Raw genomic sequence first — 115,343 nt, forward strand, 5'->3', positions numbered from 1 at the left:
TGCCGGGGCCCCGCGGCGGGGGGGGCGCGGGGGGGGCCGCACCCCCCCGCGCCCCGCCCCCCCGCGCCCCCGCCGTGTACGCCCTCGGCCTCGCCAACGTGCTCGTCGCGGCGGACGGCCGGGCGCCGCGGGTGCGTCTCCATCGCGAGGTGCAGACGGTCATGCCCAGCCTGATCGCGATCCTGGTCCGGCGCGGCGACTTCGCCGCGGGCCCGGCCGCGGCGTACCGCTTCGCGGCGGTCGTGCCGGCCGAACTCGCGGTGGGCTGATCAGCATCTCCCGGAGCAGGTCGGCCGCGGCCCGGCTGGGGCACTTCGGCGCGTAACCGGGCCGGCCCGTTACCGTGGTGCCATGGGGTCACCGCCGCTCGTTTGGTACGCCAGCTACGGGTCGAACATGTACTCCGCGCGGTTGCGGTGCTACCTCGAAGGCGGGACGCCGCTGGGTGCCCAGCGGCACTACGCCGGGTGCCGCGACCGTGGTCCGGCGCGCCGGATCGTGGCGAGCGAGTTTCCCGGCGGCGTCTACTTCGCCACCGAGTCGGCGGTGTGGGGCGGCGGCCGGGCGTTCTTCGACCCGCAGCTGCCGGGCCGGGCGGCGATGCGGTCGTACCTGGTGACCGCCGGGCAGTTCTCCGACATCGCGGCGCAGGAGATGTACCGCGATCCCGACACCGACCTGGACCTGACCACCGTGCTCGGCACCGGCCGCGACCAGCTCGGGCCGGGTCGCTACGAGACCCTCCTGCACCTCGGCGACCTCGACGGCTGTCCCGTCCTGACGTTCACGGCCCCCTGGTCGGCGGCGGAGATCGAGAAGAACCCGCCGTCGGCCGCCTACCTCGCCATGATCGTGGGCGGGCTGCGGGAAGCCCACGGCTGGCCCCTCCCGAAGATCGCCGAGTACCTGGCCGGGCGGCCGGGGGTGCGCGAGCGCTGGTCCGCGCCGGAGATCGCCGAGCTGGCCCCGGGCTGAGCGGGGCCGCCGGCCTGTCCATGCGACCAGCGGGTTTCGGCCTGGAGCGGAAGTCCTCATGGACGAGCCGTTCTCGGCGCTGGACGCCTTGACCCGGGCCGAGCTTTCCGGGGAGCTGCAACGCATCCAGCTGGAGCAACCGAGGATGGTCGTGTTCGTGGCGCACTCCATCGAGCGATTCCTCGTCCCAGCCCGGCCGACGTGGTCGCGTCGTTCCTCGAGCTGCCGGGCTACCTGCTCGGCCAGAGCCGCGGGCCGAGGAGTACCGGGGAAACTTTCAGAAGTGCCGGATACACCGTGAAAACAAGCCTGCTTTCTTGACGGTGTGCCCGGCCGGGTGCTGTCATGGGACCCGGCTTTCCGCCGACAGCGTGCCTTTCCGGTGCTGCTGCGAATCCCGCTCGGCTCCACTCCCGACGAGAGGCTCGTGTCATGCGACGACACCTCCGGCGCGGCTTGCCGGTGCTCCTGGCGTTGCTCATCGCGCTCCCGGCTTCGCCTCCGGCGGCGGGTGCGCGTATCGCGGCGCCGGTTCCGGCCGCCTCGGTGTCGCAAGTGGACGGTGTCGCCGCGGGCAACGGGGCGCTCGGGTCGGTCGACCTGGCCGGGACGTGGAGCTTCACCCCGGCGGGCCGGGCGACGACGTCGATCATCGTGCCCGGAGGCGGCTGGTACAAGCAGGGGTTCACCGACGTCACCGAGGCGGTCTACGCCCGCAGCGTGACGGTGCCGGATTCGGGGCAGCCGCAGTCGGTGTGGATCGAGTTCGGCGCGGTCAACCACCAGGCGACGCTGTCGGTGGACGGGCGGGTGGTCGCCACCCGGACCACTGCGTTCACCCCGTCGGAGTTCGACATCACCGCGTTCGCCGCGCCGGGCAGCACGCACACGATCAGCGTGGCGGTGAAGGGCCGCGGTGCCCTGCGCAACAGCGCGGGCAAGTACCTGGTCCCGGTGGCCGCCGACTGGTCGGAAGCCGTGCCGCAGGGCATCTTCCGGTCGGCGTTCCTGCGGACGTACCCGGCGGTGTCGGTCAGCGACGCGTTCGTCCGCACGTCGGTGGCGAACCAGTCCCTGAGCTACGACGTGTCCGTGACGAACACCTCCGCCACCGCCCGGTCGGTGACCCTCACCGGGACGCTCGCTTCGGAAGGCGGCGGCTCGTTCGCCTACCCGGCCCTGCCGAGCCGGACGATCAGCGTGCCCGCCCACTCGACGGCCCAGGCGACCGTCGGCCCGGTCGCGTGGAACCTCGGCCCGGCCTCGTACTGGTGGCCGAACGTGCCCTACCGCCCGGGGTACCGGGCGCAGCTGCACCGGCTGGCGGTGCACGCGACCACCGACGACGGGCGCACCAGCGACACCTCCTACCGGTTCGGGTTCCGCGAAAGCCGGCAGAACGGCGAGTACTTCGAGCTCAACGGCGTGCGCGTGAACTACCGCGGCGACAACCTCCAGGGCGCCGACTACGACCGGATAAACAACGGCGGCAAGGGCGACGCCTACGACACGCTGCCCGGCTTTCTCCCGCCGTCAGCGCAAAATCCCGGCTGGCCCCAGGCGGTCGACAACTACCAGCGGCTGAACTTCGACGTCGTGCGGGTCCACCAGGAACCGGCAAGCCCGTACATGCTGGACGTGGCCGACGAGCTGGGCCTGATGATCATCGACGAGAGCGGCGTCCGCGGCGGCGCGGAGGACTTCGCCGGCGGGCACGACGCCATGGTCGACCACGTCCGGGCGTTGACGCTGCGGGACCGCAACCACCCGGCGGTGGTCCGCTGGAGCCAGGCGAACGAGCCGAGTTTCAGCAACGACTCCGAGCAGTTCGAGCAGGACCTGTACGCGGCGGTGAACGGCGCGGACGGCACCCGCCCGATCAGCGTGGACGCCGCCCCGGGCGCCGACTCGCCCAGCAGGTACCCGAACATGAACCAGCCCAACTTCGCCGTCTTCGCGCACTACCTCGACGGCACCGGCCAGTACGGCGAGCGGGTGCCGTCGGTGCCCGGCCGTCCCGACGGCGAGGGCGAGTACATCTGGCCGAAGTGCAACACCAAGCAGGGCTTCGCATGGTTCGCCACGGCAACGGCCGCCAAGCGCGGCAAGGGCGCCAACGACCTGCGGCCGTACACGCTGCTGTCCGCGTGGGCGGGCGTCATCCCGGGGGTGCGGTCCACCGACTTCACGCCGGAGGAGGGCGGCCACCCGATCTACGGCGCGGACAACCTGCCGGACCCGTGGGGCAACCCGCAGTTCCAGCGCGTCCAGGCCGCGTTCAACCCGGTGGCCGCGATCGACCTGCCCTATTGGTCGGCATCGGGTGTCTCGGACGCGAGCGGCACGTTCCCCTTGCCGCAGGCGGTGCCGGGCTACGCCGGGAACGCCCCGGTGACCCGCAACGTCACCGTGTTCAACGACGACCTCACCGGCACGGCGGTGGACTTCACCTGGAGCGCCCGCCTCGACAGCCCGACCGGAACGGCGATCGCGTCCGGCGGCGCAACGCTGGCGATCCCGGCGGGCGCCCGGGTGACCCAGCCGGTGTCGTTCACCACCCCGGCCACCGGCTCGCGGGTGTACCTGGTCCTGTCGACGGCCAAGGCGGGCACGACAACGTTCACCGACGCGGCCGAGTACTTCACCCTGGGCGGCTCGACCATGGGCCCGGCTCCGGGCACCTACCGCATCGTCAACCGCCACAGCGGCAAGCCCTTGGCCATCGCCGGCAACGCCACGGCCGACGGCGCCAAGGCGGTCCAGCAGACGGGCAACGCCACGTGGACCATCGCCCCGGCCCAAGGCGGCGCCTATACCTTGCGCTACACGGCCAGCGGCAAGGCCCTCGACGTCAACGGTTCCGCAACCACGGTGGGACTGCAGCTGCAGCAGTGGTCGGCCAACGGCGGAACGAACCAGCAGTGGTACCTGCGCCCCACCGGCGACGGGTACTACGCGATCACCGGCCACGACAGCGGACTGGTGGCCGACGTCTACGGCCAGTCCACCACCGACGGCGCCCAGGTCGTCCAGTGGACGGCGAACAACGGCCCCAACCAGCAATGGCAACTGACCCCGGCGTGACCGGACGCGGCACACGCCACCCGGCCGGGCTGTGACCGACAGTTTCCGTCGTGTAGCACTTCGCCTCTCCACTGCGACTTCCAGGAAGCCGGCAGACCGGACGGAGGCGGAATTGGGGTACCCGGGTCACGCCAGCCGCGAATCTCGCGGGTTGGCCGGCTGGCGTGACGAAGCCAACCGAGCAGCTGCGCGTGGCGACCCACCCACCTCGCTGGTCCCCAGCGTGCTGCTCGATTGGGACAGTGCGATGACCGACGGGTTCGAGCTGTGGACCGCTCGGCTCGCGTTGGAGGTCATGCTCGACGAAGCCCTCACCGAGGAGGACATCAAGGCCGCGCTGAGTGCGGAAGCCCTCCGCGCCGAAGACGCCAAGCAGGCGGTGATGAGCAGCGAGTCCGCGCTCGCCCGCGTTCGCATGGCGCAGGACGAGTACGCGCGGCGGCCCGACTCGGCGGAGCGCCCGTCGCGCCTTCGCGACCTGACGCCCGGGAAGATCGGCTGGCTCCTCGGAGCAGCCTTTATGAGCTTCGGCTACGTGGCGGTGCTTGCCTACTGCGATCCGCAGCTGACCATGCCGTTCCCGGTGATCAGTGTGGCCGGCTTGCTGGGCGTGGCGTTGTTGTCCGGCTCGATCGCCCTGCGGCACGTCCCGGAGCTGTTCCCGGTCACCAGCGTCCGCGAATTCGGGCAGATGGTGCCGCACGAGGATCTGATCGGCCTCGGCTCGCGGCGGCAGGCCGTGAAGCAGGAGGTCGTCCTCCCTGAGATCGGGGAGTTCATCCGCCGGAACCGTGCGGTGGTCCACGGCGGAAGGCTGGTTTTCCAGGAGATCGCCGGCCTGTACGGCGAGACGGAATCGAACGTGGTCCAGACGCCCGGGACGAGGCGGCTGGCCCGCGTCCTGAGCCGGGCCGACTCCGTCGCCGTGGCGTTGGCCGGGCACCGCGGGGTCGGGAAGACCACCGCGATCCGCTCGATCGCCCGCGGCCTGCACACCAGCCCGGGGAGCCCGCCGCCGTTCGTCGTCGTCGCTTCGGCGCCGGCGAACTACGAGGCTCGCGACTTCGTCCTGCATCTTCACGCTCTTCTCTGCCGCGCGGTCCTCGAACGAGTGGGCTCGCCCCGACGGGGGGAAGGCCGTCGCGCTCGGGCCGCCGTGCTTCGGATCGCCTGCGGCCTCGCGCTCGCCTTGGTCTGTTCGGGCACGGCTTTTCTGCTGTGGGGCGAAGATTTTTCCCGCTTCGCCGGTGACATCACCGCTCTGGTCCGGCGTTCGATCGCCGGCTTCCCGAGCGGGGTGAGCCTGTTGTGGACCGGCCGGCCGCCGAGGCACCTCATCGCGCTGGCCGTCCTCGCGCTGATCCCGCTGGGCGTGATCGGCCGGCTGCTCACCTCGGTCACGACGACCCTTGCCGGGATTCCCCGGCGTCGACGGTTGCGCGGGCTGGCGGCGCTCGAACGGCAGACGAGGAAGCAGCTCGACCGGATCCGGTTCCTGCAGACCTACACCACCGGCTGGTCCGGCAAGCTCAGCATGCCGCTCAAAGGGGAAGCCGGCCGCACCTGGTCCACCCAGCGGGCCGAGCAACAGCTGACCCATCCGGAGGTCGTGGCCAAGTTCCGGGAGTTCGCGGCGTTCGCGTCGCAGCGTCTTCAGGACGAAGGCGTGTCCGAGCACCACCTGATCATCGCCATCGACGAGCTCGACAAGATCGGCGAACCGGAGAAGGCGCACCAGTTCGTCAACGACATCAAAGCGATCTTCGACGTCCCCGGCTGCCTGTTCTTCGTGTCGGTCTCCGACGACGCCGTCCTCAACTTCGAGCAGCGCGGTCTGGCCGTCCGGGATGCTTTCGACAGTGCCTTCAGCGAGATGATCCGTCTCGAGCACTTCACCTTGGACGAAAGCCGGCTGTGGATTGCCCTCAGGCTGATCGGCCTCCCCGAACAGTTCGGCTACCTCTGTCACTGCCTGGCCGGCGGGCTGCCCCGCGACCTCAAGCGCTACGCGATCGAAATGGTCGACCTGGCGGCCGCGGTCTACCGCCCCTCGATCGGCCAGGTCACCCGGGCGTTCGTGGCGCGGGAGCTGCAGAGCAAGGCCCACGCCCTGGCCGGCGTCGCCAACGCCCTGCCACCGACGGCCGAGCTCGCCGAGCTGACCGGCGACATCCTGCGGATCCGGGAGATGCGGGAACCCGCCGAACTCGGGCGATTCGCCGCGCGCGTCCGCATCGACCAGGTCGCGGCCGACCTGGCGGACCCGGTGACCCGGCTGCGCTGGCACGCCGCCTGCTTCGCTCTGTTCTGCGCCACCGTGCTGGAGGTCTTCACCGATCAGCTCGAGGAGACGGAGCTGACCGAAGACCTCCACCTGATCGCCGTGACCCGCCAGCGCATGGCGCTCCACCCGCACCTGGCGATGCAGACGATCGTCGACTTCCGCCGGAGGTTCGGCCTCGACGCCGCCGACGTCGAAACCGCGGGGTGACCAGGGTGACGTCCCGTTCAGGGCTCGGACGGCGCATCCCGCGGACCGAGCAATCCGTGCAGCACGAGATCCGAGACGACGTCGGCGACGCCCTCCGGCTCTCCGCCCGCAGGCAGGGCGTGATTGAGCCCGGCCAGCAACACACCCACCGCGGCCGCCACCAGCTCGGGGTCGTCGGGCAGGTCGCGCCGGGTCTCCAGGTGCCTTCGCAGCGGCGCCGTCCAGGTGGTCAGCTCCTCCCGGAACCGCCCGGACGCCGGGGCCGCCGCGATCGCCGACTGCAGCAGGGCGATCGCCGTCGGGCGGTGGGTGCGCAGCGCTGTCCAGCAGGCCGCCACGTACTCGCGGAGCGGCTCGCTGCCCGCGGGGTCGCCGGCCGGCAACGCGCCGAGTTCGGCGCGCAACGTCTCCAGGAGCGCTTCCTTGTCGCTGAAGTGCGTGTAGAACGACCCGACCGCGCGTCCGGCCGCGGCGGCGATGTCGGTGACCCTCGTGTCGAGGTAGCCGCGTTCGGTGAACAGCCGCTTGGCCGCGGCCAGCAGGTCCGTCCGGGTCCGGCCGGCGAGGTCGGCTCGCGTGCCCATCAGCCGGCGAGGTGGGGGAGGAGGCGATCGGCGGACGCCCGCAGGCCGTCCCGGACCGTGCCGAGGTTCACGTCCAGCAGGGCGTGGCCGCGTTTGCGCCAGCGTCCGGCGACCATGACCGCTTCGATGTCCGCGGCGGTCGCGTACAGCGCGGTCGCGATCGGGTTCGGGCCGGTCCCGTCGAGGACGACGAGGTCGGCCTGCAGGCCCGCGTCGAGCCGGCCGACGCGGTCGGCGAGGCCGAGTGCGCGTGCGCCTTCGACCGTCGCCCAGGCCAGCGCCTGCTTGGCGGTGATCGTCGCGGTGAGGGCGAACGAGCCGGTGTCCTGCCGGTGCCGCTCGTGGTCGTGCCCACGCTGGGCGGCCAGGGCGATCCGGGCGGCGGAGAGCACGTCGGTGGGCGTCACGGCGTCGGTGTCCGTGCCCAGCGACGGCGCGGCGCCCAGCCGGAGCAGGTGCCCCGTCACCGGGGAGCCGTGGCCCTGACCGAGTTCGTTCTCGGGCGTGCAGGTGATGCTCGCGCCCGCGTCGACCAGGATTTCGAGCCACTCCTCGGTCAACCCGGCGCCGTGCACGACGTTCGTCCTCGGGCCCAGCAGCCCGGCGGCCCGCACGGCCGCCCACGCCGGGCCGGGCGCGCCGCCGCTCTGGTGCATCGACACGACGAGCCCGCGGTCGGCGGCGGCGCGGAAGTCGGCGACCACGGCGTCCGGAGTGGACAGTTGAGGCCCGCGAACGGCCATTCCGATGGTGAGCAGCGGTCCGCCGGTCAGCCGGTCGACCTCGGTGACCGGGTGGGTCGCATCGGCCGCGGAGTACGGGGTGCCGTGCAGGAACACCCCACGGACGCCGGACGCCCGGAGCCCGTCGAGTGCGGCGTCGGTGTGGTCCGGCGTCGGCGTGTGGTGGCACCAGTCGCCCACGGTCGTGGTGCCGCGGTCGAGCTGGTTCAGCGCGCCGGCGAGGGTGCCGATCCGCAGGTCTTCGGGGCGGTAGTGGTGGGCCACGGCGCCGTGCAGGCGGCCGAGGTAGTCGGCCAGCGTCCAGTCGGCGCCGACGCCGCGCAGCGCGGTCTGCCACGTGTGCAGGTGGGCGTTGACCAAGCCGGGCAGGACGATCCGGCCGGTGACGTCGACGATCTCCGCGCCGGTGGCGTCGAGTCCGTCGCCGACGGCGGTGATGGTGTCGTCTTCGATCAGGACGTCGGCGCGTTCGGCGTCGGGCCGGTTCGGGGCCATGGTGATGACCTGCGCGCCGCGCAGCAGGACGCGGTTCATCCGGCGGCCTCCGGGGTCATCGTGCGCACGGCGGCGCGGGTCGAGGCGAGGAAGTCGCGGGTCGCGATGTGCCCGAGGTAGCCGTCGGGCCGCACGAGCAGCAGCGTGTCGCCCTCGATGCCGTAGCCGCGGCGGACGTCCGGTGCGTCGACGGTGATCCGCCGCACCGGCGCTCCCGCGGCCGGCCAGTCGAGGTCGCCGCTCGCCGCGGCGGCCTCCGGGCCGAACGCGACGAGCGTGAAGTGCGGTCCCCGGTAGGTGTCGAACAGCCGGGCGCCGGGCAGTCCGGCGTCCGGCGCGCGGTCGCCGGCCTGCAACGTCGCGGTGCGGTCGGTGCCGGCCGGGGCGAGGGGGCCGCCGCGGTAGGTCAGCGACAGCTGCTGTTCGTCCTTGCCGCGGCGCAGGCTCGACGGGTCGAGCTTGGCGAGGCCTTCGTACTTCTTCGTGGACAGGCCGAGCACGCCCGCGGCGATCGGCAGGCGTTCGGCTTCGTAGCTGTCCAGCAGTTCCGGGGCGGCTCCGGCGAGGACCTGGCCGAGTTTCCAGCCGAGGTTGTAGGCGTCCTGGATGCCGGTGTTGAGGCCTTGGGCGCCGGCCGGGGTGTGCACGTGCGCGGCGTCGCCGGCCAGGAAGACGCGCCCGCGGCGGTAGGCCTCGGCCAGGCGGATGTTCGGCCGGAAGACCGACCGCCACCGGATGTCGTGCACGGCGATGCCCCGGTTGCGGGTGTGGGCCCGGATCCGCCGGGTGATCGCCTCCTCGCCGTCGGGCGGTTCTTCGTCCGGGGCGAGGCGGATCATCCATTGGAACAGGTCGCTGTGCGGCAGCGGGCACGCGCCGGCGAACCGGCCCCGCACGCCCGGCCAGACGTGCCAGCGGGTGCGGGACAGGCCGGTGGTGACGGCGTCGACGATGAGCATCCGGTCTCCCTCGCGGGTTTCGCCGAGGAAGCCGAGGCCGAGGTGCTTGCGGACGGCGCTGGACCCGCCGTCGGCGCCGACGAGGTAGCGGGCGGTGATCCGTTCGGGGCCGTCGTCGCCGAGCACGGTGGCGGTGACCGACGTGCCGTCCTGCTCGAACCCGGTGAGTTCGCGGCCGTGTTCGACCTTGCCGCCCAGCTGTTCGAGGCGGTCGTGCAGCGCGGCGTCGGTGCGGTACTGGGGTATCAGCCGCGTGTTCGGGTAGGGGACGTCGGCGGTGCGCCCGCGGTTGCGGAACATCCGCCACGGGACGGTGACCGGGCCCAGGTGGAGGCCGAGGCGGGGGTAGTCGCTGCTGCCGGCGAGGACGTCGCCGAGCACGCCGAGGTCGTCGAAGACCTCGAGGGTCCGCGGCTGGACGCCCTTGGCGCGGGAGCCTTCGAAGGAGCGCGGGGCCTTGTCGATGATCCGGACGCCGAGACCACGGCGGGCCAGGTCGATGGCCAGCGTGGTGCCGGCCGGGCCGGCGCCGGCGATCAGGACGTCGAGGGGTTCGGTCATGGTTCGAGCCGATCGGGGTGGGGAACGGCGAACGACGCGAGCAGGCCGCCGACGTCGTCCGGCCGTTCGAAGGGGGCCATGTGGCCGCAGGCGGTGATCACGTGGGTCCGCCGCGGGCGCAGCAGGTCGTGCACGGTGTCGAGGTGGGTGATCGGGGTGACCTGGTCGTCGTCGCCCCACACCAGCAGGACCGGAAGCCCGAGGCTGCCGGTCCGCCGGAAGAGCTCCTGCCGCTCGTACAGCGGGAAGTCCTGCAGGGTCTGGAAGAACGCGTAGAGGGAGCCTTCGTAGCGGTAGGCGTCCCGCACCATCGCGACCAGCCGGGCGGAGAGGGCGGGGTCGCGGACGTTGTGCCCGAGGTGCTCCTCCAGGAGCTTGCGGCCGAAGCGCCGGGCGACGAATCCGGCGAGGAAATCGTTGCGCAGCAACCGTTGCGCACGAGGACGTTCGCCCAGCCCGGCCGGTCCCACGACGGTGAGGGTGGCCACGGTCTCGGGGAACAGGTTCGTGTAGGCCATCGCGACCAGGGCGCCCATCGACGTGCCGACGACGTGCCGCGGCGGCGTGAGGTCCAGGGCGGTGGTCAGCTCGGCCAGCTGCCGGACGAACAACGCTTCGTCGTAGCGGCCCCGGACGCGGTCGGAACAGCCCCGCCCGTAGGCGCTGTAGGTCAGGGTGCGCAGGCCGTGGGCGTGCAGCCGGGCGACGAGCCCGTCCCAATAGGACAGTGGAATGGTGAGGCCGCCCACGAGGACGGCGAGGTCACCGCTCTCGGGGCCGGTCAGCTCGTAGTGCGTCACCCCGTCGGACAGGGTGACGAAGCTGCCGCGCAGGGTCCGTCGCGCGGCCACGTCCAGCCGGCGGTCCTCGTCGGACGTGACGAAGTACTTCATCGCAGGAACTCCGTGATCGCCGCGGCCACCCAGTCCGGATCTTCTTCCGGCAGCAGGTGCCCGCCGTCGGCGTGGACCCGCTCGAGGGCGCCGGGGATGTCCCGGGCGAAGTGCTGTCCGTCGACGCCGGCGCTGCGCAGGACCAGCGTCGGGACGGCGAGCTTCGGGAGTTCGCCGCTGCGGTCTGGCTGGTCGGTGTTGGCGAAGTCGACGAACGCCGACCGGTTCCCCGGACGGCCGGTCAGCGCGTGCACCCGGTCGACCATGGCGTCGTCGACGATCCCGGAGCGCGCGCCGACGGCTTCCCGCAGCCCGCGTTCGGTCGCGCTGCGCGGCAGCCACCGCCGCAGCACTGGGCGCAGCAGGGGATTGCGGGCCAGCCGCAGCCCGGCGGGCAGTGTCTTGCCCGGGTAGCCGGTCGCGTTGACCAGGACCAGCGCGTTTACCCGCTCGGGGGCGTCCAGGGCCAGGTTCCACGCGATGTTGCCGCCGAGCGAATTGCCGGCCACGGCGAAGTGTGGCACCTGCAGCGCGGTCAGGAAGCGGGCGATCGTGCGCGCGGAGGTCCGGACGCGGTAGTCGCGGTCGGGCCGCGGTCCCGTCCGCCCGAAGCCGGGCAGATCGGGCCGGATCACGTCGTGCGTCGCCGTCAGCAGCGCCGCCACCCGCCCGAAACCCTCCAGCGACGACCCGCTGCCGTGCAGCAGGACCACCGCAGGCCCGTGACCTGCGCGGACGTAGTGGATGCGCTGGCCGTCGACGGTCAATGACTGGGTGCTCTCCATAATGGCAACAGTGTTGCCGTTATTGCGGGAGGTGTCAACCAGCCGTCATACTCAAGGGTGTGATCAGTTCGTCCTCGCCGAGCACGTCCGCCGGCCGGTCCCGCGGCCGTCCCGCCGTCCCGCTGGACCGCATCCTGGCCACGGCCCTGGAGCTGGTGGACGAGGAAGGCGCCGAAGCCCTGTCGATGCGAAGCCTCGCGCAACGCCTCGAATCGGGAACGGCCACGCTGTACCGCCACTTCGGCAACCGGGCGACCTTGGTCACCGCCGTCGTCGACCGCGTGTTCGGCGAGGTCGAACTCGACCCCCGCGCACTGGCCGAACTGAACTGGGACGAGGCTTGCCGGACGGTCGCCCAGTCGATGTTCGAAACACTGGGCCGCCACCGGAAGATCGCGCCCCTGCTGATGGAGCAGACGCCGACGGGGCCGAACGCGATGCTGCTGCGGGAGCGCTGCCTGGCGGTCCTGCTGGAAGGCGGCATCCCACCGACTTTGGCGGCGCGCGCCTACGCCACCCTCGCGCGCTACGTCCTCGGCTTCGCGATCCAGCTGGCCGGTTCCGGGGACGACACCGAGCGCGCATCGGCACATTTCCACAACGTGTCGCCGGCGGACTTCCCGGCCACCCTCGCGGTCGCGGACTCGTTGCCGATCCCCCTGGAGGACGAGTTCACCTTCGGTCTGAACCTGATCATCGACGGCCTGCGCGGCTTCAAGGAGAGGTAGCCGATCGGCTACCTCCGCCGCGCGCTCTTTCCAGCGTTCCGGCGACTCTTCCGGCGGCCTGCCGGCCGCTCCTAGGGTGACCCCGGAGCACCGCGGAATCGCTCAGCCCCCAGGTCGCCGATTCATTCGCAGGAAGGGTTCCGGGCACATGACGGAAAGCACCGTGGCCAGTTACGCCCTGACCGAGGCCGAACTCGAGCAATTCAATCGGGACGGTTACTACGGTCCGTTCGACGTGTACGCACCCGAGGAAATGGAATCGTCACTGCAGGCGATCCGGCCGAAGCTCGTCGATGCCCGGCAGGGGGTGTACCACCAGGGTGAGGCCCTGTCCGGCACCACCAACCTGGCCAGCTACGACCGGCACCTCGACGTGGACTTCCTCGCCCGGCACATCGTCCGCCCCCAGTTGGTCGACCGGGTGACCAGTGTGCTCGGCGAGAACGTCCTGTGCTGGCGCAGCGAGTTCTTCCCGAAGTACCCCGGTGACGAAGGCACCGACTGGCACCAGGCCGACAATTTCGCCAACGTCGGCAAGCACCCGCAGATCGTCTGGCCGGAGGACGCGGGTTTCGGGGGCGCGCTGACCGTGTGGACGGCCTTCACCGAGGCGACCGTCGAGAACGGCTGCCTGCAGATCATCCCGGGTTCGCACAAGACGATGAACTACGACGAGAACAAAATCATCGAATACGATTCGGAGATCATCAACAAGCAGGACAAGAACGGCGTCCGCCGCGGGTTCTACGGCTACGACTACAGCCAGCTCCAGAAGGACCCGAACTGGACCCCGGACGAGTCGAAGGCGAAGTCGCTGATCATGCGGCAGGGCCAGGCCGTGATGTTCTGGTCCACCTTGATGCACGCGTCGCACCCGCACGAAGGCAAGACCGACAAGATGCGGCTGGGCTTCACCGCGCGCTACGTGCCCACGTCCGTGCGCGTGTACCCCTACCAGGACACGCTCGCCGAGTACGGCGTCGAGGTGAGCCTGGAGAAGTTCGGCTGCGTCCTGGTGTCGGGCCGGGACGAGTTCGGGCACAACCGGTTCGTCGACCGCACGGTCAACGGCGTGCCGTTCGCGCCGGTCCGATGAGCGTGCCGGACGCCGCTGTGCGGTCGGTGACCTGCTCCGCCGCGGCCCTGGCCGCGCACCGGCTGATCAACGACACCGCACGTCCGTACCCGCGCGACGCCAGCGTGCCCGAGCGGTTCGAATACTGGGCGCGCCGCCGGCCGGACGCGCCGGCGATCGTCCAGGGCGACCGGGTGCTCGGCTATCGAGAACTCGACCGCCACGCCAACGGCCTCGCGCACCGCCTGCGAGACGCCGGAGTCGGGGCGGGCACGACCGTGGCGGTGTGCGTCCCGCGCTCGCCGGAGCTGCTCGTCGCGCTGCTCGGAATCCTCAAGGCAGGGGGAACCTACGTCCCGCTGGACCCCGGCTGGCCGGACGAACGGCTCCGCACGGTTGTCGCCGACAGCGGGTGCCTGCTCGTGCTCGGAGCCGGTGACCCGGAGCCGGCGTCCCGGTTCCCGGGCACCCGGGTGCTGCCCGTGGGACCGGACACCACGACCGGACACGACACCGGCCCGGGGTACGCGCTGGAGGCGGAGGACATCGCCTGCATCAACTTCACGTCCGGGTCCACCGGCCGCCCCAAGGGGGTGCCGATCCGCCACCGGGGCATCGTCCGGCTGGTGCACGCCGCCAGCTACGGCACGCTGGACGAGCGCAGCAGGGTACTGCAGGTAACGCCGGTGACGTTCGACATCGCCACCTGGGAGATCTGGGGTGCGCTGCTCAACGGCGGGACGTCGGTGCTCTACCCGGCCGAGTTCGTGCGGCTGTCGAAGGTCGGCGAGGTGATCAAGCGCGGCGGGGTGAACATCCTGCTGCTGACCACCGCGCTGTTCAACTCGATCGTCGACGAGGCACCGGAAGCGCTGGAGACCGTCGCCACGATCACCACCGGCGGCGAGGCGCACTCTCCCCGGCACATGGCCAAGGCCGTCCGCACCTACGGGCCCGGCCGGGTGGTCAACCTGTACGGCCCGACCGAATGCACCTGCATCGCCACGTCCTTCCCGGTGGACGAGCCACCGGCTGCCGACGTGCCGCTGCCGATCGGCAAGCCGATCCAGAACACCCGGGTCTACGTGCTGGCCGGCGACGCGGACCGGCTCTGCGCGCCCGGCGAGACCGGGGAACTGTGCCTGGCCGGCGACGGCCTCGCGGCCGGTTACCTCGGAATGCCGGAGCTGACCGCGAAGACGTTCGTGCACCGCGAGATCGACGGCGTGCTCGAACGGCTCTACCGGTCCGGTGACCGCGGCCGGCTCCGGCCCGACGGTGATCTCGTGTTCGAAGGCCGCTGGGACGACCAGGTCAAGGTGAACGGCTTCCGGATCGAACTCGGCGAGATCACCCACCACCTCAACATCCACCCGCAGGTCAAGCGCAGCTACGTGACCGTGCGGGACAACCGCGGGGACAAGGCCCTGGTGGCGTTCGTCGTGCCCGCGGCGCCCGGCGCCGGTTCCGAGCGGTTGCGGGAGCACCTGGCCGCGAAGCTGCCGCGCTACATGGTTCCGGCGCAGATCCACCTGTGCGACACGTTCCCCCTCACCCCGAACGGCAAGATCGACGGCCGGGCCCTGCTGGCCGCGTTCGCGCCGACGGCGACTTCAGGAGTGTTCTCATGACGGAAGCCAAGACCGGCACCGAAGCCGAACTCGCGGCGATGTGGCGGGACCTGCTCGGCGTGCCCGCCGTCGGCCCCGACGACGACTTCTTCGAGGCGGGCGGCACCTCGTTGACGGCGATCAAGCTGCTGCAGCGCGTGGAAAAGCGGTTCGGTCCGGATGCGCTGGCGCCGGACACGCTCTACGACGACCCCCGCCTGGGCAGCGTCGCCGCGGCGATCGACGAATCGGCGCGGCACGGGTGACCTCGACGATCCGGCCCGTGCCCGTCTGCTGGGACCTGGCTGGTGGCCCCGAGGACGCGGTCGAAGCCGTCGGGCGGGCACTGGCCAGGACCTGCCCGGCGGTACGGCACGAGCCGGTCCCGTGGCGGCGGGCGCTCCTGCGCGGCACGCCGGCCGAGCGCGAGGCCGGGCTGGCCCGGCTGGCGTGGCGGCTGGCCCGCTCACCGCTCGACGCGCCGGTCCGGATCGTGCTGGCCGGGCCCGGCGACGGCCGGTGGACGCTGCTCGCCGCCGACCGCCCGGACGTGGCGGCGAGCGGCTGGGCCGAGCGGCTGCTCGGCCTGCCCCGGCGCCCGGCCGCGACCACCACCGGCGCGGCGGGACCGCGGCCGGTGTGGCAGCGCGACCACCCGCTGCCGCCGTCGGGCCCGGCGGCACTGGCCGTCCCGGTCGAGCCGGAGCTGCTCGACCGGTTTCCCGGCAGCCGCGCGGAGACCCTCGCGGCACTGGCGGCGGCGCTGGTCGCCCGGCACGGGCGGTACCGCGACGTCGTCGTGGGCGTCGCCCGCGGCGCCGGCTTCGGCGGGATCGCCGCCCGGCCGGTGCCGGCGGCGATCCGGCTCACCGTGGCGGCCAACCAGCCGGTCACCGAGCTGCTGGCCCGCTTCGCCCGCGCCCGGCCCGACTCCGGCGTGCCCACGCTCACCGTGGCCGTGCCGGAGCCGCGGCCCCGGGCGTTCGGGCCGTTCACCCCGCGGCCGGTGCCGCGGCTCGACGGCGGCTACGGCTTGTGGCTGACCGTCACCGACCGCATCACCTGCTGGTTCGACCCCGGCCCGGCCGATCCCGAGAGGGTCGCGACGTTCGTCCGGCACCTGGCTTCGCTCGTCAGGGACGCCGCGGAACGGCGACACCTGACGCCGGCCCGCCTGCGGGTGCTCGGCCGCGACGAACGCACCCGGCTGCTCCCGGGCGCCGTCTCGACCGCACCCGCCACGCCGCTCGCCGAGCGGGTGCGGCGGTGGGCGCGGACCACGCCGGACGCCGAGGCGGTGGTGTCGCACCGGGAAACCTTGTCCTATCGGGAGCTGGCCCGCCGGGCCGCCACGCTGGCCACCCGCCTGCACACCGCCGGAGTCGGCCCGGACGTGCCGGTCGGGCTGTGGCTGCCGCGCTCGGCCGACCTCGCCGTCGCCGCCGTCGGGGTCCTGCTTGCCGGCGGCGCGCACGTGGCTCTGGACGCCGCCGAGCCGCCCGGCCGCGTGCGGGCGTTGCTCGCGCGCGCCGGCGCCGGCGTGATGATCACCCCGGGGCTGCGGGTCGAGGTGGTCGACCCCGAGGCCGTGCCCCGGCGGACCGTCCGCGGCGCACCTGGACTGTGCTGCATAGCGTCCTCCGCGAAGGCGGACGGAGTGCTCGTCCCGCACGAGGCCGTGGCCAACGTGGTCGGCTGGGGTGGAACGACACTCGGCTTCGGCCCCGGCGACCGGGTCGCGCAGCTCGCCCGGGCCGGCACCGGCGAGTGGGAACTGGAGACGTGGTCGGCGCTCGGCACCGGCGCGGCCCTCGTGATCGCTCCCGACGGTGCCGACGCGGCGTGGCTGGCGCGCAGCGGTGTCACCGTCGCCTTCACCCCGCCCGGGCTGTTGCCCGCGACCTGGCCCGCCGAGACCGCGATGCGCCTCGCCGTCGTCCACGGACGGGCGGATTCCCCGGTCCCCCGCGGGCTTCCGTTCCGGGTCTGGCAGGGCTACGGCTCGCCCGAGACCGGGCTGCTGGCCACCTGCGGCGAGCTACTACCGGGTGCGGCGGGCGTTCCGATCGGGGCGCCTCTGCCGAACGTCCGGGCCTACGTGCTCGACGAGGGTGGGGAACCGGTCCCGCCGGGCGCGGTCGGCGAGCTCCACGTGGGCGGTGCCGGCGCGGCTCGGGGCCACCTCGGGCGGGCGGAACGGCGGCGGTCGCCGTTCAGCGACGACCTCCTCGCGGGCGGCCGCCGGTACGCCACCGGCGATCTCGTCCGCCGCCTCGGCGACGGCACGCTGGAGCTGCTCGGCCACGCCGACGACCGGATCACCCTGCGCGGCTTCCGGATCGCGCCGGCCGAGGTCGAGGCGGCACTGCGCCGCAACAGCGTGGTCGGCGACGCGGCGGTGGTGGTGGCCCGCGGCGACCGGCTCGTCGCCTACGTCACCCCCTCCGACGCCGACCCCGAACAGCTGCGCCGCGACCTCGTCGGTGTCCTGCCCGCGTTCATGGTGCCCGACACCGTCGTCCCCCTCGCCACGCTGCCGCGCACCACGCACGGTCTGCTCGACCGCCGGGCGCTGGCCGTGGCCCCCGGACCACCGGCCCGCTGAGGGGGGAGAACCCGTGACTCCGCATCCCTGGTACGCCACCTTCGACCCCCGTCCGGACGCACCGGTGCGGCTGTACTGCCTGCCCTGTGCCGGCGGCTCAGCCGAGATGTTCCGCCCCTGGGCGGAGTTCCTGCCGCCGGGGCTCGAGCTGCGGGCGATCCGGCTGCCCGGCCGCCACGCCCGCCACCCGCGGAACGCGTTCGCCGACTTCGACACCGCGGGCGACGAGCTCGCCGAAGCGCTGGCCGCCGAGCTCCGGCCGCCGTATGTCCTCTTCGGACACAGCATGGGCGGGTTGATCGCCTACCGGATGCTGCGCGCGGTCGAACGGCGCGGCCTGCCCCAACCGGCGCTGTTCGTGGTCGCGTCTTGCCTCGTCCAAGGCATCGCGGTGGACCGGCTGCCGGACCCGGCCGGCTCGGACGAGCGGTTCCTGGGCGTACTCCGCCGCTTCGGCGGGATGCCGCCGGAGGTGCTGGCGGACGAAGAGGTCCTCGCGTTCCAGCTTCCCGTGCTGCGCGCGGACTTCCGGCTCTGCCGCTCGTACGTCTACCGCGGCGGCGAACCGCCGCTGCGGGTGCCGCTGCGGGTCATGGGTGGCACGACCGACGTCATCACACCGCACCGGCACCTGGCCGCGTGGCGGCACCACACCCGGCGTTACCTCGGGCTGCGCACGTTCCCCGGCGGGCACTTCTTCCTCCGCGACCAGGTCCGCCCCGTCGTCGGCGCCCTGACCGACGACGTGGCGGACCTGGTCAGCGGATGATGTGGATGCCGATCCGGCACGGCACCGAGCGCGACTGCGCGCCGGGCAGGGCGGGGGCGGGCGGTGTGCCGTCGCCGAGCACCTCGCGGATCGCGGCGGCGTGCTCGGGGTTGAGCAGGAATTCGATCCGGGCCGGGTGCGGACCCGGCCCGAGCACGATGTGGAACGAAACCTCCTGCCCGCTCCGCGGGCACACGGTCAGGAACCCGTCCACGACCCCGGGGATCGCGGCGGGGCGGACGTCGGGCAGCTCGGTCATCGAATCGGCTCCGGGACTGTCGAAGGGGTCAGTGCGGTGATGAGCAGGGGGACGACCTCGCGCCAGTCCCCGACGATCCCGACGTCCGCGGCGCCGAACAGCGGCGCGGCGGGGTCGGTGTTGACCCCGAGCACGAATCCCGCGCCCCGGGTGCCGCAGAGGTGGTTGAACTTGCCGCTGGTGCCGATGGCGACGTAGAGCCGCGGCGCCACGCTCCGGCCGGTCACCCCGACCTGCCGCGCGCGTGGCAGCCAGCCGCGGTCGGTCACCTTGCGGGTCGCGGCCAGGTCCGCGCCCAGCACTTCCAGCAGCGGGGCGAGCAACGGGTAGTCCCCGGGAGGCACACCGGCACCGACGCCGACCACGGCCGAGGCCACGGCGAGCACGTCGATGTCGTCGTCGCGCTCACGCGCCACCACCCGCACCCGGCTGCCGGGCGGCACGGGCAGGTGCGGCCCCTGGGCGGCAACGGCGACCCGCGGCGGTGGCAGCGGCAGCGCACCGCCACGCAACGTGACCACCCGGGTCGGCGGAGAGCACGTCACCGCGGCCAGCATGCTGCCGCTGAACGCCGGTTTCCAGCACACCAGGTCCCCGTCGGGACCGGCTTCGACGTCGACCGCGTCCCCGGCCAGCCCGAGCCCGAGCCGGGCCGCCGTCCGCGCGGCGACCTCGCGGCCCCACATCGTCGACGGGGCCAGCAACGCCCACGGCCGGTGCTCGGCGCACCAGGTCGCGAGACTGGCGGCGACGTCTTCCTCGACCGTCGAGCCGTTGACCGCGACCACGGTGTCCGCGCCCCACGACCCGGCGATCGCCGGGGACAGCGCGCCGGTGGCCAGTGCGATCACCGGACGGCGGGTGACCGCGGCGATCCGGGCGGCTGCGCCGAGCATCGCGCGGGTGTGCCGGTGGCGGCCCGGCTCGGCGAGCACGGCGACGGCGCCGGTTCCGGTGAGGCCGGCGACGCGGTCGGGCACCGGGGGCGCGGACATCCCGGCCGCACGGTCGAACGCCCCCAGCTCGGTCAACGTCGCCACCGCCCGCTCGACCTGGGTGCCGAGGTCGCCTGGGAAGCGCAGCCGCAACCGGGTGCCCGCCATCGCGCGGGTCCGCCCGACGACGGTCCGGCTGCCGTCCTGGCCCCAGGGCCCCGGGCCGAGCGCGGCGGCACCGACGCGGACGATCTGCTCCGCCGGGACAGCGGCACGGGCGTCAGGGCGTGCCTTGGCCGGTGTGATGAGCCGCTCGGCGCAGCTGATCAGCACGGGCAACGGCAGCTCGAGCTCGACGCAGCCGTCCTCGTGCTCGCAGCGGGCGCGTACCCGGCCGTCCTCGACGGCGAGCCGCCGGACGCCCGCCGCCATCGGCAGCCCGAGCAGCTCCGCGACCTGCGCCGGTGTCTGCGCGGTCTCGGCGTCCACGGAGTTGCGCCCGCAGAGCACCACGTCGACCGGGCCGAGCCGGCGCAGCGCGGCGGCCAGCGCGCGGGCGGTGGCCAGGGTGTCGCTGCCCGCGAACGCCGGATCGGTGACCAGCACGCCGCGACCGGCCCCGCAGGCGATCGCCTCCCGGAGGCAGTCTTCGGCCGCGGGCGGCCCGAGCGTGACGACCGTGCAGGTGCCGCCGGAGTCCCGGGCGAGCTGGACGGCCTTGGCGACCGCACGACGGCAATAAGGGTTGAGCTCCAGTTCGACGCCGGTGCGCGCGAGCCGCCCGTCCTCGCCGAGGACCAGCTCCTCGGCTCGGGGAACCTGTTTGACGAGCGCGACGGTGTGCAGGGGGCGGGTCATCCGGCTCCTCCGGCGAGGCGGTCCGCGCGGTTGACCGCGCTGGCGATGGCTTCCAGCGACGCGCTGAGCGTGTTGCCGTCGATCCCGGCGCCCCAGAGCGTGTGACCGCCGACGCGGCATTCGACGTAGGCGGCGGCTTCGGCGTCGCTGCCGGTCGCGATCGCGTGCTCGACGTAACCCAGGACCTGGACCTCGATCCCGGCGACGCCGAGCGCCGCCGTGAACGCGGCGATCGGGCCGTTGCCGACGCCGGTCAGGTCCCGGCGCTCGCCGTCGATGACGACCTCGGCGGTGATGACGCTCTTGCCCTCCTCGGTGGTCAGCGCGTGCCCGCGCAGCCGCAGCCGGGCGTCCGGCTCCGGGAGGTACTCGGCGGCGAAGATCTCCCACAGCCGCTTCGGCGGGATTTCCCCGCCCGCGTCGGTGTGGCGCTGCACCACGCGGGAGAACTCGATCTGGAGCCGCCGCGGCAGGTCGAGCTGGTGCTCGGTCTTCATGACGAACGCGACACCGCCCTTGCCGGACTGGGAGTTCACCCGGACCACGGCCTCGTACGTGCGGCCGACGTCCTTGGGGTCGATCGGCAGGTAGGGCATCGTCCACGGCACGGGCCCGGCCGCCTCGGCCACCGCGTGCTCCAGGCGAGCGAACCCCTTCTTGATCGCGTCCTGGTGGGACCCGGAAAAGGAGGTGTAGACCAGATCGCCCGCGTACGGGTGGCGCTCCGGTACGTCGAGCCCGGTGCAGTGTTCGGCCACCCGGCGGACCGCGTCGATGTCGGAGAAATCGATCCCCGGGTCGATCCCCTGGCTGAAGAGATTCAGCCCGAGCGTGACCAGGCAGACGTTGCCGGTGCGCTCGCCGTTGCCGAACAGGCAGCCCTCGACCCGGTCCGCGCCCGCCAGCAGCGCCAGCTCGGCGGCCGCGACGGCGGTGCCCCGGTCGTTGTGCGGGTGCACCGACAGGCACAGATGCTCGCGGCGGCTGAGGTTCCGGCTCATCCACTCGATCTGGTCGGCGTAGACGTTCGGGGTGGCGCGTTCCACGGTGGCCGGCAGGTTCAGGATGATCTCGCGGCCGGGGCCCGGCTGCCAGACGTCCAGCACGGCCTCGCACACCTGTGCCGCGAACTCCAGTTCGGTGTCGACGAAGATCTCCGGCGAGTACTCGTAGCCGACGTCGCAGCGGGGGAGAATCCGTTCGGCGCAACGGATCACGTGCTCGGTGCCGCGCGTGGCGAGCGCCTGGCAGCCGGCGCGGTCGAGGCCGAACACGACGTCCCGGAACAACGGCGCGGTCGCGTTGTACAGGTGGACGGTGGCCGCCCGCGCGCCGCGCAGCGCCTGCACGGTGCGTTCGATGAGGTCCTCGCGCGCCTGGGTGAGCACGGAAATCCGGACGTCGCCGGGGATCCGGTCCGATTCGACCAGTGCGCGGACGAAGTCGAAATCGGCTTGGCTGGCCGCGGGGAACCCGACCTCGATCTCCCGGTAGCCCATGCGCACCAGCAGGTCGAACATCCGGAGCTTGCGGTCGGGCCCCATCGGGTCGATCAAGGCCTGGTTGCCGTCGCGCAGATCGGTCGAGAGCCAGCGCGGTGCGCGGGTGAGCACCCGCCCCGGCCAGCTGCGGTCCGGCAGGGAAACCGGCGGGAACGGCGTGTAGCGCCGGAAGTTTTCCATGGCGTCCTCCACTGCGGCCGGGACCCGGGCATCGTGTGTACCGGGTCCCGGCCGGCGAGCCCGGCTCCTCGTGGGGCCGGGCGGTCAGGCGGTGATGAGCTCCTCGGCCGGCCGGCCCGAGGCGAGCAGCGCGGCGTCGAGCACGTCCCACAGCGCGGCCAGCGAGTCGAGGAAGACGTCGACTCCTTCCACGATCAGCGCTTCCGTTTCGGCGTTGAGCACCGACCCGACGGCGGCGATCGCGTTCTTCTCGTGCTGCTGTTCGGCACCGATTTCGCCCCAGTGCTCGAGCAGGTAGTGCATCTCGGCGTCCGCCAGGTCGGCGCCGTAGGTGCCGGCGTCGACCAGCGCGACCTTCTCACCCGGGATGAGCTGGCGGTTGGAGATCATCTCCAGGGCCAGCGCGGTGCCCAGGTTGCGGATCGTCGACTCGCGATCGACCTGCTGGCGGCCGTCGAACGCGGCTCGCGCGCGGCGGGTCTGCGCCAGCAGCCCGGTCCGCGGGTCGTAACCCGGCAGGCCGGCCAGCAGCTCGTCGGAGAACGTCTTCAGCCCGGCCTCCACGCCCTCCTGGTCGTAGAGGTCTTCGAACACCTCGCGCCCCGCGGCGCGGTTGACGATGTAGCCGGCCATCGTGGCCAGCTCCGGCGCGTGGTTTTCTTCGCTTTCCACGATCTCCTGCAGCAAAGCGCTTTCCGTGGACAATTTGTGCATTGCCAGTGCCTCCGGGAACTTTCCGCCGGGGCGGGTCGCGTCGCAGAAATTGCGAATCTGGTGGAACAGCGCGCCGACCGCCGCCGGCTTCGGCGGCTGCGCGGCCCAGTGGTCGAAGATCGGATGCCGGTAGCACCGGTGGGAGCGAATGCGGTTCACGAGGTCGTCAATGGCGATGGACATGGCTGTGCTGCACCTCCGTCGTGGAAAGGAGCGCCGAATGGGCCCAGCGCGGGAAATGTGCTGACGGGTCCCCCAGAGGTGATCCTCGAGTGTTCCCGGTGTTGTCGAGAATACCGGAGAACACCGGGCGGAGAACGCGACAGCCTTGCGACTTCCGCGCGGCACACGGCAGAATATTGCGTCATGGACCGGATCGATCTGGCGATCCTCGCCGAGTTGCAGGGCAATGCGCGTCTGTCCAATGCGGAGCTGGCCGAAAAGGTCGGGCTCACCCAGTCACCCTGCCTGCGGCGGGTGCGTCAGCTCGAACGCAACGGGACCATCCGCGGCTACCACGCCCGGCTGGACCACGACACCCTCGGGTGCGGTTTCGAGGTGTTCGTGGACGTGCTGATGCGCCGGCAGGACCACGCCACGATCGCGGACTTCGAGCGCGAGCTCACCGCACTGCCGGAAGTGCTGGAGGCGCACCGGCTCTTCGGCGAACCCGACTACCTGCTGCGGGTCGCGGTGGCCGATATCGCCGCGTACGAGAGGTTCTTCACCGACGTGCTCTCGGCGCTGCCGGGGATCGCGAACCTGACCTCACGCCTGACGATGAAGAAGGTGAAGATCGACTCCGGGATTTCCCTGACCGGCCCGGCGAACCCGGACGTCCGCTGAGGACGGTGCGCCCCAGGGCTGGGCCGCGCGGTAGGCGCGCAGGGCGGCGAGCGGGATCTCCGCCACCGGTGTCCGCGGCGTCTCGTCCGCGAGGAGCACGGTGTGGTCGCGGGGTTCGCCGCTCTCGTCGAACGCGATGCCGTCGCAGACGATCGAGTGCCCGTGCCCCGGGTAGTTGGCCACGGCCACGGCGAGTTTGTTCTCGAACGCCCGGGTCCGCACCTGCCACAGCCGGTTTTCGCACAACGGCCCCGCATTGGGGATCAGGACCACCTCGGCACCGGCGGCCGCGAGCGATCCGGCCGCCTCGGGGAAGACGCGGTCGTAGCACAGCAGCAGCCCGACGCGGACGGTGCGCCCGCCGGGCAGCGCGAGGTCCGCGACCGGATACCCTTCTCCTGCCGAAAGAACCGATTCCCCCGCGAACGTGGCGAGGTGGACCTTCGCGTACCGCAGGACGACATCGCCTGAGGGACCGACGAGCGCGGCGGCGTTGCGCAGGCCGTCCGCGGTCACCTCCAGGTAGGTCGCCACGATCGCGACCCCGGTTTCCGCGGCCGTGCGCGCGGTGTCCGCCAGATACCGGTCCTGCGCCGCCGCGGCCCCGTCCCGGAACGCCGGGGAAGCGGCCTCCCCGGCGGTCGGGAGCCGATAACCGATGTTCCACATCTCCGGGAAAACGACGACCTCGGCACCGCGCCCGGCGGCCTCCCGGGTGTACCGCCCGGCCAGCTCAATGGTTTCCCCCACCCGCCGTCCGGACGAGTACCGCTGCACGACGGCCACCTTCACGAGGCTGCCCCCGCCATCCGCCGCGGGGCGGCGGCCCGGCGGACCACCACCGCGTTCGCGGCCGACTCCGCGAGCAGCCCGGCGGCCAGCGCGACGCAGGCGTTGGCGACCCCCGGCAGGGGTCCTCCGGCCAGGGCCGCCGCCACGCCGGTGAGGGCCACGGCGTGCGCGGCGACGCCGGAGAGCAGCCCGGCCGCACGCCCCCGGGCGATGATGAACCCGCGCAATCCCGTCCGAAGCACCCACAACGCCGGGACCGCGATCGCCAGCGGCGCCCACCGCAGGCCCAGCGCGGTCGCGTCCGGCGGGGTGTCGAGCAGGCCGCCGAGGTAGCCGCGGCCGAGCGGGCTGAGCACGACAACGGCGTACAGCGCCGCGAAACCGAGGGCCAGTCCCCAAGTCAGCCGGCGGGCGTCGCGCGGGAGCCCGCCGTGACGGAGGTGGCCGGCCACGACCGACTCCAGGTCACTGGTCGGCCCGGTGAACAGCGCGAGCAGGCCGTAGAGGCCCGGCCAGACGATCAAGGACGGCTCGGCCAGTGCCGAGCGCGCCACGGCCATCGTCGTGATCAGCTGCGGTGCCATGTTCAGCGCGCGCGTGCTCGTCAGGGCCGCGTGCCGGCGCACCAGTGCGCCGAGGCCGGCACCCGGCGCGGTCACGGGTTGCCGCAGCCGGGCGACGGCGGCGCCGAGGATCGCCGCTTCAGTGGCGGCACCGGCGGTCAGGGCGATGCCGCCGACGGCCGCGCCGGCGTCCGGCAGCACCAGGACGAGCGCCCAGGCGGCGCAGGCGGACAACGCCAGCCGGCCCGCGGTGGCCACCGAGATGCCCGCCGTGCGCCGGGCCGCGATGAGCCGGCCGTGGAAGTACCGCCGCACGGCCACCGCGACCGACGCGGGGGCGAGCGCGAGCAGGCAGGTGCGGACCTGGGCGGCGATCCCGTCCGGCAGGTTCGTCGCCACCCGCACCAGCGTGAACAGAGCGGGAACGGTGACCAGCAACGCCAGGACCACCGCGGTGAGGACGCCGACGCCGAGCGCGTAGCCGAAGGTGCGGCGGTTCGGCTGGTGGTCGGCGTCGCTCACGACCAGCGGCGTGATGGCCAGCGCGGGGGAGTTGGCCACGACCAGGACCGCCAGCGAGACGCCGAACGCGGCCAGCCCGGCCGCGCCGCCGGCCCCGCGGGCGACCGCGGCCGCGGCGACCGGGATCTCCAGCACGAGCATGGAGGACCCGAACGCCGTCGGCAGCCAGGTCCGGGCCGGCGCTCGCCAGCCGCCGTCCTCAGCGGCCATAGGTGGCGCACGCGCAACCGGGCCGGCTGGTGTAGCCGTCGAACGTGAACGTCAGCCGCCCGGTGTCGATGTAGAGGCTGCGCCCGGCCGTGGCGGCCTCCTTCGCGCCGGAGATCTCGCCGATCACCTCGTTGACCGCGATACCCGCCAGCATGGCCACGGTCGCTCCGGTCAGGCAGGCCGTTTCTTCGGGTCGCAGGATGTCCAGCCCGTGGATGCCGACGCAGTCCCAGCACGGGGTCCGGCCCGGGATCATCGTCGGCCCCACGCGAGCTCCGCGATCGGTGGCACCGATCGAGGTCAGCGGAACACCGGTGGCCATGCTGGCGTCGCTGGACCACCGGGCGGCGTGCTCGCGCGGGCGGTCGAAGGCGTGGATGAAGAAGTCGGCTCCGTCGATCAGCTCCGCGAGGTCGTCGGCCGAGGCGACCGTGCGCTGGTGCGGGGTGAACTCGAGCCGGGAGTTCTGCCGCGCGAGCCGGCGCCGCAGCACCTCGACCTTGCGCACACCGACGTCCTCCTCGTCGAGTGTGGCGTGCGTCGGGAGGTTGTCCAGGGCGAAGGTGTCGAAGTCGACCGATTCGAGCCGGCCGATCCCGGCCGCGGCCAGCAGCCGCACCAGCGTCGTCCCGCCCGCTCCGGCGCCGACCACCACGACCCGGGCGTCGGCCAGCCGCTGCTGGCCGTCGAAGCCGGTCCAGTCTTCGCGGTCGAACAGCCGCAGGTAATTGATCTGCCTGCTCCACCGCTCGGCGAGCTCCCGGGCGAGGCCGGGGTCCGCCGCCGCGTCCTCGAGGGCACCCGCCGCCTCGAGCGCGGCCAGCCACTTGTCCGCATCGGGGTACCGGGTCGCCAGCTGCTCGCTGGTGGCACTGCCGTCGAGGCCCACCACGAATTCGACGATTTCGTCGGTGGGGTCGGTGACGCGGATCTTGCTCGGGCCGAGGCCGAGGAACAGGTGCGGTTCCCCCTCGCGGCGGTAGACCCGGAGGAAAGGTTTGACTCGGGGGTTTCGCACGCTGATTCCTTTCGAATGCCCCGTTCCCGGATGCGCTTTCCGGACCTGCCGGACCGGTGCACGACGAGAACCGTGCACCGGTCCGGGTGTTCCCAGTCAGATCTGGTTGGCGTGCCACTCCTTGACGAGGCCTTCTTCCTCGATGCGCTCGACGGTCATGTCGGTCCACCCCCTCTCCTGCCTGGTTTCATTTCGCTGGAACGAAATCCGCCCCGACGCGTCCTGAGCGGAGTGGCCGAGGGCAGGCCGGTACCCGGCCACGGCCTGGCGAAGATCTTTGCCCCACAGCGGTTTTCCGTGCCGACAGCGCTCCCTGATCGGCTGCGAACTATGGTTTCATGGGATAGCAGGAGAGTCCACGCACACCGCCCAACTCACGTCATTCGTTCGGCGGGGGACCCACCGGTGAGCCGATCGCGAAACATTCGGTGTGCGTGGCCTTTGGGGACAGGGCAACGGGTGGTGCCGATGCCCGAGGCTGCACAGGGGGACCGGAAGGTGTACGACCAACTGGATCTCGCGTTGCTGCGAGAGCTACAGCGCAACGCCCGGCAGACCAATCGCGAGCTGGCGAAGGCGACGCACGTGGTGCCTTCGACGTCCCTGCAACGCGTGCGCGCGCTGCTCGACCGGGGCGTGGTCACCGGCTTCCACGCGGCGGTGGACCTGCGGACCATCGGCCGCGGGGTCCAGGCGCTCGTGTTCGTCAAGATCCGCCCGCCTTCGCGCCGCGTGATCGACCAGTTCCGGGTGTGGATCATGGAACTGCCCGAGGTGCTCGGGGTGTTCGTCACCTCCGGCGACCACGACTTCGTCATCCACATCGCGGTCGGCGACACCGGCGACCTCTACGGCTTCGTGCTCGACCGCCTGACCCAGCGACCGGAGATCGCCGACGTCTACACGAGCGTCGTCTTCGAGCACGCGCGGGCCACCGTGGTCCAGCCGGCGTCCGACCGCGGCCCGGGGAACGGGAAAGCACGACCGGCCTCGCCCGCCGGGAACGGGCACGCTCGCCCGGGCGAGCCGCGCTGGAGCAGCAGGCGCTGAATGCTCACCGGAGGGAACCGCAGACCGGAAGCGCGACCGGGAGGACACGTGGGGGTTGTCATGAACCGTGGGCCGGCGCCGCCATTGCCCGCGGGAACCAGGGTGCTCATCGTCGAAGAACAGGAGGTGCTCCGCCGCGGGCTGCTCGCCATCACCGACGCGATCCCGGGCGTCCGCGCCTCGGCCGTCACCGAGATCGGCACGGGCGAAGTCGATACCGACGTCACGCTGATCTCCACCACGACCCTGATGAACGCCGAACGGGCCGGGATTTCACTGGACCGGCTGCGGCCGGTGATCGTCATCGCGGCGGCCGCACAGCCGGGCTCGCTCGACGTCGCCACCAGCAGACGGGCCAACGGGTACCTGCTCCAGCGCGACCTCACGCCGGGGTCGTTGCGGGACGCGCTGACGCAGGTGCTGCACGGACGGCTGGTGATCCCCGAGCCGATCGCGGCGTACCTGCTCGACCGCGCGCGCAACCACAGCGTGGATCCGCCGCCGCGCCTGGAACACCTCAGTGCGCGTGAGACCGAAGTGCTCAACATGCTCGTGACGGGCGCCAGCAACAAGGAGATCGCCAACCGGCTCGGAATATCGATCCACGGCGTGAAGCGCCACGTTTCGACGCTGCTGAATCAGTTTCACTCGCCGAACCGGGTGCATCTGGTCTCGCATATCCTGCGATCCGGTGTGATATCTTCGCTTGACTCGGGGGCACGATGAGGCTGGCTTCGTGAATTGTCAAGGGGGCTGGGGGAAATGGGTTCTGCCGTCGTCGAACGGCGCAAGATCGGCCTGCGCGAGGCCACTGCGATCGGGGTCGGGGGCGTCGTCGGAGCCGGCATCTTCGTCCTGAGCGGCACGGCGAGCGCTCTCGCCGGTCCCGCCGTGATCGTGGCCTTCCTCTTGGCCTTTCTGTCTTCACTCAGCCTCGCGATGTGCTTCGCCGAGCTCAGTTCCCTGCACGGGGACTCCGGCGGGCAGTACGCCTACGCGAAGGCGCACCTGCCGGGCTGGGTGGCGACCGTGGTCGGCTGGGCGAACGTCGGTGCCTGGGCGTCCGGTGCCGCGTTCGTCGGCCGGGGCTTCGGCGAGCACCTGCACCTGCTCGTCCCGGCGATCCCGGCGACCTCGGGCGCCGTCGTGCTGACCGCCGTGATCGTCGTGGTGAACCTGTTCGGGCTGAAGGTGTCCGGCCGCCTGCAGTTCGTGATCATGCTCGTCGAAGTGCTCTTCCTCGGCGTGTTCATCGTCATCGGCGGCACCAACGTCGACGCGCGCCACTTCACGCCCTTCGTCACGCACGGCTGGTACGGGATCGTCGCCGCGGCCGTCGTCGGGTTCATCGCCCTGCTCGGCTGGGACGCGGTGGTCGTGGCCGCCGAGGAGATCGACCGGCCGCAGCGCACTATCCCGCGGGCCATCTTCGCCAGCCTGGCCATCGTTTTCGTGTTGTACATCGGCTTGCTGGTGGTGATCAACGGCGTCCTGCCGTCCGACCGGCTTCGCGGCACCGCGACGCCGGTGGCCGACGCCGCGGCGGTGCTGCTGGGGCCCGCCGGGATCACCGGGGTCAACGTCATCATCGTCGTGGCGCTGACGGCGACGGTGAACGCGTTCGTCATCGTGATTTCCCGGGCGGCGTTCGTCCTGGCCAGGGACGACCGGATGCCCCGGGTGGTGGCGCGGCGCAACGCGCGAGGGGTGCCCTGGGTGGCGATCCTGCTCGCCGGCGGCAGCCAGATCTGCCTGACCGTGTTCTCCGACCTGGAGTTCGCGGTGGCGGCGACCGGGTTCCTGTACATGATCACCTCGGTCGGCGCGGTGGTGGCGTTGTTCGCCGCCCGCCGCCGGGGCGCCGAAGCGGCGTTCCGCACCCCGCTCTACCCGTTGACCCCGGTGGTCGCGCTGGTGTTGTGCTCGCTGTTCGTGATCGGCACCGGGCCGACCGGCATCGTCGCCGGCACCGCGTGGCTGGTGGTGGGCTTGCTGGGCACGGCCCTGCTCCGGCGCCGGTACGGCCGGGCGGGCTCGCCGGCGGTTCCCGAGGCGCCGCACCTGAACTGACCGGCCGCGGCTCACGCCCCGACGACGATCGGCGCCTCGATCCTGCTGACCTCGTTGAGGTTCACCACGACCGAACGGTCGAGGCGGCCGGCGTTGAAGAACACGCGGTCCTGCTCCAGCAGCCGGGCGTCGACGCTCAGCGGCAGGTCGAAGATCGAGCCGATGGAGGGCAGCTCCCCGAAGTGGCACCCGGTCGCGGCCTCGAGCTCGGCGACGCTGGCCAGCCGGAGCCGCTTGGCCTGCAGGGGCCCGGCAAGCTCGCCGAGATCGCCCCGCGCATCACCCGGCAGCGCGTGGATGATCAGGTCCTTGCCGCCTTCGCGCTTGTACCGGCGAAGCAGGAGCGCCTTGGCCTGCTGGCTCAGTTGCGAGCCGACGACGCGGCTGTATTCCTCGGCCGAGGCGGCCGGTGGGTGCTCGATCACCTCGAACGGGATTCCGGCATCGGTCAGGTAGTCGATCACTCGCTCGTGCGGGGTGCTCATCGAAATTCCTTCGGAAACGGGGGCATCGGCCACCGGAAAACCGTTCGATCAACCGACCGGAATCCCCTGAGCCGACCACTCGGAATTGACGGCAGCCACCTTATCGGCTCGCCCGCGACGGCGGGAACGACGCGCTGGGTTCACCCGGAACTACCGGCGAAATCACGTTCCCGATCCCGCTCGGCGGGCGTGCTCGTGGTCCGGCGCATGGTCAACCGCAGGGTGGCCGGCGCCACCATGGACGTCACCACGGCCAGCAGGACGACGATGGTGTACGTCGCGTCGGTCAGCACGCCGAGCTGCAAACCGACGGTCGCGACCACGATCTCCACGACGCCGCGGGCGTTGAGGCCCGCTCCGATGGCCAGCGACTCGGTGCGATCGAAGCGGCACAGCCGGGCCCCCGCGTAGCCGCCGGCCAGCTTGGCGAGCGTCCCGGCCACGATCGTCGTGACGGCGGCGATCAGCACCGGCGGGTGGCCCAGCGCCGCGAGGTCGACCCGCATCCCCGCCGTGACGAAGTACAACGGCGCGAGCACCGCGACGACGAACGGCCGCAACGAGTCCAGCACCCTGCGCGCGGCCGTCCCGGAGGAGCTGATGAGCAGTCCGCACAGGAACGCCCCGAGGATCGGCTCCATGCCCAGCGCGTGGGTGCCGGCCGCGGCCAGCGCGATCAGCACGACGATGACGGTGACGCCGATACCGCGTCGGGCCGCTTCCCCGGCCCGGGCCGCCCGCCGTCGGAGCAGGTGCATCGCCACCAGCGTCGCGGCGACGACAGCGAGCAGGACGCCGACGGACAGCGCCAGCGCCCCGGCGTCGAGGCTGCCCTGGACCACCGCCGCCGCCGACACCACCGACAGCAGGAGCCACCCGACGACGTCGCTGATCGCCGCGGCGCCGATGATCATCTGCCCGACGTCGCGGTGCAGCAAGCGCATGTCCAGCAGCGTCTTGGCGATCACCGGCAGGGCGCTGACGGCGATCGCGACCCCGACGAAGAGAGCGAACACGGGGCGTCCGACGTCCGGTGCCATCAGCGCGTCCGGCAGGAGGAAGCCCAGCGCCAGGCCGAGCGCCAGGGGCAGCGTGATGCTGCCGAGGCTCACCAGCCCGACGGCCCGGCGGCGGCGCACGATGAGGTCGAAGTCGATGTGCGCGCCCGTGATCGCGACGAGCAGCAGTACTCCTACCTGCGCGACGGCGCCGGTGAGGTGCGCCTGCCCCGGATCGGCGGGCAGCAGCCAGGCCGAGACGCCGGGCAGCACGCTGCCGAACACCGACGGCCCCAGCAAAACCCCGGCGGCGAGCTCACCGACGAGGGCCGGCAGCCCCCACCGGCCGGCGATCCGGCCGAGCAGCACCGCGCAGCCGAGCAGAACACCGATTTGCAAGAGGAAGACGAGCAATTGGTGCGCATTGATCGGAGCAGCCGCCGCTGCCGCGGCAATGGACATGCGGAAACCCCCAGTCAGCCGGTGCCATCTCGACGGCAACGCTCAATATCACGGTGGCACAACGGATCGACGAGCGTCAATTGACGCGCTCGCACGAGTACCTGAAATTGCCCGAGGGGCCGGTTCACGGATTCATTCAGAGAGGTGCCGGATCCGCCCGTCAGCCGTCATGCCCGGAAAAAGGGACAGCAGGCGAACGGTTTCTCACCACCTGTGGAGCCGGTGGCCGGCATCGCCCCAGAGCGAGGTGAGCCGGACTCCGTCTTCGATGCAGAAGAACGTCGCTCCCACGATCGCCGCTTCCACCGCCGTCGCTTCTCGGGGCCGAACACTCGTATCGGTGGCCGGCTCTCGCATGAGCCACAGGTCACCGTCGCTTCGACCAGGCCAGTGGCGGGCCGTGGAACCGGGATGTCGCTCAGCGAGTACCGGACAGTGGTCGTGGCCATGACGACGTACTCGCGGTGCCGCTCGCTGTGGACGCAGGCCGGCCGCACCCGCGGACGCTCGCCGGTTCCGGCCACTGTTCCCCTCGCGACTTCCCGTGCTGCGTGCCGTGCCCGCAGTTGCGGGCGGAATCCCCGGGACCGGTCCCCGGCCGCGCGCCCCAAGCTCGGCGCATGCAGCTCGAAAACGCACCGGCCGTGATCGGTTTCCGGGCCGCACTGGTCCGCGCGGTGCGCCTGGGCTTCCGGCTCCGGGGCCGGGCCTCGCGGCCGGAGTTCTGGTACTTCTTCGTGGCCTACGTGCCGCTGGTCCTGACGCTCGGGGTCGTCGAGAGCGTCGTGGACGAAGACTGGCTCTACACCGCCGCCACGCTGCTCTACCTGCCGTGGCTGGTGCCGTTCGTCTGCGTCGGGGTCCGGCGGCTGCACGACACCGGGCGGTCCGGCTGGTGGTGTGTCGGCGTCATCGGCTGCTTGGGCTGGATCGTCCTGACCGTTCTCTGGAGCAAGCCGGGCCAGCCGGGGCCGAACCGGCACGGTCCGCCGCCGCGGTGACACGGGGTCAGCACGTCGATACGGGATTTCGTACACTGCCCGGGTGACCGAGGGGCGAGTCGTGGCCAACCGCTACCGGTTGGAGGAAGAGCTCGGCCGGGGTGGGATGGGCGTCGTCTGGCGGGCGGTCGATCTCGAGCTCGGCAGGCAGGTGACGCTCAAGCGGGCGCTGGGCGAGGACGCGGGGCAGATCCGGCGGGAAGCGCGGATCGGGGCCGGGCTGCTGCACGCGAACGTCGTCACCGTGTTCGACACGGTCGTCGACGGCGACGCCCGGTGGCTGGTCACGGAGTACCTGGCCGCCCGGAGCCTCGAAGAGCTCGTCGACGACGACGGGCCGCTGCCCGAGGAGCGGGTCCGGCGGATCGGCGGGCAGCTCGCCGCGGCGCTGGCGGACATGCACGCCCGCGGCATCGTCCACCGCGACGTCAAGCCGGGCAACGTCCTGGTGACCGCGGACGACGTCGCCAAGCTCACCGACCTGGGCATCGCCCGCTGGACCGAGGTCACCCGCACCGGCGGCGCCCAGCTCACCGGCACGCTCGGGTACGTCGCGCCGGAGGTGGCCGACGGCGCCGAAGCCGGCCCCGCCTCGGACGTCTTCTCCCTGGGGGCCACCCTCTACGCCGCCATCGAAGGCCGCTCGCCGTGGGGGTCGGGCGAGGACGGCCCGTTCGCGCAGATGCGCCGCGCCGCCGCCGGGCGGCCCGCACCCGCCGAGCGCGCCGGGCCGTTCGCGCCGGTGCTCGCCGCGCTGATGGCCCGGCACCCGGCCGACCGGCCCGCCGCCGCCGAGGTGGTCACGCTGCTCACGGTGGACGCGCCCGTGCCCCGGCGGCCGCGACGCGACCTGCGGCGCCGGCTGCTCGCCGGGGCCGCGGTGACGGCGGTGGCCGCTCTGGTGGCCGGGTTCGTCGTCGCCCGCCCGCTGTGGACCACGACCGGGGGCGCCCCGGCCGGGACGAACACCGCCGGTGCCCCGAACGGGGCGAACACCCTCGGCGCCGACCCGGGCACCACCGACCCGTGCGCGGCGATCTCGCTCAACTCGCTCACCGGGTTCGGGGAGCCGTTCGTGGACCCCGAGGTGCTGAACTTCGGCGCCTGTGTGGTCACGACGAAGCTGGCCGACAAGACCGGGCAGGTGCAGACCCGGCTCGACCTGACCGGCCCGCTGCGGTACCCGCCCCGGCCGCCGGTGCCCGGCAAGATGGGCGAAATCGAGTACCCCGAGATGCACGACGGCTCCTGCGAGCGCGCCATCTCGCTGGCCGACACCAACCGGATCGTCATCACCTCCCGCGCGCTGGACGACCGCGCGAAGGACGCGCCGCTGTGCTCCTTCTCGGAGTCGGTGCTGTCCGGCGTGCTGACCACGCTCGCCAACGGGCCGCTGCCACGGCGCACCCAGCCGCTCCCGGACTGGTCACTGGCGCACGTCGACGCCTGCGGCCTGCTCGACGACGCCACGACGGCGGGCGTGCTGGGCCGGGCCAAGGAACCGGACCGCGGGTTCGGCGGCTGGAGCTGCACCTGGGAGCACGCTCCGCGCACGATCAGCGTGGAGTACAGCCGGGAATGGCCGATCGAGGAGGACGAGGAAGTCCCGGGCGACCGGATCCGCGTGGGCACCCGCGCCGCTGTCATCGCGCCGGTGGAGGGCGGAAACCCGGAGTGCGCCGTCATGGTCGTGCACCGCGGCTACATCCCGGCGCTGCCGGTGCTGAACGGCACCCCTCCGGACCGGGAGGAGGTCGTCAAGGTCTCCGTCGAGAACACCACGGCGGCCGGTGGGGACGCGCTGTGCGCGCCCGCGCGCTCGCTGGCGGAGGCCCTCGTCCGCCGGCTGCCGTGAAGCGGGGACCGGTCCCCGGCGGTCCCGGCTAGAAAGGGCGGAGGCCGGAAACCGGCCGGAGGAGACGGGACGAGAAGTGTCGATACGGGTACTGGCCGGCGTGGCGCTCCTGGTGGTGGCCACGACCGGTCCGACGGCCGAGGGGGCCGCCGGACCGGGACCGCGAACCCGGAGTGTCGGGCCGCAGGGGATGTACCCCAGCGTCCAGGCTGCGGCCGACGCGGCCCGGCCGGGGGACACCGTCGCGATCGAGGCGGGCAGCTACGCAGGCGGGCTGACCGTCCACCACGGTGGCACCCCCGGCCACCCCATCCGGTTCACCGGCGTCGGCGGCACCGCGGTGCTGACCGGCGCCGGCGGCCTGGTGGTGGGCGGACACGGCTGGCTGGAGTTCACCGACGTGACCGTGTCCGGCTCGGCCCGCTTCGGCGGGTATGCCGAGGGTGCGCACGACCTCGTGTTCGACCGGTTCGGGGTCGACGGCTCCCGTGACGGCGGGCTCGTACTGGTCGGTACCCGGCGGGTGCGCGTCGCGCACTGCGACATCCGCGGCACCAACGCCCGCGGCACCGCGGCCGATCACGAAGCGCTGAGCATCGCCTCGGGCTCGTCGGACGTGGAGGTGTCCGGCTGCCGCGTGCACGACAACGGCGAGGAAGGCATCGACGTCAAGTACGACGACGCCGCCCGGGTGAAGATCCACCACAACGTCGTCACCGGCAACCGGGGGCCGGACGTCTACGTCGACTCTTCGTCCTTTGTGGACGTCTACGCCAACGTCGTCGGCGGTACCCGCGAGGCCACCAAGGCCGGGATCGGGCTCGCCGTCGAGGACTACTCGGAAAGCCGGCTGCTGTCGAAGGTCCGGGTCTTCGACAACCTCTCGACCGGCAACGCCCAGGCCGGGCTGAGCCTCTGGGCCGAATCGACCGGGACCATGCGGGACCTGACGATCGTCAACAACACCTTCGCCGGCAACGCCCGCGGCTCGCTGGTGATCGACGCCGACCGGTTCACCGGAGCGAACACCTTGCGGAACAACGTGTTCGGCGACGGACCGGTCGGCACCGGCCCGTTCGCCGCCGACCACAACTTCGCCGGGGATCCGGGGTTCGCCGATCCGGCGCACGGCGACTACCACCTCGCCGAGGGCTCGGCCGCGGTCGACACCGGCAGCCCGGGGCACGCGCCCGCGTTCGACCTCGACGGTGCCGCCCGGCCCGCCGGCGCGGGCTTCGACCTCGGCGCCTACGAACGGAGGTGGCCGTGACCACCGGACGGCTCGACCCGCACCACCAGCGCAGCCTGCGCTACGGCGTCACCGGCGCCATGCCCGGCATGCTGAGCGCGCTCACCGTCACCGGCGGCGTGGCGGTGCCGCCCTCGCCCGGCAGCCGGGTCACTTTCGGGCGCAACCGGCTGGAGGTCGACGTCTGCGTCGGCGAGGAGGACGTGCGCATCAGCCGGGTCCACGGGCAGCTCGTGCGCGAGCGGGACCGCTGGTGGCTCAGCAACACCGGCCGCTCGCCGATCCGGCTGTCCGACAGCCTCCTGCTGCACCGCGAGAGCGAGCCGCTGCCGCTGGCCGACGGCTACACCGCGCTGTTCCTGCGCGGCACCCGCGAGCACGTGCTGGAACTGCTCGTTTCCGACGGCGACGCGGTCGTCGCCACGCGCCGCCCGACGCACCCGACAGCGCCGCCGAAACGCTGGCGGCTGTCGGCGGAGGAGCACCTCGTGCTGGCCGTGCTCGGCCAGCGTTACCTCGGCTACGACCCCCACCCGCTGCCGCTGTCCCGTCAGCAGGTGGCCGCCGAGCTCGCCGAACGACGGCCGCGCGAGAACTGGACGGCCAAGCGCGTCGAGCACCTCGTTTCCCGGGTCCGGCAACGCCTTTCCGACGCCGGCGTGCACGGGCTGCGGCGGGAGGAGGTGGGGGAGCCGGTGGGGCTGACCCTGACCGTGAACCTGCTGCGGGAACTGGTGCTGTCGACGACGCTGGTGCCGATGGACCTCGAATGGCTCGAACTGCCCGATCCGCCGCTCTCGCCCGGATGAGGGTGAACGCGGGCGGGGACCGGTCCCCGCGCAGGTGAACTAGAAATCAGACATGCAGCGGTCCAAGAAGCCGAAGCCACGGCACCGCATTCAGCCGAGAGAGCCGAAGCGGCCCGCGGCCGCACCGGCCGGGGAGTCGGTGGTCCACCCGCTGCCGGGGTTCCGCGACCCGGCCGGGCTCCCCGAGCTGTGCCGGAGCCTGATCAGCGCGGTGCACCTGCTGAGGACCGGGCACGACGCCGCGTTGCTGCGCGCCTTCCTGGAGGGCCGCCGGGTGGCCTTCGGCCTCCTCACGCCGTGGTGGCGCCGGCTGTTCCAGCCGTCGCGGGCCACCTACCTCCGGGCGCTGCCCCCGGCATTGGCCGCACTGGACCGGGAACTGAAGCGCCGGCGAGCGGTCGACGAGCACTGGCGAGCGGTCGATCTCCCCTGGGGCGATGCTCCGGCAGGCCCGGATCCGGTCCCCAGTCCGTGCCTGATCGCGGACCGGTGCGAGAACTGCTCGTCCCGCACCGGACGTCTGCACGTCATCGTCGAGGACTGTGCGATCGGCGTTCCGACGGGGCTGCGGCCGGCGTGCGCGGTCCTGTGCCGGGACTGCCGGGCCCTGCCGTTCGGGCAGATGTTCGGCCCGGCGGAGATCTCCCGGCGCGTCATGCGGCACCGAACCCACTGAGCGCCCGTGGAACCGAGCGGAACACGAGGGGGCCGGGTGCTAGCCGCGCTGATCGTCGCCCCGGGCCGGGCCGAGCAGGTAACCGGTGCCGCGGACCGTGTGGATCACCCGTGGCTCGCCGAGTTTGCCCCGCAGCTGGGCGATCAGGACGTCCAGGACGTTGGTGGCCGGCGGGACGAGCTCGTCCCAGGCCGCGGCCAGCAGATCGGCGCGGCGGACGGGTTCGCCGGGCGTGGCGAACAGGCGGCGCAGGACGGCGAACTCCTTGCCGGTCAAGGTGAGCAGGACGCCGTCGCGGCGGGCCTCGTGCCGCCCGGTGTCCAGCTCGAGGCCGGCGAACCGCAGGACGGGGTCCGGGCCGGCGGTGCTGCGCCGGCACAGGCTCCGCACCCTGGCCAGGAACTCGGCCATCGCGAACGGCTTGACGAGGTAGTCGTCGCCCCAGGCCAGCCCGGCGATGCGGTCGGCCACGGTGTCCCGCGCGGTGAGGAACAGGACCGGCACGTCCCAGCCGCTCCGGCGGCGGCCCGCCACGTACGCCAGCGCGTCGCCGGCGGGGAGCATCCGGTCGAACACCGCGCAGTCGTAGGCGCTGACGCTGACCGCTTCGTCGGCGCCGGGCAGGTCGGCGACGACGTCCACCGCGAATCCGGCGCCCCGCAGGGAGGCCTCGACGGCCACCCGGAGATCCTCGTCGTCTTCGGTGACCAGCACGCGCATGCACGAAAGCGTAGCGTGACCGGCCCCCTTCACGCCGGTTCCCGGCCGCACGGCTCACGCGACCTTTTCGGGTTCACGCCGTCGGCTGGTCCACAATGGATGGACGGCGGGTGTCGCCGCGGCTTCACGCAGCGCGCCCGGAAGGCCGTGACAGCGCCGCACGGTCGCTTCGACGATCGGCTCGTCCACCGCGGAACCGCGTTCCCCGGCCGCCGCGCGGAACAGCGCCGCGGCCTCGGGCGGGACCAGCGGCCCGAGCCGGACGTGGACCGCGCCGTCGATGTGCAGGCTTCCGGCCCGGCCGGTGATCAGCACCGCACTCGAGCCGGTGGCCGGCAGCAGAGGCTCCACCAGCGAGGCATCCGCGACGTCGTCGAAGAGCAGCAGGGCTCGCCGGTGGGCGAGCTCGGAACGCCACAGCGCGGCCCGTTCGCCGGCATCGGCGGGGACGAGCGCGGGCGGGATGCCGATGCTGTGCAGCAGCCGGGCCAGGACCGCCGCGGCCGGCACCGGCGAGCCCGCCCCGCGCAGATCGACGTAGAACTGGCCGTCGGGGAACCGCGCCGCCAGCCGGTGCGCCGCGTGGACCGCGAGGGCCGTCTTGCCGGCCCCGGCCGGGCCGGTCACCACGGCGACGCGCGGGTGGCCGGTGCACGCGCCGGCCAGGAGGCCGAGCTCCTGGCTGCGGCCGGTGAACAGCGGGGTGTCCCGGGGCAGCTCCCGCCGGGGCGGCCGCTCGGCAGGGCGGGCGCCGGTGTGCATCGCCCGGAGCGCGTCCGCCAGCTCGGGCCCGGGCCGGACGCCCAGCTCGGCGGCCAGTACACGGCGTGCCTCGTGGTACGCGGCGAGCGCCGGGGCCGGCCGCCCCAGCAGGTGCAGCGCCCGGACCAGCCGTGCCCACGCGTCTTCACGCAGCGGATCGTCCGAGGTGAGCGAACGCAGTGTCGTGACCGCGTCGGCGGTGCGGCCGAGTGCCAGTTGCGCCTCGGCGAGGCACGCCCACAGCTCACGACGCAGCTCGTCGAGCCTCGGCACGGCGTCGCCGAGGTCGAGGCCCAGCCCCTCGTACGGCCGGCCGCGCCAGCGTCCCAGCGCTTCGGTGGCCAGTTCGACCGCTCGCTCCGCCGCACCTTCGGTCAGCGCGCGCCGAGCGGCGCCGGCCGCTTCTTCGGCGCACTGGGCGTCGAGTTCGCCCGGCGCGACCCGCAGCCGGTAGGCGCCGGGCCTGCTCTCGATCCGCGCGCCGCCGTCGTGGCCGGGCAGCAGCCGCCGCAGCCGCCACACGTAGGTCTTGAGGTTGGCCTCGGCCGACGCCGGCGCCTCCTGCTCCTGCCAGGTGGTCTCGAGCAGCCGGTCCACCGCGACCCACTCGTCGGGCTGCACGAGAAGGGCGGCCAGCACCGCGACGGGCTTCCCGCCGGCGAGCCCGCACGCGAGACCGTCGGGCCCCCGCACTTCGAGCGGCCCCAGGACCTGGAAGAGCACCATGCTCACACCCCCGTTCCGGATGACGCCCACGATCACACCGAGTACATGAGGATCCGATGACAGCGCGCGTACTGGTGGTGGAAGACGACGAGGACCTGAGGGTGGCGGTGACCACCGAGCTGGCCGCGTCCGGACTGGGAGTCGGCCAGGCGGGCGACCTCGCCGGCGCGCACGCCGAGCTGACGGGCGGGCACTACGACTGCGCCGTCTTCGACCGCATGCTGCCCGACGGCGATTCGATCGGCTTCGTCCACCGGCACCGCCTGGCCGGTGGTGCGGTGCCGGTGCTGTTCCTCACCGCCCGCGACAGCCTCGACGACCGGGTGGCCGGCTTCGACCACGGTGGCGACGACTACCTGGTGAAACCCTTCGCGGTGGCCGAACTGACCGCGCGGGTGCACGCGCTGTGCCGCCGTTCCGGCTCGGGCCGGCCGTCCGTGCTGCGGCACGACGACCTGGAAGTGGACTGCGCCCGCCGCGAGGTCCGCCGCGCCGGGACGCTGCTCACCTTGAGCGGCAAGGAGTTCGCCGTCCTCGAGTTCCTGCTGGCGCGGCCCGGGCGAGCGGTCGGGCGGGACGAGCTGATCGAGCACTGCTGGGACAGCCGGACCGATCCGATGTCCAATGTGGTCGACGTCGTGGTCCGCCGGCTGCGCCGGAAGCTGGGCGAGCCCGGGGTGATCCACACCGTGCGCGGGCGCGGGTACCGGCTGGCCGCCCGATGAGGCGATCGGCGGCCGACCGCCTGCGCCGCCTGCGCCGGCTGCTCACCTGGCTGTTCACCGGGCTCAACGCGGCCGGCCTCGTCGTGTTCGCCTGGCTCGCCGTCCAAGCCGACACCCAGCAGCGCGAGGTGCGCCTCGACGGCCGGACCAGCCGGGTCACCGCGGCGGTCACCCGGCTGGTCAAGGAGGGCGACGAGGTCGTGACCGGGCTGGTCGGCCAGGACCCGGTGAGCACCCAGTGCCCCCAGTTCGTGGTCCTGCCCGCCGGCGCGGGCCGGTTCGCGGACTTCGCCGGTTCGCAGACGTGCGTCCCGGTGGACCTCGCCAAGCTGCGGGCCTGGGCCAACCAGGCGGTCCGCAGCGAAGCCGTCCTCAACGGCTACGGCAGCGGTACCGGCGGGGAGCCGGTCCGGATCGGTGCGGAACCGTTCCGCAACACCGCCGGCCAGTACGTCGGCGCGGTGGTCGTCGTCGCCGACGCCCGGGGCGAGGAGGCCGGCCACGACCGGCTGGTGGTGTTCGTCGTCGGTGGTTGCGTGCTGCTCGTCGCGGCGCTGGCCGTCGCCGGGCACGTCCTGTCCGGGCGGGCGATCCGCCCCGCGACGACCGCACTGGAACAGCAGGAGGTCTTGCTGGCCGAGACCGCGCACGACCTGCGCACGCCGGTGGCGGCGCTGCGTGCACTGGCCGAAACGGCCTTGCGGAACCCGGCCGATCGCGCCGACCTGCTGCCGCGCACGGTCCGGCTGGCCGGCCGGATGGGCACCATCATCGACGGCCTGCTCGTGCGCGCCCGGCTCGCCGCGGGTGTCGAATCGCTGGCCATCCAGCCGGTGTGGCTCGACCAGCTGGTCACCGGCGTGGTCGACGAGACGCCGACGGAAGAGGCCCAGGTGACCGTGACGGCGGCGCCGGCGAAGGTGCTCGCCGACCCGGCGCTGGTCCAGCGGGCGGTCGGGAACCTGCTGGACAACGCGATGCGCCACGGACGCCGTCCCGGATCCGAGGCGATCGTGCACATCACCGTCGCGGGCGGGCGCGTGACGGTGGCCGACCACGGGCCCGGCATCGACGCGGCGGTCGCCGAGGAGACGTTCGACCGGTTCACCAGCGGCGCCGGGTCGAGCGGGCTCGGGCTGTCCATCGTCCGGTGGGTCGCCCAGGCGCACAACGGCGTCCTGCGGGTCTACAACGCCGAAGAGGGCGGCGCCATCTTCGAACTCAGTTTGCCGGAGGCATGAATGTCACGTTCGGAGCGCACCCGAGCCGGGGATGTATTCGCCAGGGCCGGTTCGTGTACCAGGGTCTTCTACGCTCGCCGGGTGGGTAAGAGGGGACTCCGCCGGCTTCCGTTGGCCGCGCTCGTCAGCACCTGCGCGGTGTTCGTCGGGATGGCCGTGTCCGGCGGCGCTTCGCCGTTGCCCGGGCTGGAACTTTCGCAAGCCGGGCACTGGATCGCCAGCCCGAGCCTCGACCTCGTGCTGTTCGTCAACGGTTCGGCCAAGAGCGTGGACGCCCAGGTGCCCGTCGCCGGCCTCGAACCGGGCAGCCAGGTGGTGCAGGGGCCGACCAGCGGGTACGTGATCGGCAAGTCCGCCATCGTCGAATTCGGCAAGTCGGACCTGGCGGTCGACCGCACACTGACCCCGCCGTCGGGCGAGCCGCCGGCCCTCGTGGAAGCCTCCGGTGGCCCGTACCTGGTGTACCGGGAAGCGGGCCGGGTGGTCCGCCTCGGCAGCGGGTTCGCCACGCTGCCCGCGGGCGGTCCGCTCGGTGCCCCGGTGGCCACCCCCGACGGCACGCTCTGGCTCAACCGCCTCGACTCCGGCGCGCTGTGCCGGCTGGCGAAGGACTCCGGCACGGTGGCCTGCCGGGACAACCTCGGCGCGGGGCACACCGGCGGGCTCAGCGTCGCGGGGGATCGCGCGGTGTTCGTCGACACGACGACCGACACGATCCGGCAGGTGTCGGGGGACAAGCCGGGTGAACCGGTGGCGATCGGGAAAGACCTTTCGCCCGCCGCGCAGATCGCTCCCGCCGACGCCGACGGCCGGATCGCCGTGCTGGACCGGGAAAAACGGCAGTTGTCGCTGCTCGACACCGGCGTGCTCGACGCCGGAAGCGCGCCGGGGCCGCCGATCGAGGTCACGCTGCCCGACGGCGTCTATTCGAACCCGACGGCGAGTGCGTCTTCGGTCGTGCTCCTCGATCTGACCCGCCACACCGTGCTCACCTACGGACCGGACGGCAAGCCGCGGCAGACGACGGCGATCCCGCCGGAATCGGGCACCCCACAGCTGGTGCGCGGCGACGACAAGCGTGTCTACGTGGACGGCGGGGAGGGCAAGCACGTCCTGGTCGTCGACCCGGACGGCACGGTCAGCCCGGTACCGGTCACGGCGGAGAAGGCGCCGGTTCCGGCCCCCTCACCGCAGCCGCCGCCGACCCCGCAACCACCGACCCCGCAACCGCCGAAAGCCCAGCCCGACGTGCGGGCGGACGGGCCCAAGCAGCCTCCGCCGGTGCGGAAGACCGAGCCTCCGGTGACGCAGCAGCAGAAACCCCTCCCGCCGAGCCCGCCGGGAATCCCGGCCCGGCTCGTCGCGCGGCTGCAGGGCAGTGACGCGCACGTCACCTGGGGCGCGGCCGCCGACAACCGGGCCGCGGTCACGGCGTACCACGTGACGTGGAAGCCGTCGTCCGGCGCCGGAGCGGGGGCGGCCGATCTGGCCGGCACCGCTCGGTCCACGGTGATTCCCGGGTTGCGCGCGGGAATCACCTACACGGTCACCGTGGTCGCGGAGAACAGCGCCGGGCGCGGCACCCCGGCGACGGCGAAGGTGACCGGCCCGGCGGTCCCGAAGCCGACGATCACCGTGACCCGGGGGAAGACCGGGACCTACGAGCCGGATCCCGAGGAGTGCTCGGCACCGGACTGCGCCAAGATGCACGTGGTGGTGAAGGGTTTCGCGCCCCACACCGAATACCACTTCACACCGCACTGCGGGTGCACCTATTCGAACGAGGGCCGCTCGTTCACCACCGACGCGAACGGTGCCGTCACCTTCGAGGCGTTCGACTTCGGCGCGGTCGGCAAGCAGGCTTGGGTGACTTCGGACAACGGCGTCTCGTCGGCCAAGTACACCTGGCCGCCGGGCTGAGCCCGGCGCCTACTGCTTGCAGCGGGCGTCGCGGATTCCCTGCGGTACACTTTGGACGGTGGCTTGACCGTCGGTGCCCTGGACGACGAAGCAGTACTTCAGCGACGGCTCCACCGCCACGCGGTGACTCGTCTCGCGCCGCACGTACTCGGTGTGGTTCGGCCGGCCCTCCGGGGCGATGACGACCGCGTACTCGAGGCCGGGCGTGCTGCTGCGCCAGCTGAGGTCCACATAGGTGTCGTGGTCGGCGGGCGTCGCGAGGTCGACCTGCGCGGCCGCCGGCGGCGGCGCCGTCGTGGGCGCCGGAGCCGGGGGCACACTCAGTTCTTCGGGCCGGTTCGTCAAGGCGACCACGGCGAGGACGGCGAGCGCGGCCGCGCCGGCGACGGCCGCGACGGTCAGCACGGTGCGGCGCTTCCGGGGCGTGGCGGTCGCGGGGCCGTACTCGACCACCAGCTCGCCGGGCGGGTGGGGGAGCGCGGCTCCGCTCGGGGTGGGGTCCCCGGAGCCGGTCAGCTCGCCGAGCCGGGTGACGACCAGAGCGGCGTCGATCGGCCGCGCATCGGGATTTCCGTCGAGCAGCGAGGAAACGAGCCGAGCCAGGCCGGCGGGGAGGTCGGGCCGGGCCGGCGGGACGACGTCGCCGCCGAGGACCCGGAGGGTCACCGCGTCCGCGGGCTCTCCGGGCTGCCGCTCGTGCGGCGGCCGTCCCGACAGCGCGAGGTACAGCACGGCGCCGAGGCCGTGGAGATCGGTGCGTTCGTCGAGGGTTCCGTCGCGCACGGTTTCGGGCGCCAGGTATTCGACATCGCGTTCGAGGTCGCGGGGGAACGCTCGGCGCAGAGCCACGCCGAAGTCGGCCAGCACCGGGGCGCCGGTCTGCCGGAAGAGCACGTTGCCCGGGGTGACACCGCCGTGGACGAGCCCGGCCTGGTGGGCCTCGGCGAGCGCCGAGGCGAGGGCTTCGCCGAGGGCCAGGGTGTCGGCGATCGACAGCGGCCCGAACGCGGCGACCAGTTCCGGCAGCGACTGCGCGCAGAGTTCCATCCGGATGCCCCAGCGACCGTCGGCGAGTTCCCGGACCTCGTCCGGCACGAGCACGGTGCCGAGTTCGCGCAATCCGGCGAGCACACCCAGTTCCTTGTCGAATTCGCCGCGAGTCCGGCGATCCGGCTTTCCCGGGTACACCTTGAGGGCGAACGCCTCCCCGGTCCCGCCGTGCATCCCCGCCAGCACCTGCGCGACGGGGCCGTGGCCCAGTGGCACCAGTTCGCCGTGTTCCGCGTCCACCATGGTCCCATTCTAGGAATACTTCCCGCTGCCGCGCGAATGTATCGCGGGTGTATTCGTCCTGGACCCCCGTGGGCGATTGTTGCGGAGGTGGCGGCGACCGGTCGCCGGGTGACCAGCGAGGTGAGGGAATGAAGCGGAATCTCAAGCGGGCGGCCGTTTACGGGGTGGCGGGCCTGGCCACCGCGGCGATCGGGGCGTCGGCGGCGAACGCGATCGCCGCCGACGGCCCGGAAAACCCCGATGCGAAGCCTGCCCAGGCCGCACCTCAGGCGGCGCCGGTCCCGCAGCACACCCCGCCTCCCGCCGCCGCAGCTCCGCAGGCCGGGGCGGTCCGGCCGCAGCACACGGTCGACGGGCCGGCGAAGCCGCAGCACGTGGTGCCGCAGGCGGCGGCGCACCGTCCGGCGGTTGCGGCGGCGCGGCCGGTCCTGCCGAAGAAGGTGCCCGCCAAACACGCCAAGGCGGCTCCGCGGACGCATTCGTCGGCGGTCCAGAAGAAGGTCGACGCCTCGACCACGCGGTACGTCGTGCGGGCCGCGGTCCAGACCGCCGCGAAGCCGGAGAGCCGTCAGGTCGTGGCCGGCACGACCCATCAGGCGCTCGACGAAGCCGTCAAGGCCGTCGGCGTCGCGCACCAGGCCGTCCGGGACGCGGAAAAGACGTACGCGGAGGCGGGCCACGCACTGACCAAGGCCAAGGAGACGCTCGGCAAGACCAAAGCGGACCTCCGGAAAGTCCGCGACGGCCTCGAGACCAAGAAGGGGCCGTGCGACGACGAGCCCGTGAAGCGGACGCACAACAAGCACGGCAAGGTGGTCTCGAAGACCGCGTCCGTCTCCTCGGGCGGCGTGTCGTCGACGTCGACCGCGACGTCGACCAACGGCACCGTCTCGGCGGACGCGTGGTGACACCGTGACCGCGCCTGGCTACGTCGTGATCCCGGACCACGTGTGGTTCGGGCAGAAAGCGCCTGTCCCGGAGCGGGAAAGCAGCGAGGAACCGACCGAGACGTATTACCTGCCACCGCTCGAGCCGAGGCCGCCGCTCAGCCTCGGCGCGGTGACGGGAATAGGGGGTGTGTCGGGCTCACTGGCGTTCGGCGTCGCCGCCGGCGTGCTCGCCACGTCGCCCCTCGGTCTGGTCATCGGTATCGCCGCGGGCGTTTTCGGTGGCCTGATGGGCAGTTCGCTGGCGGAGGAGCTGCACGATCGGTCCCGTGCGGAGCGGGAATAGCAGCGGACGAGGGGAGAGGGTGTCGATGTCGGAGAGCAGGGCAATGAGGGGTGTGGTGGCGGCCGGTCTCGGGGTGGGGGCGGCCGCGCTGTTCGGAGTGCTGGGAGCACAGTCCGCGCAAGCCGCGGCGGCTCCGGAGCCGCCGCGGCCGAGTACGCCCGCGGAGATCGCGAAGCAGGACGCCGCGGACAAGCGGACTGCCCGGAAGCCGAAGGTGAACTCGCCCGCGGAGGACCGGAAGCAGGACGCGGACGACAAACGGAGGGCTGCTGACTCCCCGAGCACGCAGAAACAACGTGCGGAGGGCCGGAAGAGGGCGGAGCAGCAGGACTCCGAGTCGAGGAAGGCGGCCGAGCAGAAGGCCAACTCGCCCGCGGAGGACCGTAAGCAGGACGCGGAGGACAAGCGCACCGCCGCCGACGCCGGGTCTCCGGAGCGGAAGCGAGAACGCGCGAAGGGCAAGCAGGCCGAAGCCGATCGGCGCGAGCAGGACAGGAAGGACGCCGATGCGAGGAAGGCCGCGCCCGCAGCCGACCCGATCCGGGCCTGCGGAGGCTGGCCATCGGACGTGACCCCGGGAAGCGAAACCTCGGTGCAGTGCGGAAACGCCGTGTACGAAAACCCCAAGCCGGTCAGCGACATCGCCCATGGCGCTCTCGAGGCGTGGAGTTACGCGCCGGTCGTGGGACCGGTGGCCGGCGGCGCCAACGCGGTCCTGTATGGAGCCGAAGGGGACTGGGAGGACGCCGCAGGGCACATCCCGGTCGCCGGCAAAGGGGGGAGAGCCGGGAAACCGGTCGTCCGAGCGGCCGGCAACGCGGCGTCATCGGCCCGGCGAACCCGCTCGGCCACCCCGTCCAGGACGAGGTCCGACCCCCCTCTGACGGCCCGCCCGACGGAAGCGGCCGAGGTGCCGACGGGGAGACCGAAGGTCAATCTCCGGCGCACCGTGATCGACGGCACCCAGCACCCGGAGTCCGCCCAGCACATCATCGACAACCTCAAGCCCAACGCGAAGGGGAAGTACTCGTACGACGCAACGGTGAACCGGCCGGGAACGAAAGATCGCCGCAGGAAGTCGCTGCGTGGCGTCCCCCGCGCGCCGGGCAAGCACCGCGACGAGTGGCCCCAGGCGGTGTTCGAGGAAGGCGGTGAGGGGGCGAGCGTCCGGCACCTCACTCCCGCGGACAACCAGGGTTCGGGTGCCGCGCTGGGCAACCACCTGCGTGGCAACAAAGCGGGTGACTACCGGATCGAAGACGGCACCAGGATCCGCGTCTTCGTCAGGCCGCCCACGGTACCCCCGAACTGACCGGGCCACCCGGGCAACGCCTGGGGTGTTCCGGCCGCGAGCCGCCGGGACCGGTCCCCGCGGCTCGCGGTTACGGTCGGCCGGATCAGAAGGAGGCTGACGGGTGCGGTTCGGCGAGGTGGGCAACCATGGGTGAGTCGGCGGCCGGGGAGGCCTACGCCCTGATCGCGCGGAACATCCAGGGGGTGATCCGCGGCAAGCCGGACGTGGTCCGGCTCGCCGTCGCCGCGTTGTTCGCCGAGGGGCACCTGCTGATCGAGGACGTGCCCGGCCTCGGCAAGACGACGCTCGCGCGATGCCTGGCGCGCAGCATCGGGGGCAGCTGGAGCCGGATCCAGTTCACCCCGGACCTGCTGCCCGGCGACATCACCGGCGTGACCGTCTACCACCAGAAGGACGAGCGCTTCGCCTTCCACCCCGGCGGGGTGTTTTCGAACATCGTCGTGGCCGACGAGATCAACCGCGGTACGCCCAAGACGCAGTCCGCGCTGCTGGAGGTGATGTCCGAGCGCAGGGTCACCGTCGACGCCGTTTCCCACGACGTCCCGCGGCCCTTCCTCGTCATCGCCACCCAGAACCCGATCGAAATGGAGGGCACCTACCGGCTGCCGGAGGCCCAGCTCGACCGGTTCCTGATGCGCCTGTCCGTCGGGTACCCGGACGTCGACGCCGAGGTCATGGTGATCATGAGCGACTGCGCCGGCGTGTCCCCCGACGACCTCCCGGCCGTGGTCGACGTCCCGATGCTGCTCGACGCCATCGCCGAGGTGCGCGCTTCGCACCTCGACCGGGCGGTCGTCGAGTACGCCGCACGCCTCGCCGGGGCGACCCGCGAACACGCGGCGGTGCGGTTCGGCGTGAGCCCGCGCGGGAGCATCGCGCTGGTGCGCGCCGCCCAGGCCATGGCCGCCACCGAAGGCCGCGGGTTCGTCACGCCGGACGACCTCAAGGATGTGGCCGTGCCGGTCTTCGCCCACCGGCTGGTGCTCACCGCCGAGGCCGAGCTCGGCCGGCTCGCCGCCGCCGACGTCGTGGCCGAGGTCCTGGCCACGACGCCGGCTCCGGCGATGAACCACGCGGGCCGCTGACCCGTGCGGCCGACCCCGCGCGGTGTCGCCGTCCTCGTGGTGTCCGTGGTGCTGGTCGCCGCGGGCGAGTGGGCGGGGTACCCGCTGCTGCGCGTGCTCGGCGCGATCGGCTTCGGCGCCGTGCCGGCGGCCCTCGCCGTCACCGCCCGCGGCCCGCGGGTGGCGGTGTCCCGGGTCGTCTACCCCGACCGGGTCGAGCGAGGCCGTCCGGCCTTGGCGAAGCTGCGGGTCCGCAATGTCGCCGGCCGGCCTCAGCCCGGCTTGTCCGCATGGGACCACGCCGGCGGGCGGACCCGGACGGTCCACGTGCAGGCACTGGCCGAGGGGGCGGAAGCGACGTACCGGTACGAGCTTCCGACCGGGACCCGCGGGCTGATGACCGTCGGGCCGCTGACGCTGCAGCGCGCCGATCCCTTCGGGCTCGCCCGCAACCGGCATCCGGCGGGCGAGACCGTCGCGCTGTGGGTGCACCCGCGCACGTACCCGGCGCGCGCCCTGATCGGCGGCTTCCCCCGGCACCACCACGACGGCGCCACCACCGACGACTCGTTGCGGGGCTCACTCGACCTGCGTGACGTCCGCGAGTACCAGCCCGGTGACGAAATCCGGCACCTGCACTGGAAAGCGACCGCCCGGACCGGCCGGATGATGGTCCGCGACTACGCCGACCCGCAGCAGCCGCGCTTCACCCTCCTGCTCGACACCCGCGGCGACGTGCTGCCGCCGGCCGGTTTCGAGGAAGCCGTCGATCTCGCGGCTTCCCTGCTCGCTGCGTCCGCCAAGGCCGGGCACCACAGCAGGCTGGTCACCTCGGGCGGCGTCGACCTCGCGACCTCGGGCGGCCCGCTCGCGGTCAGGCACCTGCTCGACGAGCTGTGCCAGGTACGCCAGGACTCCGGCGCCGAGCAGGCGCTCGTACCGGGCGGGTTGTCCGCCGTCCGGCATCAGGGTGGCTGCTTGACCGTGGTGACGGCGGATGCGGGCGGGCTCGGTGGCCTGGCCGGTCTGCGGGCGCGGTATTCGTCGTTCTTCGTCCTGGCTCTGGGGTCCGCCGGTGTCCCGCCGGTGGTCCCGGGCGCGCGCGTGCTCGGCGCCGACAGCGCCGCGAACGCCGTGCGCCGGTGGAACGAGGTGGTGTGATGCCCGGCCGGTCCAGCGTGCTGTGCGTGGTGCTCGCGGCTGTCGTCGCGGGCTCGTTCTTCGTGCCGGTGTTCGGGGTGGCGGCGTTGCTCGCGCCGCTTCTGGTACCCGCGGTGGTGCTGGTCGGTGTCGACCGGCTGTGCGCGCGTACCGAGGTGCTCGCCGCGTGGCGTCCGCTGCTGCTCCTGGTGGCCGGGCTGCTCGCGGTCGTCGAGACCGTGCTCTTTCCGACGACGGCAGCCGGGCTGCCGACCGGCGAGACGGTGTCCGCGCTGGTGTCCGGGATCACCGAGTCCTGGCAGCTGACCCTGCAGTCGACCTGGCCCGCGCGGCCGTCGCCGGAGCAGCTGCTGTTCGTCCCGTTGCTGGTCGTGCCGGCCGGGGTGCTCGGGATCGAACTGGTGCTGCGCTTGCGGAAGCCGTTGGTGGCGCTGATCCCGAGTCTCGCGGTGGTCGCCGTGAGCCAGCTTTACGTCGCGCTGGCCGGACTCGCGGCCGTGGCCGCCGGGCTCGGTTACGCGGCGGTCGCGGGAGCGTTGTTCGCGGTGACCCGTCCCGGTGCCGAGGCGCCGGCGAGCCGTGCTCGTGTCGCGCCGGGGGTGCCGGTGGTGCTGCTCGGACACGCCGCGGCGGTCGCGGCGGGACTGCTGCTCCCGGGCCCGGGCCGGGCGTATTCGCTGAAGCAGGACCAGCCGGCGCCGGTGAGCGGACGCGTGGCCGGGCCGTTGGACGACATCGCCAGCCGGCTGGAGCACCCCGGTGTGCCGCTGTTCTCCGTCCGCGGCGACGCGCGTCCCGACCGGTGGCCGCTGGTCGTGCTCGACACCTTCGACGGCGTCAACTGGACCCCGGGCAGCCACTACCGGCGGCTCGGGACGGAGCTGCCGCCGAGCGCGTCGGTGAGCGTGCCCTCGCGGCAGCGGACGGCGACCATCCGGCTCGACGGTCTCGGCGGGCCGTGGCTGCCCAGCCAGACCTGGCCGGCCGCCGTCAGCGGAGCCGAGCCGCTGATCGAGGAGGCACAGGGCTCGCTGTGGCTGCCGCACCCCACCGGCGAGTACCGGCTGAGCTGGTGGGAACCGCAGGTCCCGGCCGCCGACCTCGCGGCCGCCGCGATCGACCAGCGGGCGGCGGGCGGGCTCGGCGCGATCGGGGAGGTCCCCGCGGACGTCGAGACGATGGCCCGCGCGGTCGTCGGCGGCCTGAGCCCGAGTTTCCGGGCGGCGCTCGCGCTCGAGCGGTTCCTCCGCGAGGGCTACCGCACCGCCGCCGGGCCGGACCTGCCGAGCGGCCACGCCTGGCCCCAGCTGCGGAAGTTCCTGTTCGAGACCCGGCGGGGAACCAGCGAGCAGTTCGCGGCGGCGTACGTCACGCTCGCCCGGATCGTCGGCATCCCGGCCCGCCTGGTCGTCGGCTTCCGCGGCCCGGCCGCCGGCGGCGGCACCGTCCGCAACGGTGACGTCATGGCGTGGCCCGAGGTGGCGGTCGCCGGCGTTGGCTGGGTGCCACTGGATCCGACCGGAGCCACCGGCGCCGGTGGGCCCACCGGTCTTTCCGGCGCCACCGCGCAGGCCCGGGCCCAGCTGCCTCCGCCGACCCAGCTGCGCGACGCCCCGGTCGCACCGGCCAAGGGCCCCGGCGGCACGGGTGACGCGGACACCGGTGATCGGTCGTTCCCGGTGTTCTGGATCCTCGCCGGACCGGCAGCGCTGTTGCCGGCCGGGCTCATGGGAGTTCCGATGGCCAAGTTCGTCCGGGCCCGGCGACGACGGCGCAGGCCGGGCGCGGCCGCGGTGCTCGGCGCCTGGCTCGAGGTCCGCGACCGCCTCCGCGACCACAGCATCCCGTGGACGGCCGGGATGACGGCCCGCGACCTGGCGGCGGCCGCCCACGGGATCGGCAGTCCCTCCATAGTGGACGGAATACGCGCACTGGGCATGACGGTGGACCAGGCCCTGTGGTCGGGCAACGACCCCGGAACGCAAGAAGGCCACCAGGCTTGGACCGCGGTCGACACGGTCCGCCGCGGTCTGGCCGGCCGCGGCCTGCGCGTGCGCCTGCGCGCGGCCCTCGACCCCCGCACGCTCGTGACCGGCGTTCAAGCCCGTTCCACCACCATGCGGTGAGCGCCGCGCTTCCGGCCGGTCGCAGAGGGGTTGCCTTTCAAGAAGGGGAAGCGATCCGCTCCGGCAACCGGGCCGCGAGGTGGGTGATCAGCGCGCTGGTCCGCCGCGGCACGTGGACGTCGTCGCCCAGGAGGGCGTAGATGTCGGCGGGCGGGGTCGGCACGCCGGGCAGCACCCGCACCAGGGCGCCGCTGTCCAGGTGCGCTCGGACCTGCCACTCGGAGCGCATGACGATCCCGCGACCCCGCAGCGCCCAGTCGGTCACGATGTCGCCGTCGTTGCTCGACAGGCTGCCGTGCACCCGCACCTGACGCGGCTGTGCGGCCCCGCCGAACCGCCACACCGCGAAGTCGCCCTCGTTCTCCCGCAGCACGATGCAGTCGTGCCCGGCCAGGTCTTCGATCCGTTCGGGCGTCCCGCGATGGTCCAAGTAGGACGGTGCCGCGCACGGCACCCGGCGGTTGCGCGCCAGCCGGCGCATCCGCAGCGTGGAATCCGGCGGCGCGCCGACGTGCACGGCCAGGTCGAACTCGCGCCGGTGCGGCCGCAGCGGCAGCGCCGAGGTGTGGAGCCGGACGCGCACCCGCGGGTGCCGCGCGGTGAACTCGCCGACCAGCGGTGCGACGTGCGCCCGGCCGAGCCCGAGCGTCGCCTGGACCACGATCGAGCCCGTCAGGTCGCCGGAGCCGTGGCTGACCAGGTCGTCGAGCTCGCGCACCTGGTCCAGGATCGCCTCGACGCGTGAGGCGTAGAGCCGGCCTTCGGGCGTCAGCGTCAGCCGCCGCGCGCCGCGGTGCACCAGGCGGACATCGAGACGCTGTTCCAGGGCTTTCAGGCGCTTGCTGACCACCGGCAGCGAGATGTCCAGCTCGCGCGCGGCGGCCGTGAGCGTCTCGCTGACGGCGACCACGTGGAAGAAGGCGAGGTCGTCCAGTCTTTCCATGGCGGAAAGGATAGGTTGCCGCCCGCGACCTTGCCGGGGCGCCCGGCGACCGCCCACAGTGGAGAGACCCGACAACGAGGAGCGTCTCGTGAACCACCGCATCGCGGTCATCCCCGGCGACGGCATCGGGCGCGAGGTCGTCCCGGAAGGCCTGCGCTGCCTGCGCGCCGCGGCCGAAGTCCACGGCTTCGGCCTCGAGATCACCGAGTTCGGCTTCGCCTCCGCCGCGTACTGGCTGGAGCACGGCGAGATGCTGCCGCCGGACTGGCAGGACGTCCTCGCCGGCTTCGACGCGATCTTCTTCGGCGCGGTCGGGTGGCCGGACGTCGTGCCCGACCACGTGTCGCTGTGGGGCAGCCTGCTGAAGTTCCGCCGCGGCTTCGACCAGTACGTCAACCTGCGGCCGGTCCGGCTGCTGCGCGGCGTGCGCGCCCCGCTGCGCGGCCACGGGCCCGGCGACATCGACTTCCTCGTCGTCCGGGAGAACACCGAAGGCGAGTACTCCAGCATCGGCGGTCGCATCTTCGAAGGCACCGAACGCGAGACCGTGCTGCAGGAGACGGTGATGACCCGCGTCGGCGTCGACCGCGTGCTGCGCTACGCCTTCGACCTCGCCGCCACCCGGCCGCGCAAGCAGCTGACCTGGGCGACCAAGAGCAACGGTATCTCGATCTCGATGCCCTACTGGGACGAGCGCGCGGCCGCGATGGCCGCCCGCTACCCGGACGTCGCCGCGGACAAAGACCACATCGACATCCTCGCCGCCAAGTTCGTGCTCAGCCCGGAGAAGTACGACGTCGTCGTGGCCAGCAACCTCTTCGGCGACATCCTTTCCGACCTCGGGCCCGCGTGCACCGGTACGATCGGCATCGCCCCGAGCGCCAACATCAACCCCGAGCGCACCTGGCCGAGCCTGTTCGAGCCGGTCCACGGCTCGGCCCCCGACATCGCCGGGCGCGGGATCGCCAACCCCGTCGGCCAGATCTGGAGCGGCGCGATGATGCTCGACCACCTCGGCGAGCCCGAAGCGGCCGCCCGGGTCGTCGCCGCGATCGAAAGCGTTCTCGACGAACAGCCGGCCGTGCTCACCCCCGACCTCGGCGGCGCGGGAACGACCGAGGGGCTCGGCAAAGCGATCGCCGAGCGGATCGCCGTCGGGAACCGGGTATCGGCGTGAGCGGCTTCGACCCGATCGGCCTGGAGGTCCCCTGGGACCGGCTCGCCGCTGCGCACGCGTCCTCGACGATCATCCGCGAGTCCAATGACTACACGGTCGTCCTGGGGGCCGGGCTGCCGCGTCGGCGACGACCTGACGCTCTTCGTGGACGTCGGGTGCGGCCTCAGGAGCCCGCGAGCAGGTCGGCGAGCCCGCCGCGGGCGTCTTCGAGCACGATCGCCTCGGCCGCCGCCGAGTCGCCGGCGCGCAGGGCCTGCACGAGCCGGCGATGGCCGGCGTAGCGGTCCAGCCCGAACGTTTCGTCCACGCTGGCGCGTTCGAGCACCCGCGCGCGCCGCTCCGGGCGGGAGAACACCCGGGTCTGGTCGAGGAGGCGGACGAGCACCGGGTTGCCGGCGCACGCTTCGACGAGGGCGTTGAAGCGCTGCATGGCGTCGAAGAGCCGGCCGACGTGCTTCCCGACGTCCTGGCCGGACTCGTGGCGCTGCTTGACCAGGATGAGCAGGTCGTCGGCCTCGTCGAGGATCGCGTCGAGCCCGGCCAGCTGCTCGGGTGTCGCGTGCCGCGCGGCGAAGCGGGCCACCATGCCGCGCAGGCCGACCTCGACCTCGGCGAGGTCCTGGACGGCGACGCCGCCGAACATCGCCACCTTGACCGTCCGCGGGCCGGACCGTTCGAGGAGGCCGTCCTGTTCGAGCCGCCGGATGGCTTCGCGCACCGGCGTCGGGCTGACCGACAGCTGCTCGGCGAACCCGCGCTCGGTGACCTTCTGGCCGGGGCGCAGCTCGCCGGTGCTGATCGCGTCCCGGATGGCGCGGTATACGCGGTCGGCCAGCGTGTCGGTGGTCAGTGCTTCACCCAGCATGGGGCCGAGTCTACGGCAAAAGCACTTTGCAACTCTTGACCGTCTTGCTATAGCAAAAGTACGGTGGCGGGCATGGTCAAGGGAAGGGGCCGACGATGACGTTGACCACCCCGCGCGTCCGGACGGGACGCATCACGTTCTTCGTGGCTCTGGCGGTCTTCGCGCAGGAGTCGACGTGGAACCTCTACGACTCGCAGGTCCCGCCGCTGCTGCGCGAGCACGTCGGCAGCGCCGCGCTCATCGGCGCGCTGATGGGCATGGACAACCTGCTCGGCATCTTCATCCAGCCGTGGATGGGCAACCGCTCCGACGGGACCCGGACCGCGTGGGGCCGGCGCATCCCGTACCTGGTCGTCGGCATGCCGGTGGCGGCCGTGCTGTTCGTGGCCATCCCGCACGCCGCGGTCTCGCTGCCGCTGCTGGTCCTGGTCATGTTCAGTTACGCGCTCGTCGCGAATTCGTTCAAACCGATCGCCGAATCCCTGCTCCCGGACTACATCGGCCCCGAGCGGCGCAGCCGCGCCAACGCCGCGGTGAAGATCGCCTCCAGCATCACGGTGATCGTCGCCGCGCTGATCAGCATCTTCCTCATCGACGACTTCCCGAAGCTGTCCTTCGCGATCCCGGCCGTCCTGATGCTGGTGTCGGTGGGCGTGCTCGCCTGGCGGGTGCGCGACAGCAAGTCCCCGGCGTACCAGGCGGCGCTCGAAGAGGACCGCGCCGGGCACACCGGGAACGCGCCCCGCGTGCGGATGCGGGACGTCCTGCTGGACCTCGTGCGCGCCACCGACCGCAGCCGGCTGCTGGTCATCGCGGCGGTGCTCGCGTTCGGCAGCGCGTGGTTCGCGTCGCGCTCGCTCATCACCAACTACGGCATGGAGGCGCTGGGCATGTCCCGCGGCGACGCCGGTGGTCTCACCCTCCCCAGTGGACTCGCGTTCATCGCGGCCGCCTACCCGGTCGCCCTGTTCGCCGAACGCTTCGGCCGCCTGCGGGTGATCCTGATCGGGATGGTCGTGTTCGCGGCGGCGATGGTGCTCGGCACCCTCGTGCGGACACCGGCCGGCACGATCGCCGCGATGTGCGTGGCAGCCGCGGGCGCGTCGGCGTTCATGGTCAACATGGCGGTGGTCCTGTGGAACCTGGCGCCTTCGGCCCGGGTGCTCGGGACCTACACCGGGCTGTACACCGTCGGCTGGGCCGGCGGTGGGTTCCTCGGGCCGGCCCTGGTCGGCGGCATGGTCGACGTGACCGGGTGGCCGTTCCTGCTGCTGGACATCGCGGTCGTCACCGCGGTCGCGGTGCTCCTGGTGGCGCGCGTGGCCCAGCTGCAGCGCCGCCGGACCGACGGGCTGGCCCTGTGAAGCGCGTCCTGATCACCACCGACTACCTGCGTCCCGGCGACGAGGTGGACGTCTACCTGCGCGAGGCCGGGCTGGACACCGTGCACTCGCCGATGACCGGCAAGCGCGACCCCGAACAGCTGGTGGCCGCGCTCGAGGGGATCGACGCGGCGCTGGTGGCCAACGAGCCGCTGACCGCCGGCGTCCTGGCGCGGGCGCCGCGGTTGCGGGTCGTCGTCCGGACGGGCGTGGGGTACGACTCGATCGACGTCGAAGCCGCGGCCCGGCAGGGGATCAGCGTCAGCAACCTGTCCGGCGTCAACGCGAACGCCGTCGCCGAGTACACCTTCGGGCTGCTGCTCGCCGGGGCGCGGCGGCTCGTGCAGTCGGCGTCCGGCGTGGCGCGGGGGGAGTGGCCGCGCGAGGACGGGCACGAGCTGCGCGGGTCGACGCTCGGGCTCATCGGGTACGGCGCGGCGGCGCGGGCGGTGGTGCCGCTGGCCCGCGCGTTCGGGATGACCGTCGTCTGCGCCACCGGGGTGCGGGACCCGGACGTCCGGGTCGTCGAGCTGCCCGAGCTGCTGTCCACTTCGGACTACGTGTCGGTGCACACGGCACTGACCGACTGGACCCGCGGACTGCTGGACGCCTTGGCGTTCAAGCGGATGAAGCCGACCGCTTTCCTGGTCAACACCGCGCGCGGGGCGATCGTCGACGAAGAGGCGCTCGTGGCGGCGGTGCGGTCCGGCGAGATCGCGGGCGCGGCGCTCGACGTCGTCGGCGAAGAGCCGTTGCCGGCGGACAGCCCGCTGCGGGGCGTGGACGGCATCGTCGTCTACTCGCACTTGGCCGGGCAGACCGCCGAAGCGCGCCGGGCCGCCGGCCTGCGCGGAGCCGAAGAACTGGTCGCGGCCTTGGACGGCCGAGCCCGGCACGTGGTGAACGGAGAGAAGTGAGGGACATGGAGAAAGTGCGTGTGCTGGCCCCGAGCGGCATGCTCGGGGCGGGCTGGGACCACGCGACGGTCGAGCGCGGCATCGCCCTGGGCGCCGACGTCATCAGCATCGACGGCGGGTCCACGGACTCGGGTCCGTACTACCTCGGGGCCGCGACGGCCAAGACGACCGCCAAGGCCGTGGCGCGTGATCTGCGCAGCCTGTTCACCGCCGCCGCGGGCGCCGGCATCCCGGTGATCGTGGGCTCGTGCGGGACGAGCGGGACCGACACCGGCGTCGACTGGGTCGCCGGGATCGCCGCGGAGGTGCTCGCGGAGGAGGGCCTGGACCTCAAGGTCGCGAAGATCTACAGCGAGCAGGACGCGGCCGCGCTGAAGGAACACCTCGACGCGGGTCGCGTGCACCCGTTGCCGCCCTTGGGAGAGCTCGACGCGGAAACCCTCGAAAGCTGCACGCACATCGTCGGCGCGATGGGGCACGAGCCGATCGTCGAGGCGCTGCGCGCGGGTGCCCAGGTCGTCCTGGCCGGCCGCGCGACCGACACGGCGGTCGCGGCGGCCTACCCGCTGATGATGGGCATGCCGGCCGGGCCGACGTGGCACGCGGCCAAGATCGTCGAGTGCGGCGGCCAGTGCACCGACAACCCGCGCGCGGGCGGCGTCCTGGCCACCATCGACGCCGACGGCTTCACCATCGAACCCCTCGACCCGGGGGCGGCCTGCACCCCGATCCTGGTGGCCGCGCACATGCTGTACGAGACAGCGGACCCGTTCGAGATGCGCGAACCCGACGGCACGCTCGACGTCCGCGACGCGGTGTACACGGCCGTCGACGACCGCACCGTCCGCGTCACCGGCTCCCGGTTCCACGTCGCCGACCAGTACACGATCAAGCTGGAGGGCGCCCGGATCAGCGGGTACGAGACGATGTCGTTCTCGGCGATCCGCGACCCCCTGGTCCTGGCCGGCATCGACGAGTGGGCGGCGCTGATGCGCACGCTGATCACCCAGCGGGTGAGCGGGACACTGGGCCTGGCCGGCGACGAGTACGCGTTCGACCTCCGGCTGTACGGCCACAACGCGGTACTGGGCGAGCTCGAACCCGAAACCGGGCCGCCGCGCGAGGTCGGCGTGATGCTCCTGGTCAACGCCCCCGACCAGCCGACGGCGACGGCGGTGGCCAAGATCGCCAACCCGCTGATGCTGCACCTGCCGACCCCGGCGATGGACTACCTGCCGAGTTTCGCGTTCCCGTCGTCCCCCGCCGAGGTCGAGCGCGGGGCGGCGTACGAGTTCGTGCTCAACCACGTGGTCGACTGCGCGCCGCCGGACCTGTTCCGGCTCGAGTTCGAGGAGAAAACCCGTGCCTGAAACCGCTTTGGCGGACCTGGCCCACGAAGTCCGGTCGAAGAACGCGGGCCCGTTCTGGGTGACGATGGAGCTGTTCCTGCGCGACGCCGACGGCTACCGGGTGGCGGCGGACGAGACGTTCCTGAACGAGCGCGTGATCGCGGCGCTGTACCGGGTGGACGAAGGGTCGATCCGGATCTTCCGGATCCCGTCGCTGAACGTCGTGAAGATCTCGTTCCCGCGGCCGGTGGGCCAGGGGTCGGTGCGGGACCGGGACATGCACGCGGGCCAGCACCACGTCCCCCTGGCGCGGCTGCTGGTGCCGGCCGGCCGAGGAAACCGCACCCCGTGATCCGCGTCGAAGACCTGCCGCCGGAGCACCCCGGCCGCCGGCTGCTCACCAAGCGCACCCCGTTCTTCGCGGCACCGAACGAGCCGCGCTGCAGTTACTGCGCCTACATCCCGACGAGCTGGACGCCGGAGGCGGAGCTGCCCGTCCTGGTGGCCGTACACGGCACCGGCCGCAGCGTCGGCGAATTGCGGGAGGGGCTCATCCCCTTCGCCGAACAGCACCGGGTCATCGTCGTGACCCCGCTGTTCCCGGTCGGCATCGACGACCCCGACGACGTGCACGACTACAAGGTGGTCGACGCCCACGGGATCCGGTTCGACGTGGTGCTGCTCGACATCTTGGAGCAGGTCCGGGTCCGCTGGAACGCGCGCGTCGAAAAAGTATTGCTGTGCGGACATTCCGGTGGAGGCCAGTTCGCCCACCGTTTCCTGTACCTCCACCCGGACCGAGTAATCGCCGCCGCGGTCGGCGCACCGGGCGGCGTGACCCTGCTCGACGACTCACTCGCTTGGCCGGAGGGCATCGCCGACACCCGGCAGCGGTTCGGAATCACGGTGGACCCGGCCGCGATCGCCCGGATCCCGGTCCTCCTGGTCATCGGAGGCGACGACGACGGCCGAGCCGACTTGGCCGCCATGGGCGATGACGGCCGCAGCCGCCCGGAGCAACTCGACAGCCTGGCGGCAACTCTGACCCGGCACGGCACGGCGGTCCAGCAGATCGTGGTCCCGGGAGTAGGCCACAGCGCCGCGGGAACACGACTGCCGATCATCAGGTTCTTCACCGGCTTGCTGCCCGGATGAGCCAGTTCACGGATGAGAAGACTCTCGACTGGGCGGGCTGACGGCCGGGAAGCTCCGGACACCGCCAGCCAACCGACAGCGGCCCCTGCCCAGGTTCTGCCTGTTCAGGGGCCGTTCTCTGCAGGTGATCGCCAGTGCCCCCGGCGCGATTCACGCAGCAACCTCACGGGGTCAAAGGTGCCGTGAGCTGCAGATTTGTGGTTCGGTCGAGATCGAGCGGCGCCGTCGCGGCGGTGCTTCATGACGCCGTCGAAGGGTACGAGGGCCTCATGGTCGTTGGGTGTGCAGTGCGTCTGCACCGGCGTCGTGGCAGTGCTGGCGGCCTACGCGTCCTACCGACACGGTCGCGAGTTCGCGCTCCGCTTCGGTGCAGATGGGTCGACTGCGTCGATTTGGCCGTTGATCGTTGACGGGCTGTTGACGACGGCGACGGTTGAGCTGTGGAGGCCGAGCCATGGTGGTGGTCGTTGGGCTGCGTGGGTGGCGTTTGGGTTCGGGATCTCATTGTCGTTGTGCGCGAACATCGGGTCGGTTCCGAGGTTGACGGTGTTCGCGGTCGTCATCGCGGCTTGTCCTCCGCTGGCTCTTTTGCTTGCTGTGGAGCTGCTGAACCGGGCGTTGAAGCGCCACCGTGCTGATGGTCGGACCTTGCGGCCGAGGGAGGTGGATGCCGACGGTGGAGTTCCTGAACGCGAGGTGGTGCAATTGTGCTCCGTCGAGGACGACGTTGAGCCGGTGTCGGATCTCGAGGTGTCTGCAGAACAGCGGATGTGGGCGTTCTACGTCGAGGAGCAAGCTGCAGGACGTAGTCCGACCGGGGCGGATCTCGATCGCGTCGCTGGCACGAACAACTATGGTCGTCGCGTTCTCCGGCGCTGGCGAACTGCTGGCCGATGCGCTGAGGGTGGTTGCGGCCTTGATGCCCCGCCTCAGGTTCGCCAGGAGGTGCTGCAACCCGCTGGTTAAGAGTGGTGATCTTGAGGTTTCGGACGGTGTCTAGTGATGCCGGGCAGTGTCGTCTTCCTCGGTCGTCGGGTGGTGACGATGTCGGCCTGTGTCGAGGTCTGTCGTCGCGTCCGTGCACTCTCGGGCTCGCAAGTGTCGGTCCGTGTCGCCTGGTTCAAGCTTCTCGTCAGCGCTACTTGATCGGTCGGGCGGTCACGTTCGGAAGGCCGCCGAGAGCGCGAGCAAGGAGGGGCGGTCATGAAGCGGCTTGGGGGCTGGCTGGCTCAAGACCTTGCTCTGTCAGTTCAGTGCGCCTGCACCGGGTTGGTCGCACTCGGCGCGGCGTACGCCTCGTACCGCCACGGACGTGAGTTTGCACTCCGCTTCGGCGCGGACACGGTGACGGCGTCGATCTGGCCACTCCTGGTTGACGGTCTGCTGACGATCGCGACGGTCGAGCTGTGGAAGAGCCACCGCGATGACAGCGAGTCGGGCCGGTGGGTGGCGTGGCTGGCGTTCGCGTTCGGTATCTGTCTGTCGCTGGTGGCGAACGTCGGTTCGGCGCCGGTCTTGAGCCTGTTACAGGTCACGGTCGCTGCGTGTCCGCCGCTGGTCTTGCTGCTGGCGGTCGAGTTGTTGAACAGGGCGTTGAAGCGGCGGTCTCGCGAGACCGGCTCCGAGACCAGTCCCACCGACGAAGATCTGCGAGCAGGATTCCCGACACGTGGTTGAGGACGAGACTGCAGAAGTGGTCCGCCTTGTATCGCCCTCGAGTTCGGTTGCCGAGACCGGTGAGCAAACTGCGGAGCAGCGAATGTGGGAGTACTACGTCAGCGAGCGCGCTCGTGAACGCACCCCCGACCGGCGCGGAGTTGGACCGGGCGGGTCGGCGCACACACTAGGGTCGTCGAATTCTTCGAAAGTGGCGGTCCCAGGAGCATTGCAGCATGGTCTCCGACAGCCCGTTCCGTCAGTGCTACTCGACGCGACGAGTTGAACCGGTTATCGCACGTCACGAGGACGAATTTTCTCAACTTTGATCAGCGCAGCTGTGAGGAGGCGATCTGCTGTGCAAGCTTGTCATCGGACTCAGAGTGCGTCAGGCACCCAGCGCGGCCGCAGAAGACCGAATCGGCGGTTCTGGTCGACTAGTGGCGCAACTCGGACGGGCCGGCCGGCAGGAGCCCGGCCGCGGACCGCACCTCAAGGGAATCGACGAGGCGGCCCAGCTTGGCGAGCAGTCCGGCTTCCAGTGCCATGACCGAGCGGAGTTCGTTGACGTAGACGCCGGTGCGGGTGGCTCCGAGGTCGCGATAGATCCCGGCGGCCAGGCGAACCGCTCGCAGCGCGTCGTCCTGCTCGAGCCCCGCCACCTTTCGCACCCAGCCGAAAGCCTGCAGTACCGTCGCGGTCTGCGGGGCTTTGAATACCGCCGGATCGCGGGCGTCGAGCTGCTTGAGCGCGGAACGGGTTGCGTCGAGGGCTTCGGCTTGACGGCCGACGTCCGCTAGCCGGAGGCCGAGTGCGGCCAGGGACGATGCGAGCTCGCGGCTGTGCTTGTCCGGGTCCGAGGCGGCGAGGCGGGCGAAGAGCTCGGACCCGCGTTGTGCGTTGGTCAATGCTTCGCCGTGCCTGTTGACGTCGCTGAGACGGCTGCTCAGGCTGGCGAGCGAGCGAGCCAGCTCGGCCTGGCGCTCGGCCAGTGCGAACGTCGTTTCCCGCAGGTTGGGTGCCATTTCCGGGGTGAGGCCTGTGATCGCGGTGGCCAGTCGGTGCGCTCGGAACAGGCGGATCCATAGGTTCTCCGTGGCATCGCTGATGCCGGGGGCGTTCTCGGTGAAGATCGCGTCGACGGCGAGTTGGAGTCGCCGGCGCACCGAGACTGGGGCTTCCGCCGCCGGACTGTCTTCGTCCGTCCGGCCGGTCCGGAGAACGACACCCGCGGTGCGCAGGGTCGCGTACAGTTCCAGCTCGTGGCGGGTGAGCGCCTTGTCCGTGAGGATCGACCGCAGCTCGACCGCTCGCTCCGCCGCGGCGAGGGCCTGATCCGGCCGTCCGGAGCGCGCGAGGTTGATCGCGTGGCTGTGCATCGAGGCCGCGTGGCGGACGTCGTAACGGTCGTGGTGCTCCTCGGCGAGCCTGCCGGAGAGCGAAACCGCGTGCCCGCTGGTGCGCTGGGCGTATTCCCGGTAGCCGAGGTGGGAAAGGTTGTTGGCCAAGCCGAGCAGGGAAGTCACCAGCTCGGACTCGAAGCCTGCCGGGTATCGGCCGGCGAGCACCCAGTTCGCCTGCATGGCTGAGGTCGCCTCCTCGGCGCCGCGCCCGGGTGCGCCCTGGTCGAGTGCGCAGAAGGCGCTGTCGTTCCGCACGGCCGCGAGTTCGGCCTCGTATTTCGACGGCTCTGCTGCGCGAAGCTGCTCGTAGAGCTGGCCGGCTTCGCGAAGTGCGGCGGTCGCCTCGGCGAGCATGGTGCTCTGGCCGAAGAGCTTGCCGAGGTTGTGCAGGGACGCGGCGAGCCGGGGCTGGTGGCTCCCGGTCCGCTGCTCCACCCCGCGGTGGAGGTTGACGGCCTCACAGGCAGCGGACAGCGCCTTCCGGGTCTCGCCCATCGCGCTGAGATCGATGGCCAAGTTGTCCAGCGAATCGGTGAGCAGTGCTTCGTACCGCAGCGGGTGCCGGGCGCACAGGCGGCGGCGCAGGAGGACCGCTTGTTCGGTCGCCTCCTGCGCCGCACGCCGTCGACCCAGGCCCGCCAAGTGGGAGCCGTGGTAGTGGAGAGCCTCGGCGAGCGGTTCCTCGTAGCGGCGGGGTTGGCCCGCAGCGAGCTCTTGCAGCAGCTGGACCGCGGTGGCCGACTCGTCCAGAGCGGCCTGGAACAGGCTCGCGTTCCCGAGCCGGCGGCCTAGCGCGGTGCGAAGCCGTGCTTGTTCAGCCGGCGAGACGGCGGTTTTGAGCCGGTGGCGGGTCAGCCGCTGGGCTATCCGGGCCGCCACCGAGTCGAACTCGACGTCCTTTTCCGGCAGCTGCGGCTCGAGCGCCGCGAGCAGATCGAGGTCCGCGACCTCCGCGACCGCGAGCAGAGTCTGGCCGCCGAGCGAGAGCAACTCGCCGGAGATCTCACGCAGCCGTTCGTTGAGGTAGCGCCGGACGTGTGCCCATCGCTTCGCGGTCTCGGCCATCGCCGACACGACTCGTCGCCGGTGCACCGCGAACTCGGCGGAGGCGAGGGCCTGGCCAGCCATGTCCGGCAGCCAGTAGTCGCTGAACGGATCGGCCGAGCCGGCGGCCAGGCCCCTGGCGACGAAGTCTTCACCCAGCCAGTCCGGCGCCAGTGGTTCCAGCACCGTGCCGTCGTCGGCGGGCGGGTAACAGGCACGGTGGTCGTCGAGAACCTGCCGCGCCGTGAAGTCGTCCGGGGCCAACCCGCTCGCGCGGACCAGCCGGACACCTTCGGCCCGGTGGACCGGACCGCAGACCGTGGCGAGAAACGTCGTCCGCGTCATCCGGCTGGACGAGGATTCGATTCGGCCGTTCTCGGACATCGCGGCCCAGTGGTCGCGTTCCCGGTCGAGCAGGTACTCCGAGAGGTGCCCCGGGTCGGTCGGCGGCCGGCGGTGCCGTGCCAGCGCGTCGACGGCGGCCAGAGCCGACATGTGGATCTTCAGCACCGATTCGTAATGCGGGTCACTGATCCGGCCTGCCGGGACGGCGCCAGCGGGGTCGATTTCGTAGATTCGCGCGAAGCTGTCTCGGGCGGCGTGGAACAACTGCTGCCGCTGGCCGGTATCGGCGGCCAGCGGCTCGAGCCGCATCGTGTCGACGACGGCGTCGAGTTTTGTGAGAGGACTGCGCAGGTCACCCCACCACGACGTGGCTGTACGCGCCAGTAACAAAACCCGGCACATCCCCGGACCGGTGATTCCGGCATCGGAGAGCAGAGCGAGAAGGCCGGTTCTCCGCCACCGTTCGGCGTAGTCGACGATAATCAGCTTGCCGACGCCCCGTGTCGCTTCCAGAACGACGGGGGTGGTGCGAGTGCGGCCCTGGGTTGCGGAAAGAACGCTCCAGTTCCGCGCTCGGATGATCGACGCGAACTCATCGGCCAGCCGAGTCTTTCCGGTTCCACCGGGCCCGTGCACGAGCAGCACACTCAGCCGCTCGGGGGAGTGCAGCCAATGCTGCAGGCGCAGCAGTTCCTCGCGGCGTCCGGCGAAACGGACGACCTGGTTCCGCGCGAGCAGCAACCGGCTCGGCTGGCCCCGCATCTTCCCGGCATCGACCTTGTCTTCGTGCGGGAACGGCTGGAGCTCGAACGGTGGTCCGTCCTGGTGCACGGAGATGTGCTGGTCGCCGTCTCGGACGGCGAACACCTGGTGGCCGTAGTTGAGCTGCCCGGAAAACGGGGCATTCTCCCGTCCTTCGGATTGGCCGTCGCTCCCACCCTCGCTGCGCACCTGCCAGATCTCCTCGCGAACCGGGCCGCGAAGCGGAAGTCTTCTGTCGCATTCCGGAATTGCCTGGTCTGCGGCTTGGCGGCACGGTGGAGTCTACCGTCAGGGTCACCGGCGGTATCGTGTGGACGCAGGGCACAATGGTCCGATGTGGAAACCGAAGATCAGGACCGCCAGTTCGGCAGCAGCGACTGTGGTTCTCGCGGCGCTGTCGTCCGCCTTGATCAACGAACTGCACGGCGGATGGATCTGGTGGCTGCTTACGGGAATCGTCGTGATCATTTCTGCGGCATTGGCAATCTCGACGGCGATGCGGGGGAACCAGGACGGTGCGTCGGGGGCGACCGGTCCGTCACAGGTCAACATTGCGTCCGGCAGTCAGTTCGTCGTGCAGAACGGCAACCAAGTCGTGCACGGATCGGCACCTGCCGGGCCCGCCGGCGAGACCATGCCTCATTGACCGCGAGAGTCGTCAGGCCCCGGCGAGAACACCGGGAACTCCCGAGGTCGCTCCATCGACCACGTTTCGAGTTCGTGCTGGACGCTGCTTGTCAACAGCAGCACGATCGGCCTGGTCAGGTCCACGTTGGACAGCACGTCGTGCACGAGCAGCGACGCGTGGCGGAGGCGGAGGCCGAATACCGGTCCGTGAGCGGCGTCAGGCGACATGAAGCTACCCGAAGTATTGGGGCACCAGAACCGATGCCCCGTTGCGATTGGGCATGACGGCGAGCGGACCGATCGCTCCGAGGATCATGCCGTTGTCGATGGCGACGAGGATCGGGCCGTCGACGCGGCGTCCACGCCAGCGCCGGCACAAGAACTCATGCCCGGTTTCAGGTGTCTGCCTGGCCAGCTGGTCGAAGCTGTCCTGAATGGGTGGTCGGCAAGCGGCGAGCTCACGGATCCCATCGACAGCGTCAGATGTGTCATCCGGGGCGAACGTCTTGAGCAGGAACCAGGCTTCGCAGGTGAAGGTCGCGTGGCCGAACGAGGCTTTGACGGTGAAGGTCGCGCCAAAGCATGGTCGCGACTTGCCACTACACGCCACGCGGTGTCCCGAAGGCATAGATTTCGAGACACCCTTACGCCCCGCCGTCTGGCCGGTCCGTAGTCCTCGTGACCATGGTTTCTACCCGGCGGATCGCCAGCCCGCCTCCTGCCGGAGCTGACTTCGTCTCGGTCGCCTGATTCAGGCTGCATCGCCGCTGACTGGCCTTTCAAGTGCGAGGGCCACCGTCTACTTGTCGTCGCAGAGTGCGGGGTGAACGCAGCTGAGGTGGGTGGCCTGCTGACCTGCATCATGAGCACCTTGGCGGCTGTTCCCTGTGCCCGCCGGTTAGGCGAGGGTATGCGGCTTCACGAGTTCGTTGTTCGCGGCGATGGCGGTGACCACGTCGGCATCGCGCATCGCCTGGGTGGGGTGGCTCCTGTTGCTGAAGTCCTTCGAGCCGCCCTCGGCGGCGCAGTAGGAGTCCGGTCGGTGAATAAGGTGTCGAGCGCACCGAGTGCCCACGCGTCGAGGTTTTCGCGGGTGGCCGCGTTGCGGACGTCATTGAGGTCGGCGCCAGCGGCTTCGGCGTCGACCAGCAGCCGCAGTGCGATGTCGTTTGACGACGTTCCAGTCGCCGCGGTGGCATCGGCATCGACATCGGCGCAGCGGGCGGGGAAGCCGCTGCCACAGTTGGTGACGCCGGTGCTGCTCGCGTGCCGGCATGCACCAGCTCACTTGGTAGGCCCGCAGATCGTAAAGGGAACCATCGGCGCCATCGAGAGCTTTACCGCGCGAGCGTCGAAATTTGACAAAAAGTGGACACAAGTGGGATGCGGCCAGCCGTACGATGCGCTCCACCGTCCCCAGATGCACGACGACCAGCATTTCGACCCGAGCGGGGGCTTCGCGTCGTCGACGACGTCAGGCGGATCGAGCAGCCGGTCGACGTCGCCGTACGTCTACCCGGTGCCCTCGTCGTTATCGCCCAGCTCGCTGGTGCGGTTGTCGACCAGGATGATCCGCCTCGAACATGCGGTGGACCGGCCGGGAGGGATCAAGAATCGGACGCGTGCGGAATCTCTGGAAGGCGCTGGTCATCTGAGTCCGCGAAGAACGCGTCGATGACTTCGCGATTGTCGCGGGTTGTCGCGCCGGTGATTTCCAGCGTGCGGTCCCCGTCTCGCACGACGATCTTCCTCTTGGCCGAACGCTTCACCCAGTCGCGGAGAAACGCGGCCACTTGGAGGAGAACCCGGGATCCCGCCAGAGCGACGACGATCTCCGTGATACTCGCCGGGTCCGCTTTCGCGCCTGCCGGCCGAGCCGGATCGACCGAGAACTCAGCACCGGCGATGTCCAGGCTGAGCAGTTCCTCGCGCAGGTTGCGGTAGAGATTGTCGCGCTCGAAGGGATCGTCGTCGCACACTTCCACGGAAATCTTCTGCACGAGCGTCACGGTATCGTCTCCACGGAGACCGGGGCCAGCCTATGATGCCGGGCGATGCCCGGATCGAGAATGGCCCTGCTGATCGCCACCGACAGCTATGCCGACCTGACCTTCAGTGAGCTTCGTGCGCCACGCCGCGACGTCGCCGAGTTGCGCGACGTTCTCGCGGACCCCGACATCGGTGGATTCGTCGTTCAGACCCGGGAAAATCCCGTGGTCAGGGACCTGAGGGTGGACCTGGAACGGTTCTTCTCCGGCGCGGGCCGGGAAGATCTGCTGCTGGTGTACTTCTCCGGCCACGGAATCAAGGACGAAACCGGCGACCTGCACCTGGCCGTTGCCGACACCGAGCGGGCCTTGCTCGAATCGACCGGTGTCTCGGCCGCCTTCGTCCGTCGTCTGATCGACCGCAGTCCGGCCCGGAAAGTCGTCCTCTGGCTGGACTGCTGTTACGGCGGGGCGTTTCCCGCCGGAACCACCCGGAAGTCGGCCGAGCGCGTGGACGTGATCGACCAGCTGACCGCCCGCTCCGGGCGCGGCTGCGCGGTGATGACGGCCTCCACGCACCTGGGCTACGCCTACGAGTCGAACGTCGGACGCGGAGCGGGAAGCCCGGGGCCGCCGTCGATCTTCACCCGCATGATTGTCGACGGGCTGCGGACCGGAGAGGCCGACTTGAACGGTGACGGCGTGATCGACGCCGCGGAGCTCTACGGCTACGTCTTCGATCGCGTCCGGGAAGCCACCCCCGACCAGACTCCGACGCGCAATGACCAGCTCGCGGGAGAGGTCTACATCGCGCGCAACCCGACCGGTCTCGCCCCCGGCACGCCGCGGACGATCCGGCGGGACCTGCTCAGCGTGGACCGGCTCGCCCGGCTCGGGGCGGTGGCGGAACTGGAACGTCTCGCCGCCCGGGGAGCAGTGGCGGAACAGGACATCGCGATCGAGACGCTTCGCCGGCTCGCGGATCGCCGGGCGCAAGCAGCGGCGGAAGACGACCAGCTCAGGCAGGCCGCGCAGGAGGCACTCGACCGGCTTCGCCCTTCGGTGGACACCGCCCGCGATCCCGTCGAGGATCTGCCGACCACGCGGATCGCAGGTTCCGAAGGACGACGCAGGCGCGTGCTGGCCTTCGGAGGAGCGGGACTTCTCGTTGCCGTCGCCGTGGCCGTGCCGTTGTTCGTGAAGTTCAAGCCGGACACGCGTGGTGCCGCCTCGACGAGCTCGACATCGGCTCGACCAGCCACGACGTCGAGCGCGGCGGCCGCTCACATCGGCTCGCACCTGCTGTACGCGGCGGGGGACGAGTTCACCTACCCGTATCGATGGGTGCCCCTTGAGATCCCGGCGCGGGTCAACGGCGACGACGTGACCGCGGCCAGAGCGTGGTGGAACGTGAGCAGGCAGATCAAGTCGATCCACACTGAACTCCGAGTGCAGTCCGACGGCAGTTCCCTGGCACCTCGGTACGTCGTAGGCGGGATGCTCAGCTCGAACACAAATTGCGGTGACATCCACGTCGAAGTCCGAGCCCGGGGCGCAAAGGTGGGGAAAGACCTCGACGACGTCGGCGTTCCGCAGCTCGAGTTGCCGGGCTCGTTGCCCGCGGTCGGCCCCGAGGACACGATCGTCATCGACGCCACCGTCAGGCAAAGGTTCGACACGGGCGACACGTGTGCCGGTGACCTGCGGTGGGACATGATCAGTCTCAAGGTCGTCACGTGATGGGAGACCGATGGAGCTCGGCGGACAAGGGCTACTCCAGCCGCGCCATCCGCACCTACCTGCGCCGACGCCGCATCCCGGCGACCATCCCCGAACGCCGAGACCAACGAGCCAACCGGCAGCCCCGCGGTCGAGCCGGTGGCCGACCACCAGCCTTCGATCGCGTCGCCTACCGGCGCCGCAACATCGTCGAACGCTGCTTCAACCGACTCAAGCAATTCCGCGCCATCGCCACCCGCTTCGACAAGACCGCCACCTCATACCGAGGGCTGATCGACCTAGCCACCCTGCTCCTCTGGCTTTGACGACACGCCCTAGGGTGCTGACCGGGCGACGTGGTGCTGTGCGCTGACCCAGGACTCGGTGAGCTGACTCCATCGCGCGATCAGCAAGGCCGTTCCGACGTGTAGCGGTCAGGTCGACATGGCGGTCACGGCGTAACTGTGTCCGGCGGCGAATCGATCGATGGGGCCGGACGATGTCCTTGGCAGGTAGTGCTTCCGGCACCTTGTCGATCAGGGCTTGTGGCGCCCTCGGCGGCGCACAAAACCGTACGCACCTGCCCCCGTGCTTGCTCCGGCGATGACCGAACTCAGCCACCAGGAGCCGACCACGGCGTGGGCGACCAGACTCAGGCCCCAGAAGACCACCGCGAGCACGACCGCGACCGAGCCGAGCACGGCGCACACCGGGCCAGCCTTTGCCCAGTCGAGTCCGGTGTAAAGCTTGAGGACCAGGTCTTTGCCGTTCTTCGGTGAGCTGTCGTGGGGAAGCGCCACCGCGGCTTTCTCGCTGTTCGGATTGTCGGTCATCGTCGCCTACTCGGCGAGTGTCCCGAGTTGCCGTGCCGCCATCGTGCCTCCTGGGCTTCCTCGCCGTTCCCCGCTTGTGCGGTCATCCATGAAGTTTGCTCCTTGAGGATGATCAGCTCAAGCTCTAAGCTGGATATGTTCCGATCCAGAGCAATTGAGAGGCTGGTCGATGGGCGGAGCAGTGGGAGAGTCGGTTCGCCGGCTGCGGCGTGAACGAAAATGGAGCGCGCAGCGCCTCGCTGACGAATGCGCTCTGGTTGGAGCCACGAACCTGACCAGGGGAACGCTCGCCAAGATCGAATCAGGTGTCCGCAAGAACGTCACGACCGACGAACTGGTCGCCCTTGCCAAGGCACTCGGTGTGCAACCCGGCGCACTGCTCACCGATGGCGGGGACACCCCGCCCGCGCTGCCACCCCCGACCGCAGGCAAGCGGCCTTACCAGGGAGCTCCGCCGTCGTTGTCGAAACGAACGGCCCGCACGCTTGCCGACGATCTCGCTCGCCTCAACCAGGCGTCCCTGGATCGGCCGCTGCTCCCGGCGGAGACCTCTGACGTGGTCGTGCCGACGATCGCCGACGGCTACGTCGCGCCTGCGGTGAGAGTCGTTCAATCGGACCCCCGCAGTGCGCTCCATGACGAGATGTGGTGGGCTTCGCAGGAAGTGCACACCGATTCCGAACTTGTCATCATGCGCCATCTGGCGTCCGCAGCCGCAGTGAACGCGCCCGTGCTGATCCTTGGTCAGCCCGGCTCCGGCAAGAGCCTGCTCACTTCGGTGCTCGCCGCGCGGCTGCCTGCGGATTCTTTCGTTGCCATCCGTGTTCAGCTCCGCGATGTGCCTGGCAACGTCGGGTTGCCCGAACAAGTCGAGTACGCGCTGCGTCGGCAGTTGGCTGAGCAGGTTTCTTGGGCTTCCTTCGTGCGGACGATCGACAACGAGATGCCTGTGCTCCTGTTCGACGGGCTCGACGACCTGTTGTCCTCCGGTGAAACAAGTGGGCTCACCTACATGCAGCAGATCGCGGAGTTCCAGCGGATATCCCACGACGTGGGCCGCCCGGTGGCCGTGATCGTGACTGGCCGGACCGCACTTGTCAACCGCGTACGAGTGCCGAACGGTACCCTTGTCGTACGACTGGAACAATTCGACGACGCACAGATCGCTGGTTGGCTGGACACATGGAACGCTACCAACGCTTCTGTGTTCGCAACGAAGAATCTCCAGCCGCTGGCCGCAACGACGATCGCCGACTACGCCGAGCTCGCAAGACAGCCGATTCTCCTCGTCGCTCTTGCCCTGATACATGCCGAGAACAAGCTGGTCGCAGGTCTTACCAAGGCGCAGCTCTACCAGGCGTTGCTGGAGTCGTTCGCCGCCCGCGAAATCCAGAAGTCCGAATTCGGGCACACGCCGAACTTGGCCGACAAAATCGAGGAATACCTGCGACAGTTGGCCATCATTGCGCTGGGGATGCTCAACCGTGGCAGCAGGTCGATCTCGAGCCGTGATCTCGACTTCGATCTGTCTGCCATATTAGGCACTGACCTCACTCGAAGGCAGTCAAGTGCTCAGAATGAGCTGGTCAGCCGATTCTTCTTCCTGCATACTGTGCGAGACTCCGCCGACGAGCCGCGCGTACGTACCCACGAATTCCTCAACGACACCTTCGCCGAGTATCTGGTTGCGCGATTCATCTTTGCGCTGATCAACGATCTCGTCGAGTACGGGCGGAGCCGGTTCTCCCAGCTGGTTGACGACGGCTTACTCTACTCAGTGCTTTCGTTCGCTGTACTCAGTCGGAGTCCGGCGATTGTCGACTTGCTGGCGGGTATGGCTGCGCAACTGTCAGCCGCCGAACGTGCCGAACGAACGAACCTATTGCTGCAGCTCTTCCGTGCCTCCGGAGCAGCCCGCCACCGGGACGACCGGTTCGGCTACGAGCCCCGGCGTCTGAGTCTCCAGGCTCGGTATGCCAACTACCGAGCGAACCTGGTAGTGCTTATCATCCCGATGGCCGATGATTTCCACGCAAGCGACCTGTTTGAGTCGGAGGGGGATTTGGACCGGGCCTGGCAGCGAGAACTGCTTTACTGGCAGTCGCAGCTCGACGACATGGACTGGGAAAACTTGTGCGAAATCTTGAGCGGCATCGGCTAGCTTGATCTTTACCTGTTTGGCGGGTCGTGGGTTACTCGACTCCTTTTTCCTTCTTGGAGTGTTCGTGGTGGTGACGGTGCGGATGCCGCGGCCAGGCGGGGCCGCTGTTTCGATGAACTCCTCCTCTGGCTCGCTGGCCTCGAGTGTTGCCGACCGGACTTCGCACGGAGACGAGGAGAGGGGGAAGGGACGGCCGGAGACCAGCCATGAAAGGGTGTCGGTATGAGGAGGGCGGATACAGCGGGTGTGCGTGACGGCGCGATCGGTGTCGGGTACGAAGGGCAGGAGATCCGGGACTTTGTCGCGGCGCTGGTCCACCGGGGTATTACCAGGCTGGTGGACGTACGGCTGACGCCGATCTCGCGCAAGCGCGGGTTCAGCAAGACCGCTCTGCGGGAAGCCTTGTTCGAGGCCGGAATCCAATACGATCACCGTCGGGAACTCGGCAACCCGAAGACCAACCGCGCCGGATTCGCCGGTTCGGAGTCGGAGCTGGCTGAAGCCAAGGCGCGGTATGTCGCGACGCTCGATACCGACGAGGCTCAGCGTAGTCTCGACGACTTGGCGCAGCTCGCGGTGAAGGAGTCTCTCGCCGTTCTGTGCTTCGAGGCTGACCAGCGACGATGCCATCGAGACGTGGTCCTGGAGGAGATCGCCGGTCGGTTACCGCGAAGCTGACTTCGCGCGAGGTGGGTAGTAGACGCCGAGGACGCTGAAGATGCGGGGGTGTGCGGCGACGTTGCCGACGTAGAAGGCGACGTCATGGCCGGGCCCGCAGATTTCGTCCAGGAAGCGTCGGCGCAGGTGCTCGGCAGCGCTGTCGCCGTCCATGCCGCGCAGGCGCAGGAGTTGGAAGGCGACGAACTCCCAGTCGATGAAGCCCTGCTTGTGGCCTCCGCAGTCGGGTTCAGCGCACTGGCAGTGGTAGGTGCCGGCGAATCGCGGCGCGCGCAGCGGGGTGCGGTCTTCGTTGTCGAAGAGGCTGAACTGGCTGACGTAGCCATTGATCTTTGCTTGCTGTTCTTTGGTCCACCCGGCATGACGGGTTATGCGCAGATCGGTAATCCGTCGTGGTTGGATCAAGGCGAGCGACTGGCTGGCCATGGTCGCTCCGCGGTGCAGCCTGCACATCGTCGTGTCGGTGCTGACCGCTGGGTCCAGCCATCGGCGCCGAGGCGTCCAGGGGTTGAGGTGCCCGGTGACTTTCAGCGTGTGCATCTGCGGACGCCAGCATTCCCGCCGGCTGTCTTGCCGCGCCGGAACGGCCTTGACCGAGACGATGTCGTACTTCTTGAAGGTTTCGTTGCCCCCGAGTTCGCGGAAGTTGATCGGGTACAGGCGCACCCACCCCGGACGACAGGGATCGAGGCTTAGGCCGGCGACGCAGACGGTCTCCCCGTACTTCTCGGACGGATTCGGTGCTGCCTTGACGGTGATCAGGACTTTCAAGGTGACGGCCTGGTCGCCGGCTGGTTTCTCGGGGAGTTCGTCCGGCTGCCCGAACATCGACATCTGGGTCATCGGCCCTCCTCGCCGATCATGACTACCGAACGTAACTCTCGAATCTCCGAGAGGAGAACACCCAATCGAGTGAAGCTTCTGGCGGACGGCGCCTGCGCCCAGCCGAAGGCCGCCTACCTCTTACTACAAAGCCGGACGGAGTTCGCTGCGAAGAACACGACCTCGAGCGGCTTGGGACGAGTCGCTACAGCGCTCTCTGTCTGGAGGTTGGTGACGGTGTTGATGGTGACTCCTGGTGGCGTCCGAATCGACGTCACCGAACGGGGGACGGCCAGCCGGCTGACTGAGGATCGGTGATTTCCCGCTGATCTGCTCCGGCGTCGTCGCGAGCCTGTCGTCGCCAGGATGGCAGCGTTCAGTGCGTAGGCTCTGCGCCCCCGACGGCTACCACGAGAGATCGCTGGACGTCGGAGTGTGTCCCGATTGGGCCCGGACTGCTCACCACCTGCGGCCCGGCCAAGCCGCCCCCGGTCGGGTGGCTGCGCTTCGCCGGGATGGAGGAGGCTTCCCGTGTGAGCCGGCCCCGCGGCAGGCGCGGTCGTCGCCGGAGAACGTGTCGGCCGCGGTGGACGTGCTTCGGGCCCGGGTTCGCTCGGATCGCCGGTGATGCGCTCGAACGCGCTGGATCAGGCCCTCCTGGGATTTAAGAACGCGTTGGCCCTGGCGGCGGGCCGAGTCCGGCGCCGAAGACGACCGCTTTGCGGGTGGCCAGGATTTCCGCGATCAGCTGTGCGAGTTCGTCCGTGCCGGTTCCGCGGGTGCCGATCCACGCGTCACGGACCAATTCGGTGAACAGAGTGTTGTTGACGTGGCGGCCCGCGTTGGCGTATCCGATTCGCACCCCACCTCTGGGACCCATAGCTGCGGTGGTGACCACTTCTTCGAAGTGTTCGCGCGCCAGGTACAACCCTTTGATCAGGGCGCGAGGATCTTCGGAGGCGGCCGACGGGTTGCACAGCTTGACCCAGCATGGTCTGCTGGACAGCCGAAAGCCGCCATCGGTCGACGTTCCGAAGACCTGATCCACTTCGCGCATCCTGGCGAGTTCGTCGTCCATCTGCTTGTCCGGCCGGTAGGCCAGCGTCGACTCTCCACCATCGGCAGATTCACGTCTCATCCGCTTGTACTGCACCAGAACGAATGACCGGTGTGTTTCGTTGTAGTAGACGAGATCGACGCCGGTAGACCTTTCCAGCGGCTCCATGTTGGCATTCATGACGAACACGGTGGTGTTCCGGTTCCCGAACACCCGCCAGTCGACGTGGCCGCCGGCTTGCTCCGCCAGGCCCGGAAACCGGGCGACGTCGTGGTCGATCAAGGTCTCTTCCGAGACGTACCGCTGTTGCTCGACTCCGGCCAGGAATGACGGCGCCTGAGGATCGGGTCGCCAGTCGCGCAGGACGTCGCGCCGCACACCGCTGATGTCGAGAACCAACCCTGTGGCATCTCGCTGTTCGTCGAGCAGGAGACCTCGCCTACCGAAGGGCCGGCTTCGTCGGTACGGGGCGTTGAGCCGGTTGATCAGCGGCGCGTATTCCGGGAGGAGCGCCCGCAACGCCGCCACGGTCGCCACACCTGTCCCCTCCGGCAGCAGTCCGGTCCGGAAGTACTCCTGCACCTTCGGCGGGAGCTGGGCACGGACTTCCGCGAGGGGCAGGGACGGTATCGGTTCGATGTCGACGATTTCGATCCGCCGGTCCCATGTCGTTATCGCGTTGCCAGCGATCGCCCGGCCGAGCCAACGGACCTCTTCTTCGTGCACCAGGAGGCACAAGTGGGTTTCGGTTCCAGCCCAGGCGCGTCGAGGCCAGGGAATCGTGAGTCTGCGGGCCCGGCCGTGAAGATCGGCGATGTCCAGCAGTTCGGTGAGATCTTCACCGTGGATGACGGCCACCATGGCGTGATCCTGCCACATAGTCCTATCGATGCGAGCTGCTTGCCGGTAGCCTTACAGGGTGGCTTCGAGCAGCGTGTTCCCGCCGGAAGGGGTCGGGCGGTGAAGCCGGCGCCGGTGCTCACCCGAACACAACTCGCCGAGATCGCGCGTGCAGCGTTGGACAATTCCGCTTCGCTGCTGGACGACGCGCGTGTGCTTCTGGACGCTGGCCGATGGCCGCGCGCACATGCTCTCGCAGTTCTGGCCGCCGAGGAGTTCGGGAAGTTCTTCCTGTGCATCGTTGCCGGGCAAACGGTCGAATCCGCCGATGCGGCAGCGTGGAAGAATTTCTGGCAGCGGTTCAGTAGTCATCGTGTGAAGTTCGCGGCGTGGTTCGGACAGTACGTCGATCAGCAGAATTGGGGTCCGGTCGGTTCGGAGGGTGACGAGGGTTGGGGACGTGCGTGGGACTCACGCAAGGACGAGGCGTTTAAGCATGATGTGGCCAAGCAGGCTGGCCTGTACGTGGGATTCGATGTGACCGCCGGGGTGACGAGCATTCCGGCGGAGGTGCTTGGTGAGAAGCGGGCGGCCGAGCTGGTGGGGATGGTCGAACCGATCGTCGGACTCTGGATGGCGATCGCGCCACGGGACTTGACGGCGATGGTCACTCCTGATCCGAGAGTGACGGCCCTGCTGGCCGAAGCTGCGAAGCTTCGCGCCGAAGCAGGCGAAACCAGTTCCCCGATTCCATCATTTGATAAGTTATGGAAAAAAGTAAAAGATCTTGACGACTCCGCTTCCAATTTATAGTCAAGTTATTCCCTGTCGGTGTAACGACATCGGGGCTGTGCTGACTTGTCGGAAACTCTAACGTTAATTCTTCGACAAGGCGTGAATCTAATTCAGGTGCGCTTTGAGTCAGGATAACTTTCGGATGAGACTGGCGTAGTTGGCGATTCCGATTCTGGCGGTTGCTGGATGTGATCGGCCTCGTCTGAGGTTCAGCTTCGTCTGCTGACAATGATACTTAATGGTTGTCCATCGACTCGCTAACTCTAATTGCGGTATAAATATATCGCCATCGTTCGATCGTCTTGGGGCGCTCACCTCGGAATTGAATTGCATTAAGCATTTCAATGTCTGCTTGAGGTAAGTTGTCTGCTTCTGCGAACTTTTGAAGACTTTCCGGCGGTGGGCTTGCTGTTGCTGTTGTTAGCAGTTTGCGGCCTAGTAAATCTGACATAGTGACGCCGAGAGCTTGGGCGATGGCATATAGCGTCTCGGCGGAGGGGCGACGGCTCTTCGCTGTGGATGTCTGCTCGTTCTCCAGTGCGGACAAGTATCCCTTGCTTACTCCGGTGGATTCTGCCAATTGATTCAGGCTGAGATTTCGGTCTTGTCGGTACTTGCGTATTCGTGCTCCCATGCCGGAGTTGCTCGACTCGTCCTGCGTCGAGTTGTCCGCGTTCTCGTTCATTATGACCTCCCGAGTGTTGCTGGGCGGGTGATCACGGCGAGGACGCGCATGTGAAGATCTCCGTTGTTGTCATTGTATGGTGAATATATAGCGCCGATATGAACATTGTCGATTTGTGGTATTCCTAAACCTGCAAGGGATGTCAGTTCATCCGACGCTCCGTCGAGTATGGCTCGGTAAAAGACGCTGCTATCGGTGGCTGATTTATACTTAGGGATGAAAGGCCATTGGCCTGAACTGTAGTGATATTGAATTCGCAGTGCGGGCGAGCTGTTGGGTTGGGTGGGCTTGCACGAAACCTCGAGGGCGATGAACAACGTCGGTTCGGGGTTGAGGGTGACGATTCGGCGCGCGGTGGCTTCGAGGCTTGCTTCGTACCGGGTTGCCAGATCTCTCACCAGGCTCGAAGTTATGGCCATGCCCGTCAGGTCGTTTAGGAACGGCCTGCGAGGGAGAAGCAGTTCGGCGGCGCCGACGTCACACAGCTTCTCGAGGGCGGGATCGCCAGGGCGGACCAGGCCATCGGCGATGCCGGGGTGGCACCGGTATTGCGTCTGCATGCTGAAGCCCGGGAAGAAGGTGTGCACGACTTCGTGCAATGCAGTGAAGCGCTGCCGTGGTCGCGGATGGGCAGCGTTGACGGTGATCACCAAGCCGTCGGAGGTCCAGGCGATGTGCCCGGACCAGTCGATGTTCGCCTCCTCGATGCGGACGACATCTCGGAATGACGCGACGATCGCGTGGTCGACCGCGGGGGACAGGTCAAGCTCCTCGAGTAGGCGCTCCGCCAACTCGATGATCAACTCGGCGTCGGTCGCACCCGGCCGGGTCAGTCGGGCCCGCTCGAGGTCGGACACCATGCGCTCCTCCTCGGGGTTCTTCTCGGAGGGTACCCCGTTCTCGATCGAGAACGCGACCATGTAGGGTTCTCGATCAAGAACATCTAGGATGCGGTCGAGAACACCCACTTCGGGGTCGACCGGGAATGAGGTGCAGCATGGACGTCGAGCTCCCCGCGATGGGTGCTGTCTTCTGGCCGGTCGGGTCGGGGGACAGCACCACGGTGGTCGTGTCGGACGAAGTGGTCATGCAGATCGACCTGCGAGACATGGCCAAGGCGGACATAGAGGACAACCCGGAGACGCCGGTCGTCGACCGATTGGTTGAGGCCCTGCCGACGAACGAACACGGCGATCCGTACCTCGCCGTGTTCGCCCTGACGCACGCTGACCAGGACCACTGTCTGGGGTTCGCGGAGCTGCTCGAACGGGTGACCATCGGTGAGCTCTGGGCCACGCCGCGGCTGTGGCGGGAGTACGAGCAGGCCACAGACGAGAAGCTGTGCGACGACGCGAAGGCGTTCCAGGAGGAGGTCGAGCGCCGGGTCGCAGCCGTGCTCGAGGCGGTGGCGGGCGGGCGGGAGCCGGACAGCGGCGATCGCGTAGTGGTGTTCGGCTACGACACGGAGCACACCAAGCACGCCTACGACGAGTTGCCCGAGGAGTACAAGTCGGGCCCAGGGAAGTCGATCACTACTCTGGACGGTCACCCGTGCGAGGGCCGGTTCCACGCCTTCATTCACGCGCCGTTCGCCGACGACTGCGCCGCGGCCCGCAACGAGACCTCGCTGGCCATGCAGGTCACGCTGACCGACGACAGCGGCCAGTCGGGACGGATGCTTCTCTTCGGTGACCTCGCCCACGACACGATCATGAAGATCTTCGACACCAGCGAGGCGAAGCAGCACGAGCAGTACCTGGAGTGGGACCTGCTGCTGGCGCCGCACCACTGCTCGAAGAAGGTCATGTACGTGCCCAACTTCGACGGCACAGATGTCCTGCAGCAGGACGTGCTGGACGCGTTCACCCGCTATGCGGCGGATGAGTCGGTGATCGTCTCGAGCAGCGGCGTGATCCCGGCACGCGACGAACCCGGGAAGAACCCTCCCCACCGCAAGGCCGCCGACCGGTACGCCGAGATCACGGACGAGTTCGTGTGCACGATGTCGTGGCCGGACGCCGACGCGCCGGTCCCGGTCGTCTTCGCGGTGGACGACTCGGGGCCGCACCTCGTGCGCGACGACACGGTCGAGCTGGCCCGAGCCGTTACGAAGGATGCCGCACCGCGGTCGAGCCGGCGCCTGGCCGCTGTTGCTGTCGCCGCGGCGGCGGTTGGGGCCGCGTTCGTCGCTGCCCAGGCGCGGGGGGAGACTCCCGACGATGGAGCCGGGGCCGGCAGGCTGCGCAGGGCGATCGCCGTCAGTCGAGGTGGTGCGGCGCCCGCGAGCCCGGTCGCGTTCGGATGACGAGCCAGGCGGTCGAGCTGGCGGCCGCCCAGCTCGAGGACCTCGAGGCGCTGAGCGACGGCGCCTTGGAGATCCTGGACCGGCCCGATGGCGATGGCGGCGTCGGCGGCTTCGTGATCTCGATCGAGACAGGCGTCAACGGTTCCGGAGCCGGGGTGCGGGTGCGTGCAAGGGAACGGTTCCGGATTCTGGTGACCGAAACATTCCCGTTCGAACCACCGTCGGTGCTGGTCGAGCACCGACGGTGGGCGCACTCGCGGCATGTCAACTGGGGCAACGTGCTCTGCCTGTACGCGGCGCCCTCGGTCGAATGGATCCCCGCTGACGGCATGCGCGGTCTCGTGGACCGGCTCCTGACCTGGCTTGGACACGCTGCAGCAGGCACACTCGACCCGGACGGTCAGCCGTTGCACCCGCCGGTCGCCTTCCCCACGGCGCCCGGCTGCACGGTCGTCGAGCCTAACCTCGGCGACCGCGTCCCCTGGGCTGGTGGAGCGAGCAGTGGAGTGGCGCTGCAGTTCGCCTGGTGTGTTCGAGACGGCGATCGGATCGACGTGCTGGCCTGGTTCACCGCAGACCAGGTCGTCGCCCGGGCCAATTCGGAACGTGCGTCGCCCACGAATCCCCAGGGGAAACGGTACTTCGTCGCGCTTAACGTCCTCCTCTCCGAGGAACTGGGCTGGGAGTACCCGGCCACGGCGGCTGACCTTGCCGAACGGCTGTCCCGGGTCGGATACCCTCACGAGGCGCTTCTCGGCGATCTGGCCTGGACGAGCCAGGCGAACCAGGTCCTGCGGTCTCGCGGCTCGACGAACTCTGACAGGGATCCGGTAGTCGTGCTGCTCGGCACGCCCTCCCGGCGGATCGCCGGCAGCACGAGGCTGGCGCACCTGGTCGCGTGGAAGCTGGACCAACGCGGTGAGGACATCGCCGGGCTCCTGGCCAGGCCGCCCGGCACCTTCACCAAGAAGATCGATCAACAGCTGCAAGCCACGGCGCGGCGATGGCTGGACACCGCCGACGTGCGCTGGATGAGAGTGTTCGACCAGCGGACCGAGATCACGCAACGTCGCGACGATCGGACCGCGGCGTCCTGGCTTCGGCGCGCTCGCGTACTCGTACTGGGGTGCGGCGCTCTGGGTGCCCCCGTTGCCGAATACTGTGTCCGCGCAGGCGCGCAGCGCGTGACGGTGCTCGATCGCGGGGTTGTTACGCCGGGCATCCTGGTCCGTCAGCCCTACTCCGACGGCGACATTGGGCAGTTCAAGGCCGCGGCCCTGGCCGTCCGCCTGAACGCGATCACCCGGAAAGGGACAGTCCGGAGCGTGGTGGGCAACGCCATCGAGTTCGTGCTCGGTGACCTCGATCCCACCGTGTTCGATCTGATCGTGGATGCAACCGCGGACAGCGGGACCCGGGCCGCCCTTGAGCGGGCCCACCGCACCCGCTCTTCTTCCCGTGGTCCGTGGCCGCCGGCCGTCACGATGATCATCGGCCATCAGGCCGATCTTGGGCTTGTGACGGTCGCACGGGCGGGTGCCACCGGGACAGGTCACGACATCTTGCGACGCGTACTGCTCCGCGCCCGCCGTACCGGGATGCCGGAGTGGCAGGACGTCATTGCTGACTTCTTCCCCGACCCGCCCCGCAGTGGCATGTTCTTTCCCGAGCCCGGCTGTTCCGAGCCGACGTTCGTCGGCTCGGCTGCGGACGTCACGGCGCTCGCTGCCGGACTGTTTACTGCGGCGGTCGAAGACTTGGCCGCGGAGCAGGCCGGTGAGGCGACGATGTCCGCAATCGCGGTGCGCCGGCCCCGCGTGACGAACGCGCGACGGCACGTTGCCGAGGCTCTCGCCTGGCCCAATGGCGTCGTTCGGACCGATCCGGGCACCGGGTACGACGTCCGGATCTCCGCCGAGGCGATGGCCGAGATCCGCGCGGAGGTCCGTCGCGGTCGCCGCGTCCGGGGCCGCGACATCGAGACCGGTGGCATGGTGCTGGGGGCGATCGACGAATCGACCGGCGTGGTCAGCGTCGACCTCGCCACCGGGCCCGCACCCGACAGCAAACTCTCCAGCTCCTACTTCTTGCACGGAACGACAGGAACTCAGGAGCTCATCGACCACTACGCCCGCCGGACCGGTGGCATCACGGGATTTCTCGGGTTCTGGCACACGCACCCCGGTGGTCCTGCCGCCCCCAGCCCGACCGACAAGGCCGGAATGACGGCCTTGACGACTCTCGCGGGTACCGCCGACAAGGCACTGATGGTGATCCTCGGCGGCTCGTCGCAGGTGTGGACAGCCTGGACCGAAGGAGACGGCCAGCCCGACGTTTACGTCCGGGTGGTCACCCGCGATCCGGCCGCGATATCGTCCGGCGCAACGAGTCGAGAGCCAGCAATTCCACCGCCAGGCACCTACTTCGCTGGCGGCTTCTCCACGGCGCCCGGAGGCGTCCCTGTCCGGCAACGGCGCCGGTGGTTGTGGTGGGGTAAACGGTGAACACGGAGCCCGCGGTCGGTCTTGCCCTGTCCGGGGGCGGCTTTCGGGCGGTCGCTTTCGGACTGGGTTGCCTGCGAGCGCTCCACGACTGTGATGTGTTGCGCCACGTGAGGGTCGTCTCGGGCATCAGCGGCGGCAGCCTGCTCGCCGCGATGTGGGCCTACGGGCCGCCCTCCTTCACGGAGTTCGATGAGGCCGTCACGGAACTGCTCCGCTCCGGACTGCAACGCGATCTCGTGCAGCGGGCGCTCGCGCCGCTGGCGCTTGCGCGCGGTGCCATCGGCGCAATCCGCGCGATGCCCAGGCGCCGTCCACGTGCCTTCACCCGGACCGAAATCCTTGCCCAGGTGTTGGGCTACCGGCTGTTCGGCTCACGAGACCTCACCGAAGTCACTCACCCGAAGTTGGCTACGGTCATCTCGGCCACGGACCTCAGGACGACCAACGCGGTGCGGTTCGGCAGTGCAGTCAGTTCCTGCTCCGCCTACGGGCAAATCACCGACCCCGTTCCGGTGGCGGACGCAGTTGCGGCCTCGGCGGCGTTCCCGGCGTTGTTCTCGGCACTCAACCGGAACTACGACTTCCAAGACAGCCGGGGGCGGCGCGAGCAGCACACCCTGGCGATGACCGACGGAGGTGTCTACGACAACCTCGGGCTCTCGCCCCTGCTCCCCGGCCGATCAACCACGCACACGAGCCACGTCTACGACCTGGACTACCTCATCGCGGTCGACGCCGGACGCGGACGAACGCGCAAGAGCCGACCGGCGTACCTTCTTGGCCGCTTGCAGCGAAGCTTCGACATCGCTTACGCCAAGGCCCAGGACGGCATGCGCGCGCAGCTCAACCTGGCGGCCTCGTCAGGACACCTCCGCGGATTCGTGCACACCTACCTAGCGATGCCAGACGACAAGCTGCCGATCCCGCTCGCCGACCAGGTGCCCCGGGCGGCTGTCCTGGACTACCCGACGAACTTCAAGGCTATGCAGGCGGGCGAGCTGGAACTTTTGGCCACCCGAGGTGAACAATTGGCGCGTGTACTGCTGAACCACTATTGTCCGATCTTGTGCCGATCGTAAGGCGCTGACCGATCGTGAGGAAAGGCGTCGGCCCCACCGTTCCCAATGAACTCGTCTGCGACCCAGCCAGGACCTTCACGGAACCCGCGCCCTGCGGTGCCGGCTGGGATCGTGGTTCTCTCCTTCGGAGACTGCCCACATGACATTCAGCAGCCCGGCTGAGATCCAGACGATGCGAGAGCTCAAGGCGGTTCTCGCGCCGATGGGATACGACGTGTCGCAGAAGGCGCGATTGCTGGACTGCGCGAGGGCTGCCGCGCGGAACCCGGCGGCCACGACGCCGCCCGGGCCGACTTTGGGCGATGCCCTCATTCCGGCCATGCGGCAGCTGGCAGGTCCGTTCGGCGAAGCTCATCCATGGCTCCGACCAGGCGACTGGACGTACGCGTTCAAAGCACATCTCGACTTCGTTGTGCACGACGGCGTTTACGGTGCCCACCCGACGCATCCGTTGTTCGCGGTGGAGTTCGACGGACGGTGGACGCATGACAGCGCCGAGGCGCAGGTACGGGATCGGCGCAAGAACCGGTTGTGCGCCGCCTCGGGGTTGCCGCTTGTACGTATCGGCGAAGAGTTTCTCCACAAACGGGAAAGATTGTCGACGATCGCGTGGCTGGCGCAGCTCTGGGCGCATCATCGCGAAGAGATGCCAGAACTGCTGGCTGATCGAGATGCGGATTTCGCCCGGCTTCCGGAAGCGGAACAAGAGAGTCCTTGGCTGCTCGGCGAGCACCCGGAATTGGACGTGGATCTAGTTTTCTCCGCCCGACACCCGTTTCCCGCGGTGCAACACCTCGCTCGCTGGCTTGCTGCCCGCTACGGCTTCGCTTGGCCGCTTGTCGATGCCGAGCCGGACGATGCGCAGTGGACTGTTGAGCGGTTTTCCCTGCCGGTGTTCGACCTGGCCGACGGGATGGTCCAGACGTGGTCGTGTGAAGCGACGATCCGTGGTCCCAGCGACTTCACCAAGACGGTCGCCGTGCGCGCTCAGGTGCGGGTCGGATACCCGATCCACGACGAGGACGTCGTCGTGGGGTGGGGCGGGTTCCTGCGGGGCACCCTTCCCTGGCTGCCGGCCGGACCGTGGACAGGCGCCTCAGCCATGCTGGGCGATGCTCTCTGCACGCACAACCTACTGGTGGAAATCGGCCACGTTATCAAGGCGCAGGAAAGGCGACGCCGAGGGCGTGGCGTCGCCGGTCCGGGGCGGAGCCGACCGTAGGAGGACCAGCGGATACCGGTTGACCGGCGCCTGCAGCTGTCCTACGGGAAGCCCGTAGCCGATAGTTCACCCCGCAATGTCGGGTTCCCCTGTCTCCATAAGGGCAGGCACGTGGGCCTGTCCCCACCTCGAGCCGTTGAAGCCCGTACGCCTCCGGACGATCGTCGACGACTTGTTCTTGGCGCTCGTGACCGGCCGGTGAACAACGCGCCCGGCAACACTGGGCGGGTGCTGCCTCGCCATGCTCAGCTCCGGACGCGGGCTGACACCCGCCCGCTGGCGAACCTTTCCGATCAGCTGCTGTGGTTAACGCTGCTGCCGCGGAATTCCGGTGGCACAAGCTCACGTGCACGTTGAGCGATCTCAGGCGCGTCGTATTGGTCGAACACGTCGGCGATCGAATTGGCCAGCCCAGCACGAGGGACAGGATGGGACAACTCATTGGCCAGTACGCGAAGAAGCGACATTAAGGGATCGGATTCCACTTCGGCATCATCCTGAGCTGCCGGCGTTTTGCATCTCTCCGCCACGGCTTCGAGGTATGTCAGCACCTTGTCGAGGTCGGCCGGTGCGAGCTGCTGCACGTCTCGACCGAGTAGCCACGCAAGTGCGCGCGGCGGTTCGGCGAGCAGCTCCAGCACGAAATCGACTCGCGCGGCCACGGCTCGGGACCGTCGGCTCGATGCCCGCTCCGCTGCGTCGAACTCATCGAGCGCTTCCCGGGCCGAGTCGTCCAGTTCTACAACGACGTCCTCCAGCTCGATCGTGAGTCCCGGGCAAGCATCCGCCTGCACTTCGTTCGCCCACAGCTCGTCGCACGCGCCGTCGGGGTCGGCTGGCTCCTGCTTCTTCAACACCTCGCGGAAGTGCCGGCGCAAGGCGCGACGCGCGAAGACCACATCACCGGGCGTCGGCGGTGACTCCGCCGAGCGCACCACCGCCGACGCCGTGACCGTGAAACGGATGCCCGGAAGCGCACTGCCCAGCCGAGCGGCCAACGTGAAGTGGCGGCTGTGCAGCCGACCGTTGCGCAACCTCACCCGGCGCCGTGCCGGAGCATCGCAACCAGTACACGATTGACTGCCGTCGAGGTCATGCCACCTCGCTCTTCGCCGGCGCCGAACACCATGTCCGCCAACGAACCGCGTGCCGTCCGGCGGATCAGCCAGGCCAAGATGTTCAGGGTCGGCGCCGCGATCTCGTCATCACGATCCGCAGACTCCGCCCACCGACGAAAGACGGCTGCCACGTGCTCTTCCAGTTCCGGCTGGGCGGCTGCCTGCTCCCACCCCTGACGTAGCAGGGAATCCGCCCGATCGTCCTGGGCGGCGCGAGTCACGATGCGGCGGAACGCCGGCGCTTCTCCGTCTGGGTCGATGAGCATGAGGAACCCCCGGCTTGCCGCGAGAGCCGAATCGGACCGCCAGTCGTGAACCGCCCGGAACACACCGTCGATGTCCTCGCCGGCCATCCGGCGCAGCACCTCGGTCGCCGCGCTGCCGATCACCGGCGACCACGGCCCGGCCAGCAACCATTTGAGCCGTACGAGGCAGGCGTTGGGATAGCCGCGCATGAAACGGCTCGAGCAAACCCTGGCCACCAGCTCCGCCGTCACCGCGGACGTGTTCTTGTCTCGGTAGGCGTAGGCGACCGCCCACATCTTCGAACGCAGCACCGCGGCGATGGTGGCGTCCTGCTCGGCGATGTCGGCCAGCAGCCGTGCCACCAGCACCTGCCGGTCCGCCGAACCGTCCACCCAAGACCACACGGTGTCCACCACGTCGAAATCCTCGACGGCGATCGCCAATTCGCCCAGGCGGCGCCCGATCACGGGCAGCTCGGCGTGCCCGGCTCCTTTCACCGCGCTCACCGAACGGATCCACTCGAGCAGGACGTCCTTCATCTGAGGGCGCTGTCGCCACACATGAGGCAGCACCGACGCGCTGAGCCCGTGCCGGACCGAGTCCAACGAGACCCCATTGGGCAGCTCCGTCACCTCGGCGCCGGTGATCCTTGCCAGCTGCGTGTCCATATCCTCGCCGGCCAGGAGGTCACTTGCCCGGCTGGGAACCAATCGGCCTTTCAGCAATTGCATGGCCGCCTCCCAGATCACCGCCGGCGCGGCTCCCGCGAGGAGTGCGGCCGAGATCAGCAGAGCTCGGTCCTCTACCGTGTTCCCCGCGTTGCTGCCGAAGAATCCGCGCAGGAAAGTGCGCCAAGCCCGGTATTCGTCGACCACGTGCGACACAGCAGCGTCGCTGGGGCCGCCGGACTGTTCGGCCGGGACGTCGTCGTCCGCCGAGGCGGCCAACTCCTCCGGCGCGTGCCCGATCGCGGCGGCCAGACGGACGGCATCCCGTGGCAGCGTCTGATCGGTGATGAGTTCCTCGAGCGTGCGGTGCCCGGCCCAGCTGACGCGATCGCCGGCCACGCGGCGGAGGTGGCTCAGCACGACCTGCTTCGCGATCGGCGCGGTGAGCGGCGCCTCGACGTCACCGGCTTCCGCGCCACAGCGCTCCCACGCCTCGCGGGTCATCGTGACAACCAACCGCACCCGGCTCTCGTCGTCGATATACGAGGCCAGGTCGCGCCCGAATCGTGCGGGGAACTGGTCCGCGGCCACCTCTCCGAGGTCGAGCAGGTAGGCACCGGGGACCTGCCTCGGCAGCATGCCCGAGTCGGGCGCTTCCCAGTCCGCGACGAGCTCGCGCACCGGCAGATCGTGCAGGTCGGCAATGTCCGTGCCCGCCTCCACCTGGCTCAGCAACCGCAGAGCCGCCGATCGTTTCCCGACGTGCGGACGGCCGGTGATGACAGTCAGCCGGCCTGCCCGCCACACTGACACGAGCCGGCCCCACTGTGCAGGATCCACCGGAGCGAAACACTCCCTGATGGAGTTCAACGACGTGTCCAGGCTGATGTTGCGCAAGACTTTGCCGTAGTAGTTGACCAGGTCGCGGCCGACTTGCGTCACGGAGCTGCCCGCGCCGGCGTGGGTGTGCTGAGCCAGTGCGGGCATCCAGTCCGCTGGCTGATGTCGATCCACCGCGGGGTCGGGGTTACAGTCGCTCTCCAGCTTCACCGGGTCGGTCACCGTGTCACCGAGCCCGAATTATCCCGCCCGGCCTGGATCACGATCGAGCTGTCGCCCGCGTTGACGATCTGCGACCGGCCGGAGCCCGCGCTGTCCGGGTGCGCTCGCCGGTACTCGTCGACGATCCGGGTGAGTTCCTCTGCGGCGTCCGGGTGATCTTCGAGGAACACTTCCAGCCGCCGTTTCCAGCTGGTCAGCTGCACGTGCTCTTCGGCGGCACGGTCCTCGGCTTGGTCGAGGCGGCGATCCGTTTCATCGAGCCGGCGCCTCGGGTGACTCGTCGGCCTTCTCAGGTGCGTCCCTCGTGAACAGCCTCACGAGCCTCGCTCGCAAGGCTTGAGCCGCGCCGCCGGCGACGCTCTTTACCACGACCTGGGCCGCGGACCCTGCGAGTTCCGTCCAGTCGACAGACTGATCCACCGAGTACTTCCTTTCTCAGATTGCGCCGGACTGCCGGCTCGCGCAGGCGCGCGAGCCCACGGGACAGGTTCGGGACCGGGGCGCCCAGGTACATAACTCACCCGATCAGATCAATTACCGTGCGTTCTGCTGCACGGCAGCGCCGCGGTCTGACGCGGTCGAGTCCCGTAAACCCGTCGCCACATGTCGGCGACCGTTCGCGGCCTACCGCGTGGTAAGGGGAATGTTGATGGGACGTTGGACGAATTCTCGATCGATTCGATGATCAACGCACCGGACATCGGTAAGCCGGTTCGAGTGGATCCCATCGGGTGAAGTCGTGGCGTCTTACGGCCGTCACGGTGTGATAACAAACAGGGTGTGCTCGTAACAGGCAGTAGCAAGCTGGCGACCCGGGGGACGTCGCCATAGGAGGTGCCCCGGATGAACGCCAAGCGGTCGAACAACGCGATCTGGAAGTTGACGCTTCCTGTGGACATGGCGCCCGCAACACGGCTGGAAGGCGTGCTCGAAGCCTATGCGAGGCGCGTGGCCGAGGAGGGCCTGGAGGTGCTTTCGCCCGTTCCGCTGAACCAGCTTCTCGACGGCTACCAGCTCGACCTCTTCGTCCGGCCCAGTTTCAGCGACGGCCTGTTGCCGTTCGTGAAGGGCTACCTCCAGAACGCCGAAGACGGCCGAAACTTCTACATCCGGGGCGCCGACGCCTGCCTGTTCATTGCCTCCGAGACGTCGCTCTACGCCATCACGACTGGAGGTGGCTTCCGGGTTATCGCCGAGGCCGTCGACTACAGCTTCCCGTTCGACACCGCGAAGAAGCTGATCTCCAACAGCTTTACCGCCGCGGACGTGCGCGACCTGATCGGTTCCCGGAGCAGCCGGTCCGAGACGTACCGTCGGGCGTACTCGATTGACAAGAGCGAAGCGATGGACACGGTGTGGAAGAAGCTGGTCGGGCGGCTGGACCGCGAACAACTTTCCGAGGACAGTCCGCTGGCGGACCTGGTCGATCCGGACAAGCCGCCCGCGGTAGAGGTCAAATCGTCCTTCGTGCTTCGGCAGCGGCTCAACCTCGCTGGCGTCACCGAGCTGATCGCGGCGCTCGAGGCATTGCCCGAGCCGAGTGAAGAACGGCTGCGTCAGCTGTCGTTCCTCGACAACCTCTATCCCGTCCGGAACGACAAGGCCTTGGAAGGCGATCTGGTCCGGGTCTTCGTCGAGAACATCCGGACCGCACTGGTCGGCGGCAACGCGCCTGACATCGACGTACTCGACCCCCACGAGATCATCAAGTTCAACGCCGGCTCGGACTTCCGGCTGAGCCGGACCTACCTGGGACAGAGCCCGCCGGATTTCGACGACCTCTTGCCGCACATCAAGCGCAAGCTCGCCGACAGCCTGCGTACCAAGGAAGAGTTCGCGGAGAAGTTCCTGGCGCTGTCGCTGACCTATCGGGTCGACCCCGACGACAAGTCGAAGAAGATTACCCGGAAGATTCTCGACTTCCTGCACGGACAGGTCGATCTCGACGGACAGACCTACTTCCGGATCGACAAGGTGTGGTACCGGAGCCTGGGTGCCTTCCTGGACAACCTGAAGAACGACTTCATCGAAGAAGTGTTCAAGGCTGAGGATCCGGTGCTCCTTGGCGCGGAGGTGTCCTTCCTTCCCTGGGCGGGCGGACGTGAGAGTGAGTTCAACGACTTGCAGGCGAACGAGCCCGACTTCTATTTCGGGGATGAAGTATTCGCCAAATCGGACAGGGGTGAAGTCGAACTGTTCGACCTGATCAAGGTCGATCGCGGCGAGCGCAGACTCTATGTCATTCACGCCAAGAAGGGCTTCGACACGAAGATGCGAGACGCGTGTAGCCAGATTCTCGTGGCGTCGGAAGTCATCGAGAGTGATCTGCTCGACGGCTGCAAGCTCCTGAAGACGTACTACGCCGAGGCGTGGTCGAAGGATCCCCACAACAGCAGAGTAAGTCTCAAGACCTTCCTGTCGTGGTTCAAGTACCGCCGCACGTATGTCGTGCTGTGCTCTACGAGGCAGGAGTTTGTCGCGGAGGACTTTGTGGAGCGCCGGCTGTGGTCGCACATCGCGCGCCGCGAGGTCCTGGCCACGAAGAACGAGATGAAGCGGAACCAGCGGGTGTTCCGCCTGGCGCACACCAAATACGGAAGTTGACCCGGTGTCGCCCCTACGGACGAGCCAGGTGCTGTCGAAGCCGCGCATGCTGGAACTGGTAGACACCACCGGCCTGCCGAAGGGCACCGTGCAAGTGCGCGTCTTCCAGGAAGGCCAACGTCGCCAACTGAAGTTCTCCCCGGATCGCGAACCAGCTGCGGGCCAGGATCCAGGGCCCCAAGCGGTGAAGAAAAAGGTCCACGCGACCGCGATGTCGACCGCGTTGATCAGGAAGAGAAACACTGCGTTCACCGGGGCGATGGTTCACCAGCCGTACAGGCCGTCGATCGAGCCCAGCGGTGCTAGAGATAACCGCAGTTGCCTGTTCGGCCATTGTGCACCGGCTGGAAACCGACGGTCCACCTCTCCTGCTACGGCTGGGCGGTTGACCGGCGTAAGGCTGGAGCCACCCGCGCGTCACAGACGGCCGGATCCCGTTGATCAACTGGGATCCGGTCAGCGTCTCCGTCGACGACATCGCGGACAAAACGCTGGACATCGCGGATATGACCGAGGACGGTCGTCCGAGGGCATGGAGACCTTGATCGAGCCTGGCGTCCAAACTGCAGAAGTTGCTTGCTCTAGTGTTTCGGATATTGAGTTCTCGCCACCTGTTGAGGCGTCGGCCGAGCAGCAGATGTGGGCCTTTTATCTTGAGGAGCAAGCTGCCGGTCGGACCCCGACGGGGGCGGATCTTGATCGTGTCGCCGGCACAAATAACTACGGTCGGCGGGTACTGCGGAGGTGGCGTGTGACTGGTCAAGGCCCGGGCGGGGCGATGGCGCCTCCTGGTACGGCAGGGTTGGGCCGGCCACACCGATTTTCGTCTGCCGACGAGGACAGCACCGATGTGGTGGTATCGATCTCAAGCGGCTCTTGACCTCTCTGCTGCCAGTGAGCGGCGAGCATGACCTCCCGCGCGACACTGACTCGTCTGTCGATGCCGGTGCGGGAGGAGTCGATGGCAGAGCCCTACCTTGCGTGGGCGGGCATGGGGCGCAGGTGGCTTGACTAAGGTCTCCGATATGAGCTATCCGTTCAACGACTCCGGCGCATCGCGGATGCGGGTTGAATCTGCCGACTACGAACTGTTGTGGCCTCGCGCGTTGTTCGTCCGGGAACTCACCACGCTCCATCGTCTCGACACCAGCGAGGCGGGCCCGATGGTTGAGCGGTTGCTGGAAGAGGCATTCCTGGGGGACGCGCCGGTTGAGGACTATCGAGGGTCGCGATCCTGGCCAGGCAGGTCGGTCTCGGCGGAGCGGCGGTATGACTTCATTGATGAGCTGCTGACCTACGTGCCACGGCTACGGGAGCATCGTCGACCGGGATCGTACTGGTCGGCGCGTCACAGGCCAGGCTCCGACGGGCGGGCTGTACCCCGCCGATCGTCGCCGCAGCTGCGTGAGGACTTCACTCAGCTGATCTCCATGTTGTTGGCCGATGGCTACTTTGGTCGTGCCTTCCCTAAGATCTGTGTCGATGATCATGACGGCGTGGATATTGATCCGAACATGGTGCTCGCCGAGCGGCTCGGCGTGCCTGACCTGTGGCCACTGCAGCCTGGACAGTGGGAAACCGACACCTTCTACGACCTGATCGAGGTCTTCCATGATCTCGCTGCGCGGCCCCGTACGCGTCACCGGCACTCGTGGGACAATTGCGGTTGGCATTTCGGTGACTTCGCCACCGACATCGGACGTGCGGTGTACCGGTGGCGCGTCAACGAACTACTGGCGGCTGGTGGGATTGACCTACGTCTCGCCGAGGACGGCGAGGACATCGGTCGCCTGGTGCATCTGGTCGACGACGCCCGCGCCGACCTCGTCCGCCAAGTCCTGACCACGCCCGAACCGGACATCGCTGGCCGTGTCCAGCACGCGATCGCGCTTTTTCGAGGTCGTGCGGCTACGGCGCACGACAAACGTTCAGCGGTGCTGACGTTGGCGGGGATCCTCGAGGAGCGACGCGAGCTGATCGGCGCGCAGATCGGCAGCAAGGACGAGGGCGCGTTGTTCGGCATCGCCAACGGCTTCGCCATCCGTCACCAACGCCGCGGCCAGCAGGCCGACTACGACCCGATATTCCTCGACTGGATTTTCTGGTGGTACTTGGCAACGGTCGAACTGACCAACCGTCTGCTCGCACGCCCTGAGCAAACGCCGTGACTCTTGACACCCTGGCACCCCAGCGTCGTCACCCGCCACTCAGACGAATGCGGGCAGTCGGCGCCGGAGTTCCTCGGCCATCGGAAGTGGGGCAGTCAGTGAACCCTGCGTATGCTCCTGCCGGTCGCAGACGCCAAGGAACCTGCGAGTGGTGCAGGAGTAGTGGGCCATGGAAGCCGCTGCCAACGCTGGCGTCCAACGTCGGCGAGGGCGAGCCCGAAGAGGACTGGTTCGCACGAACCAAGCAGGAATCCGAAGCGCTCGACCTCGGCCCACGCGGCGACCAGGGCGCCGAGATCGTTGATCCACTGGCCGAGGCTGACCCGGCCGCCGGTGCCGATGGCCAGCTGAAGCGACGGTCCGATCACGACGGTGGAATCCTTTACCGGGTGGCTGACCAATACACCTCGTCCGGTCCGTTGAGGTGGTGGATGGACAACCGGTGGCAGGAGCTCGTGGTGCGCAGCCTCGAGCTGAGGGTGTCCTTGCGCTGCGCCAAGACCTTCAGGATCTCGGGCGGTGGTGTCGGATTCTGGCCGCGGGCATGCTGAACCGAGTGCCACAGGCTCAGGAGTTCCAGTAGCACATCGACGACGGCGCGGCCGGCGTGTGCTGTGCCGACGTCGATGGGACCAGCGAACCGCCCGTTGTGGAAAGCTATGTTTCGCGTGGTGTAAAGCCATTCGAGTAGCGAGTGGAAGGTGTCCTGTTTCTCCTGCAGCCACGTGGCTAGCATGGTCGGCCGCGCAAGACGCTCGCGCCACAGGAGGATTGTTTCCTCGGTGAGGCCGCCAGCGAACGTGCTCAAGGCGGTGACGGCGCGCCGGGCCGCGTCCAGGTCGGCCGATTCCGCGGTCCGAGCAGGGAGAAGCAGGTCGAGCCACCGGTCCGGTTCTGTGAGGATAGGCTTGCCGGCGGTCCTCGGTACGTGAGCGTCGACAGCTTCCATTAGCGCGTTCGTTTCGTTAACAGCGTGCTCGTGCGCAGCGTCGCAGGCTTGCCGCGTCTGCTTTGCGCAGTCGACTGCCTCGGTTAATGCCGCGAGGTCGGCGGGAGTGGTTTGCTCCAGCGGCGACCTCCTTGCGAGCACATTTTCTGCACGTCTCAAAGCGGACCGAGCCTTCTTCGCTTCCGCACCGAGCCGCCGTACCTCTTCGGTGACTGTCAGCCGGAGCTGCGCGTGAGCGTCGATGATCTGGTGACGTAGCGTCTGTAGGGCGCAGGCACGGGCAAGCCGGGCTGCCTTCTCCGCATCTAGCCCGATCGACTCGATGGCACTCCAGCACAAGGCAGCGCTGGTCATCGGCGCCTCGACCTGCTGGGCGACGTGCGCGATTCGCAGGGCCGGCCGCACCCCCTCCGACCACGAAGAAGACAGCAGCGGCGACGTGTTCTTCAGGCTGGCCCTGAATCGCTCGCCCAGTACCCACCGGCCATCCGGCCCAGCAACCGCCCATGGGCCCGCCAGGGCGAGATCCACGATGCGGTTGCCCGCCACGTATTGGTCCAGTGCCTCGCTGATCGCCCGCCTGCCGAGAACTACAGCAGTTCCCGGATCAGTGGTGTTCACGGGGATTCTCACCAAAACGCCGGTGCGGGTGATCGGCGCCAGTTTTTCCAGCAAAGCACGAAGTTCCACTGACTTCGGCCAGTTGTTGTCCTGATGGACCGCGATAGGCCATTGCCTGGCCCCGGGAAGCAGGTCGTCGAGATTGTCCAACGACCGGGCACCGCTGACCAGAACAGTGACGTGGTGTCGGCGCCGCTGTGGCCATAGCAGCGCCGAAATTTCCGCAGCTGTTGGTTGTCTTGTCGTGAGGAGGTGAATCAATTCTCTTCTGAGAACTTCCCGGTCCCGCCCCGAGACGTACACCGACACCGCGGTCTCCGTTGCCGCACTGGCATCGCGGCTCGTTGCCCGCACCGGCGCATCCCATAAGCTCTGCAGGCGGTCGGCCGCCGTCTCGGCGAGGGAGGTGACCAGCGGCTCCACCACGATCGCACTTGCTCCGGCCAGTGCACGCTGCTGGGCCGGATCGGCGTTCGCCAGCGCCGCCGTCGTCGCGGCGAGTTCGTCGAGAGCGGCCTGCAACTCCGCACGCCCGGTGCCCACGGGAAAGCTCGGCAGCCCGGCGCGTGCGCAGGTGCTGCTGGTGCGCAGCACCCGCAGCAGCAGGCTGCGTTGGGGTTGGGCGTGCTCCGCGTGATTCCGGAGCGCGTCGTGCGCCCTTATGAGCGCGACCAGGGCGCTGTTGCTGGTCGACGCATGGAAGCCGAGGCCCGAACCGCTGTCCAGCGCGCGGAGAACTGTTTGCAGCAGACTTCGCTGGCGACGGGTCAGCCCGGCCGAGGTGAACGCGTCCTGAACACCGGCGTCGCTGCTCGACCTCGACATCGGCACAGCCTACTTCGACTGGACCCGACGGTGCTTCGCCGGCACCGCTGGTAGCCGGCGTGCTGTCGGTGACCAGCGGCTATGTCAGGCGCGGCCGATGTGGATCGGACCGAGATCGACTTCGACGTGCAGCAGTACAACCCGCACGACGCGAGCTACCCAGCCGTGGCTTACCTCTGCTACTCCGGCGCCCGCGACGGCCGAATCTGCACGCCGCGATGTCGCCTACAACCACGCTGAGTGGTGGCGGTGCTCCTCACCGCGCCCCGGGCTCCCCGTGTGCAGGATCAGTCCGATGTCGTCCAAGACTTCGAGGCCCGCAGACCGTGCAAAGCCCGGTCCTCACAGGAGTTGTCAACGACTACCGATACACCGCCTGAGCTGCAACGACGACTTTTCGAGCCCCGCAAGACCGCGCTGCCCGTCAGGCTCCGGTCGGCCCACTCCATCCAGCGTGGCATGCGTCCCGGGAATACCTGGTGTGGCGCTACGGTCAGCTGGCGGTGGATGGTTGCCCGTTCGCCCGGTGAGACGCGGTCGCTGGGGTCCGGCGGGGCGGCGTGGGGGTGCCGTAGCGCCAGGTGCTCAGCTGCCACGCGAGCCGCTGCGGACGGTCGGGGTCGGCGAGAACCCAGCAGACTGCGGCGATCGGCACGACGATCGTGATGATCAATACGGCGATCCCGAACCAGTCCGCAGCGAGAATCGTTACCGCCACCCCACCGGCTCCGCCGGTCACGCTGGCCGTCCTCACGACGCTAAAGCGCTTCACCGCCCTACACACGGCCGCCGCCCGCAGGCCGATGACCATGCTCGCTGGCTGGTTGCAGGCAAGTGAGATACTGTGAATCTCACTCTGTGTAGCCAGCTTGCTGCAATCAGTGAGATAGTCTGGGTGAAAAGGCGGGGAGCGGCCCCTAAGGGCGGCTCCCCGTGCCTAAGACTCTGAGTGATGCTCTGCAAGGATAGCATCTTATGTCGGCACCTGTACCGCCGTCGTCATCAGTGAGTCTGGCCACTGACCCGTACGCGAGTCACGTGCTTGCTCGGTTGCTCGACTTTTTCCGGGAGACGACGCCGTGGCCGCGCCGGCTGTGGGAGGCCAGCAACATTCTCGCGCTGGAGGAGGCTATTGAATGCGGGGAGTGGACCCGCACGCGGGTGCTGTCCTCTGCAGCCGTCTCCTGGTACCTGCACGAACTGGAACGCCAGCTCGGTCCCGACCGTGGCCTCGGTGACACTCGGCTACGCAAGGAGCTCACCGGACTGTTCCGATCCAAACTGCCGGCCGACGGGCGTGACCGTCGACGGTTGGTGCAGCTGCTGCCCTCGATCCGGCATGGCTACCTCAATCGTTGGGCGGCCAGTGTCGATTCGGCCGACCCGCCATCGCCGGAGCGGCTGGCCCGAACAGTGGCGACCTACCTGCTGGACTGTGGTCACAGCTCCGGGTACTTGAATCGCTGGGCCGTCGCGCTGCGGGAGGACCAGGCCGCGACACTGGAAGGTCTGCTGGACGGGGCATGTCACCTCGCCGAGCAGCAAGACCAGGAGTTCGAGGTGTTGATCCCTTTCGTCTCTGTCCCCGACCACGACTCCCTGGCCTCGCACCTGGAGGAGTGGCTCAACCCCAGTCAGGCAGCAGCCTGGTTCTCCGAGAACGGATTCACAAAGCCGCCCCGGCACAATGGAGCGTTTCTCTACTGGTTCAACACCAAGGATCCTGTCGCTGCTGCTCGAGCCGCCGGTGCCGTCGTGCGTCGGCTGGAGGCTCGCCGCGCCTACGCCCGCGGGTCTGCCTACGCCCGGCGAGGCCGGGGACGCCTGCAGCCGGTCGGGCAGGTGTGGATCAATGGTCAACCCGAACCGCTCCCGTTGACGCCGCCCAACCGCGGGGTGAGCGTGCTGTCGTTGGTGAGCGAGCAGACGATGTACGCGGTCAACCACAGTGACCGGCTCGACGAGGCTCTGGAGCTGGCGGCGCCACTAAACGACGGATCCGCAGCGACAGCCGCAGCGGGTGGCTGGGCCGCGGTCGAGTCGCTGCTCTATCACCCCGGAGACGCGCAGGACGTCACCGACGGGCGAGCGGTCGTCGCCGACCGGCTAGCCGCCATCGTTGCGTGCTCTTGGCCTCGAGCCGAACTCACCACGTTGTCTTACCGCCATCAACCGCTGGCCGCTGATCTCCTGAGTCAGCGTCTGGCGGGGTGCGAGACCAACGCCGACCGCAGTCGCGTCGTCGCCGAGGCGATCACCGGGGAAACTGGCAACCCACTGGTGCTCGACTCGCCCCACGAACTCGCGGCCGTGAAGCGGATGAAGGCTCTGCTGGATGATCCTTACGGCCAGCTCAACGATGTCAGACAGGTTCTGAGCGGGGTATTCCGACGTCTCTATCGACAACGCAACATCGTCGTCCACGGTGGAAGCACGGAGGCGGTCGCACTCGACACTGCACTTCGTACGTCCGCACCGCTGATCGGTGCCGCCCTAGACCGGCTCGTGCACGCCCAGTTGATCGATGAGGAACCGCCGCTCGTCCTAGCCGCGCGCGCAGAAAACTCTCTGGCGCTGGTCGGCGATCCCCTCGGCCCGCACATCACACGCCTGCTCGGATGACCACGTCCTCAGGCCAGCCGGTATGGTGATCGGCGGTACAAATCAGCCGGAGGCCACGCCTGCAGCAATCCCGTCGGATGTCCGTAACAATCGCCAATCCCTGTGGATAGGGAGCCGGACGCCGTAATGTGGCTGAGTCGGACGAAAGCAGGTATCGATGAAACGCGTCCTCGACGACACGCTCAGGAGCGGCGCTGCCGCCGCGGAGTTACATTTGCGCCCTCCACGTACTGCCCGCCTGCTGCCCGAAGACGACTACTCCGGAGCTGTCGAAACCATCAGTCGGATGTGCCAGACATGGGGCGGTGTGGCGGATCTTCTCGTTCCGGTGAATCAGGAGGGGCCCTCGCAATTCTACCGGAACCTGGTTTGTATGTCCGATATCGACCGCGTCACCGGCCCGGGGATGCACGAGACGTTCCCGCACCTCTCCACTCAGCCGATCGGGTTCGTGTCGGCGCTAGCCGTCGCTGCGGCCAAGGACCGGACGAAGTATCGAACGCTCGAGGTATGCACGGTCGATGAGGACGCACCTTGGCATCTCGGCTACATCGGCGGTCTTGGTCATCTGCCGGTTGCACCGGATGCGGAGACGCTCGCAAGCCAGGGTTTTCGACCGGACCTTACCTTCGAAGAATTTCTTCCGGTTCGGCACGTCACTGACTCAGAACCGTCCGCAGACGGCTTGGTTCAGCGCCTCGCCGTCGCCGACGCCTTCACCCCGACCGGGTTTTCACTGCTCGGTCTTACCACCCACCCGACGAAGGTGGTTCACTCAGTCCTGGACGGCTGGCGGTCGGAACGTGGAGTGTTCGCCCGCCAGACCGGACCGTACGTGATCGTCATTTACCGCCCGCGTAAAGTAGCTGACCTCGCATTGCTGTGGAACCTGCGCGCTGTGCACGGCTGGATGCGAACTCTCCCGCTCGGCGTCCCACTGCCTGACAATGGAGAGGCCACGATCGCCCAGGCTGTCAAGGACATCCAGACTCTGATCACCAATCGGGGCCCGGGGATTCAAGGATGGCCCATCGCCCTGGTCAGTGCCACGGTCGGCAAGGAAGCGTTGGAAGCTATTCGGGACCTGCTCGGTTCGGTCGCGCAGGTCGCCAACGTCGTCGAGCTCGGCGATGTGCTCGTACCCGCGACGGTTCCCAGCAGGTCCAGCCGCGCGGCGGTCACTTTCGAGAACGGCATCGGTCGAGTCGGCACGCGAACGGATGACGATCGGACACTGCTCGCGCCGATGTCCCGCCTGCGTCCTCGTCCGCACCTCTACCTGACGGTCACGCTGAACGACGCCAAGATACCGCCATCTCCAACGCTAAACCGGAAGGAATTGCACGGAGGTCGATACACTGGAGGCGGCTGTACGCTGAACGCAAGCAATGATGAGATCCAGAAAGTTCACTGGCCGGCGAATTGGACAATTCTCGAAGCACTGGTCCGTGATCGTGGCCTGACGGCGTCCCCCTCGGCTTCGGGACGTTCCGCGCTGGCCTTACTTGAGTCGGTCGGGGACCTTGACTCGGTGTGGCGGCTCGCTCATCGTCCTTTGCTCGCACTGCTCTACAAGAAGTCGGCCACCAGCGGCATGAGCTGGTGGAAGAAGCGCGCGGCCGATCAGGCGAAGGCCGTCGCGGCAACTCAGAGCGATCCTGACGCCGCGTTCGCCGAACTCAAGCGTATGATCGAGGACGTTTCCGTGTCGCGAGGCGGCGAGTCCGCCGCCACGCTCACCTTCGGCGAACTGTGCACGGCGATCGGTGACAAGCGGGCCGCGAGGCTCTGGCTGAGATGGGCGGAAGAACGATCACTACTTCTGCGAGGAACCACCATCAAATGTCAATGGTGCCAGCGGGAAGCGTGGCGCCCGGTCGCAGAGTTGGGTCCGCCTATCATCTGCGACGGCTGTACCCGGACACTCAGCAATCCGTTTGAGCCGACCTCCTTGCCGTTCTCCTATCGGCTAGGCGAGTCCCTGAGGCGAGCAATCGAAATGGACTCGATTTATCACTTATTGGTCATGAGGACTATCCAGTCAGTACTGGAGGGCGGCGTCGAGAAGATTGTAGGCGTTCACCCCGGGGTCGACTTCCGAAATGGCATCGGGGAACAGTTGGAGGCTGATATCCTCGTTGTCATGGGAGACGGCGACCTCTTCGCTTGCGAAGTCAAGTCCAGGTCGACGGGGTTGAAGGACGCAGACATCGAGCACAATGAGCGCCTCGCTCGCTGGTTGGGAAATCCGACGGTCCTGTTCGCTTGCGGTGAAACAGAAGAGGAAGCGGCGCCCTCTTACATCGCGGCGGCAGAAGGCGGCAGCGGCGTCGTGCGCCGGCTGTTGACCGCCGACGACTGGCTCGCGCGGAAGCCACATCTGCGGAAGCCCGTGGAAGAGCACGAGGCTGAGTTCCCGCGGCTGATCCTCAGCGATGACCCAGAAAACAGGGCAGACCCTATTCTCGATCAGATGCGCAACTGAGCCGAACCGTCAGGGCGAGTCTCCGCAGCACCGCGCCGGCATCCGGTTCTACCTCTGACGACGGACGATGATGGACTTGCCAATCACGCTGCATCGACCCAATGCCCGGGTCATGACTGTTAAGGAGGCGGGTTCTAGCGATCGTCGAGTAACCGGGCATGCCAGGCGCGAGGGAGAAACCGCGCCGTCGTCCCCGGCTCGGCGGGGAAGCCCCAGATGATGACCCGAGCGCGCCATGCGTCGGAGATCGTTCGGCGCGCGTGGTCGGCCGGGGCGATGGGCTGGGCGTACTGACGCCGGGTAGGACCCCCCTCTGACCGGACAGATTTCGACGTTAGCAGCGCGGAATGTGCAGGAGCGGAGTTGTACCAGCCGACATCGTCCACACGGGGACGCGCTGCACGAACCTTTCCGCTGTGGCTTGATCGATGGTCGTGGGCCGACGGCATCCGGCAAGTTCGACTGAAGAGCCAGCTGCCCACGGGTTGCGTTGCTCAAGCACTCCGAGGATGCCAGTTGGCAGTCCAGGCGTTCCTACGCTATCGCTTGGTCGCGGGCTTGTGCGTCGGTGCGTTCACCTCTTCCGCGGTGATCAAACCGATCGTACGTCTTTCCTGGCCCAACGCTCGACTGCTGCGGAACGTCTCCGGAGCGGGTCGCCCCCGTATCGGCTACGGGCCGAAGCTTTCTGTGCCTCGGGGATGAGGAATTCAGTGGATCTAGGATTAAGTGTCGTCGCTGGAGTCATCGGAAAGTTCCTCCAACGCGTGGCGGACTTCAGCAATAGCTTTTTCGGTCCTGCGGAGGATGGAAATCGACCGCGCGTGCGGTCCCGGCGTGTCGGACTCCGTGGTGAGGGCGTCAGCGTCCATGAGTTGCCGGAGGTCGATGCGACGAGCGAAACTTGCCAGTAGCTGATGGCTGTCATCGGCGAGGTGTTCGGCTGCTTGCAGCCAGTTGGCTTCGCGGTCAGCGGCGTCTTTGGCTGCGGTAACGATGATGTGGCGAACGACATCACGGATGGCGTTCTCCAGCGTCAAGGCAACGCGCAACAACGACGTCTGAGTCGTGTCGGAGTCTGGCTCGCTGCCTTCTGGAAACATCTGGTAAAAGCGCCAAGGCTTGTGCTCCGCAAGAACAGCAAAGGCATTGACGATCGGTTCGAAAGCTGAGGTAGGACTACTGTCTAACGGCGCGCCTGACCGGACTGTCCAGAGGCGGATGATCAGATCTGCCGCTTCGCGGCGCAGCTCCAGCTGTTCCGGTTCTGTGGTGTTCTCGGCCTTGACTATCAAGTCTCCGAGGTGATGGGCCATCCACCTACCCAAGACGTCGTCGTCTGACAGGTCTTGGGTGAGCAGCTTGCCGAGTTCGAGTGTGCGCTCAAAGTTCTTCACATCTTCCGGCTGCATCGAAGACGTAAATCTTGAAGGACCGCTCGAGGGTTGGCAGGGTGTCGTCATTGTCATGCCTCCACGCGGGAGTATGGGACTGTTTTAGGCGTTCATGAGTTCGGTTGATCATCACTTCGACGATCAAGCTTTCCTGGCTGGTTTGCAGGAACTCGTGCAGTACCTGACGTCGGATCTGCAGTCGCTGCCCTTCCTGACCGGGACTGCGGCGGCGGTTAAGGGCTGTGCCGTCGTCCCACACATGAATCTGGAGCGCGCTTGTGCCAGCGCGGTCCCAATCTCGCATGTCGGCGTCCGGAGTCAGGCCGAGCAGCTGGGCGACGTCTTCACATGGATGTGCGGGCGGGTGCCGGACGCCCGCGGCCAGGGGATCAAACGTGTCGCATCCGGCCCGTGTTTCTGGAACAACGATCCAGCCGGTAAGTGCGAAGCCTGGGATATCGGACTGATATTGGGTGTCGTCGGCATCTGGAATGCGGAAGCCCCACCACGACGGAGCGGTTTGCAGAGCCAAGGCCAGGGATCGGGCTCGGTCTGGCCTGACTAGCGCACTGTGGATCCGCACCTCTTGTTTTGCCTCGTAGGTCAGGTCGTCGGAGTGTTCCCAGACAGTCACCCAGTCATCGTTGGGCAACAGACGCTGGGCGAAGTGCCGAGAACTCAACTGCCAGATCCAGGCGGGGGTGACTGAATGATCTTCGCCGGTGAAAACACTGACGGGAGAGGGGTCTCGTCGATCCGCGAGCCAGCGGCCATCGTTTCGGCTGGGTAGGTACCTTTCGAGCCACTGAGTGAGCAGGTCGTGTATGTCGCCTTCGTCGTGAGCTACAGGGCGCTCGGCGAGTAGGTCGCCGGCAACCGTCCAGAGTGCGTGCACTGCGAGGTAGAAGCCTTGATCTTCTATCTCCGGCCATTCGCTCTTGTGGACATAGCTGTGTCGATCCCTGTATACACCGAGTGAGCTGCGTGGATCGGCATCGATACCTTCAAAGCTGTACCCCCAGCGGTTGACAACAACGTCCTCGGCTCGGCGTTCTACGTCATCACCTGACAGACCGAAGGCGTCTGCGAGAGGCTGACACCAGTGCTCATTGAAGTCCAGGAAGAACCTGAACGGCCCAGTGCGGGACCAGGCGGAACCTGAGTGTCTCCGCTCGGACCATCGCGTGCGGACGTAACTGACGGGCAAGTTGATCTTTCCGAGGGCTGACTTCTCTGTAGCCGTCAGTAGCTCTGGGTTGACTTCGCTCAGTGCAATAAGAGCGGACTTAGCGCTGGCGCGCATCACAACGTGAGGTGCATCGTCAAACAACACCCGCTTCAGGAGCGGCAGGAAGATCTCGATCATCTCGTGGCTGGAGCACTCCTGCGCGGCCCGGGCAAGCGCGCTCAATAGCCATTGAATGGCGTGTTTGTCGTAGAAGGGCAGTCGGGCGTCGACGAACGCCTTAGACGACAGAACTCCGGTCGCGAAGTCCCGGATTGCGCGCAGTTCCTCCTCGCACTGCAGACCGGTCAGCAGTCGGATGCAGTGGGCGGCACGCCAGCGCATGCTGGGTTCTGGGTCACCGAGAGCGACCCAGATGTAGGCGCCGATGCACTGGTCGAGTTGGTCAGGAGTATCGGCAAGGGTTGCGAAGGTGCCGTCACCGAAGTCGTGCGGCGCGACTTGTGTGGACAGTTCGGTGAAGTCGTCCAGTACGACCTTCGCCTGGTCGTGAGAAAGTCGGTCGGCAAGCTGGGCAGTCAGGGAGAAGCATTCTGAAGCGTCGAGTGTTGCTGGATATGCTCCAAGGTGACGCAAAGCGGTGGCTGAGATATCTTCGGTTAGTTCGGCTAAGCGACTGAGCTGTTCAAGGTCGAGAAGCGTGTGGCTTTTCAGGGTCAGTTGATGGCAGAATCGGAGTGTGGCTTCGTGGGCGAGAGTCTGAATTTGTCTGACTGCCGCGCGTGGCAGCATCTCCACTTCGTCCAGACGGTCAATGAATTCTGCGTAGTCGAGTATGGTGAAGTGAGGATTGGCAATAAAGGCTGCTATCGTCTCACTGAGCGATGATGTGGGGCCACTGATAGCTTGGTTCGCGAGTTGCCCGAAAGTCAGCCATGGTTCGGCGTTGATGATCAAGCGCGCTTGTTCCCAGCCTTCTGGTGTTCTCAGATCGCAGATTCTTAGGGCTTCGGATGCCCTTTCGAGTCTGGCCGTGGTTTCATCGTCGTAAGACTTTCCGGACCAGTCTCTACTGGTTCGATGAGGTGGCTTCGGTTGCTTCACCCCACCGACCGCGCCGGGTGCGAGCGGGGTGCTGGTGAGGTCGATATCGAGCTCGTTGGCGACATGTGCGCAGCGCTCTATGAGGCTCTGATCTATGCCGCGATGGGAGAGGAACTCGCCGATGGCGGAGGCCACCTGCCTAGCTCGGTCGGGACCACTTCGAAACGTCTGCTCGAGCAGTTCCTGGACGGGGATGAAGCCGTCGAATGGCAACATCGCCAGGGCTATCCGAGGTGATCTGGCCAACGGGCTGTCTTGTGCCGTCAGCGCGTGTACGAACGGCACCTCGGTGCAGAATCGCCGATCGCGCCACCGTGACGCGACTGAGACCGCGACGGTCGAGCTAAGTCGGCCGATCGCGGTCAGAGCTCGGGCGTGGTCGTTCGCGTCGTCAAGGTACGGCTGAAGACCCTCAATGATCTGGGCCAGTCGATAGGCACGCGCGTGATCCGGGACCTCGGCGTCCGAAGCGGCTTCAGCCAAGGCGGTGAGCGCGGACCACCTCGAGTGGACTTCGTCTCCGACACGATCGGCCAAGTCCCGTGCGTGGGCGAAGTGCTCGGCCGCTTCGGCTGGATCGAGGCGAAGCATCGCACGTGCGAGCGTGACCATCCCCTCGGCCGTCTCCTCTGCGGCGACTCGCGCAGTCTCCCACTTCTCCCGCACCAGATCGGCCACCGCGAATGCGGTGCGCTCGGTGCTCAAACTCGCCGCCGTCGCCCGTACTAGTTCTGCGAAGACCTTCGCCGCGATGAGTTGCCGGTGCCGGCGGCACCATTCGATGAGCTGTTGCTGTGCCTCGTCCGGCAGACCGAACACGGAGATCTTGCCGGCCAGCCGGACGATGCCGTTGATGAGCCTCCGAGGAGTCTCATAGTCGGAGTAGTCGGTCAGGGTCGCGCGGGCGAGTTCGGTGAAGTCGCCTTCCAGGTCGTCGCCTTTGCCTATCAAGCATCTCATCCAAACGCGGGCCCATTCGGCCAATGGTTTGATCTCGCGCTGCTGGATTGTCAGCTCACGCGACTGCTGATGAGCTGGTCCCTTCGCCGCCTCGCTCGCTTCGTCGCTGGCGAACTCATCCATCTCGAGGGGGCGCCCGCGTACGAAGGCCAGCAACGCGAAGCCGCCCAACAGAGGCTCGATGGGTGCACTGAATACCCTGTCGAGTGAGGGCAGTCGTGTGGGCAACGACAGCGTCAAGATCTTCTCGGCTTCGTCAGCGCTGAGTACCTCGTGCCGCAATCCCATCGCGACGATCCAAGTCACGGCCTGGACTTCAAGATGTTCATCGCGTCCGGAGCGTGCTTCAGTGAATGAGACCTGCGATCGTTGACGTCGGAGCATTCTCGTCAATCGGCGCGCTGTGCGGGCGGTGCAGACGTGATTTACCTGCCAGGCAGCGCACGCCACTGCAAACTGGAGGTATTTGACCTTGGTTGCTGACCACGCGAGCTGGTCTAGTTCGGCTACTCGTCCTGCGTCCGCGAGACGGTTGGCAACGATCAAGCCGGCGTCGAAGGCGACTCGGTTGGGCTTCCACCTTGCCAAGAACTCGATGCATGCGTCGATTCCATTGGCGTCGAGCAGGCCGAGCGCCACTTCGGCGATATCGTCGTCCTTGACTCCGTGTCCGTGCTCGTGTGGCTGCCGTACCCACGCGGCCATCCAATCGACGGCGCTGCGCAATCGGTTCCGAGCGAGGTCTTGCTGCCCAGGAGTCGACGCCAGCAGCGCCCCTTCGTGCTGGAGGTGTGACCCAGGCCAGCCTCCGCGCAGGCTCCGCGTGGCGACCAGATCCTCTACGACTCTTGGTTCGAGAAACCGGCCGGCCAAGTCGGTGTTGCGACGCAGCAGCCGGAGAGCGCGCGAATGACCTGCCGCCAAAGTGCCGGCCTTTGCCGCCAACCGGGCGGAGTCAAAGTGACGACCAGCTCTCAAGGTTGCCTTGAGCGCGTATTGGACACGTTGTTGAGCGACCTCACGCTGTTCAAGATCATTGCTCCGCGGGAGTGCACGGTCGGTCATCGCGAGCTCGATCAGGACATCGACTTGGCCCGCTTCCCAGAGCAACTCGGGCAGGGACGTCGCGACGTAGGCATCGTCGTCGGCGAGCGGGCGCAGTCGTTCGATGAACCCCGCCAGCCGTGCCCCGTCGGGCCGGTGGTGGCTTCTGAACCAGGTTTCGGTCGGCTCGTCACGAAACTGCAGGGCGTCACCATCGATGAGTAGCGGCCGCCCGAGGTCGGCCACGAAGCTGTGGATGAGCGGCGCCGGTACCGAACATAGGGTACTGATCACGCCGACAGGGATCCGCGGGCGGAGGGCGGCGAGCGCTTCGCATACCCGGTCGATTCCGGCTGCCGCGACGCGATCGCGGTCTTTAAAGTCCTTGACGCGGCGTCCGATGAGCGTGTCGAGCGATTCGTCGACATCCCGGGTTTCTCCCAGTGAGGCCAGGCACGCCTCGAGGCTTTGTGCGCCGTCGAGTACGAACGCCTGGACGCGTGGATTCGATCCTGTCCTTCGGTGAAACTCAGCGACCTGCTCGTCCGTTGCTGCTGGGAAGGTCGCGCGAAGGTGATCGGCAGTGTTCGCGATGCTGAAACCCGTCAACTCGATCTTGCGGGCGCGGGGCGGTGCCTCCAGGAGATCCATACGCTCGGTGCGGCAGAGCATCACGAGCCGGACGCCAGGAGGTAAATCTTCGCGAACCAGGTCGGTGACGAACGTCTGCTCGCCGCGATCGCGAGCGAACATCGCGGCGTTGTCAGCAGCGTCCACTATGAGCGTCACCAGGGCTTCAGGGTGTTGGGTGGTAAGTTCCTCGACCACGGCTCGCAGCCGGTCGAGGAACGCGCGGAAGTATTGATCGGGATGCGCGGTCGCCACTGGTACCAGTGGGTCGCTTAGCGCGTGCGCCGCCAGTTCGTTCGACAGCTGCACCAGGCCTTGCCGGTGTTGATGTCGAGGCAGGCTTCCCCGGCGGTAGCCACCGTCGCCGAAGCAGTCGTAGACGATGGTAAGTGAGCCGGTGGGCATGTACTGGTGGAGCTGGCTCGTCAATGCCGACTTGCCCACGCCGCCCGCCGCGTGGACGATCACCGGCTCGTCAGCTGCGGCGACGATCGTCTCAGCGATCAGCGGGACCTGATCAGTCGGGACGAGAGCATCGGGGGCCCTGATCAGGTTCGGTGCCGGCAGAAGCTCGGTCTCATCGGTCGCCAGCGCCATCAGAACTGTGGCTCGGCGAACGGTGTTGTCGGTCTCCCGGGACGTTGCACGCCGGGCGATCATTTCCTTGAGCAAGACGTGGTGCACGTCGGAAGTGCCTGGCAAGTGGCCGGTTACCGCGTGTCTGAGCTGCGACTCCAGCAAATCTAGAGACGGCGCGGTTGGGTCGACCCGGAAATTCGTGAAGAAGTCTCTCTCGCCCGTCCGATCGTCACCGAATGCGGCGTATGTTCGCAAATGTCGGACATCTCGGCTTGTGGTTAGATTGGCCGAGTTGGAAGCGAGCGACTCGATAGCTCGAACCACCGAGTCACGCACCGGCCGGTTCGTGACGAACTCGTAGAACGTGTGTTGCTCAGTTCCGGGCAGCTCGTCTCGGATCTTGCGAAATTTTTTTGCGAAACCTTCCACGGTCCCGCTCAGCCCGGACACGCCCCACTCTTTGTCGGATCGATGGGTGGAGTGCTTCAGCTGCCTATACACGACTCTGACTGCCTCAGCGAGGTCTTCGGATCCGTAGTACTCGGCGAGGTCCACCACCTGCTCGCCGTCGGGATCGTCAGTGTCCATGGCTGACACCCCCTCGACCGCGATCGCGACCAGACTGCTGTCACGTCGAAGCAGCTTGAGCGATTGACGAGCTGCCCACTGGTAGTGGAACTGGTCGCCATCGCGACTGGCCCGAAGGCGGTCGACACCGGACACGATCAGCCACCTGCCAGCAAGTAGAGGTGGAGTTCGGTGCCAGCGGTCTGATTGTGTGCGGTCAGGGATGCGCGCCCCGTCCCGGAGCTTGAACGAGATCTACTCATGGCGCGACTGATGGTTCGGCTCCTGGTAGCGCTGAGCTGGCGTTCTTGACAAGCGATCATCCTGCCTATTGGGTGGCGTCCACCGTTGGTCTGCGACACTAAGTGTAGACAAGATCGCCGCGGCAAGGCCGTATGTGGAGTAGCGCGTCATGGAGTGGGAGTACCTCGGGAGCGATCCGAATCCGTGGGGTGAGATCCCGGTCAGCGATGGCGGACAGAGCCTCGTACCGCGAGTACAGGCCTTCGTTGACCGCATCGTGGAGATCGCCCAGACGAGGACCTGCAAGTCGAAGCGGCACCACTATGTGCCGAAGTCTTATCTGCGCGCGTGGAGCTTCGACCAACGCCGAGTACGGGTCTTGAACAAGGTCGACGGCTCGGATCGAGCGCTGGGGCTCCGCGATGTCTGTGTCAAGGAAAATTTCTATCGGGTCACCGACGATGCTGGACAGCCGCATAACCAGGTCGAGGACATGCTGGCCGTCCTGGACGACGAAGCCGCAAAGCTGTTGCGATTCCTGCGTGGTTGGGAACCGGGCGTCGACATCGCCTTCGGGGACTTCATGGCATTGGCTGTCGTGATGGCCGTTCAGCGGAACCGCACACCCCAGACCCGGCGCCACATGCAGGAGATGTCCGAATGGGCTCACCGGCGCCTCAATCAGCCTGCGGAAGTGCTGACGACAGACAGCCACGTCGACCTAGTGTTCCGGAGCATGCACGAAGCGGCCGACCAGCTGTCGATAAGACAGCTCGAGGTCTGGGATGACCCGAAAGGACGGTTCATCACTTCGGACCAGCCGGTGCTCATGTCATCCGATGACCCACGGGTTCCGCCGTCGACGATCGACTGCGAGTACATCTGGTGGCCGATCGCTCCCACTCGATTGATCGCGCTGGGCCGGGAGTGGTCGGGAGAGAAGGTTGTGCACCGTACTCTCGGCAGTCGCGAGGTCGACCGTGTACGGACGACGTTTGTACGCCAAGCCGAATCGGTTATCATCGCGATGCCGGGTGACCTCGAGGTCCCCTCGGGCAAGCGACTCAGGCGCAGGCCGCAGCTCCAGGTGGACTGCCAGACGGTGGACGCTGACCAGCGGAGATGCCGAATTCGCTTCGGCTGGAGCTATGGTCCTGGTCTCCTTGACCACGTCTGCGACCCGCCCTGCGCGATGACGAATGTGTCTGATGGGCCGCCTCCGAGGCCAAAGCCGCTTTTCGGGTCGCAGCGTCGTGGCCAAGGTGGATAACGACATGGTCAGGTCGACGTCCGTCGACCTGACCATGTCGAGGGCGGGCCGTCGCCTGTTCGTGTGAATCGAGGCTTGCTCCCAAGCCGGGGCAAGGCCACGGGCCAGGAACGGCGCGAACGCGTGGTCGAACGCTGGCTCGGATCCTGTCATCCGAGCGAGGGAGCCGGCCATGGCCAGCCGATCCACTGTGAACAGCCCGTTGACGATGCTGCAGCTTCAATTTCGGCAGTCCCGCGTCGTGACACGGTTCGACACGTTCTTGAGTGCGTGGTCCGCGGAGGAGCCGACGTTGGCGGAGATCGATTGCCACCTGGCGTTGGTTGATGTCTTGGCCACCCGCGACTACACGCGGCACGACGAGGTCCTTCACGCGCTCCTGGTCCGGGCCGCTGAGCGAGCGAGCAGCGGGATCGTCGCGACCGAGATCGTGGTGAACGCGATGCTGCCGGCGGTGCCGGGCATCGTTGGCCGCGTGGTTCGTGCGGTACGAACAGCGGGTGGTGCGCTCAGTGTCCGGCGCGGAGTGACCGGCGGTGGAGTCTCGGCCTCGGAGGACAGTCGTGACATCCAGGCGGCGGTGATAGGGCACCTCTGGGAGCAGACCCGGTGCTACCCGCACCGGCGACAACATCACGTCGCGGCGAACCTGGTGCGCGAGACCCAGCGGGCCGCGCAGCGGGACTTCGGTGTCGACCACGGCCAGGCCGCCGCGGACGTGGTCAGTATCGACGATGACGAGGTGTACCGGCCTTTGGCGGCTTTCCCGGCCGAGCCGGACGCGTCGGAAGAGCTGCTCGAGCTTCTGGCGTGGGCGGTGGAGGAGGAGCGGCTCGACGAGCACTCCGCCACCATCCTGACCACCCGTTACTTCGATGGCCCGCTCGGCCGAGACGGCGTCGCCACGGATCGGCAGATCGGCGCACTGATCGGGCTGAGCCAGCCCACGATCACCCGGCACCGCCGGCGGGCGTTCGAGCAGCTGGCCGAGGCCGCGACGGAGTTTCGCAGCCATGACCTGCCCTGGGCCGGCTGAATCACACCAGCGGGCCGACCTGCGTGCCTTCAAGCAACAACCCGCCGGTCACGCACAGGGAGGTCGAGTCGTGTTCCGTCGTCACGACCGCGGTGGCGCGGGCAGCAGCCCGCTGGTGAAGCTGCTGCCCGACGCGGACGTCGAACCTGCGCTGCGGGGTGCGACCCGCTGCCTCGGCCGGTGGGTGGCGTGGTTGGCCGTGCTGGTCAGCCCGCTGCTGACGATCGCCGGGCTGATCGTTCTCCAGCCAGCGGGTGCGCCGACGATGCGGGACGGCGGCGCACCCGCTCCCTCCACCTCACCGGCGGGATGGGCGGAGATGTACGTGCGGTCCTGGCTCTCGACGACCCGAGATGACTCGGCGGGTCTGGAGGGCTTCTACCCGCCGGGGATGAAGTCGCAACGTGCCGTCGGGACGCAGGTGCCGGTGGACACCGCGGTGATCTCGGCGGTCTCGCCGGCGCAAGGGGTGTGGTCGGTCGTGGTGGTCGCCGAGGTACTGGTGCTGCAGCCGGACGGCAAGCGCGCGGCGACGCTGCTGTGCGCCCAGGTCGCGATGATCGGTAGGGAGGCCGCCTATGTCGCCGCGGCCTTGCCCACTCCAGTGGCTTGTCCGGGCACCGCCGGCGCCGTCGAGCTGGCTTATGCCGAGATTGCTGATCCGGGCGGGCCGGTCGGGCAGTCGGTCGCTGGGTTTCTGGCCGCCTACCTGGCGGGGCAAGGCCAGCTCGACCGCTTCGTCAGCCCTGGGGCAAGCCTTGCCCTGCCGCGGCCGGCGCCGTACACGGCGGTGCAGGTCACCGAGGTGCGGACGCACGAGAAGTTCGAGCCGGGCCAGGCCGCGCGACCGGTCGACGGGACGGTTATCCACAGCTTCACCCAAGCCTCGGGATGGGATGCCACTGGGCAGAGCACGCCAGTCGACTACGCGCTCACCCTGGTCGCGCGAGCCGGCCGGTGGGAGATCAATCGCATCGATCCGGCGCCGCTGCTGGTGGGCCGGTAAGCGAGGAGAAGTCCGATGATCGTGCTGGCCGCGGACGTGAAGTCCTGGATCGACACCAACCTGGCCTGGGGCGACCAGTCCGTCCGCCGGCTGATCCTGCTGGCCGCCGTCGTCGGCGGGATCGGGCTACTGATCGGCACCCGCGGGAATTTCACCCGGGCGATCAAGTACGGCGTGATCGCGGCGATCTTCCTCGGCATCCTGCTCAACCTCGACGCGGTCGCCGGCATGTTCGGCGCCTGGTTCACCCATTGACCGCGCCGAAGGGCCGCGGCGACGTCCTGGTCGGCCGCTCCTACACCCGGTCGCGGCGGTTCCCCCGGATGTTCGGGCGGATGCCCGGCCGCGATGGCGGCTACCTGCCCGGCGGCCCGTACACGCTGACCCAGGGCACGCTGTTCCTGATTCTGCTGGTCGTGGTGTGGAAGCTGCCCCTGCTGGACTGGCTCGGCCCGGCTCGCTGGGTGTTGCCGCTGTCGGCGGTGTTCCTCCGGCGTGCCCGGATCGAGTCCCGGACGCCGCTGGGCTGGCTCGCCGGCCTCGGCGCGCACTTGCTCGCGCCGCGAGCCGGCATGCTCGGTCGCCGTCCTTATCGGCCCGCGCGACCCGAGCGCAGCCGCGGCTGGCTGTACGTGCACCTCGACGTGGCCGAGCAGCCGGTGGCGCCGGTTTCGTCGCTGCAGCAGGTGCTGGCCCAGGCTCGGGAACGGTGATGGATTCCCCGGTGACCGATGTGGCGGGCAACCTGCTGTTCTGCGTCGACGGCTCGGTCTGGGCGGTGTGGCGAGTGCTGCCGCACGAAAGCGCCCGCTCCACCGGCCGGCAGCTGCGGGAACTGTATGACCGCACGGTGACGCTGACGAAGTCGCTGCGCGGGGAAGTGATGATCGCGTCGCTGTGCGAGCAGGTCCAGGCCCACGCGATCGTCGAACGCTGCCTCGACGGCATCGACCTGGACGCCAACCCGCACTGGGCCGAGACCGTCCACAACGCCTGGGACCAGCTCGACTCCCTCGACGTCCTCGGCCGCAGCTTCTGGCTCGCCAAACCCCTCACCGGCCATGGCTGGAAAGAAGCCGTGCAGGCGACCGCGCGCGCGACGACCGCGGCGGTCGGTGAGCTGCTGGGCATTCCTGCCCGGCCCGCCTCGGCTGCTGCGGTGGCGGCAGGCCGGGAGCGGGCGCGGGTGGCGGCCCAGGAGCTCGGCGGCGCGGTCCCGTTCCGGCCGGCGACGGAGGCGGAGTTGCTGTGGTGGCTCTGCCGGGCCCCGGTCCGTGGGGTGAACGAACCTCAGCTCGACCGGACCGACGCCGTTCACAACCCCGGTCTCGCGGTGCGGCGGGGGAGCGGACGGGCCCGGCTGACGACGCTGCGCAGCTGCGTATTCGACGAAGGCGGCCGCACCGACCCGGCGGAGGATCGCCAGGGTTGGGGACCGCTCGGGCTGCTGAACCGTCGGTTCGTCAAGTGCGTGACCCCGGACGACGACGGCGCGGCCGTCAGCTACCAGGCCTTCCTCGTGCTGGCCGAGATGCCGCGGGCATTCACGTTCCCGGGGCACGAGATCCTGGCCCGGCTGGCCGACATCGGGTTCGGCGTCGACTACGCGTTGCGGATAACCGCCCGTTCGAACGAGGACGCCCGCGCGGCCAACCGGCGCCGGACCCGGGACCTGATGAGCCAGGACGAGGAGCACGCCGGCGACACCGCCGGCGTTCCGGCGGACGTGATCTCGGCGCAGGAGGAGATCCAGCACAAGAACGCCCGCCTCGGCGCCAGCTCGACCGAGATCGACCTCGAAGTCGGCGTCGTCGCCTGCGTCTGGGGTGAGACCGCCCGCGATGTCGACGCCCGCGCCAAGGCACTGCGGCAGGCGTTCCTGGGCGGGGAGTACCGGTGGGAGCGGCCGCTCGGTGGGCAGCGGCAGCTGTATCAGGCGCTGCTGCCGGGGAGCCGGACGCCGATGGTGGTGCGCGAGTGCAGCCAGAACCTCCTCGCCACCGACGCCGCGATGCTGCTGCCGGTCTCGGCCACCGACTTCGGCGACCCCGCCGGCGCGCTGTTCGGCCTGACTGTCGACGGCGGCACCATCACCCCGTTCCTGCTCGACCCGACCTACGGACCCACCCACGACTCCTCCGGCGGGATCGCCGTGATCGGCGAGCTGGGCGCGGGGAAGTCGGTGATCCTGAAGAACGTCGCCGCGGTCGTGCGGCTGATGCTCGATGGCCGGGTGATCGTCATCGACCGGACCCGCAGCCGCGAATGGGCACCCGTCGCCGCGGCACTGCCGGGAAACGCGCAGATAGTCGACATCATCGACCCCAGCCTCGACGACCGGCCCGCCGCAGCCGAGCTGCGGCACTCCTGCGACCCGCTGCGCGTCTTCCGCACCTCCGGCAAGTCCAGCACCGGGATCGCCGAGACGTTCTTCGCCTCGTGGCTGGACCTGGAGTCCAACTCCCCGGAGCGGGACGCGCTCGGCCGCGGCCTCGACGACGTCAGCGGACACCCGGACGCCTCCAGCAACCGACTTGTCGACACCCTCCGCAAGCACGGCGCCCGCGACCCGGCCGCCCGGGCGCTGGCCGACCGGCTCGAGCGGCTGCGGCGCGATCCGATCACCCGCCCGATCTTCGACCCCGACCTGGCGCCGGTCGACCTGTTCGGCGCGGACATGGTCGTGTTCTGCACCAACGAGATCCCGCTGCCGAGTGCCCTGGAGATGAGCAACGAGCGGATGGCCGCCCGGATCCCGCCGCGCAAGCTCTTCGGCCGCGCCTTCCACCTGCTCATCGCCGCGATCGCCAAGGAAATCTGCTTCACCCCGGGCCGGTGGGGCGAGTTCATCTGCGACGAGGCCTACAACGTCACCGGCACTCCCGAGGGACAGCAGATCGCCCTGGAGTTCGTCCGCGACGGCCGCAAGCACGGCGCCGACGCCGCCTTCGGCTCCCATGCGCCGAGAGACCTCGGCGGCGACGTTCTGCGTGGCCTGATCGCGGTGCGCTTCCTCGGACGCCACCGCGACGACGGTCTCGCCCGCAGCGGCCTGGCCTGGCTCGGCGTCGACCCCGCCGACGCTCGTTACCACGATGTCGTCACCAAGGACCTGTCGCCGCTGAACCCGGCCGGCGGCGAGGAGGAGCGGCGTGCTCGGGCGGGGGAGTTTCTCGTGCGGGACCATAGTGGACGGATCGGCAAGGTCAAGGTCATGACCCAGCCGTACCGCACGCTGCCGGACGCCGTCCTGACCACACCTGACGTATCCCGAGGCCATCGGGCGCATTGAAGACCGGCCTCCTGATCCCTGTCTCACGGAGACGCAGGGCAGGAGGACGTGATGAGGCTGAGGTCGTGCGTAACCCGTGGACTCGCGATCGTCTCCGTGACCGTCCTCATCGGACTCGTCACGCCACAATCTGCACACGGCCAGACGCACCAGAATCCGTGCGAGCCATATCCGACGTGCCTGTGGGTGCCCGGTGATCAGCCGCCGCCGAAGCCGGATCCGGACGCGCCGCCTCTGCCGCTGCAGGACGACCCCGGCTACCATGTCCACCTCGGCGGGATCTTCAGCATCGACGACGGCTACGGCCGCGACCTGCACAACTACGACCTCTTCGCCAACCTGCCCGGCCTGCTCGACAACCCGATGCCGACGATCTGGCTGTGGCTGGCCAACATCGGCTTCGCCGTCGGCAAGTACGCGGTCGGGTTCTCGGTCTGGTTCACCGAATGGGCCGCCTCCACTCAGGTCTTCGACTGGATCAAAGCGCCGGCCCGCGACCTCGAAGGCATCTGGCAGACCTCGATCATCGGCGACCTGAAGCTCCGCGAGATCGCGATGCTCGTGGCCACCTGTTACCTCGGGCTGCTGTTCGCGCGCGGCCTGACTACCCGGGCATGGCGGGAAACCGCGTCGACCATCGCGGTCAACGTCCTCGCCGCCGCGATCCTCACCCATCCCGTCGACGTCCTCGTCGGCGACGACGGCGTGCTGTCCCTGTCTCGCGACCTCGCTGCCGACGTCTCCAGTGTCGTCATGGGCCAGGAGCCCGGCGGAACCGGGAACCCGGCCGCGCCGATCGGTCAGGCGTTCATCGACAACCTGCTGGTCACACCCTGGGAGACGCTCAACTACGGCACGCCGATCAGCCGGGTTAAGGGCATCGCCGGCGTGTGCCAGTACTCCGTCAAGCGCGTCCTCGACGACGGTCCGTGGTCCGGTAAGGACGACAGCACGAAGGCCCGCGAACTCGACGGCTGCCCCGGCGACTACGGCAAGTACAACGAGGTCGCCGACGGCGACCGCACCCTCGGAGCCTGGCTGTACGCGATCGCGATGCTCCTGTTCGCCATCCTGGTGATCTGCCTGAACGCCGTGCAGGTCCTGGCCCCGTACCTGCTGCTGTTCGAGGGGTTGCTGCTCGCGCTCGCCTTGGTCGCCGCGGTGGTGCCCTCGATGCAGCACCAGCTCGCCTACCGGGTCAGCTCGATCGCCGCCACCATCGCCCGGCTGCTGGCCGGCATGGTCTTCCTCGCCGTAATGACCGTGCTGCTGCGCACGCTCATGCTGGCCGACCTCGGCCCGCAGCTCGTCCGGTTCGCCGTAATCGACCTCGTCGTCTTCTCCGGCTTCCTCTTCCGCAAACGACTGGCCGCGAACCTCCAGCGAGTCCGCGGTCAGGTCAGTTCCCGCCTGCAGCAGCTCGGCAGGCCACGCCATACCCCGAAGGCGCTGCCGACGCCGGTCGTCCCCGCTGGCCCGGATCGCCTGGCCCGGACGGTCAAGGCCGGGACGTCGGCGTTCGCGGAGAGCTTCGCACCGGTCGGGCGGCTCAAGGAGCGCCTGGTCACCGCTGGGAGTGCTGGTGGGCATGCCGGAGGGCAGGTGCTCAAGTACACCGTGGGAGCGCCGGTTTCGTGGCCGCAGGCAGCCCACC

General features: G+C 69.2%; 90 protein-coding genes and 1 pseudogene (1 of these 91 running past the window's edge). 57 read left to right on the forward strand and 34 right to left on the reverse strand.

Going from position 1 to position 115,343, the window contains the following annotated elements:
* Window positions 1–74: 74 nt before the first annotated feature.
* From ACWEF6_RS06525 to ACWEF6_RS06540, 4 genes are all read left to right on the forward strand, one after another.
* Window positions 75–269 (forward strand): hypothetical protein, encoded by a 195-nt coding sequence (locus ACWEF6_RS06525; RefSeq protein WP_449681969.1) that lies wholly within the window; start codon window positions 75–77, stop codon window positions 267–269.
* 82 nt (window positions 270–351) lie between these two features.
* Window positions 352–975 carry a histone deacetylase gene (locus tag ACWEF6_RS06530; protein ID WP_449681970.1) on the forward strand — a complete coding sequence of 208 codons (624 nt, stop codon included), beginning with the start codon at window positions 352–354 and terminating at the stop codon, window positions 973–975.
* 432 nt (window positions 976–1,407) lie between these two features.
* Window positions 1,408–4,059: an RICIN domain-containing protein gene (locus ACWEF6_RS06535; RefSeq protein WP_449681971.1), complete on the forward strand. Its 2,652-nt coding sequence runs from the start codon at window positions 1,408–1,410 to the stop codon at window positions 4,057–4,059.
* A 247-nt stretch (window positions 4,060–4,306) separates the two neighbouring features.
* Window positions 4,307–6,550 (forward strand): P-loop NTPase fold protein, encoded by a 2,244-nt coding sequence (locus ACWEF6_RS06540; protein ID WP_449681972.1) that lies wholly within the window; start codon window positions 4,307–4,309, stop codon window positions 6,548–6,550.
* Between the two features lie 17 nt (window positions 6,551–6,567).
* Here ACWEF6_RS06540 and ACWEF6_RS06545 read toward each other — a convergent pair whose 3' ends face one another.
* From ACWEF6_RS06545 to ACWEF6_RS06565, 5 genes are read right to left on the reverse strand one after another with little or no spacing between them, the layout of a single operon-like run.
* Window positions 6,568–7,134: a TetR/AcrR family transcriptional regulator gene (locus tag ACWEF6_RS06545; RefSeq protein WP_449681973.1), complete on the reverse strand. Its 567-nt coding sequence runs from the start codon at window positions 7,132–7,134 to the stop codon at window positions 6,568–6,570.
* On the reverse strand, window positions 7,134–8,411 hold the full coding sequence (locus tag ACWEF6_RS06550; RefSeq protein ID WP_449681974.1) for an amidohydrolase family protein: 1,278 nt from the start codon (window positions 8,409–8,411) through the stop codon (window positions 7,134–7,136). The genes ACWEF6_RS06545 and ACWEF6_RS06550 overlap by 1 nt, the downstream gene beginning before the upstream one ends.
* Complete coding sequence (locus ACWEF6_RS06555; protein ID WP_449681975.1) at window positions 8,408–9,892, reverse strand: FAD-dependent oxidoreductase; 1,485 nt, start codon at window positions 9,890–9,892, stop codon at window positions 8,408–8,410. Before ACWEF6_RS06555 ends, ACWEF6_RS06550 begins: the two co-directional genes overlap by 4 nt.
* Window positions 9,889–10,785, reverse strand: a complete 897-nt coding sequence (locus ACWEF6_RS06560) for an alpha/beta fold hydrolase (protein ID WP_449681976.1) — start codon at window positions 10,783–10,785, stop codon at window positions 9,889–9,891. The genes ACWEF6_RS06555 and ACWEF6_RS06560 overlap by 4 nt, the downstream gene beginning before the upstream one ends.
* A complete protein-coding gene (locus tag ACWEF6_RS06565) occupies window positions 10,782–11,570 on the reverse strand; it encodes an alpha/beta fold hydrolase (protein WP_449681977.1) in 789 nt (262 codons plus the stop codon). Before ACWEF6_RS06565 ends, ACWEF6_RS06560 begins: the two co-directional genes overlap by 4 nt.
* Window positions 11,571–11,629: 59 nt before the next feature.
* On the opposite strand from ACWEF6_RS06565, the gene ACWEF6_RS06570 reads away from it, so the two are divergent.
* The 6 genes from ACWEF6_RS06570 to ACWEF6_RS06595 all read left to right on the forward strand — a co-directional run bounded on the left by ACWEF6_RS06570 (window position 11,630) and on the right by ACWEF6_RS06595 (window position 18,357).
* Window positions 11,630–12,298 carry a TetR/AcrR family transcriptional regulator gene (locus ACWEF6_RS06570; protein ID WP_449681978.1) on the forward strand — a complete coding sequence of 223 codons (669 nt, stop codon included), beginning with the start codon at window positions 11,630–11,632 and terminating at the stop codon, window positions 12,296–12,298.
* Window positions 12,299–12,446: 148 nt separating this feature from the next.
* Window positions 12,447–13,394 carry a chlorinating enzyme gene (locus tag ACWEF6_RS06575; protein WP_449681979.1) on the forward strand — a complete coding sequence of 316 codons (948 nt, stop codon included), beginning with the start codon at window positions 12,447–12,449 and terminating at the stop codon, window positions 13,392–13,394.
* A complete protein-coding gene (locus tag ACWEF6_RS06580; RefSeq protein WP_449681980.1) occupies window positions 13,391–15,004 on the forward strand; it encodes an amino acid adenylation domain-containing protein in 1,614 nt (537 codons plus the stop codon). Before ACWEF6_RS06575 ends, ACWEF6_RS06580 begins: the two co-directional genes overlap by 4 nt.
* On the forward strand, window positions 15,001–15,249 hold the full coding sequence (locus tag ACWEF6_RS06585) for a phosphopantetheine-binding protein (RefSeq protein WP_449681981.1): 249 nt from the start codon (window positions 15,001–15,003) through the stop codon (window positions 15,247–15,249). Before ACWEF6_RS06580 ends, ACWEF6_RS06585 begins: the two co-directional genes overlap by 4 nt.
* Window positions 15,250–15,266: 17 nt before the next feature.
* Complete coding sequence (locus ACWEF6_RS06590) at window positions 15,267–17,588, forward strand: AMP-binding protein (protein ID WP_449681982.1); 2,322 nt, start codon at window positions 15,267–15,269, stop codon at window positions 17,586–17,588.
* A 13-nt stretch (window positions 17,589–17,601) separates the two neighbouring features.
* Window positions 17,602–18,357, forward strand: coding sequence for a thioesterase II family protein (locus ACWEF6_RS06595; protein WP_310976780.1), 756 nt, complete (start codon window positions 17,602–17,604; stop codon window positions 18,355–18,357).
* On the opposite strand, the gene ACWEF6_RS06600 is transcribed toward ACWEF6_RS06595, so the two are convergent.
* The 4 genes from ACWEF6_RS06600 to ACWEF6_RS06615 form a co-directional block, all read right to left on the reverse strand.
* On the reverse strand, window positions 18,347–18,616 hold the full coding sequence (locus ACWEF6_RS06600) for a hypothetical protein (protein ID WP_310976778.1): 270 nt from the start codon (window positions 18,614–18,616) through the stop codon (window positions 18,347–18,349). The genes ACWEF6_RS06595 and ACWEF6_RS06600 overlap by 11 nt on opposite strands.
* A complete protein-coding gene (locus tag ACWEF6_RS06605; RefSeq protein ID WP_449681983.1) occupies window positions 18,613–20,409 on the reverse strand; it encodes an FAD-binding protein in 1,797 nt (598 codons plus the stop codon). The genes ACWEF6_RS06600 and ACWEF6_RS06605 overlap by 4 nt, the downstream gene beginning before the upstream one ends.
* A complete protein-coding gene (leuA, locus tag ACWEF6_RS06610; RefSeq protein WP_449681984.1) occupies window positions 20,406–22,091 on the reverse strand; it encodes a 2-isopropylmalate synthase in 1,686 nt (561 codons plus the stop codon). The genes ACWEF6_RS06605 and leuA overlap by 4 nt, the downstream gene beginning before the upstream one ends.
* 84 nt (window positions 22,092–22,175) lie before the next feature.
* Window positions 22,176–22,988 (reverse strand): hypothetical protein, encoded by an 813-nt coding sequence (locus ACWEF6_RS06615; protein WP_310976773.1) that lies wholly within the window; start codon window positions 22,986–22,988, stop codon window positions 22,176–22,178.
* A gap of 183 nt (window positions 22,989–23,171) precedes the next feature.
* Between ACWEF6_RS06615 and ACWEF6_RS06620 the strand changes: the two genes are divergently transcribed.
* Window positions 23,172–23,651, forward strand: coding sequence for an Lrp/AsnC family transcriptional regulator (locus ACWEF6_RS06620; protein ID WP_449681985.1), 480 nt, complete (start codon window positions 23,172–23,174; stop codon window positions 23,649–23,651).
* On the opposite strand, the gene ACWEF6_RS06625 is transcribed toward ACWEF6_RS06620, so the two are convergent.
* From ACWEF6_RS06625 to ACWEF6_RS06635, 3 genes are read right to left on the reverse strand one after another with little or no spacing between them, the layout of a single operon-like run.
* Entirely contained in the window at window positions 23,574–24,437 is an 864-nt protein-coding gene (locus ACWEF6_RS06625; protein WP_449681986.1) for a carbon-nitrogen hydrolase family protein, read from the reverse strand. The two genes, ACWEF6_RS06620 and ACWEF6_RS06625, sit on opposite strands and share 78 nt — an antisense overlap.
* A 2-nt stretch (window positions 24,438–24,439) precedes the next feature.
* The gene (locus ACWEF6_RS06630; protein ID WP_449681987.1) at window positions 24,440–25,738 is read right to left on the reverse strand and encodes a hypothetical protein; all 1,299 of its coding nucleotides are present in this window, start codon (window positions 25,736–25,738) and stop codon (window positions 24,440–24,442) included.
* Window positions 25,728–26,756, reverse strand: coding sequence for a HesA/MoeB/ThiF family protein (locus ACWEF6_RS06635; protein ID WP_449681988.1), 1,029 nt, complete (start codon window positions 26,754–26,756; stop codon window positions 25,728–25,730). The genes ACWEF6_RS06630 and ACWEF6_RS06635 overlap by 11 nt, the downstream gene beginning before the upstream one ends.
* Before the next feature lie 498 nt (window positions 26,757–27,254).
* Here ACWEF6_RS06635 and ACWEF6_RS06640 point away from each other — a divergent pair, with 498 nt between their 5' ends.
* The 3 genes from ACWEF6_RS06640 to ACWEF6_RS06650 all read left to right on the forward strand — a co-directional run bounded on the left by ACWEF6_RS06640 (window position 27,255) and on the right by ACWEF6_RS06650 (window position 29,876).
* The gene (locus ACWEF6_RS06640) at window positions 27,255–27,806 is read left to right on the forward strand and encodes an Lrp/AsnC family transcriptional regulator (protein ID WP_310976762.1); all 552 of its coding nucleotides are present in this window, start codon (window positions 27,255–27,257) and stop codon (window positions 27,804–27,806) included.
* A 102-nt stretch (window positions 27,807–27,908) separates the two neighbouring features.
* The gene (locus ACWEF6_RS06645) at window positions 27,909–28,532 is read left to right on the forward strand and encodes a response regulator transcription factor (RefSeq protein ID WP_449681989.1); all 624 of its coding nucleotides are present in this window, start codon (window positions 27,909–27,911) and stop codon (window positions 28,530–28,532) included.
* Between the two features lie 36 nt (window positions 28,533–28,568).
* Window positions 28,569–29,876 (forward strand): APC family permease, encoded by a 1,308-nt coding sequence (locus ACWEF6_RS06650; RefSeq protein WP_449681990.1) that lies wholly within the window; start codon window positions 28,569–28,571, stop codon window positions 29,874–29,876.
* Between the two features lie 11 nt (window positions 29,877–29,887).
* Here the strand turns inward: ACWEF6_RS06650 and ACWEF6_RS06655 are convergent, their stop codons facing one another.
* A complete protein-coding gene (locus tag ACWEF6_RS06655) occupies window positions 29,888–30,361 on the reverse strand; it encodes a YbaK/EbsC family protein (RefSeq protein ID WP_310976757.1) in 474 nt (157 codons plus the stop codon).
* Window positions 30,362–30,501: 140 nt separating this feature from the next.
* The gene (locus ACWEF6_RS06660; RefSeq protein ID WP_449681991.1) at window positions 30,502–31,821 is read right to left on the reverse strand and encodes a cation:proton antiporter; all 1,320 of its coding nucleotides are present in this window, start codon (window positions 31,819–31,821) and stop codon (window positions 30,502–30,504) included.
* Window positions 31,822–32,441: 620 nt separating this feature from the next.
* Here ACWEF6_RS06660 and ACWEF6_RS06665 point away from each other — a divergent pair.
* From ACWEF6_RS06665 to ACWEF6_RS06685, 5 genes are all read left to right on the forward strand, one after another.
* Window positions 32,442–32,822: a DUF805 domain-containing protein gene (locus ACWEF6_RS06665; protein ID WP_449681992.1), complete on the forward strand. Its 381-nt coding sequence runs from the start codon at window positions 32,442–32,444 to the stop codon at window positions 32,820–32,822.
* A gap of 43 nt (window positions 32,823–32,865) precedes the next feature.
* Window positions 32,866–34,677, forward strand: coding sequence for a protein kinase domain-containing protein (locus ACWEF6_RS06670; RefSeq protein WP_449681993.1), 1,812 nt, complete (start codon window positions 32,866–32,868; stop codon window positions 34,675–34,677).
* Between the two features lie 76 nt (window positions 34,678–34,753).
* Window positions 34,754–35,947 (forward strand): right-handed parallel beta-helix repeat-containing protein, encoded by a 1,194-nt coding sequence (locus ACWEF6_RS06675; protein ID WP_449681994.1) that lies wholly within the window; start codon window positions 34,754–34,756, stop codon window positions 35,945–35,947.
* Entirely contained in the window at window positions 35,944–36,735 is a 792-nt protein-coding gene (locus tag ACWEF6_RS06680; protein ID WP_449681995.1) for an FHA domain-containing protein, read from the forward strand. The genes ACWEF6_RS06675 and ACWEF6_RS06680 overlap by 4 nt, the downstream gene beginning before the upstream one ends.
* 52 nt (window positions 36,736–36,787) lie before the next feature.
* The gene (locus ACWEF6_RS06685) at window positions 36,788–37,411 is read left to right on the forward strand and encodes a hypothetical protein (RefSeq protein ID WP_449681996.1); all 624 of its coding nucleotides are present in this window, start codon (window positions 36,788–36,790) and stop codon (window positions 37,409–37,411) included.
* A 39-nt stretch (window positions 37,412–37,450) separates the two neighbouring features.
* On the opposite strand, the gene ACWEF6_RS06690 is transcribed toward ACWEF6_RS06685, so the two are convergent.
* Entirely contained in the window at window positions 37,451–38,131 is a 681-nt protein-coding gene (locus ACWEF6_RS06690) for a winged helix-turn-helix domain-containing protein (protein ID WP_449681997.1), read from the reverse strand.
* Between the two features lie 54 nt (window positions 38,132–38,185).
* Window positions 38,186–39,619, reverse strand: a complete 1,434-nt coding sequence (locus ACWEF6_RS06695; RefSeq protein WP_449681998.1) for a BTAD domain-containing putative transcriptional regulator — start codon at window positions 39,617–39,619, stop codon at window positions 38,186–38,188.
* Window positions 39,620–39,675: 56 nt separating this feature from the next.
* Here ACWEF6_RS06695 and ACWEF6_RS06700 point away from each other — a divergent pair, with 56 nt between their 5' ends.
* The 3 genes from ACWEF6_RS06700 (at window position 39,676) to ACWEF6_RS06710 (ending at window position 43,505) form a co-directional block, all read left to right on the forward strand.
* Window positions 39,676–40,344, forward strand: coding sequence for a winged helix-turn-helix domain-containing protein (locus ACWEF6_RS06700; protein WP_449681999.1), 669 nt, complete (start codon window positions 39,676–39,678; stop codon window positions 40,342–40,344).
* On the forward strand, window positions 40,341–41,585 hold the full coding sequence (locus ACWEF6_RS06705; RefSeq protein WP_449682000.1) for a sensor histidine kinase: 1,245 nt from the start codon (window positions 40,341–40,343) through the stop codon (window positions 41,583–41,585). Before ACWEF6_RS06700 ends, ACWEF6_RS06705 begins: the two co-directional genes overlap by 4 nt.
* Before the next feature lie 81 nt (window positions 41,586–41,666).
* A complete protein-coding gene (locus ACWEF6_RS06710; protein ID WP_449682001.1) occupies window positions 41,667–43,505 on the forward strand; it encodes a fibronectin type III domain-containing protein in 1,839 nt (612 codons plus the stop codon).
* A gap of 9 nt (window positions 43,506–43,514) precedes the next feature.
* On the opposite strand, the gene ACWEF6_RS06715 is transcribed toward ACWEF6_RS06710, so the two are convergent.
* On the reverse strand, window positions 43,515–44,798 hold the full coding sequence (locus ACWEF6_RS06715) for a serine/threonine protein kinase (RefSeq protein WP_449682002.1): 1,284 nt from the start codon (window positions 44,796–44,798) through the stop codon (window positions 43,515–43,517).
* A gap of 128 nt (window positions 44,799–44,926) precedes the next feature.
* On the opposite strand from ACWEF6_RS06715, the gene ACWEF6_RS06720 reads away from it, so the two are divergent.
* The 6 genes from ACWEF6_RS06720 (at window position 44,927) to ACWEF6_RS06745 (ending at window position 51,697) form a co-directional block, all read left to right on the forward strand.
* Entirely contained in the window at window positions 44,927–45,706 is a 780-nt protein-coding gene (locus tag ACWEF6_RS06720) for a hypothetical protein (RefSeq protein WP_449682003.1), read from the forward strand.
* A gap of 4 nt (window positions 45,707–45,710) precedes the next feature.
* Entirely contained in the window at window positions 45,711–46,031 is a 321-nt protein-coding gene (locus ACWEF6_RS06725; protein WP_449682004.1) for a hypothetical protein, read from the forward strand.
* Complete coding sequence (locus ACWEF6_RS06730; protein WP_449682005.1) at window positions 46,015–47,343, forward strand: hypothetical protein; 1,329 nt, start codon at window positions 46,015–46,017, stop codon at window positions 47,341–47,343. The genes ACWEF6_RS06725 and ACWEF6_RS06730 overlap by 17 nt, the downstream gene beginning before the upstream one ends.
* 128 nt (window positions 47,344–47,471) lie before the next feature.
* Window positions 47,472–48,431 (forward strand): AAA family ATPase, encoded by a 960-nt coding sequence (locus ACWEF6_RS06735; RefSeq protein ID WP_449682006.1) that lies wholly within the window; start codon window positions 47,472–47,474, stop codon window positions 48,429–48,431.
* 3 nt (window positions 48,432–48,434) lie between these two features.
* Entirely contained in the window at window positions 48,435–49,571 is a 1,137-nt protein-coding gene (locus ACWEF6_RS06740) for a DUF58 domain-containing protein (protein WP_449682007.1), read from the forward strand.
* Window positions 49,571–51,697: a DUF3488 and transglutaminase-like domain-containing protein gene (locus ACWEF6_RS06745; RefSeq protein ID WP_449682008.1), complete on the forward strand. Its 2,127-nt coding sequence runs from the start codon at window positions 49,571–49,573 to the stop codon at window positions 51,695–51,697. Before ACWEF6_RS06740 ends, ACWEF6_RS06745 begins: the two co-directional genes overlap by 1 nt.
* 37 nt (window positions 51,698–51,734) lie before the next feature.
* On the opposite strand, the gene ACWEF6_RS06750 is transcribed toward ACWEF6_RS06745, so the two are convergent.
* Window positions 51,735–52,640, reverse strand: coding sequence for a LysR family transcriptional regulator (locus ACWEF6_RS06750; RefSeq protein ID WP_449682009.1), 906 nt, complete (start codon window positions 52,638–52,640; stop codon window positions 51,735–51,737).
* Window positions 52,641–52,728: 88 nt separating this feature from the next.
* Here ACWEF6_RS06750 and ACWEF6_RS06755 point away from each other — a divergent pair, with 88 nt between their 5' ends.
* Window positions 52,729–53,817: a tartrate dehydrogenase gene (locus ACWEF6_RS06755; protein WP_449682010.1), complete on the forward strand. Its 1,089-nt coding sequence runs from the start codon at window positions 52,729–52,731 to the stop codon at window positions 53,815–53,817.
* A 163-nt stretch (window positions 53,818–53,980) separates the two neighbouring features.
* Here the strand turns inward: ACWEF6_RS06755 and ACWEF6_RS06760 are convergent, their stop codons facing one another.
* Window positions 53,981–54,682: a GntR family transcriptional regulator gene (locus ACWEF6_RS06760; RefSeq protein ID WP_449682011.1), complete on the reverse strand. Its 702-nt coding sequence runs from the start codon at window positions 54,680–54,682 to the stop codon at window positions 53,981–53,983.
* Window positions 54,683–54,777: 95 nt separating this feature from the next.
* On the opposite strand from ACWEF6_RS06760, the gene ACWEF6_RS06765 reads away from it, so the two are divergent.
* The 7 genes from ACWEF6_RS06765 (at window position 54,778) to ACWEF6_RS06795 (ending at window position 61,162) form a co-directional block, all read left to right on the forward strand.
* The gene (locus tag ACWEF6_RS06765) at window positions 54,778–56,046 is read left to right on the forward strand and encodes an MFS transporter (RefSeq protein ID WP_449682012.1); all 1,269 of its coding nucleotides are present in this window, start codon (window positions 54,778–54,780) and stop codon (window positions 56,044–56,046) included.
* The gene (locus tag ACWEF6_RS06770; protein WP_449682013.1) at window positions 56,043–56,981 is read left to right on the forward strand and encodes a phosphoglycerate dehydrogenase; all 939 of its coding nucleotides are present in this window, start codon (window positions 56,043–56,045) and stop codon (window positions 56,979–56,981) included. The genes ACWEF6_RS06765 and ACWEF6_RS06770 overlap by 4 nt, the downstream gene beginning before the upstream one ends.
* Before the next feature lie 5 nt (window positions 56,982–56,986).
* Entirely contained in the window at window positions 56,987–58,351 is a 1,365-nt protein-coding gene (locus tag ACWEF6_RS06775) for an acyclic terpene utilization AtuA family protein (protein ID WP_449682014.1), read from the forward strand.
* A complete protein-coding gene (locus ACWEF6_RS06780; protein ID WP_449682015.1) occupies window positions 58,344–58,682 on the forward strand; it encodes a DUF4387 domain-containing protein in 339 nt (112 codons plus the stop codon). The genes ACWEF6_RS06775 and ACWEF6_RS06780 overlap by 8 nt, the downstream gene beginning before the upstream one ends.
* A complete protein-coding gene (locus tag ACWEF6_RS06785; protein ID WP_449682016.1) occupies window positions 58,679–59,485 on the forward strand; it encodes an alpha/beta hydrolase in 807 nt (268 codons plus the stop codon). The genes ACWEF6_RS06780 and ACWEF6_RS06785 overlap by 4 nt, the downstream gene beginning before the upstream one ends.
* A 240-nt stretch (window positions 59,486–59,725) precedes the next feature.
* Entirely contained in the window at window positions 59,726–60,451 is a 726-nt protein-coding gene (locus tag ACWEF6_RS06790) for a DUF2637 domain-containing protein (RefSeq protein WP_449682017.1), read from the forward strand.
* Window positions 60,452–60,688: 237 nt separating this feature from the next.
* On the forward strand, window positions 60,689–61,162 hold the full coding sequence (locus ACWEF6_RS06795; protein WP_449682018.1) for a DUF2637 domain-containing protein: 474 nt from the start codon (window positions 60,689–60,691) through the stop codon (window positions 61,160–61,162).
* Window positions 61,163–61,578: 416 nt separating this feature from the next.
* Here the strand turns inward: ACWEF6_RS06795 and ACWEF6_RS06800 are convergent, their stop codons facing one another.
* A complete protein-coding gene (locus tag ACWEF6_RS06800) occupies window positions 61,579–64,884 on the reverse strand; it encodes an AAA family ATPase (protein ID WP_449682019.1) in 3,306 nt (1,101 codons plus the stop codon).
* Between the two features lie 145 nt (window positions 64,885–65,029).
* Between ACWEF6_RS06800 and ACWEF6_RS06805 the strand changes: the two genes are divergently transcribed.
* Entirely contained in the window at window positions 65,030–65,341 is a 312-nt protein-coding gene (locus ACWEF6_RS06805) for a hypothetical protein (protein ID WP_449682020.1), read from the forward strand.
* Between the two features lie 213 nt (window positions 65,342–65,554).
* On the opposite strand, the gene ACWEF6_RS06810 is transcribed toward ACWEF6_RS06805, so the two are convergent.
* Complete coding sequence (locus ACWEF6_RS06810; RefSeq protein ID WP_449682021.1) at window positions 65,555–65,950, reverse strand: hypothetical protein; 396 nt, start codon at window positions 65,948–65,950, stop codon at window positions 65,555–65,557.
* Between the two features lie 979 nt (window positions 65,951–66,929).
* On the reverse strand, window positions 66,930–67,331 hold the full coding sequence (locus ACWEF6_RS06815) for a hypothetical protein (protein ID WP_449682022.1): 402 nt from the start codon (window positions 67,329–67,331) through the stop codon (window positions 66,930–66,932).
* A 60-nt stretch (window positions 67,332–67,391) separates the two neighbouring features.
* On the opposite strand from ACWEF6_RS06815, the gene ACWEF6_RS06820 reads away from it, so the two are divergent.
* Window positions 67,392–69,050, forward strand: coding sequence for a caspase family protein (locus ACWEF6_RS06820; protein WP_449682023.1), 1,659 nt, complete (start codon window positions 67,392–67,394; stop codon window positions 69,048–69,050).
* Window positions 69,011–69,355: pseudogene (locus tag ACWEF6_RS06825) on the forward strand (transposase); the annotation flags it as partial. The gene ACWEF6_RS06820 and the pseudogene ACWEF6_RS06825, both read left to right, overlap by 40 nt.
* A 210-nt stretch (window positions 69,356–69,565) precedes the next feature.
* Here the strand turns inward: ACWEF6_RS06825 and ACWEF6_RS06830 are convergent.
* Window positions 69,566–69,862: a hypothetical protein gene (locus ACWEF6_RS06830; protein WP_449682024.1), complete on the reverse strand. Its 297-nt coding sequence runs from the start codon at window positions 69,860–69,862 to the stop codon at window positions 69,566–69,568.
* A gap of 169 nt (window positions 69,863–70,031) precedes the next feature.
* On the opposite strand from ACWEF6_RS06830, the gene ACWEF6_RS06835 reads away from it, so the two are divergent.
* A complete protein-coding gene (locus tag ACWEF6_RS06835) occupies window positions 70,032–72,023 on the forward strand; it encodes a helix-turn-helix domain-containing protein (protein WP_449682025.1) in 1,992 nt (663 codons plus the stop codon).
* A gap of 246 nt (window positions 72,024–72,269) precedes the next feature.
* Window positions 72,270–72,701 carry a DUF488 domain-containing protein gene (locus ACWEF6_RS06840; protein WP_449682026.1) on the forward strand — a complete coding sequence of 144 codons (432 nt, stop codon included), beginning with the start codon at window positions 72,270–72,272 and terminating at the stop codon, window positions 72,699–72,701.
* On the opposite strand, the gene ACWEF6_RS06845 is transcribed toward ACWEF6_RS06840, so the two are convergent.
* Window positions 72,687–73,544 (reverse strand): hypothetical protein, encoded by an 858-nt coding sequence (locus ACWEF6_RS06845; RefSeq protein ID WP_449682027.1) that lies wholly within the window; start codon window positions 73,542–73,544, stop codon window positions 72,687–72,689. The genes ACWEF6_RS06840 and ACWEF6_RS06845 overlap by 15 nt on opposite strands.
* A 643-nt stretch (window positions 73,545–74,187) precedes the next feature.
* Window positions 74,188–75,441, reverse strand: a complete 1,254-nt coding sequence (locus ACWEF6_RS06850) for a hypothetical protein (protein WP_449682028.1) — start codon at window positions 75,439–75,441, stop codon at window positions 74,188–74,190.
* On the opposite strand from ACWEF6_RS06850, the gene ACWEF6_RS06855 reads away from it, so the two are divergent.
* Window positions 75,382–76,233, forward strand: coding sequence for an AbiV family abortive infection protein (locus ACWEF6_RS06855; protein ID WP_449682029.1), 852 nt, complete (start codon window positions 75,382–75,384; stop codon window positions 76,231–76,233). The genes ACWEF6_RS06850 and ACWEF6_RS06855 overlap by 60 nt on opposite strands.
* A gap of 217 nt (window positions 76,234–76,450) precedes the next feature.
* Here the strand turns inward: ACWEF6_RS06855 and ACWEF6_RS06860 are convergent, their stop codons facing one another.
* Both ACWEF6_RS06860 and ACWEF6_RS06865 read right to left on the reverse strand, forming a co-directional pair.
* Window positions 76,451–76,900, reverse strand: a complete 450-nt coding sequence (locus ACWEF6_RS06860) for a helix-turn-helix domain-containing protein (RefSeq protein ID WP_449682030.1) — start codon at window positions 76,898–76,900, stop codon at window positions 76,451–76,453.
* Window positions 76,900–77,868 (reverse strand): ImmA/IrrE family metallo-endopeptidase, encoded by a 969-nt coding sequence (locus ACWEF6_RS06865; RefSeq protein ID WP_449682031.1) that lies wholly within the window; start codon window positions 77,866–77,868, stop codon window positions 76,900–76,902. Before ACWEF6_RS06865 ends, ACWEF6_RS06860 begins: the two co-directional genes overlap by 1 nt.
* A 29-nt stretch (window positions 77,869–77,897) precedes the next feature.
* Between ACWEF6_RS06865 and ACWEF6_RS06870 the strand changes: the two genes are divergently transcribed.
* The 4 genes from ACWEF6_RS06870 (at window position 77,898) to ACWEF6_RS06885 (ending at window position 84,010) form a co-directional block, all read left to right on the forward strand.
* On the forward strand, window positions 77,898–79,205 hold the full coding sequence (locus ACWEF6_RS06870; protein ID WP_449682032.1) for a hypothetical protein: 1,308 nt from the start codon (window positions 77,898–77,900) through the stop codon (window positions 79,203–79,205).
* Window positions 79,202–81,709: a ThiF family adenylyltransferase gene (locus ACWEF6_RS06875; RefSeq protein WP_449682033.1), complete on the forward strand. Its 2,508-nt coding sequence runs from the start codon at window positions 79,202–79,204 to the stop codon at window positions 81,707–81,709. The genes ACWEF6_RS06870 and ACWEF6_RS06875 overlap by 4 nt, the downstream gene beginning before the upstream one ends.
* Window positions 81,706–82,788 carry a patatin-like phospholipase family protein gene (locus tag ACWEF6_RS06880; RefSeq protein WP_449682034.1) on the forward strand — a complete coding sequence of 361 codons (1,083 nt, stop codon included), beginning with the start codon at window positions 81,706–81,708 and terminating at the stop codon, window positions 82,786–82,788. Before ACWEF6_RS06875 ends, ACWEF6_RS06880 begins: the two co-directional genes overlap by 4 nt.
* A gap of 139 nt (window positions 82,789–82,927) precedes the next feature.
* Window positions 82,928–84,010 carry a DUF2726 domain-containing protein gene (locus tag ACWEF6_RS06885; RefSeq protein ID WP_449682035.1) on the forward strand — a complete coding sequence of 361 codons (1,083 nt, stop codon included), beginning with the start codon at window positions 82,928–82,930 and terminating at the stop codon, window positions 84,008–84,010.
* 293 nt (window positions 84,011–84,303) lie between these two features.
* Here ACWEF6_RS06885 and ACWEF6_RS06890 read toward each other — a convergent pair whose 3' ends face one another.
* Genes ACWEF6_RS06890 through ACWEF6_RS06900 form a run of 3 tightly spaced genes read right to left on the reverse strand, consistent with a single transcriptional unit; the run spans window position 84,304 to window position 87,307 of the window.
* On the reverse strand, window positions 84,304–85,050 hold the full coding sequence (locus ACWEF6_RS06890) for a hypothetical protein (protein ID WP_449682036.1): 747 nt from the start codon (window positions 85,048–85,050) through the stop codon (window positions 84,304–84,306).
* Window positions 85,047–87,104, reverse strand: coding sequence for a hypothetical protein (locus ACWEF6_RS06895; RefSeq protein WP_449682037.1), 2,058 nt, complete (start codon window positions 87,102–87,104; stop codon window positions 85,047–85,049). The genes ACWEF6_RS06890 and ACWEF6_RS06895 overlap by 4 nt, the downstream gene beginning before the upstream one ends.
* A complete protein-coding gene (locus tag ACWEF6_RS06900; protein ID WP_449682038.1) occupies window positions 87,101–87,307 on the reverse strand; it encodes a hypothetical protein in 207 nt (68 codons plus the stop codon). Before ACWEF6_RS06900 ends, ACWEF6_RS06895 begins: the two co-directional genes overlap by 4 nt.
* Window positions 87,308–87,947: 640 nt before the next feature.
* Between ACWEF6_RS06900 and ACWEF6_RS06905 the strand changes: the two genes are divergently transcribed.
* Together ACWEF6_RS06905 and ACWEF6_RS06910 are read left to right on the forward strand one after the other, a co-directional pair.
* Entirely contained in the window at window positions 87,948–89,708 is a 1,761-nt protein-coding gene (locus ACWEF6_RS06905) for a DUF6119 family protein (protein WP_449682039.1), read from the forward strand.
* Window positions 89,709–90,733: 1,025 nt separating this feature from the next.
* Window positions 90,734–91,876: a hypothetical protein gene (locus ACWEF6_RS06910; RefSeq protein WP_449682040.1), complete on the forward strand. Its 1,143-nt coding sequence runs from the start codon at window positions 90,734–90,736 to the stop codon at window positions 91,874–91,876.
* Between the two features lie 382 nt (window positions 91,877–92,258).
* Here ACWEF6_RS06910 and ACWEF6_RS06915 read toward each other — a convergent pair whose 3' ends face one another.
* On the reverse strand, window positions 92,259–94,271 hold the full coding sequence (locus ACWEF6_RS06915) for a hypothetical protein (RefSeq protein ID WP_449682041.1): 2,013 nt from the start codon (window positions 94,269–94,271) through the stop codon (window positions 92,259–92,261).
* Window positions 94,272–94,764: 493 nt separating this feature from the next.
* A complete protein-coding gene (locus tag ACWEF6_RS06920; protein ID WP_449682042.1) occupies window positions 94,765–95,082 on the reverse strand; it encodes a hypothetical protein in 318 nt (105 codons plus the stop codon).
* A gap of 239 nt (window positions 95,083–95,321) precedes the next feature.
* Here ACWEF6_RS06920 and ACWEF6_RS06925 point away from each other — a divergent pair, with 239 nt between their 5' ends.
* Together ACWEF6_RS06925 and ACWEF6_RS06930 are read left to right on the forward strand one after the other, a co-directional pair.
* On the forward strand, window positions 95,322–96,893 hold the full coding sequence (locus ACWEF6_RS06925; RefSeq protein WP_449682043.1) for a hypothetical protein: 1,572 nt from the start codon (window positions 95,322–95,324) through the stop codon (window positions 96,891–96,893).
* A 157-nt stretch (window positions 96,894–97,050) separates the two neighbouring features.
* On the forward strand, window positions 97,051–99,378 hold the full coding sequence (locus ACWEF6_RS06930; protein WP_449682044.1) for a hypothetical protein: 2,328 nt from the start codon (window positions 97,051–97,053) through the stop codon (window positions 99,376–99,378).
* Window positions 99,379–100,103: 725 nt separating this feature from the next.
* Here the strand turns inward: ACWEF6_RS06930 and ACWEF6_RS06935 are convergent.
* Window positions 100,104–100,790 carry a hypothetical protein gene (locus tag ACWEF6_RS06935; RefSeq protein ID WP_449682045.1) on the reverse strand — a complete coding sequence of 229 codons (687 nt, stop codon included), beginning with the start codon at window positions 100,788–100,790 and terminating at the stop codon, window positions 100,104–100,106.
* Entirely contained in the window at window positions 100,762–106,998 is a 6,237-nt protein-coding gene (locus ACWEF6_RS06940) for a hypothetical protein (protein ID WP_449682046.1), read from the reverse strand. The genes ACWEF6_RS06935 and ACWEF6_RS06940 overlap by 29 nt, the downstream gene beginning before the upstream one ends.
* A 256-nt stretch (window positions 106,999–107,254) precedes the next feature.
* Here ACWEF6_RS06940 and ACWEF6_RS06945 point away from each other — a divergent pair, with 256 nt between their 5' ends.
* The 7 genes from ACWEF6_RS06945 to ACWEF6_RS06975 form a co-directional block, all read left to right on the forward strand.
* Window positions 107,255–108,355 (forward strand): DUF4238 domain-containing protein, encoded by a 1,101-nt coding sequence (locus ACWEF6_RS06945; RefSeq protein WP_449682047.1) that lies wholly within the window; start codon window positions 107,255–107,257, stop codon window positions 108,353–108,355.
* A 172-nt stretch (window positions 108,356–108,527) separates the two neighbouring features.
* Window positions 108,528–109,391, forward strand: a complete 864-nt coding sequence (locus tag ACWEF6_RS06950) for a hypothetical protein (RefSeq protein WP_449682048.1) — start codon at window positions 108,528–108,530, stop codon at window positions 109,389–109,391.
* A 115-nt stretch (window positions 109,392–109,506) separates the two neighbouring features.
* Entirely contained in the window at window positions 109,507–110,397 is an 891-nt protein-coding gene (locus tag ACWEF6_RS06955) for a conjugal transfer protein (RefSeq protein WP_449682049.1), read from the forward strand.
* A 15-nt stretch (window positions 110,398–110,412) separates the two neighbouring features.
* Window positions 110,413–110,652 carry a hypothetical protein gene (locus tag ACWEF6_RS06960; protein WP_206796269.1) on the forward strand — a complete coding sequence of 80 codons (240 nt, stop codon included), beginning with the start codon at window positions 110,413–110,415 and terminating at the stop codon, window positions 110,650–110,652.
* Window positions 110,649–111,110 (forward strand): hypothetical protein, encoded by a 462-nt coding sequence (locus tag ACWEF6_RS06965; RefSeq protein WP_449682050.1) that lies wholly within the window; start codon window positions 110,649–110,651, stop codon window positions 111,108–111,110. Before ACWEF6_RS06960 ends, ACWEF6_RS06965 begins: the two co-directional genes overlap by 4 nt.
* Before the next feature lie 11 nt (window positions 111,111–111,121).
* Window positions 111,122–113,689, forward strand: a complete 2,568-nt coding sequence (locus ACWEF6_RS06970) for an ATP-binding protein (protein ID WP_449682051.1) — start codon at window positions 111,122–111,124, stop codon at window positions 113,687–113,689.
* 186 nt (window positions 113,690–113,875) lie between these two features.
* On the forward strand, window positions 113,876–115,343 hold the 5' portion of the coding sequence (locus tag ACWEF6_RS06975) for a hypothetical protein (protein WP_449682052.1). 416 nt of this gene lie beyond the right edge of the window; the window shows 1,468 of its 1,884 coding nt (coding positions 1–1,468); it begins with the start codon at window positions 113,876–113,878; its stop codon lies off the right edge, out of view.

The organism is Amycolatopsis sp. NPDC004772, assembly GCF_053601215.1.

Bases quoted from the DNA above. Each gene is read 5' to 3' on its own strand.
- ACWEF6_RS06565 (WP_449681977.1), bottom strand. From the start codon at position 11,570: ATGGAGAGCACCCAGTCATTGACCGTCGACGGCCAGCGCATCCACTAC.
- ACWEF6_RS06550 (WP_449681974.1), bottom strand. From the start codon at position 8,411: ATGAACCGCGTCCTGCTGCGCGGCGCGCAGGTCATCACCATGGCCCCG.
- leuA (WP_449681984.1), bottom strand. From the start codon at position 22,091: ATGGAAAACTTCCGGCGCTACACGCCGTTCCCGCCGGTTTCCCTGCCG.
- ACWEF6_RS06950 (WP_449682048.1), top strand. From the start codon at position 108,528: ATGGCCAGCCGATCCACTGTGAACAGCCCGTTGACGATGCTGCAGCTT.
- ACWEF6_RS06765 (WP_449682012.1), top strand. From the start codon at position 54,778: ATGACGTTGACCACCCCGCGCGTCCGGACGGGACGCATCACGTTCTTC.
- ACWEF6_RS06660 (WP_449681991.1), bottom strand. From the start codon at position 31,821: ATGTCCATTGCCGCGGCAGCGGCGGCTGCTCCGATCAATGCGCACCAA.
- ACWEF6_RS06835 (WP_449682025.1), top strand. From the start codon at position 70,032: ATGGGCGGAGCAGTGGGAGAGTCGGTTCGCCGGCTGCGGCGTGAACGA.
- ACWEF6_RS06695 (WP_449681998.1), bottom strand. From the start codon at position 39,619: ATGGTGCTCTTCCAGGTCCTGGGGCCGCTCGAAGTGCGGGGGCCCGAC.
- ACWEF6_RS06580 (WP_449681980.1), top strand. From the start codon at position 13,391: ATGAGCGTGCCGGACGCCGCTGTGCGGTCGGTGACCTGCTCCGCCGCG.
- ACWEF6_RS06700 (WP_449681999.1), top strand. From the start codon at position 39,676: ATGACAGCGCGCGTACTGGTGGTGGAAGACGACGAGGACCTGAGGGTG.
- ACWEF6_RS06830 (WP_449682024.1), bottom strand. From the start codon at position 69,862: ATGACCGACAATCCGAACAGCGAGAAAGCCGCGGTGGCGCTTCCCCAC.
- ACWEF6_RS06690 (WP_449681997.1), bottom strand. From the start codon at position 38,131: ATGCGCGTGCTGGTCACCGAAGACGACGAGGATCTCCGGGTGGCCGTC.
- ACWEF6_RS06605 (WP_449681983.1), bottom strand. From the start codon at position 20,409: ATGACCCGCCCCCTGCACACCGTCGCGCTCGTCAAACAGGTTCCCCGA.
- ACWEF6_RS06960 (WP_206796269.1), top strand. From the start codon at position 110,413: ATGATCGTGCTGGCCGCGGACGTGAAGTCCTGGATCGACACCAACCTG.
- ACWEF6_RS06820 (WP_449682023.1), top strand. From the start codon at position 67,392: ATGGCCCTGCTGATCGCCACCGACAGCTATGCCGACCTGACCTTCAGT.
- ACWEF6_RS06775 (WP_449682014.1), top strand. From the start codon at position 56,987: ATGGAGAAAGTGCGTGTGCTGGCCCCGAGCGGCATGCTCGGGGCGGGC.
- ACWEF6_RS06930 (WP_449682044.1), top strand. From the start codon at position 97,051: ATGAAACGCGTCCTCGACGACACGCTCAGGAGCGGCGCTGCCGCCGCG.
- ACWEF6_RS06735 (WP_449682006.1), top strand. From the start codon at position 47,472: ATGGGTGAGTCGGCGGCCGGGGAGGCCTACGCCCTGATCGCGCGGAAC.
- ACWEF6_RS06795 (WP_449682018.1), top strand. From the start codon at position 60,689: ATGAAGCGGCTTGGGGGCTGGCTGGCTCAAGACCTTGCTCTGTCAGTT.
- ACWEF6_RS06875 (WP_449682033.1), top strand. From the start codon at position 79,202: ATGACGAGCCAGGCGGTCGAGCTGGCGGCCGCCCAGCTCGAGGACCTC.
- ACWEF6_RS06720 (WP_449682003.1), top strand. From the start codon at position 44,927: ATGAAGCGGAATCTCAAGCGGGCGGCCGTTTACGGGGTGGCGGGCCTG.
- ACWEF6_RS06760 (WP_449682011.1), bottom strand. From the start codon at position 54,682: ATGCTGGGTGAAGCACTGACCACCGACACGCTGGCCGACCGCGTATAC.
- ACWEF6_RS06650 (WP_449681990.1), top strand. From the start codon at position 28,569: ATGGGTTCTGCCGTCGTCGAACGGCGCAAGATCGGCCTGCGCGAGGCC.
- ACWEF6_RS06885 (WP_449682035.1), top strand. From the start codon at position 82,928: ATGACATTCAGCAGCCCGGCTGAGATCCAGACGATGCGAGAGCTCAAG.
- ACWEF6_RS06600 (WP_310976778.1), bottom strand. From the start codon at position 18,616: ATGACCGAGCTGCCCGACGTCCGCCCCGCCGCGATCCCCGGGGTCGTG.
- ACWEF6_RS06850 (WP_449682028.1), bottom strand. From the start codon at position 75,441: ATGGTGGCCGTCATCCACGGTGAAGATCTCACCGAACTGCTGGACATC.
- ACWEF6_RS06705 (WP_449682000.1), top strand. From the start codon at position 40,341: ATGAGGCGATCGGCGGCCGACCGCCTGCGCCGCCTGCGCCGGCTGCTC.
- ACWEF6_RS06745 (WP_449682008.1), top strand. From the start codon at position 49,571: ATGCCCGGCCGGTCCAGCGTGCTGTGCGTGGTGCTCGCGGCTGTCGTC.
- ACWEF6_RS06915 (WP_449682041.1), bottom strand. From the start codon at position 94,271: ATGTCGAGGTCGAGCAGCGACGCCGGTGTTCAGGACGCGTTCACCTCG.
- ACWEF6_RS06790 (WP_449682017.1), top strand. From the start codon at position 59,726: ATGACGCCGTCGAAGGGTACGAGGGCCTCATGGTCGTTGGGTGTGCAG.
- ACWEF6_RS06530 (WP_449681970.1), top strand. From the start codon at position 352: ATGGGGTCACCGCCGCTCGTTTGGTACGCCAGCTACGGGTCGAACATG.
- ACWEF6_RS06665 (WP_449681992.1), top strand. From the start codon at position 32,442: ATGCAGCTCGAAAACGCACCGGCCGTGATCGGTTTCCGGGCCGCACTG.
- ACWEF6_RS06845 (WP_449682027.1), bottom strand. From the start codon at position 73,544: ATGACCCAGATGTCGATGTTCGGGCAGCCGGACGAACTCCCCGAGAAA.
- ACWEF6_RS06535 (WP_449681971.1), top strand. From the start codon at position 1,408: ATGCGACGACACCTCCGGCGCGGCTTGCCGGTGCTCCTGGCGTTGCTC.
- ACWEF6_RS06860 (WP_449682030.1), bottom strand. From the start codon at position 76,900: ATGAACGAGAACGCGGACAACTCGACGCAGGACGAGTCGAGCAACTCC.
- ACWEF6_RS06575 (WP_449681979.1), top strand. From the start codon at position 12,447: ATGACGGAAAGCACCGTGGCCAGTTACGCCCTGACCGAGGCCGAACTC.
- ACWEF6_RS06655 (WP_310976757.1), bottom strand. From the start codon at position 30,361: ATGAGCACCCCGCACGAGCGAGTGATCGACTACCTGACCGATGCCGGA.
- ACWEF6_RS06555 (WP_449681975.1), bottom strand. From the start codon at position 9,892: ATGACCGAACCCCTCGACGTCCTGATCGCCGGCGCCGGCCCGGCCGGC.
- ACWEF6_RS06630 (WP_449681987.1), bottom strand. From the start codon at position 25,738: ATGGCCGCTGAGGACGGCGGCTGGCGAGCGCCGGCCCGGACCTGGCTG.
- ACWEF6_RS06545 (WP_449681973.1), bottom strand. From the start codon at position 7,134: ATGGGCACGCGAGCCGACCTCGCCGGCCGGACCCGGACGGACCTGCTG.
- ACWEF6_RS06560 (WP_449681976.1), bottom strand. From the start codon at position 10,785: ATGAAGTACTTCGTCACGTCCGACGAGGACCGCCGGCTGGACGTGGCC.
- ACWEF6_RS06905 (WP_449682039.1), top strand. From the start codon at position 87,948: ATGAACGCCAAGCGGTCGAACAACGCGATCTGGAAGTTGACGCTTCCT.
- ACWEF6_RS06615 (WP_310976773.1), bottom strand. From the start codon at position 22,988: ATGTCCATCGCCATTGACGACCTCGTGAACCGCATTCGCTCCCACCGG.
- ACWEF6_RS06685 (WP_449681996.1), top strand. From the start codon at position 36,788: ATGCAGCGGTCCAAGAAGCCGAAGCCACGGCACCGCATTCAGCCGAGA.
- ACWEF6_RS06715 (WP_449682002.1), bottom strand. From the start codon at position 44,798: ATGGTGGACGCGGAACACGGCGAACTGGTGCCACTGGGCCACGGCCCC.
- ACWEF6_RS06750 (WP_449682009.1), bottom strand. From the start codon at position 52,640: ATGGAAAGACTGGACGACCTCGCCTTCTTCCACGTGGTCGCCGTCAGC.
- ACWEF6_RS06585 (WP_449681981.1), top strand. From the start codon at position 15,001: ATGACGGAAGCCAAGACCGGCACCGAAGCCGAACTCGCGGCGATGTGG.
- ACWEF6_RS06945 (WP_449682047.1), top strand. From the start codon at position 107,255: ATGGAGTGGGAGTACCTCGGGAGCGATCCGAATCCGTGGGGTGAGATC.
- ACWEF6_RS06805 (WP_449682020.1), top strand. From the start codon at position 65,030: ATGTGGAAACCGAAGATCAGGACCGCCAGTTCGGCAGCAGCGACTGTG.
- ACWEF6_RS06870 (WP_449682032.1), top strand. From the start codon at position 77,898: ATGGACGTCGAGCTCCCCGCGATGGGTGCTGTCTTCTGGCCGGTCGGG.
- ACWEF6_RS06910 (WP_449682040.1), top strand. From the start codon at position 90,734: ATGAGCTATCCGTTCAACGACTCCGGCGCATCGCGGATGCGGGTTGAA.
- ACWEF6_RS06810 (WP_449682021.1), bottom strand. From the start codon at position 65,950: ATGCCTTCGGGACACCGCGTGGCGTGTAGTGGCAAGTCGCGACCATGC.
- ACWEF6_RS06540 (WP_449681972.1), top strand. From the start codon at position 4,307: ATGACCGACGGGTTCGAGCTGTGGACCGCTCGGCTCGCGTTGGAGGTC.
- ACWEF6_RS06935 (WP_449682045.1), bottom strand. From the start codon at position 100,790: ATGCAGCCGGAAGATGTGAAGAACTTTGAGCGCACACTCGAACTCGGC.
- ACWEF6_RS06620 (WP_449681985.1), top strand. From the start codon at position 23,172: ATGGACCGGATCGATCTGGCGATCCTCGCCGAGTTGCAGGGCAATGCG.
- ACWEF6_RS06920 (WP_449682042.1), bottom strand. From the start codon at position 95,082: ATGGTCATCGGCCTGCGGGCGGCGGCCGTGTGTAGGGCGGTGAAGCGC.